Raw genomic sequence first — 115,343 nt, 5'->3', positions numbered from 1 at the left:
CAATGGAAGAGCAGTATTCCGGATACGAAACCTTGAAGAGGGATTAAGTGTCATCATAGGGGTATCGGAAAAGGAGGATGAAGCCGATGTATCAGGTGATGGTTGTTGATGATGAGCCGATGGCAGCCAGTCTGATCGTCAACATTATAAAACGAAAATACAGTAATTTTGATATCATGGGAACTGCCTATGACGGTGAGGAAGCACTGGAACTGATGGAGAAAAAAGGAGGACCGGATGTTCTGATCACAGATATCCAGATGCCGGTGATGAATGGATTGAAGCTTGTAGAAGAGACAAAGAAACGTTATCCGGAAGTGCTTAGTGTGATAGTCAGCGGATATCAGGAATTTGAATATGCGAAGCAGGCTATCGCATTTGGTGTGTGTGATTATATCCTGAAACCGATCGTGCCGTCAGAGTTTGCCAAGCTGATCGTAAAGATTGAAGAGAAGCTGAGACAGAAATATTATAAAGAACGGAACGTTCTTATGCACAGGATGGTAAATGAGCTTCCTGTAGATGAAAAAGCTCTCAGAAGATACTTTCAGTCGGAAAATTATTACGGGGCGATCGTCAGGCTGAACGGACTTCCAAGCCGCTATGGGGAGCGGGGAAAAAAGGAGATTTTTTCGGATATCAATGAGATGATGTTAGCATATGGCCGTGACACCCAGGAGACGCTTTATCTCTGCCCGGGTGTGCTTGTCAGCGATGAAGATTATGAACAGATGATCCGCCGCCGTATTGAAAAAGAACAGCCGGAAGCGGCTTATGTGACTACTATTATCCGAAGAAAATCAGTTCCGGCAGGACAGATCGGAGAGATGGTTCGTGAACTTTACCGGGCATTGGATGCTTCCATTATTCTGGGAAAGAGCCAGACTATTATTATAGAGGATGCCGGAAATTTTCAGACACCCGGATCATCCGGACGGGATTATGAATATCTGGAGGAGCTGGAATATCTGGCAGAAAAACAGAAGTATGACCGGCTTCAGAAGGGCACGGAAACGCTGATCCGTAAGTGGGTAAAAGAAGAACATACTCAGCTCTGGATTGAAGGGCGTGTACGGCAGATCAGTTATCTGCTTCAGCGTTACAATGCAGGAAACAGGGATTACCGGGAAGCAGAATTTCTTATGGATGACATTTTTTCTGGTGCAGAGAATGTGGATCAGCTTTGCTGCGGAATTTCAGATATTTTCTTCAAGGATGTCCGTGAGGAAAGTGCTCCCACACAGAAAGCAGACACAGAAGAATATTTTGACAGTGTAAAAGAATACATACGTAAGCATATGGCAGAACAGCTGTCACTTCATAGTGTAAGCAAAGCGGTAGGCGTTTCACAGACTTATTTAAGCAGACTTTTCCGTAAATATGAGGATGCGTCATTTAATACGTATCTGACTGCACTTCGAATGGAAAAAGCCAAGAAGCTTCTTCTTCGGGAAGATAAGATGTATGTGAAGGATGTTGCGGAGGAAGTTGGGTATAAGGATCAGTTTTATTTCAGCCGTATTTTTTATTCCTATACAGGAGTGCGGCCATCAGAATATGTTGAGAAATAAAAAAGATGGGATGATATAACAAAAATAATATAAAACCAAAATGGAGGGTTAAGGTATGCTGTATCATAATGGGGAAAAACTTACAAAAGAGAAATTTCAGAATCCGGGCAGCGAGTACAGGGCAGCACCATTCTGGGCCTGGAACTGCCGCATGACAAAAGCAGAGATCGACAACACTCTGGATGCGCTGAAGGCCATGGGAATGGGAGGAGGACATATACACTGTCGTACAGGAATGGACAATCCGTACATGGGTGAGGAATTCCTGGAGCTGGTAAAATATTCCTGGAAAAAAAGCCTGGAAAAAGACATGCTCACATGGCTTTATGATGAGGATCGCTGGCCGTCAGGTGCAGGTGGCGGACTGGTCACAAGAGACCATAAATACAGAATCAGATTTCTGCTTTTCACACCGGAATGTCAGGATGGAAAAGAAATCGGGAACAGTGATCTCAGGTCATCCGGGCAGGCTGTCCGAAGCAATGAGAGGACTTTTCTGGGAAGATATCAGGTGCGCCTGGAGAATGGTTATCTGGCAGAGTATGAGAAGATCAGTGAGGACCAGGAGCTGAAAGAGGGATTTCAGGAATGGTTTGCTTATCTTGAGGTATCCGGCGATAATCCATGGTTCAATAACGAAGCCTATCTGAATACCCTTGATAAAGAGGCCGTAAAGCGTTTCGTTGAGGTAACACACGAGAAATATTATGAAAATCTGGGACAGGAGTTTGGGAAAACGATTCCCGCCATCTTCACAGATGAGCCACAGTTTTCCCATAAACAGTGCCTGGATTTTGCAGATGAGAGGATGGATGTGACCATTCCTTACACCGATGATCTGGAGGATACTTTCAAGGCTGCATATGGACACAGCCTTCTTGAACACCTTCCGGAGCTGTTCTGGGAGCTTCCGGGAGAGGCTGTTTCCAGAATCCGTTATGAGTATCATGACCATATCGCAGAGCGTTTTGCAGATGCTTTTGCAGATACTATTGGAGGCTGGTGCAGGGAGCATGGGATCGCACTGACAGGCCATATGATGGAAGAGCCTACTCTGGAAACACAGACAGCAGCACTTGGTGAGGCAATGCGTTCTTATCGTTCTTTCGAAATTCCGGGAATTGATATGCTCTGTGACAGAAGAGAGCTTTCCACTGCGAAGCAGGCAGAGAGTGCAGTGCATCAGTTCGGAAGAGAAGGTATGACAAGTGAGCTTTACGGCGTTACAAACTGGGATTTTGATTTCCGGGGACATAAGCTTCAGGGCGACTGGCAGGCTGCTCTTGGTGTAACTGTCCGTGTACCTCATCTGACCTGGACTTCTATGGCCGGCGAGGCGAAACGTGATTATCCGGCTTCTATCAGCTATCAGTCACCGTGGTATAAAGAATATCCGCTTGTAGAGAATTATTTTGCAAGAGTAAATACAGCACTGACAAGAGGTGTGCCACATGTGAAGCTGGCTGTGATCCATCCGGTAGAGTCTTACTGGCTTTTCTGGGGTCCGAAGGAGCAGACAGCACCGATCCGTGAGGAGATGGATGATAACTTTATCCATATGATCGAGTGGCTGCTTTACGGTACCGTTGATTTTGATTTTATTTCTGAATCATTGCTTCCGGACCTGAATATGGGACAGGAAGAGGAAAAACTTCTGAAGGTCGGAGCAATGAAATACGATACTGTTCTTGTACCAAACTGCCTGACACTTCGAAACTCTACTTTGGAGATTCTTGAGAAGTTCAAAGAACGAGGCGGTCGTGTGATCTTCGCAGGCCAGCTTCCGAAATATGCAGATGCCTATCCGTCAGACAGAGGTGCGAAGCTGGCAGATAAGTGTGAGACTGTGGCATTCAGCAAGTACCGTCTGCTGGAAGCTGTGAAAGGCGCAAGAGATATCGAGGTACTTGAGGATGATGGTAAACCTTCCACAAACCTGATCTACCAGATGAGAGAAGAGGGAGAAAACCGCTGGTTGTTCCTGTGCCATGTAAACCGCACAGAGAAGATTTCCGATGCCTGCATCGTGATCAATGAACTGCAGGAGCGCAAGAAAAACCAGGATCTTCCAAGAGAAGAAAAGCTTCGTATCCGTATCCGCGGAGCATGGAAGATAACGGTGTACGATGCCATGACCGGTGAAATCTATCCGGTAAATGCAGAGTACCATAAAGGGGACACTGTTGTGAAACGGAGTATGTTTGACCATGACAGTCTTCTTCTCTGGCTGGAGCCTGCTGGTACAGGAGAAGAGAATAGTGAGTTTGGTTCGGCGTGTGAGGCAAAGAAGTGCAGCTGTGCACTGGATATTTCCGACCAGGTGGAGATCGTCCGCAGTGAGCCGAATGTAAGCATCCTGGATCTTGCTGAGTATGCGTTTGACGGCGGTGAGTGGCAGGATGAGGATGAAATCCTCCGTATTGATAACCGTTTCCGTGAAAAACTGGGATATCCGCTCCGTATGGAGGCTTTTGCGCAGCCATGGACCAACGATAAGGTAGAAGGCTTTGAACACACTCTGGCTTTACGGTTCCATATCAATACCGAAACAGTATTAAAGGGAACATTCCTTGCAATGGAAAATGATGAGAAGACAAAGATATTCCTGGATGAAAAGCCAGTGGAAAACAAGGCTGACGGATGGTATGTGGATCACTGCATCCGCAAGATACTGATGCCGGATATGGAAGCAGGAGAGCATGAGCTGATCGTGGAGATTCCGTATAATTCCAAAGTAAATATCGAGGCCATGTTCCTTCTTGGAGAATTCTCAGTAAAAGTTGTGGGAAGAGATCAGATACTTGGCGAAGTGAGCCACAAAGCAGCTTTCAGTGATCTTACCAGCCAGGGCTATCCGTTCTACGGTGGAAATGTGACCTATCAGATTCCGTTTGTAAGCAACGGCGGCGAAGTAAGTGTCCGTGAAAACTTATTCCGTGCACCTGTAATAAAAGCATCTGTTGACGGAAAAGAGGCAGGGTATATCGCATTTTCACCATATGAGGTATCTCTTGGCAAACTGCCGGCGGGAGAACATATGCTTGAACTGACTGTATTCGGAAACAGGGTAAACACCTTCGGCACTCTGCATAACTGTGACCAGAAAGAAGACTGGTACGGACCGAATGCCTGGAGAACAACAGGTGATCTGTGGGCATATGAATATCAGATAAAGCCAACCGGACTTCTGAAAGCACCGGTACTTATGGAGAGGTAAGACGCGAAGACAGCAAAATTAAAGGTTGTAATTACAGAAAGTGAGAGTTATAATAAATTCACAAAAGAAAATTTCTTCGGGGCAGGGTGTAATTCCCTACCGGCGGTATAGTCCGCGACCCGCTTCGGCGGCTGATCTGGTGAGATTCCGGAACCGACAGTAAAGTCTGGATGAGAGAAGAACGCGCAGTATTTTATAAACGTGCTCAGTGCCCCGGGAAGAAGTTCCCGGGGTTTTCTATGTTTGGGAGAATTATTCAGGAAATTCTCGCGACATGATTTTGGCAGAAATTTTCTTTGGAATATTTCGAAAGAAGGAGAGAGAATTATGAGTGAACAGGTATTGCAGAGAGGAAACGCCATGGAAAGGAGCAGGACAAGGACAATCGCGCAGGTAGCCATGCTTGGTGCTGTTGCAGGTGTGCTGATGAATCTGGAATTTCCGATCCCGTTTCTTGCACCGTCTTTTTATCAGCTTGACTTTTCCGAGGTTCCGGTTATGGTAGGAACTTTTGCCATGGGTCCTGTAGCAGGTATTCTGATCGAGCTTGTGAAGATCCTCGTGCATCTTGTGACCAAGGGAACTATGACAGCCGGTGTCGGTGATGTTGCAAACTTCCTGTTTGGATGTGCCTATGTGGTACCGGCAGGACTGATTTACCGTTTTCATCATAAGAAGAGCAGAGTACATGCAGTTGCAGGTATGGCAGTTGGAACTGTTCTGACAGCGATCCTTGCATGTTTCATCAATGCGTTCGTACTGCTCCCGGCTTACGGTAAAGCTTTTGGAATGCCGATCGAGACTTTTATCCAGATGGGAAGCGCAGTACACAGCTCAGTAAACGGACTGCTTACATTTGCACTGCTGATCATTGCACCGTTTAATATTTTTAAATATGCAGTGACATCCCTGATCGTGTTTGTAATTTATAAGAAAATCCGTGTTGTGCTGAAAGGTGACTGATTTAAGCGCAAAAGACATATTACGGATTTTAACATAGAAATGCCATGTAACATGCAGCTGTTTGAGGCAGCGGCCGTTACATGGCATTTCTGTTTTGGTCAGTAGGTATTTTTTGTTTGAACGCAGATAAGCATTCCCCCGCTTCAAGTGCGCGGAGCACTAAGCGGCGGGTGAGGGGGGATGCTTATGTCAGTGGGAGTTGAAAGCTTCCACTGACAGATCGCGAAGCGACTGCGTTCATGAGCAAGTAGCGAAGCGGATTGCGAATGTCCGCTTTACTTTCTAAATTTCCTGGTCGGATTCCATGGATTTCATAATTCCAAGTTCCTTTCTTGCAAAAACAACTGCAAGCACGAAAGCAGAAGTATCTGCAATCGGTCCTGCATACATGACACCGTCAATTCCAAGAAAGAGCGGGAAGATCACGATCAGCGGCAGCAGGAAAAGTACCTGTCTTGTAAGGGACATGATGATACCAAGCTTTGCCTTGCCGATAGAGGTGAAAAATCCGGCAGACATAGGCTGTATCCCATTGGCAAAAGTCATCAGCATAAAGATTCGGAGATATTTTTCCGCAAACTGAAAATACAGATCGTTTCCGTTTCCGAAGATGCCCACGATCTGATGTGGGAAGAACTGGAAGCAGATAAAAAATATCATAGCGATAATGGTGCAAAGTGTTACGGAACAGCGGTAAGTCTGACGCACACGGCTGTATTTCTCGGCTCCGTAATTAAAGCCCCAGATGGGCTGGGAACCCTGGGAGATTCCGATGCAGATAGCCATAAATACCTGGTTGACTTTTGAGATGATGCCTGCGCAGGCAATAGGGATATCACTTCCGTAAACAGATTCTGCTCCGTAGTGGCGGAGAATATTGTTCATAACGATCTGTACCACAGCAATGGCAATCTGGTTGATGCAGGAGGCCATTCCGAGGGAAAAGATCGCAGACAGGTTGGGAAACCGCGGGATCAGCATGGAACGGTCAAGATACATTTTTCGGAGTCTGGTGAAATAAAAGATCACCAGAATTCCGGAAACGACCTGCCCTGTGACTGTTGCCCAGGCTGCGCCTTTGATCCCCCAGCCGAATCCGAAGATAAAAAGCGGATCCAGGATGGTGTTGATAATGGCTCCGATCAATGTGCAGGTCATGGAATAAGTCGGGCTTCTGTCTGCACGGATCAGGTGATTGCCGCCAATGGAAAGCACATAAAAAGGAAGTCCGATGGCAGTGATTCCCATGTAGTCAATGGCGTATGGCATAACGTCCGGTGTTCCGCCGAAGAGGTGAAGCAGTGGTTTCAGGAACAAAAGTACGATCACTGCGATCACAGTGCCGAAGATTGCAAGGGAAGAAAGTCCGGTTCCTGCGATGGAGCTGGCCTTTTTTTCCCGGCCTGCACCCATTTCCAGGTTATAGTTGGACGCACTTCCGATTCCCAGGAGAAGAGCGGCTGCAGTGGAAATGATGGTTACCGGAAATGCAATGTTGGTGGCTGCATTTCCAAGCATTCCCACTCCCTGACCGATAAAGATCTGGTCAACTATGTTGTAAAATGCACTGACCAGCATACTGATCACTGCAGGAATGGCGAATCTGGCGATCAGGCTGCCTACTGGTGCAGCTCCCAGAGGATTTTCATCCTGGGAGACAGTTGTTTGATTGTTCAATGTTTTTCCTTCTTTCTGAATAATGATTGATTATAGCATTTTTTGCGATTTGGTGAAAGCATAAAAATTGACCTTTTGTGTGGGATGGACTACAATGTGTTTATGAGGCTATGTTGTAAAAGAGAATATTTTGGAAGGAGTTTTTCTGAGATGGGTAAGATCAACAGTGTAAAAAAACTTACAGATAATAAATTCGTGAATCTTTACGGAGTGGATGCAACCAGTGTTCACAATACACCGGTTTCGTATTTTGTGGCTTCCAGAGCGAAGGATGTGGAAGAGATGAAGCTTTCCACAGGGGAAAATAATCCGGATGGTGTGATTATTTACAGTGTTTATGGAGAGAAGCATGACAAGGTAGTTCTGATCCGTCAGTATCGTTATACTATCGGCGGGTATATTTATGAGTTTCCGGCAGGTCTGGTGGAACCTGGGGAAGATTTTCATGAGGGCGCAGCCAGAGAGCTTTACGAGGAGACAGGCCTGAAGCTTGAGCCGATCAAGGTTGCAGAAGCTTTTGAGAAGCCGTATTTCACAACCATCGGAATGACAGATGAATCCTGCGCAACCGTCTATGGCTACGCCAGTGGCGAGATTAGCGCAGCAGCCCAGGAAGACAGCGAAGAAATCGAAGTTATCATCGCCGACAGAGATGAAGTACGAAGAATCCTGAAGGAAGAAAGAGTGGCTATTATGTGCGCATATATGCTTATGCACTTTTTGAAAGATGAAGAGCCGTTTGATTTTCTGAAGGAGATCTGAGAAAAATTTCAGGGGAATCTGCCATGTGCAGATTCCCCTGTCTGTTACTTACAGTTCCACGATCATTCCTGTGTCTTTATTATATTTACAGTATTTACCATTCTCAGAGATGAAAGGCTGATAGGTATCTGTGCGGTTATCTTTGACATATACGATTCCTGTAGCGATCATCTCTACCAGTGAGAAACGTTTACTGAGGCTGGAGATCCAGCGGTAGGTCTTCTGGTTGCCATCATCTGCCATGATAAGGTTGTAGCCGCCCGGACAGGACTCCAGGGAGAAGTAGATCTTCTGCGCTCTGAAGGATACTGCAAATACCTGGCCTGTAATGTAATCAGAGAAATTATCCTCCACAAATTTACGGAAAGACTGAAGATCATAGGTAACACCTGTGGTTTCATCTGTGAGCTTATCTCCGCGTTCAATACGGGCTTTCAACAGTTTCAGAACTTCGATCGTCCAGTTGATAAAGGAAATGCTGCTGTAGCTCATGCTCTCCTGCAGCTGATCTACCAGCTTCTTAGAAAGGACATTGGATCTTGACGCTTCATTAAAAAGTTCTTCGTTCATAATATTCCCTCCAGAATTTTATTTCCATGTAGGATTTTTTGTACTTTTTTGTATCTTTTATTATAAATCTGGATTATACATAAAGCAATAAAAAACATATAAAATGACAATATTATGAACCGCCGGGAATGATATTTCCGAAATAGATCGGAAACAGAGGGTCATTGATCCATTCCTGGTATTCATACTGTTTTACAAAACGATCCGGATGACCGCCCCTGATAGTTTCCATAAAGTTTTCACGAATTGTAAGCATAAGAAACGCCTCCTTTATTTATGTCCATATGTATACAAGGTTTCAAACATTGCTTCCAGGTTTTCACGTTTGGCATTATCAATACAGCCATTTGTGTCAAAAATATATCCGCCGCCAGGTGCACAGATATCGATCAGCTTCTTTGTTTCATCAATAACCTGCTGTTTTGTGCCATGCTCCAGAATATAGATCGGAAGATTGCCTGAGATTGCAGCAGTACCGCCGAGGATTTTTTTGGCACGTTCCATATCTGCAGTCTCAAAATGGTAGATGACCTTGCCTTTAGGTATATCAGCCAGCTGTTCCAGACGGGTATTGTAGCGGCCTTCTGTGTAAATATACGGAGTAACACCCATATCGATCAGGGCAAGCATACATTTTTTGAGAGGTTTCCAGTAGATACGCTCATACTGTTCCGGACTCATGAAACCATCCATACCTTTATGAAGCGGGAAGAAAACACGTTTCACAGGAAGCGGGACACTGCGGAAATATTGCCAGGACTCAATCTGGATATCAGCCATCAGATCGCAGGCCGCTTCCAGTTCATCCGGATATTCCAGCTGGTCAGTAAGGGTAGCCAGAGTTCCACGGTAGTAATCACCGATGATATCAAAAGGAGCTTCACCTGCACCTGTAAACATAGGCGGGAATCCAAGGTCAGCAAGACGGTTGGAAACTGCGTTGGAAGCGTCAGCTGCTTTCGCATCCTCCTCACCGATCTTTGCAAGCAGAGAAAAAGCCTCCTGTGCCTGTCTGGAATAAAGGGAAGCCAGAGGTGTGGTATTCAGCACAATAGACGGAACGAAGCGGATATCAGCCAGTCCCTTTAGTGCAGGAAAAGCTCTCGGGATATACTTGCGGAGCATAAAGCCTGTAAAATCCTTCAGCAGTTCCGGATATTCGCTGTCATCCATATATTCATTCTCAATAACCTGATGGGTGGAAAAATCAGGAACACTGGTGCCGGGACGTCCCGGCCAGTCGATCATGGTCGATCCGGCAAGCTCATTGGCCTTTCCGCTGGTGAAACCTGTATGTGTGGCTGCGTCCGGCTGGAATTCCTGATAGAATTTCACCAGAGCTTCCGATGCGGCAGGAAAATCATACATGGCAGCCTTATAAGAGGAGCCTTCCAGATTGTAGGGAAGAGCACCAAGCATCGGACACATCGGAATACGTTCCGGCTCTTTCAGAGCGGTGGCATCCTCTACCAGCTGGATACGTTTGGAAAATTTTTCGGCAGCAGGGGCATCCTTTTCGGCTGCACGGACATTGGTTGCGAACCATGAGGAACTTGCATCAAAATTCTTTCTATCTTCCATAACAATAAACACCTCTTTCTTGATTTTTTTGTATATTTCAACTATACTTTGATTATATCAGACAATTATTTTTCGTATATATCCAGGTGAAACACAGATACGAAGAAAAAAAGGAGGAAATTCGTCTGCACAGACGAAAATATAGAGTATGAAGCTGAGCATGGATATTATCGAGCAGTGGATACAAAAATATGATCCTGTATCTACCATTGTTTCCGATGAACTTACCATTGCAGGAATCCGGCTTTTTTCCTATGAGAAGACACCGGATCCGGATTATCTTTATATTGGTCGTACCGGAGATTTTTTTCAGCGTTCGCAGGATAAAGAAGTTCTGCTGGTGCACAGGAAGGATGTTATCAGCCTTCGGACAGAAGAACTGGAGGATGTTTTTGATATGGTGATGGATGCTTTTGTTTATTATCAGAAATGGGAGCAGACCATGCTTGCAGCCTTTCAGCAGGAGAACCCGGAGCAGGTGATCATAGATGCGTGCAGGGATATTTTCGGGCCTGTATTTTTTACTGATACCAGTCTTCAGGTAACTGCGTTTTCCAGACAGTATCCTAAGGGCAGTGTCAACCGGAACTGGGATGATTTCTGGGATATCGGTACATTATCTGTAGATTCACTTGTGCAGATGCAGAAGGGAAAGTATATGGAAATGCTTCCTCAGAAATGGGACTGTGAGATTTTTTATGAAGAATATACAGACAGCTATCCATGGTCTATGATGATCAGTCAGGAGAACAGTGAACATCAGCTGACAGGTCAGCTGACGATCGTCAGTCAGGAAAAATTCCGAAAGTATCAGAAACATCTGGCACAGATTTTGAAGAAGGCTCTCTGCCTTGTGGCAGGCCATGATTCAGGGAAACAGCAGGGAACAGTGGTACAGAGCCTTTTTCGGGATTTTCTTCAGGGAAGACATCTGGATGAGAACGGTTTCCGGACATTTTATCAGATGCAGGGCTGGGAGCCGTCACAGCCAGGTGTTGTGGCAATCCTGGAAAAAGATGATGCAGGTGGCCGGAATTACGGATATCAGATGTGGGCCCTGTGCAGTTATTTTCCTGAGATCGTATTTTGTCAGGATGGGGAGAGCGGGAATGGGAATATTGTCTGTGGAGTTCCGGTAAAGCAACGGAGGTTTGAAGAATCCGGTAATCGATACGGCACAGAGTTTCCGGAACGTTTTTCAGATATGCTGAAAAGACTGGGCTTCCGAATGCACTGCAGTTATCCTTTTGCAGGAATAAGGAACATGAGTATTCAGTACAAGCAGGCCAGGAAAGCACTGGAAAAAGGAGTGAAGGATTACTATAACTGTGCACTGGAAGATATGACCGCCCTGTATCGGGATTCTCTTTTAAGAAGACTTGCCATCCATCCGGCACTTGACAGACTCAGAGAGTATGACAGCCTGAAATCCACGGATTTTTATCATATCCTGCGTGTATATCTTCAGTGCGAGCGTGACAGGGTTCTTACGGCGAAGAGGCTTTTTGTGCACAAAAATACTCTTGTGTACCGCCTGAAAAGGATAGTGGAGATATTTGACCTTAATCTGGACAATGCTTATGAAAGAGAATATCTGACAGTATCATTTCTGGTAATGGAGAATTCCGGAAACTGACAGGGCGGAAAGTCATGAATGTTTAAGAAAAAATCCAAAACAAAACAGGCAAAATGGTTGAAAACAGTTCGGGTTACAGCTAAAATGGGAACATCAGAAAAAGAAGAAAATTATATAACGGAGCGAAAATTTCAATGAAACACGCAAAGAAAGGTTCAAACAAAAATCTGTCATATATCATGCGTTTCGGTATGACAGTTCTGACGGTGATACTGATCGTGCTGTTTTTCAGTATCATGATCATGGTTGGACAGATCCAGGGAACTGCACGTATTGTCAATTATGCAGGACTTGTACGCGGCGGAACTCAGAGAATGGTAAAGCTGGAGAATGCAGGACAGCCGCAGGATAAGATGCGCGGTATCATTGCTTCTTATATAAACGGACTTCAAAACGGCAGTGATGAACTGAATTTTGTGCGTCTGGATGACAATGCATTCCAGAACAAGATGGTTGAACTGGATGAGTATTTCCAGAAACTGACACAGGAGATAGATCTTGTCCGTGAGAAGGGATATGAGAATACAGATATCATATCTATGAGCGAGAAGTTTTTCCATATCTGTGACGAGGCTACCGGCCTGGCAGAAGACTATTCCCAGAAAAAAGCCACCTCGCTGGATCGGCTGGAGAAGATCGTTATCGTGGATATCGCAGGACTGATCATCCTGATCGCAGGGGAACTGATCCGGGCTCTCCGTTTTGCAGCTCAGAACAGGATTCTTCAGAAGAAAGTCTATCTGGATGAAGCAACGGGACTTCCAAACAAGAATAAATGTGAAGAGATCCTGGATGGTACGGAAACATCAGATGCCGAAGGACAACAGAACATTGCGATCTGCGTTTTTGACCTGAATAATCTCAGAACCATTAACAATAACCTGGGACATGAGAAAGGTGATGAGTACATCCGGTCTTTTGCCATCCTTCTTCGTGAAGCTGTCCCGAGAGAACATTTTGTGGGACGCGACGGAGGCGATGAGTTTATTGCCGTGCTGAAAGGCCTGGATGATCAGGGAATCCGGGATTGTCTGCAGGGGATCCGGAAGCATACAGATGAATATTCCAGAAGACATCCGGAGATGCCTATCAGCTATGCAGCCGGATACGCCAGTATGGTGGATTTTGAGGGAAGTACGCTGAGAGATCTTTTCCGCTATGCGGACAAAAATATGTACATTGACAAGAACCGGGCGAAGCTGCAGGAGGCAGCAGACCGGCAGAAGGTTGATCAGGAGATTCGTGACCGCCTGAAATTTCAGGGCTATGATTTTTCCGCATGCCTGTACTGCAATGCCAGACTGGATGAATACAGAACCCTCCGGGCGGGAGCAGATTTTATCCTTGCAGAGGACGGCAGCTATTCCGGCGCTGTAGAGCAGATTGTGGAGGAATTTTCTTCAGGGGAAACAAGAAGATCACTCAGGGAAAAGCTGCAGATATCTTATCTGGATGAGAATCTTACAGAGTCAGCCGGAAAGATCGAGATTCCGTATCAGTACCATAAACAGGATAAAGTACAATATGGAAAAATGACCATACTTTTTATTAATGGCGCAGAGGATGGACGGCTCCACCATTTTGCACTGGGATTTGAAGATTTCCAGAATTGTGAGGAGAAAGCAGTCAGTGAGAAGGTGAGGCTTACCCGATATTATGAGCAGCTTCGTCAGTCTATTGTGGAGAATAGCAATTATGCGGACGCTCTTCTGGAAACTGCAGAGGCGGGTTACATGGTAAATCTCACTGAGGACAGGATGGAGCAGGTTTTTTATCAGAAAGGGATACTGGAATTTCTGGATGAGCTGGAGCTTCCGTGCTCCTATAATGAATACTGCGAAGAAAAACGCAACCAGATTGCCGATGAAACACTGGAAAATTACCGTATTGTGGATTCTGCGGAGAAACTTCTTGAACGTTTTGAGACAGGCGCAAAGCAGATTATAGTGGAATTTCGGAAGAAAAGCGAGGATGGAAGCTTTGTATGGCTGCAGAAGACTGTGCTCATGTCAAGGGATACGCTTTATGACAGTTGTACGGGCAGAGAACAGATCGTTGTACATGGCATTATACTGTTCAAGAACACATCGGCTTTTCATGAACAGGAACAGCAGGAGAATGAACGTCTGCAGGAGGCTTTTGAAAAAGCAGATTCTGCAAGTAAGGCGAAAACAGAATTCATGAACCGTATGAGCCATGATATCCGTACACCGATCAACGGTATTATGGGAATGCTGAATATCATACAGAAGAACAGGAACGATGCAGAAAAAATGGATGACAGTCTCCGAAAGCTGGAGCTTTCTGCCAGTCATCTTCTGGCACTTGTCAATGATGTGCTGGATATGAGCAAGCTGGAATCAGGCAACTGTAAGCTGAAACAGGAGCCGTTTGATCTGGAAACACTGGCTAATGAAGTGGCATTACTGATCGATGCACAGATGGTGGAAACAGGAATGCTCCACCGCAGACGCAGAGGATATGTGAAACATACTGCTCTTGTGGGAGATGCTCTTCAGCTTCAGAGGATCATGCTGAATTTTCTGAGCAATTCTGTTAAGTATAATAAGCCGGGTGGTACAGTAGAAACTTATATCGAAGAGATCTCCAGTGACGGGACAAATGCTGTATATGAATTCAGGATTACAGATACCGGAATCGGTATGAGTGAGGAATTTGTAAAGAATAAGCTGTTCATGCCGTTTAATCAGGAAGAGAACGGTGCAAGGACACAGTATCGCGGAACCGGTCTTGGAATGTCTATTGTGAAGAAGCTTATTGAACAGATGCAGGGAACTATTGAAGTGGAGAGTACTCTTGGTGTCGGAACAACTTTTACATTCCGCCTTCCTTTCCTGATCGATAAAGAGAAAAAACAGATCATGAAAAAAGATATTCTTCCCGATGGAAAAGCACTTTCCGGGAAAAAGATTCTCCTGGTCGAGGATAACGAGATCAATATGGAGATTGCAGAATTTTATCTTACAGAGCATGGAGCAGCTGTTGAGAAAGCATGGAACGGAAAGGAAGCCGTGGAAAAATTCCAGGCATCTGCCAAAGGTGAGTTCGCTGTGATCCTTATGGATGTGATGATGCCGGTGATGGATGGAATTCAGGCGGCAAAGACTATTCGTGCCATGAACCGTCCGGATGCGCAGAAGGTCATCATTCTGGCAATGACTGCCCAGACTACACAGGAATGTGTGGATGAATGCAGCAGATCAGGTATGAACGGTCATATCGCAAAACCGGTGGAATCACGGCAGCTGGTGAAACAGATTCTGGAGGATATGTAGCTGAACAACAACAGAAAATACTTTACAAATTCAAAGGGAAAGGCTATCATATCTTTTATAAAATAGTTTATAAAAGAGGTTTGATATGGCATCAAAAACAGAGAAAAAAAATAATACAAGATCCAGGATCGTCAGTTATGTGATGAATAATGCGGACACCTCAAAGGTGGAGATTTCCAAAAATCTGAATATGAGTATGCCGACTGTGCTTTCCAATGTAAACGAGCTTATGGCAGGCGGAGTGCTTATGGAGACCGGGGAGTATGCTTCTACAGGAGGCAGAAAAGCCAAGAGTATCGGGATCAATCCCGGTTACCGCTATGCAATGGGTATTTGTATCACTGCCAATCATGTAGGGATGACGCTGGTGAATATGCGGTCTGAGATCGAGAAGACAGAACGTGTGAGAATGAAATTTTCACAGGAGATATCCTACTGTGTGGAGCTTGCTTCTTTGGCAAAAAAATTTCTTGGGGATATGGATGAACCGGACAAACTGCTGGGAATCGGGATATCCATTCCGGGAATCATCAGTCAGGAGCAGCATCTTGTTGTGAAGTCTCATGCTTTGCAGATCGAAAATTACAGCTTGAATTTTCTGGAACAGGCTTTTTCCTGCCCTGTCTGTTTTGAAAATGATGCCAATGCAGCTATGCTGGCAGAGGACATTAACCAGTATCAGGATGCCATATATCTTTCGCTGAATAATACGCTGGGAGGAGCTTTCTGTATTGACAGGAAATTGTTTGCAGGGCAGAACCGGAAAGCAGGAGAGTTCGGCCATATGATCCTGGTTCCGGGTGGACGGAAGTGCTACTGCGGCAAGAAAGGCTGTGCAGATGCCTACTGTGCTGCCAGTGCACTGACAGCTGGAAGGTATGAAACTCTGGAGCAGTTTATGGAGGCACTTTCCCACGGAAACAGCGAAGCAGAGAAGAAGTGGGCAGAATATCTGGATCATTTGGCTGTGCTGATCTCCAATCTCAGAATGGCTTATGATATGGATATCATCCTTGGTGGAGAAGTTGGTGGATATCTTGCCGATCATATGATTCCTCTCGGGGAAAAGGTTATGGAATACAACGGCTTTGACTGTGATATCCGATATCTGAAGAACTGTACTTACAGAAAGGAAGCGTCAGCAGTCGGTGCGGCGAAGCACTTTTTTTATGAACTGATCAGGAATATATAAGAATACAGAGTTATATGGATTTATGAGAATTGAGCTCGCATATCTGTCATGTATCAGAAATGGTCGTGTCGGATCTGCGAGCTTTTTCTATCGCTGTTTTACTGTATTGTTTGCTTGAACGCAGATAAGCATTCCCCCGCTTCAAGTGCGCGGAGCATTAAGCGGCGGGTGAGGGGGGATGCTTATGTCAGTGGGAGTTGAAAGCTTCCACTGACAGATCGCGAAGCGACTGCGTTCATGAGCAAGTAGCGAAGCGGATTGCGAATGTCCGCTTTACAATGTGCATAAAAATAAAAACGATAATTTGTACAATAAGTAGAAACACAGGAAACACTATTGACAAATGAGTTTACAGGAATGATAATATAGTTACTTTAATAAAATAATTAATAAAAGATAAAGACGAAATAAATCACAAAAATAGACGAGGAGGAAATAAGATATGATTCAGCAGGTAATGACAAATCCAGGAGAGATTATTTTCAGAGAGGTAGATATTCCGGAAGTGGGAGATGACCAGGTTCTTGTTAAGATCATGAACATTGGTATCTGCGGATCAGATATCCATGTATACCACGGTAAGCACCCGTTTACCAAATATCCGGTGACACAGGGCCATGAGGTTTCCGGTGAGATCACAGAACTTGGAAAGAATGTGACAGGTTTTAAAGTTGGCCAGAAAGTAACCATCGAGCCTCAGGTATACTGTGGACACTGTTATCCGTGCCGTCATGGCAAATACAATCTCTGCGAAGAACTGAAGGTTATGGGCTTCCAGACAACTGGAACAGCATCTGAATTTTTTGCAGTGGATGCTTCCAAGGTAACACCGATCCCGGAAGAGATGTCCTACGAGGAAGGGGCCATGATCGAACCGCTGGCAGTTGCAGTTCATGCAGTGAAGCAGATGGGCGATGTAAAGGGAATGAATATCACAGTGATCGGTGCAGGTCCGATCGGAAACCTTGTTGCACAGACAGCCAAGGGAATGGGTGCTGCCAAGGTTATGATCACAGATGTCAGTGACCTCCGTCTTGCAAAAGCAAAAGAGTGCGGCATTGATATCTGTGTAAACACAAAGGAGAAAAATTTCGGAGAGGCACTGGTAGATGCGTTTGGTCCGGATAAGGCAGATGTGATCTACGACTGTGCCGGAAACAACATCACTATGGGACAGGCCATCCAGTATGCGCGAAAGGGCAGCGTGATCGTACTGGTAGCAGTATTTGCGGATATGGCAACCGTTGACCTTGCTGTTGCCAATGACCATGAGCTGGATATCAAGAGCACCATGATGTACCGCCATGATGATTATGTAGATGCCATTGATCTTGTAAATGCTGGAAAGGTTCATTTAAAGCCACTGATCTCAAAGACATTTAAGTTCAAAGATTATCTGAAGGCTTATCAGTATATTGATGAAAACCGTGAGACAACTATGAAGGTTATCATCAATGTGCAGGAAAAAGAATGAATATGATGTCATATAAACGTTTTCAGAAATGAAGTCTGTCCGTCTGTAAAAAACTGTGTTAAAATAATCGGAGGAATTTGTCAGGGAAAGATGCGGACCAAAAGCCAGAATACGGAAGTCCGACTGACAAAATTAAACTGGAAACGGATACCCGGCAGAAAGCAGCAGGACCGTTTTGATGAGAGCAGGATCCACTTTGTAGAATGAAAAAATTCTGAACATAGTAAAAAATACCAATAAATCCTCTGGAAATTTGTGCAGAACGCATTTTGCATAAACGGGATTTTTACGATAAAATGTAAGTATAAGAACCGGAAAACTGAACTAAATGAAAGAGGTGAAGGGTATGAAGGAATATGAGATTATTATTGAAACCATTAATCCCTGTGGCGGCGATCGTCATTCTCAGCAGGAGATCGTTGAAGCAAAGATCGAGAGCCCGGAAGCTTTTGTAAAAGAAAAAGGAAGATTTCCGATCATTGATAAGATTGAGAATCCCGATGGCGGAGTCGTGATCGTAACCGGTGACGGAAAAGGATACATGGTAAGATATACATTTTCTGAATAATGGGTGATGCGGCGTATGTGACGGAAAAAGGAGCGTAAAGCAAAGCTGGAATCTGGCTTCGTTACATACGCCATATTTTATTTTTGACCTTAAAAATGCACAAAAAAACATATGTAAATTTGTAAAACATATATAAATTATTTATTGAATTTTTATGAAAAAAGGAGTAAAACATTAGATAAATAAAAAAGAGAAATGCATGGAACAGGACAGATCACAAGAAGCAGACCGGATCACAGAGAGCCGCAGCTGGTGAGAAGCGGCAGAAGGTATTTTGTGATATCACCTGGGAGCATCCCGCTGAATAGAAAGGTCAAGTAAGCCGGGACGTAGTCTTCACGTTACAGAAGAGGCTGTTTGAAGAGACAGCACTAAGTGGTTGTATTTAGTGATAAATATGATAATACAAAGTGGTACCACGGAACATTCCGCCTTTGTTATCCGAAAGGATAGCAGGGGCTTTTTTATATATAAAAGTAAAATAACACAAAGGAAAGAGAGTTGATATTATGAACGGAATAACAATGATGATCATAGCCATCGTAGTTCTCGGAGGTGCATATCTTCTGTATGGCCGTTATCTCCAGAACAAATGGGGCATTGATCCGAAAGCAAAAACTCCGGCATACGAAATGGAGGACGGAGTTGATTATGTACCGGCGGATACAAATGTAGTATTTGGCCATCAGTTTGCATCCATAGCAGGTGCAGGTCCCATCAATGGACCGATCCAGGCCGCAATTTTCGGCTGGCTGCCGGTTCTGCTCTGGATCCTCATCGGTGGTGTGTTTTTCGGAGCTGTTCAGGATTTTGCATCCATGTACGCATCTGTAAAGAATAAAGGACGTACCATCGGATATATCATCGAAGCGTATATCGGAAAGCTTGGAAAAAAATTATTTCTTTTATTCTGCTGGCTGTTCTGTATTCTGGTTGTTGCTGCATTTGCAGATGTTGTAGCAGGAACCTTTAACGGATTTGTCGCAAATGATGCAGGAACAGTTACAAAGGTAGCGGCAAACGGAGCTGTTGCAACCACTTCCATGTTATTTATATTTGAGGCTGTTGCACTTGGATTTTTCCTTAAATATACAAAATTCAACAAATGGGTCAACACTGCAGTCGCAATTTTACTGCTGGTAGCAGCAATTGTGCTGGGACTTAATTTCCCCATGTATGTAAGTCTTGGAACCTGGCATATCATCATTTTTGTATACATCCTGATTGCCAGTGTCGCTCCTGTATGGGCACTGCTTCAGCCACGTGATTATCTGAACAGCTATCTGCTTATTTTCATGATCGTCGGTGCAGTTATCGGTGTATTTGTTGCCAATCCGTCCTGTAACCTGAAGGCATTTACAAGCTTTAATGTAGACGGACAGTATATGTTCCCGATCCTGTTTGTAACCATCGCCTGTGGTGCTGTTTCCGGCTTCCATTCACTGGTATCTTCCGGTACTGCATCCAAGCAGATCAAAAATGAGAAAAACATGCTTCCTGTTTCCTTTGGAGCAATGCTGATGGAAAGTATGCTTGCCATCATCGCACTGATCGCAGTTGCATCTTTTGCAGACGGTGAAGCAGCAGCACAGGGACTTACAACACAGCCGCAGATTTTTGCAGGTGCTATCGCAAACTTCCTTTCTGTAGTTGGCCTTCCGCATTCACTGGTATTTACTCTGATCAACCTTGCTGTATCCGCATTTGCACTGACCTCTCTTGATTCTGTAGCCAGAGTAGGACGTCTGTCATTCCAGGAATTTTTCCTTGATTCTGATACAGATGAGAAAAACATGAGCCCGTTCCTGAAGGTAGTAACAAATAAATACTTTGCAACAGTCATTACACTGGTACTTGCCTACATGCTTACAAAGGTCGGCTATGCAGAAATCTGGCCGCTGTTCGGCTCCGCAAACCAGCTGTTATCTGTACTCGCTCTTGTAGCCTGCGCAGTATTCTTAAAGAAAACAAAACGTCAGGGCTGCATGCTCTGGATCCCGATGGTATTCATGATGGCAGTTACCTTCACAGCACTTGGCATGACCATCACAAAGCTTTCAAAGGCACTGGTAACAACAGGGCTGGATCTTGGAAACACCTTACAGCTTGTATTTGCAGTATTACTGCTGATCCTTGGTGTACTGGTAGCGATCCAGGGCGTGAAGAAGCTGCTTGAGAAGACAGATGATAAAAAAGCAACGGCATAATATTATCGGATAAGATTACGGATATCTGTTTGGCTGAAGAGGCATGAGTCATATAAAAGGCTCATGCCTTTTTACATCCATGGAATTTTGAGATATCTAAAGACGATTTATGATCCCATGCGCCTGCATTCATTGGGAGTCATTCCGAATTGCTTTTTAAAGGCAGTCTGAAAGTGGCTCTGGCTGGAGAAGCATAAAAATGTGCTGATCGTGCTGATAGATTTGTTTGTGTATTGCAGCAATTCTTTACCTTCCTCCAGCTTACAGCGCAAAATAAATGCACTGACAAAAAAACCAAGGGTCTTTTTAAAATAAGCAGAGAAATATGATTTGCTGAATCCGACATAGGCTGCAACATCACTTACCGTAAGCGGATCATGATGGTTCTTTAACAAATGTAGCAAGAATTCTCCCACCTCTTCAGGTGGTGAGATGAATTGCACATCTGAGCATGTCTGCTCAAGAAAATCTTATGATACAGAAAGAACACTTGTTCTTATAGCTCTAATGTAGTATAATAAAAAAGAACAATTAGTTTGTAACCATGTATCAGGCGATATAGAGAAGCCAGGGTGATAAGAATGAACCGCGCCGTAAAAATAAGGATCTATCCAAATAAAGAGCAGAGAGTTCAGATAGAGAAGACAATCGGCTGCGGCCGTTTTATCTATAACCAGATGCTTGCGGACAAGATCAGTTATTACCAGAAAGAAAAAAAGATGCTCCGGAACACACCTACCGGATATAAGAAGGAATATCCCTGGCTGAAGGAGGTGGACTCCCTTGCCCTGGCGAATGTGCAGTTGCATCTGGAAAGTGCGTTCCGGAAGTTTTTCCGGGAACCATCCTGCGGATTCCCCCGCTATAAATCAAAAAAACATGCAGGAAATTCTTATACGACCAATGCAGTAAACGGGAATATCCTTTTACAGGATACCCATCTGAAACTTCCAAAGATGTCCGCCATAAAAATAAAACTTCACCGCCAGATCCCATCAGACTGGAAACTGAAGTCTGTAACTGTGAGCCGTGAGCCATCCGGGAAATATTTTGCCAGTCTTTTGTTCTGCTGTGAGAACCAAACAGTGGAAAAAAGTCCGGCAGAAAAATTCCTTGGGATCGATTTTGCCATGCGGGGAATGTGTGTATTTTCTACAGGGGAAAGAGCCGGGTATCCTATGTTTTACAGAAAAGCAGAGAAAAAACTTGCAAGGGAACAGAAGAGACTCTCCCACTGCGAAAAAGGAAGCCGGAACTATCAGAAACAGAAGAAAAGGGTAGCTTTATGTCATGAAAAGATAAAGAACCAGAGAAAAGATTTCCAGCATAAGCTCAGCAGGGAACTTGCTGAAAGATATGATGCAGTATGCGTGGAAGATCTGAACCTGAAGGGAATGTCCAGAGGGCTGCATCTTGGGAAAGGCGTACAGGATAACGGGTACGGGCAGTTTCTGTCCATGCTGGGATACAAACTGGAAGAGCGCGGAAAATATCTTATAAAAGTAGACCGTTATTTTGCATCCAGCAGGATCTGCAGTGTATGCGGCAATAAGAAAAAGGAACTGGCGCTATCGGAACGGGTGTATGTCTGTGAATGTGGAAACCGGATGGACCGGGATGTAAATGCAGCAGTCAATATTCGGGAAGAAGGAAAAAGGATTTATAAAGAATGTGCCTGACGGCACAAGAAAAAAATCCGTAACTGGATAAACATAAAAACAAAACCGCGGGACACGCGGGGATAGCCTGTTTTAGCTTTGCCTTAAAAGGCAATCGAGCAGGAAGCCCCCACTTCAAAATCGTAAGATTTAAGTGGTGGGAGCATGTCACCTGAAGGCTTTGCATATAATAAAAAAAATGTATCAATGGAAATGAAAGCCTTATGCCAGACCAGAAAATAGAGAATCTTCTTAATCTTGCCATGAATGCCCTGCCGCAGGAGCGGGCGAAATCGGAAAATCTGAATGTGGGGTATGATCCCACCACCAGGCTGTGGGAGGTGATCGTGAAGTACAGTGGCCCGGAAAGCGGACTTGGTGGTGAGCGGATCCAGGTGGTCCCGCTGCTTGGTGGTTATGCAGTAGTGACACTGCCGGAATCGGAAATTGCTGCATACTCAGTCAGAGAGCAGATCGAGTTTATAGAAAAGCCCAAGAGACTCTACTTTGAGACCTTTGAAGAGCGGGAGGCAAGCTGCATTTTGCCGGTGCAGAATGGAGCCGATGGCTTAACCGGCGAAGGTATTTTGGTGGGCATTGTGGATTCCGGAGTGGACTATTTCCATCCAGATTTCAGAAACGAGGATGGCAGTACTCGGATCCTGCGACTGTGGGATCAGAGTGTAGCTGGAAATCCACCGGAAAACTATGTATTAGGAACTGAATATACGAAAGAAGAAATTGATGAGGCGCTTGCACTCGGGGAAACCGAAGGCAGGCGCCTTGTTCCGTCGGGGGATTTCAGTGGACATGGGACGGCAGTTCTTGGAATAGCAGCAGGAAATGGAAGAGCATCGGATGGAGTGAATCGAGGCGTTGCGTATAGAAGTGATCTTCTGGTGGTAAAGATGGGAAATCCACGGGAAAATTCATTTCCGCGGACAACGGAGCTGATGGAGGGGATTGATTACCTGATACGGCAGGCAGTGAAGATGAGAAAACCGATCGTCATAAACATCAGCTTTGGGAATAATTATGGTTCCCACAGAGGGGATTCCCTTCTGGAAAATTACATTGATACTGTTGCGGCCATAGGGCGGACTGTGATCGTTACAGGAACCGGGAATAACGGCAGCCAGCCTTGGCATGCAGGCGGAATCCTGCAGCAGGGGAAAACAGAAGAAATCCAGTTGGCGGTGGGAGCTTTTGAGCCCACATTGAATGTACAGTTATGGAAGGATTATGAAGATGAGATGGAAATTTATCTGGAAAGTCCGTCCGGAGAACGGATCGGTCCATTATATGAAAGGCTGGGCCCACAGCGACATCTGCTGGAAAATACAGAGCTTCTGATCTATTATGGAAAACCTGGTCCCTATCAGCTGTCTCAGGAGATCTACATAGATTTCATTCCTGTGGGTAATTATGTGGACAGCGGTGTCTGGAAAGTTCTTTTAAGTGGAAAACATGTGCGTTCCGGTCAGTATTTTCTATGGCTGCCGGGCGGAAATGTACTGAACCGCGGAACCGGATTTTATTTTCCTCGGGCAGTGGGAACCCTGACGATTCCTTCCACTGCCGGAAAAGTTATTTCTGTTGGAGCTTATGATTCCAGACTGAATGCCTACGCAGATTTTTCCGGAAGGGGAAGTCAGTTCCTGCCGATCCGGAAGCCTGACCTCGCAGCTCCCGGCGTATCCGTCTCCGCCCCGGTTCCCGGTGGAGGCTACGCCACTGTTACCGGAACCTCCTTTGCGGCACCCTTTGTCAGCGGAAGCGCAGCACTGCTTATGGAGTGGGGAATCGTGAAAGGAAATGATCCGTTTCTTTATGGGGAAAAGGTAAAGGCCTACCTGCGGAAAGGTGCGCAGAGAGTGGGCGGGTATGAGGAGTATCCGAATGTGGAGGTGGGATGGGGGGAGAACGTTATAATAAGGTCACATGGAAGAAAGTCAGTAAAATCAAGTGTTTCCGTTCATTTTCCCAACACAGAAACGAAGCACTTCCGCCATGATTTTGAAGAAAATCTGCCCGGGTTGGATTCAAAATGATATGGAAAGAAAGATTTGTAGCAATGACGCAACATGAACATCTGGTTTTGTTACAGATAAAAGTTTAAACGAAAGAGAGGTCACAGTAATATGAAACTGACTTATACAAATGTAAATGGATACCTGATCCCGAATCTCACCTATAAATCCGGTGAGCAGATGGAGCAACTTGGCAAATATGGATTCTTACGCAGAGATTATCTGAAAAACCATCGAAATTCAATGTATCAGGTGATGCTTTTACAGGATACCATTGGAGAGCATCTTCTGGAAGTGAACAAGGCAGCTAGGGAACGGGAGGAGGTAATTCTGAAACAGTTGGAAGAAAAAGAACCGCTGCCGGATAAGGAGAAAGACCAGATGGCATGGGTAAGAGCTGCCAATCAGCACAGAGCGATTGCGGAGGAGATTATTCTCAAGGAATTGATTTATGTATAAGGATTGCCAGTAACTAATCTGGCAGTAACTGATAAAAATAGAATATTGTGAGCGAAGTAAGGCGTGAGTCATAAAATATGGCTTGCGTCTTTTTCTTTGCCTGAAAGGAAGTGATAAGTTTGAACAAGAAGTTTTTGAAGCATTATATGGAAACCAATCCGGAAGGGACAGCACAGACCTATATCTTTCTGGTGGACAATCAGGATATAGCGTTGAATATTGTGATGTCAGGTTATCAGGCACTTTGTCTGGTGCAGGAAGATGACGGGTATTATTTCAGTGCAGATTCCTTTATAGAGGAAATGAGGTCTATTCAATTTACTGGAAGCTGTCAGAGTGCCTATCATTATGTGTCTGCCTGTACGGTGAAGTGGATGAATGATAAGTTACAGACATTTTTCAAAGACGCTGGTCTTGATGGAAAAGCAGGCTGGCAGTTGTTCAAAGAGAAAGAGTATCTTGGCAAACTGGATAATCAGAAAGAAGTTGAGAAATTACTGGAACAGTATATTCTTCGGTTTGAGCGAAATCCAAAAGAAGAACCGGAACTGAGCCGGTTTCACTTATTTGATGCAAAAGGAAATGTGAAAGGTGTCCGGGATATGGAGATTGTAGATTACCTGGTGGAGAATGTTCGGTTTTTTGTGGTGGGAATCACACCGTATTATTATGAGCATGGCGTTTTCCTGGAAGACCATGATGGGGTAAGAATGAAATACCGTATCCAGAAGCTGATCTATCGTGACCAGGTACAGAGTGGCGTGATCAAAAGAATCTATAATCTACTGATCACACAGCCAAAAGTTCACCGAGAGGCATATGAACTAAATAAACAACCTGTGCGGTGGATCAATTTCAAAAATGGATATTATGATCCGGTTACGGGCGAAATGCTGGAACACAATCCAGATTATCTGACAATCAATCAGATTCCATTTCCCTATTATCCAGAGGATTGTGAGCAGGTGTTACAAGGTGGAGAAAATATCAAAAAGTATCTTGCATCTTCTCTTCCGAACAAAGAAGAACAGCAGACATTCTGGGAGTATTTTGGATACTGCATGACACAGGATACGCAGTTTCAAAAATTCCTTACGCTGAAAGGAAATGGTGGAACCGGAAAGTCTGTGGCAGTATCGCTGATCCAGCATGTAGTTGGAATCACCAATATGTCCAGCATTTCTTTGCAGGATTTGAACAAACGATTCTATGCGACTGGAATGTACGGAAAGCTGTTAAATGCCTGTGCGGATATTCCATGCAAAGCAATGGAGAACACAGATGTATTAAAGAAAGCAGTCGGTGAGGACACACTGATCTATGAGAAAAAGGGACAGGATGCAATCCATTTTCACTCTTATGCGAAGCTGCTTTTTTCTACCAATGAAATGCCGCAGAATCTTGAGGATAAGTCAGATGCTTTTTACCGTAGACTACTGATTCTTGATATGAACCGGGTAGTAAAAAGTGGTGAAAAAGATCTGCACTTAAAGGAAAAGGTACAGGCAGAATCCGATTATGCAATTCATATGGCGATGATTGCATTGAAAAATCTGTACGAACAGGGAAAGTTCACGGAGAGCGAACACAGCAAAGAATGTGTAAGAGAAGTACAACGGACGTCAGATAGTATCTGTGCTTTTATTGATGAGTCATTGGTGCGTGTCAAAGGAAAACGTCTGAAACGAAGTGAAGTGTTCCATATGTATGAGGAATACTGCAAAGAGAATGGCAGACAGGGGCATGGTAAATCCAACTTTTTCAGGAATATGACAGATAAAGGTTTCCTTCTGAAGCAGTACAATGGTGAGTTCTATTATCAGGATATTGCAGTTAAGGAAGAAGATTTTTGCCCTGTAGATCTAGAAGAAAGAATACCTTTTGAAGAAACAGATACAGATTATAAACAGTTACAGTTAAATATGAATCAGGGAATTAAGGGCATTTAGGGCAAAATAAGCAAAAAGAAATGTTACCGGAGCAGGAGAAATAACAAAGATAGCTGCCAGAGTACATAAAATTTTGCTTTTTTTACACTGACTGCCCTTTTTATGTATCAACATTTTAGCTGATACAAATATAGGTTTTTCCCGAATTTGGGAGAAAGTCAAAAATAAATATTAAGAAAGTATGAGGTATGATTATGAGAATGATGAAAAACAACAATAATGAGACAGTTATGGTGATCGGGATTGATCATGGGTATGGAAACATGAAAACAGCCACCAGATGCTTTCCATCCGGTGCAGCCAGATATGACAAGGAGCCAATCTTTCAGAATAATCTTCTTGTTTACAATGACATGTATTACCAGATTGGAGAGGAACACAAGGAGTTCTGTGCAGAGAAAACGCAGGATGAGGACTATTATGTGCTGACACTGGCGGCTATCGCAAGAGAACTTGATGGGAAAGGAATGAATCGGGCAAAGGTACACATTGCAGCCGGACTTCCGCTTACCTGGGTAGCTACACAGAAAGAAGATTTCCAGAAATATCTTCTCCAGAATGAAAGCGTGGATTTTATATTCCGCAATAAAGAGTATCATGTAGAGTTTGTAGGAGCTGATATTTACCCACAGGGATTTGCAGCAGCCTTTTACCGCTTACAGGATTTCAAAGGCATCAATATGCTGGTAGATATTGGAAATGGAACTATGAACATTATGTATATCAATAATTCCCGTCCATTAGAGAAGAAATGTTTTACAGAGAAATATGGAACGCATCAGTGTGTGCTTGCTGTCCGGGAAAGTCTGCTGAAAGAACTGGGAACAGTGGTGGACGATCTGGTGATTGAGCAGGTGATCCGTACCGGGACAGCAGATATTGGTGAGAAATATCTGACAGTCATTCATAAAGCTGCCGGAGATTATACAAAAGAAATCTTCCATAAGCTGAGAGAACGGGAATATAATCCAGAACTGATGCGTCTGTATGTGGTCGGCGGTGGCGGTTGTATGATCCAGAATTTTGGAGAATATGACAAGAGCCGGGTAACGATTGTACGGGACATCTGTGCCACAGCGAAAGGCTATGAAGCAATGACCGTAAGGAAGATCCAGAGAAACGGAGGGATGCTTGTATGAGAAAAGAACGGAAAACCATCAATACAAATATCCGTTTGAACCTTTGTGATGAACAGGACAGGCAGGCATGGGAATATTTGCAGACGATGGACAGGAAAAAATATAAATCGTACACCAGAGCAGTTGTAGTTGCTTTAAACGATTATTTTTCCAGAGAGTACAGGAATGAAGCAGATCCGTATCTGGAAACCAGAGAAAAGGAAGATGCATTTCTGGAAAGAGTGGAAACAGCTGTCCGGGATGGAGTGAAAGAATCCGTCCCGATGGCTATAGCGAAGAATCTGATGGAAATGCTTGTACCGTTTGTAAAAGAATCGGTAGGAGAAATTAATCTGCCGGACAGAACACTAACAATGGAGAAAACGGATGGAGAGATCGCAGAAAATAATCTGGACTGGGAGAAAGAAGCTGATATGGATGCAGCACTGGATTTTGCAGATAGTTTTTAGTTGGCTGCAGAATAACAGTAACAGAGAATAAGATTGACAGTAAGGAACAGCTTTACAAAAACAGAATAGCAGAAAAAGACAATGGCAGTGGTGACATTTCAGACATTATGAATTGGAGAAATGTTTATGACTGCTATTTTTATGTCTTTTAGCAGAGCTGGAAAGAGATCCAGAAAAAGAAAGACAGAAATAACAGGAAAATATAACAGAAAAGCGTTGGCAGATGGGTGGATTGAACAAGCAAGGTGAAGAAAAGAATAGAGTGCCGGATACGGCACATGATTGTCCGATACTTCGCATCGGAGTGATGCACGAACAGCCTGTTTCAGAAAGAGAAAATCTATCGAAAGGGGAGCTTTTCTCTTTCTTCCACAGTCAGTTCCTGCACCACAAAACCACCGTCATCTCTATTTAGGTTGGATAACGCAGAGGAGAAATGTTACTTGACTGGTGCTAATTCAGTGGTGGGGAGATGACAGGCAAGTTTCGCAAAGTGGCAAGCCACTCTGCACCGGAGCCAGCCTTTGGGCTGTTCCTAAACTTGCCAGAGGGCTCTGCCCCTTGGAACCCCGGCACGTCAATGGCGTAAGTATCCCTGCGAAATATCCACCGGACATTCCTACGGAACACTTACTGATTGACTAGGGTTTCACCCTGCACCCACCAAAGGGGCGTTGTCTTCGCTCCACTTCGGTCGGTGCTAAACGGACATCCACTGGATGTCCAGCACCCTTATGGAATCCCTTTATTGGTTTATCAGCCAGAATATCGTATCTGTCAATAAAGAATGAAAATTAAGCAAAGAAAGGAGCAGAAAGCCTATGAGAAAACGAAATCATACAGTAACCATACGGATGAATAAAGCAGAATATGATCTGCTTCAAAACAAGGTGAAAGAATCAGGAAGAACACAACAGGAAGTTGTGATAAAAGCAATCGCAGACTTGAAGATAGCATCGGCAGAAGAAGTGGAAGAACTGAAAAGACTGAACCAGATGTTTGCAGACATCCTTTGTCAGCTCCGGGGAGCGACTACAAATATCAATCAGATTGCAAGAAAACTGCATACAGATGGAGAAATCCCAAACGACAGTATGTTATATTTCCTCAATAAAAATGTCCTCAAGTACCGGAAGGAGAGTGAAAAAATATGGCTATTAATAAGACGATTAATAAGCGGACAAATACACATGGAGCAATGAGAAACTGCATCGAATATGTTTTACGACAAGACAAGACCGGCGAACTGCTTACCTATGTAACAGGCCCGTACTGCCATAATGAGATTAACTATGATCTGGTGTACAGAACCTTTCTGGAAGAAAAGAAGATGTGGGATAAAGACACTGGAAGAATGTACGCCCACAATATTATTTCTTGGCATAAGGACGAGCAGATCACCTCAGAGCAGGCATTTGAATTCGGAAAAGAGTTTGCAGAAAATTGGTTCAGTGGATTCCAGACCTTAGTGGCTGTGCATAAGGATAAAGACCATGTCCACTGCCATTTGGTTACTAATTCAGTGAGTTATGAAGATGGGAGAAAGCTGCATAACACCAGAAAAGATCTGGAACGTATGAAACAGCTTACCAATCAGATGTGCCGGGAACGAGGACTGACCGTTGCCGAAAAAGGAAAGCATTTTGATGGAAGTCAGATTGAAAAAGGGGAAGTCATTGCATGGAGCAAAGACAAATATAATCTGTTCCGTCAGCAGGTAAAGGATAGCTTTGTAGCGGACTGTGCAATGGCAGTGTTAAAAGCACTGGAAAATTGTATCAGCAAAGAAAAGTTTATAGAAAAAATGAAGCAGTTCGGATGGAACGTAAACTGGACAGAGAAACGGAAGCACATTACTTTTCAGAACCAAGAGGGAAAGAAAGTACGTGACAGTAATCTGTTCAAAACATTTCATTTGGATATCAGCAAGGAGGGACTAGAGAATGAATTTAATGGAAATAGGAAAAAATCCAGAGATATTGAAATCAGAGATAGCAGAGCAGCCGAAGAACTCAGAAATTATTACAGAGAACTTGACACAGCCATCGCAGCTGCCGGAGGAATCACCGATCAAGCTCAAAGTAGAAAGAGATCTTCTAATGCAGAGTTTCGAGAGAGCGAAAGAGTTCATGCGGACACAGAAAAAGCAGATACAGATGCTGGAAGAAGAGAAACAGACAATCTTATCCGACAGGCAGAGATTGCGAGAAGAAGTTCGGAAATCAACCGTAGAAATTCAGTGTCTGACAACCGAATTGTCCGAAACGCAGAAGCTGAATCAATCGCTTCAGCAGAGCAACGACGATCTGAGGAACAGAAATGGATTAATGAGCAGGAGCGAGCAGGAGCAGCTCGAAGAAGAAATAAAAGACATTCGGGACCAGAACTCTAAACTACAGATACAGGTGAACAAATCATCTGTTGAAGCAGTAGATGATGCACAGAAGAAACAGAAAGAAGCAGAGAAAAAGATGGAACAGGCAGAAGCAAAAGCCCGTAATGAAAAGAAACGTGCAGAGATGGAAATCCGTAAAACGAAAAAAGAAGTAAAGGCCAGAACCGAAAAAATGAGGGACGCAGAATATTTCTGGGGAATAGGATACATTACAGTAATCCTGTTTGCAATCATACAGAATGGTGCTTTTCAGCATGATTTCATAGATTTTTTTAGGATTCCATTCACATGGTATGTTCGATTTTGTGAATGGTTGGTATATCCGACTTATGATAATGGGTTCAATCAGAAAATAGCTTATACGGGGGGAGAAGCCTGGGTTATCAGGATTTTGGCAATCGTAGCTATAATTTTTATATTGGCAATTATGATAGTAATGATTGTAGAAGCAATAAAACGATACAAAAAAAGGTGGAACGAAATTTCACAAATGTTTTTGATAGGAAGCCTTTCAGGGATAGCAGTGCTTGGAGATGTAATCAGAGGGTATCTACCTGTGAATTTGATCCTGTTATTTGTGTTTATCAATATGGGAATCAATTGGATCCATGATACTAAATAGACAAGGGTCTGAACAGCAAAGAATGCCATTCAGCCTAAAAATTAAAAAATGCAGTAAAAATCCCGAAAAGAAGTAAATCTCTTCTAAAGAAGAAGCTGGCTCTGCACTTTATATGTCTGGCTCATTTGCTTAACACCATTTTTAGTTGTATTACATCTATCTTTATTTCTTTCTTACACTTCGGACAGTACAGCGGAAACTTTACGAGAACAGTATCGTCATATACTTTTGTTCTCGTTTTTCCTCCGCAAATCGGGCAATGGATCCAAAGAGAGTTTTTTCGATTGGCATTCACTCTTTACACCTCCAATAATGGCATAGCTCCGCGTTGATCGTCCGGCTTTTGCCTATTTATAAGTATATCCTAAAAGAGCCAATGGACTACAATTTCTCATAGTTCATCGGCTCTGTGACTGTGTGTCAGGCTCTTTGATAACTATTTTTTCTTATTGTTCTTCCATGTTTTGTATATAACATTGGAAACAGGAAGTAAAACACATATAGCTACAAACCAATCTGGAAAATGTGGCATAATCTCAATCCTCCTTATCTTATACAAGATTGAATATAGCCGCTGCAATGCAGATAGCAGCAACAATAAGTGATACAATAATTCGTAAAATAGAAAAACTATACAATTTTTCCGGATTTTGCGTGTCATAACGCACGGTAACGGTAGTTCCAATCTGTGACGCCATTGGTACTTGTATGCAGTTTTGGGACTGATACGTTCTTCCATTCACTTTATACGAAACGGTCGCCCATTTTGAATTACGAAATTTTGAGTTTTCTGGATTTATTGTTTTGAAAGAAATAATCGTACCGACGGTTTCTGCCGTTTTGTTTCCTTTTAAAAAAAATTGAATACAGTTTATCAATCCGAAACACAATGCTATCGCAGCAATGACATAAAGAAAAATAGTATCTCTATCCATAGTCCCACCTTTCTTTATCACGCCAAGTCTGCTTTATCGTAAATCTTTATAGACAAAGATGCTGATATTGCTAAAATCGCAAAACCAATAAGGACAATACCGCCATAAACAAGGTATGGTGAAAACATAGAGAGGAAGTTCAAGTTTAGATTTCCCGCTCTCATAAGCAGTGGCAGAATAAATGGCGAAGCCATAATAATCACCCCAAAGGCAAACTTTGTTTTTTCATATCCAAACTTATACTGTATTGGCAAATAAATACCAATAAAAACAGATACTATAAGAAACATAAATGCAAACAGCTTGATATCTGATGTTCCTAATCCGGGCATAAATAAGGTTTCAAGTTCAAAAACGATACAACAGATTGCATATATAGCCATGCAAAAAATGTATTTTGATGAAACTATCGCTTTCCGTGAAAATGGTGTGGCACATAGTAATGTCGTAGCTTTTGGAAATTGATACTCTTTTAGGGATACATATTGCAACAGCATGAAAACGCCAAAAATGACAGAAAGAATAAATCCAAAAACTCCCGTAAACTCCGGTGTCCGCCAACGCATGACAGGTGGGATAAGCGCAATAACTACAAGCATAATCAGCACATATTTTTTTACAATCAGAAAATCCTTTTTTAGTAGGGCGAACAACATCATTTTTCACCTCCGATATTTCCAAGCATAATATCTTCAATCGTCGGACGCTCAACCATAATGTTGGGAATATAAGACCGTACTTCGGAAATTTGCTTTGTAATTCCTGTAAATCCAAAATCAGTTTCCGATATAGATAAAAAGAGCTTGCGAGTATCAGTTGTTAAAGCTCCACTATCACCTTTGACAATCCGATATGTGTCAAGCAAGGTATCCTTTTCCTCTCGAAAGACGATACGCCCGTTATCAATCATAATGAGCATATCGGCAATCTTATCAAGGTCAGAGGTGATATGTGTCGAAAAGAAAACACCTTTTCCGCCATTTTCCATGTACTCAGTTAAGATTTTCAAAAGCTGCCCCCTAACTAAAGGATCAAGGCCGCTTGTCGGCTCATCCATAATTAAAAGTTCTGCATTATGAGAAAGAGCTAAAGCAAGAGCATACTTCATTCTCATACCTTTGGAAAGGTTATTGATTTTTTGCTTCGGGTCAAGCGAAAACATATCCATGTACCGCTTAAAATCCTGTTCAGACCATGAAGTGTACGCAGACGAAATAATTCCTTTCATTTCACTTAGCGAAAGTTCTTCGTAAAATCCCCCGCCGTCTAAAACTATACCAATACGGTCTTTGATTTCTCTTTCATTCTTATCCATGTCAAGACCGAAAAACTGAATTTTGCCGGATAGCTTGTTCGTCAGACCTAAAAGCGTCCGCAGCGTTGTTGTTTTACCTGCTCCATTGACACCAATAAAACCTGTGATACACCCTTCTGGCAAAGAGAATGTCACATCTTTCAAAGAAAAATCGCCATACGACTTATTTAAACCGCTGACTGTCAAAATATCGTTCATTTCAATCCTCCTCGTAAAGAATATCCATCATGGAATTAAGTTCTTCCTTACTGATTTTCAGTGATTTTGCTGTTTGTATCATATCCGCCATTTTTTGTTCTACAAGCCGTCGTTTGGAGTCACGGAGTAATTCAAGATTGCTTGTAGATACAAATGTCCCAATTCCTACTTGACTTACAATAAATCCCTCCTGTTCTAACTCCTCATATACCCGTCGAATTGTTAAGACGCTCACTTTCAAATCATTAGCAAAAGCCCGAATAGAGGGAAGTGCGTCCCCTTCAACCAATTCTTCTTTTAATATGGCGTCCTTAATCTGGTCTTTTATCTGTTGGTATAAGGGAGTGTCAGAAGTATTTGAAATTAGTATTTTCACAAATCCCCTCGCCCCTTTCTTTTAGTGTGATGTAAGTACATACACATTATAAACAACAGGCACATTATTGTCAATATAATACTGAAAACAAACAGATAGAGAGGAATTACAGGGTTTTTCTTTACTCTCTTTTGGCAAAAAGGGGCTTCCCGTTGTAATAGATAACAAGGGATAAAACTTTCATAGCAAGCATAGGAAGCGAGTACCCACTTCCGTATTTTGCCCTGTAAAATTGCTTGTTGGGAAATGTCCCAAACCCTCATATGAAAGGAGCGCTTGGATAAAATTAAATATACAGTGGATAAAAGTATTATATGGAATTGCATTGATACTTATTGGTATAATATTGGCTGCCCGGCATTTTATTGTGGCTGGAAATGGTATCGGATATTTCATTTCTGGCATATGTTAATTTTGAGGGTATTTCTAATTTGGATATTTGAAAAATGTTTGGACTGGGAGAAAAAGAGAAAGCGAAAGCATCTCGACTTCTTACCTGTGCTGTTGACGGAGACTATATTAAAGTAATGGATCCGGATACTGCACCAAGGTATAAAAAGTATATTCCATATTGGGCATAATTTAAGTTTCGCTAAGTTTCACTTATATAGGTGTCTGAGGAAAATTTAATAGAAAAAACATGAAAAAGGCACTGAAAACCCCTGAATTATTGGTTTTACAGTGCCTTCTCTTTGACTAACGAGAAAAAACATAATAAATTTAAGTTTTGCTAAGTTTCACTAAGTTCAGCATTAACAGATCGCCACTGCCTTTTCGGTTCATATTTCCCACACCCATCACAGGTCTGCGGCCAGTTGATTTTCCACTCAAAATACTCATCTCTGGTAATCTCACCGGATTTCAGTTCTTCTTTTCTGAGAACCCATTCTTTCATAAAATCATTGAGAACTCCATAATTGAACCACATACCAACAGGTGGATGCGCAGGCCAGTTGTCAGAGTTATGGTAACGGACTGCGGTATCTTCGCTGGAATTGCATTTCTCTCCGGGATAAGTTTCTAACTGAAAGAGATTGATAGCTGCCGGATTAAATTCATCAATCCAGAACAGGATTTCCATAAGTTCAGAAGCATCCATAGTAGTAGGTTCATGCAGTGCCAGTGGATTTACGTCCAGAATCTTAGCCATTTCAGTTACCAGATCTTTACGGGGAACCCTGTAATTCGTTTCGTATTGGGCAAGGCGGTTTGCACCTTTATCGCCCCAGCCGAGGGCAGCTCCAAGTTCTGCCTGTGTCATATTCCGGAATGTCCGGATTTTTTTTATTTTATCACCGATTGTCATACCAAATTTCCAACTTTCTTTTTGATAAATCCATTTTACTACCAAAAACAAGGAATGTAAACAGAAAGATTCGCATTGAAGCGAACAAAACGCTTGACATTCGCATGGAAGCGAATTAAAATAGCAGTACAATAAAGGTTCGCATGAAAGCGAATGTACGGATGAGGATAAATACATTTTGCAAATTATTGCAAAATTAGGTTGGTAAAATCATTCTGTCAGGCTTTATTAGTGAGAGGATTTTTTTGAAGAGAACAACATTTTGGTGTTTCTAGGCTGTAATAAGTGAAAGGATATTCAAAAAACTCTCTTTTGTACCTTGAAAATTACATGAGCTGTATAATCTGATTCCACAGATGCCATAACCCTGTAAAGGATTTTACGGGCGAGCGTCAAAGATACTCCGGAAACGGCTGGTAAGTTTGCGAAGAAGCTACCAGCATTCAGAAATATTCTGATAGAGGTTGGCAGTAACGCTGACAGCAGATTATACGAATGGAAGCCAACACGCCGAACGGAATATGCAATGCTATAACAATAGATAAACTGTGAGAACAAAATACGAAAAGGTAAGGTGATGCAATTGAGAAAATTGCAGGTATAGGACAACTGATACAAAGAATATGTTGGAAAAGAGGTGAGCATCATGGTGAATCAGTCAGTAATAGACTCCAGTGTTGATCTGAAGCAGTTAAAGGACATTGAAGATTTAATTTCTGATATGGATAAAGCTATTTCTGAGAAAGTGGAAACTTTTCTGGATAAATCCGGCGATCAGCCGTATGCCCACATGAATGAAGGATATGTAGTGGTTGTGGAGATGACAGGAGAAATGGATGCCACAGATGCCATTAGCGATTATCTTAGAAAAAGAACGGAGTTGATGTATTAGATGCAAGTCTTGAAAAAAACATCTTGCGAAGCTACAGATGTTATGTTAATGTGAGGTCAGGGAAAATGAACGTGATACATGGTTTCTGACTTCTATTCAATGGAATAAGTAAGTTGGGAGCGATGTAAAATGGAACAGATGCAAATGAATATGCCAGATATATACGATGCTGCATTGTATCTTCGATTATCGAAAGATGATATGGAAGAGGGCGATGCGAAGTCAGAGAGCAACAGCATTGCAAATCAGAGAGAGTTACTTCGGAGCTTTGTAAAAAGCCAGCCGGATATTCAGATCTTTGATATATATGTGGATGACGGATACTCAGGAGGAAATTTTGACCGACCTGAGTTTAAACGAATGACAACTGATATAGAAGCTGGAAAAGTAAACTGCGTGATTGTAAAAGACTTATCCAGATTCGGAAGAGAGTATATAGAAGCCGGGCGATGGATCGAAAAGACCTACCCGGCTTTAAATGTGCGTTTTATTTCAGTTACAGACCAGTTTGACAGTAAAACAGCAGATTTTTCAGAAAAGTCATTTGTTGTTCCAATCAAAAATTTTGTAAATGAAAGCTATTGCCGGGACATTTCCGGTAAAGTGCGAAGCCACCAGAAAATCAAACGTGAAAAAGGTGAATTTATTGGAGCATTTGCCCCGTATGGTTACTGCAAAGATCCGGAGAATAAGAATTGTCTGGTGATTGATTCTTATGCAGCGGATATTGTAAGAAAAATATTTTCATGGAAAATTGATGGATTCAGTCTTGGAGCAATCGCAGAAAAACTGAATGTACGTCATGTGCAGTCGCCAAAAGAATATAAAAAGGCAAATGGTGAAAATTACAATTCCGGATTCCATAGTTCGGATACACCGAAATGGTCGGCAGTGCAGATCAAAAGGATTCTGACCAATGAAGTCTATATTGGAAACATGGTACAGGGCAAGCAGGAACGAATCAGCTATAAAGTAAAGCAACGCCTGGATAAGCCAGAATCAGAGTGGGTGAAAGTAGAAAATACGCATCCGGCAATTATCAGGCAGAATGATTTTGATGTGGTTCAGAAGCTGCTTCAATATGATGGCAGGGCATCGAAAACATCAGACAGTGCAAACTTTTTTTCGGGATTTGTGTTTTGCGGAGATTGCAAGACACCGATGATACGCAGGGTAAATCAGTATAAGGGGAAGAAAAAAGCCTTTTATATCTGCCAGACAAAGAACAAAGGTGGAGATTGCACCAGACACAGTGTTCCGGAAGAGGTGCTGAAAAGAATTGTGTTGAAAGAGATTCAGGCATATACGGCACTTTTTGTAGACTATCAGATGATTATGGAAGAACTTTGTGAGATGCAAGTCAGCTACGATCAGGTAATCGGTTATGATACGCAGATTAGTAAGTTGCAGGAAGAATATAACCGCTATTACAGTCTGAAAGCGTCTTTAGGTGATGACTTGAAAGAGGGACTGATCAGCAAAGAAGAGTTCGATGATTTTCGGGAAAGTTACGGAAGAAAATGTGAAGAACTGGAGCAGATGATCGAGAATCAGAAAAAATTGGTAAAGCAAATGTTTGAGGGTGGAGTGTCTGCAACTGTTCAGTTGGAGGACTGGAAGAAATCACTGGAAATCAAAGAACTGGATCGCACATTGCTGGCACTGACCGTAGATAAAATCTATATTTATGAAAACAAACAGATCAAAATTCATATCCGTTATCAGGATACGATTGAGAAAATGAAAGTCATAAGACGGTTTTATGCGGAACACCGGACAGAGTGCAGGAAAGAGGTGAGATAAATGGCAAGGACAGCAAAAAGATATAAGAAAAACACAGAGAAGAAAGTTCTTGGGATTCCGGTATATATGGCTGCAATTTATGCCAGATTATCCGTAGACAGTGATGAAAAAAAGTCAGAATCTATTGAAACACAGGTTACGCTGATAAAAGAATTCATTCAGAAGCACAATGAAAATCCAGACAGAGAGTATGAGATTGCTGTATATGACATATATTTTGATTTGGGAAAAACCGGAACAAATTTTGACCGACCGGGATTTGAACGGATGATGAATGATGTCAGGGCAGGTAAAATAAACTGTATTCTGGTAAAGGATTTCTCACGATTTGGAAGAAATTACATCGAAACTGGTAACTATCTGGAAAGGATTCTTCCTTTTATGAAAGTACGGTTTATTTCTGTATGTGACAACTATGATTCATTTGCACCTGGTGCTAAGAATCAGGAATTATCTATGAATATCAAAAATCTGGTGAATGATGCTTATGCGAAAGACATTTCTGCAAAAGAACGGGCTGCGAAACGTATTGCACAGAAGAACGGTGAGTATGTGGGATCTACAGCTCCATACGGATATTGTGTGGAAAAGGTAAATGGAATTTATAAGTTAATTGTAGAACAGGAAGCCGCAAAGATTGTCCGCAGGATTTTTGAAGAATATGCTTCAGGAGATGGCATACAGAGCATTATTGACAGGTTGTTTGAGGATGGGGTACATCGAATTTCAGATTATAACCGATATCATCATGTGTACTGTAAGGACGGAGAAAAGCTTCATCAGTGGGGAAATTCTTCGATACGTGCGGTGTTGAACCGAAATAATTATTATGGTGATCTGGTTCAGAGAAAATACGAATCAAGATTTCAAAGAGGGGAAAAATGGTGTGACATACTGGATGAAAGTCAGTGGATTATTACGCCAAATGCTCATGAAGCGATTATCAGTCGAGAATTGTTTGACAAAGCACAGGTCAGGTTAAAAGCAGCACAACAGAAAGCAGCAAAAACTACAGCAGGATGGGAAGAGGATGAAAGAGCATTTTACAATGTATTCTATTGTGGAGATTGTAAGCGAAAAATGTGCACACGCAGATACGGAAACGATGTGCTTTACTTTTGCAATGCTGCCCAGTATCGGGATGAAAGGAAATGCAGTCATAAATCTATTTCCGAAGGAAAACTGCAGAAAATTGTCCGTTCGGAGCTGACCAGACAGTTTCAGTTATCTGACTTACGGAAAAAGGATATGTCTGCTATAAGCAGTGCGGTATTTCTTTCCAAAATCAAAGAAATTCAAGCGGAGATCAGGAAACTGGATGCAGATATGGAAAGACGTTCAGAAAAACTGGCACAGGCATTCATGCAATATAAAGAGGGTGAACTTTCCAAAGCAGCCTATATAGAAATGAAAGATGACCGTAATAACTGGAAAGAGTTCTGCGAAGAGAGAAAGAAGTCTTTGGAGCAGACTATACGAAAACTGGAAAAACAGCAGAAAGAAGAAGCCAGATTTTTACGAAGCCTGCTGGAGCTGGATGGGACAACCAGAATCAATGCGGAACTTGCAGAAGGCTTGATTGAAAGTATGTATCTATATGGTGATGGCAAACTGGAAATCAACTTCGGGTTTAAGGGGGCGGTAGAACATGAGTGATCAGAAACTGATTATTGGATATTACCGCCTTTCCATGGAAGATGACTCAGAGGGAGAAAGTAACAGCATTATTAATCAGAGAAAACTGGTAAAAGATTATATTTCCAATATTCCTGAACTGGTGGCTATGCCCTTTCAGGAGTTCTACGACGATGGATATTCTGGTTCCAGTATGGAACGTCCGGCAATTAAGCAGGTTCTGGAACTTGCCAGGGAGAATAAAGTGCAGTGTATTGTAGTAAAAGATTTTTCACGTTTTGCCAGAAACTATATTGAGATGGGAACTTATCTGGAACAGATTTTTCCATTCCTGGGAGTACGATTCATTTCTATCTCAGACCGATATGATTCTAAAGATTATAAGGGAAAGAGTTCGGATATTGAAGTACAGTTTAAAGGACTGATAGCAGACTTTTATGTGAAAGACCAGTCCGTAAAGGTAAAAGCGGCAGTCAGTACCAGACGAGGAAAAGGTGAGTATTGCTGTGGCTCTGCACCGTATGGGTATCGAATCAATCCTGAAAATAAGAAAGAACTGGTGATTGTAGAGGACGAAGCGGAAGTAATCCGCAGAGTATTTGAACTGACCAATCAGCGGTATTCCAAGATAGAGATTTGTAAGTTATTCAATGAAGAGGGTGTATTGACTCCCTTGCAGTCTATGAGCAGACGACAGAAATCAGACAGCAAGAAAGCTGCATCAAGAGGATTGCAGTGGACGAGTGATATGATACGGAAGATTGTGGATGATAAGACTTATATAGGCTGTATGGTCTATGGAAAGACAAAGATTCCAGATCCCGGAACAGGGAAAGAAGTACCAGTGCCGAGAAATCAGTGGAAAGTGATGGAAAATCACCATGAGCCGATCGTATCAAAAGAAGTTTTTGAAAAAGCACAGTCCCTGCAGATCAGATACACAAAGAAAAGTAAATTTGACAGGGAAACAACACTGTTAGGTGGCTATGTGAAGTGTGGAAATTGTCGCAGAAGTCTGACTTCAAGCAGTCCGGTTCATGGTCATATCCTTTATAGCTGCGCTTACAGTAAAGGAAAAGAAGATACAGGTTGTTTTGCCGGGAAAGCGGATAACAAAATGCTGGAGCATATCGTGCTGGCAGAAATAAAGGCTTACTTACGTCAGAATATCAGCCAAGAACAGATGCAGCAATCCATGAGAAAACAGCATGAGGACAGTATAGAAGCCTATAAGACGGAAAGTGCAGATTGTGAAAAGTGTCAAGAACAAATAAAAATCCAGAACCGCCAGAACTATGAGAAGTATCACGAGGGACAGATGAACCAGAACCAGTTTATGGAAGCCAAGAAGCAGTTGGAAGAAGAAAGAGAACGACTGCAGAAACGAGTACAGGAACTGGAAGAACTGATAAATGGTGAGAAAGAAATCCTGATGAAAAAGAATATTCCGGTGGAGCAAATGTTGAAGTATTTAGGCTATGAGAAGCTGACACGAGAGATGCTGGAAGAATATGTGCAGGGAATATGTGTGTATGATGATGGGAGAGTGGAAGTGGAATGGAATGAGAAACAATAGTTCGATTTTTATTAATAACAATTGCTAGATGCTATAGCATACGCTATAATATATTTTTAAGGAGGAATGGAGCAATATGCCTTTTAAGATAGTTGTAAAGAGTGTTAGAAAAAAATTATCAATGAGTCAAGAGCGTTTGGCGAGAGAACTTAAAGTTTCATTTTCGACTGTTAATAGATGGGAAAATGGAAAGGCTAATCCTAGTCCTATGGCGCTTGAGGCGTTTCGAGCATTTTGCAAAGAAAGAAATATTATACTGGAAGGAGGCATGGAGGATGATTAGTTTAGCTAATGTATCAACAAATAGTATTGCGATTGATGATGAATGGAATTTTGGAAATGATGATGAATATTTAATGCATACCTTACATGCTTATCCGGCAAAGTTCCCTGCATTTATTGCTTCGAAAGCATTCGATTATGCGGAAAAAGAAGGCGTAAATGTGGAATGTGTATCAGATATCTTTTGTGGATGTGGGACAGTTGCACTAGAGGCAAAAATACATGGAAAGAACTTTTGGGGGTGTGACATAAATCCAGTTGCAACTTTAATTGCAAAGACTAAAAGTGCAACATATAATGTTAAGACCGTTGAAAAATATTATGAATTGATTCGAAAGACACTTCAGAAAATAGATGTGTCACAAAATGTATATATAGATGCAAATGAAAGATTAAAATATTGGTTTAAGGAAAACAGTTATATTGAATTGTTAAAGATAAAAATGGCAATTGATATGTGTGTTCCTAATGGAAAATATAAGACTGCTTTTTTATGTTTGTTTTCATCTATATTAAAAGCTTCTTCAAAATGGTTGACAAAATCTATTAAACCACAGGTAGATCCTAATAAGAAAGAGGCGAATATTATAAAATTGTTTGATAATCAATATAATAAGTTTTTGCGTTCAATAAAAGAAATGGAAGATATCCCGAATAATAGTAAGATAGAAATAAAAAATAATAACTTTTTGTCAATAAAAAAGTTACCAAAAGTTGATCTAGTTATAACAAGTCCTCCATATGTAACGTCATATGAATATGCGGATTTGCATCAATTATCTTCTTTATGGTTAGGATTTACGGATGATTACAGGGAATTACGAAGAGGATCAATTGGAAGTGTATACAATGTAGATGATTTTCAAATTAATGTGGATGCATTAAACAAAGTTGGTAAGAAAATTGTTTTAAAATTGACTAAAAATGTGGATTCGTATTCTAAGGTTCGTTCTGTCGCAAGATATTATCTTGATATGCAAAATGTGGTTAAACGCTGTAGCAAAATGCTAAATGTAGGAGGAATGGCTTTCTTTGTTGTGGGAGATACTGAGTATAAAGGGGTAAAAATATTGAATTCAGAACATCTTATTGAGGCACTTAAAGAAAATGGATTTTCTGATATAAAAGTTGCAAAAAGAAAGATATCAAAGAAAATGTTGACTCCTTATAGAGATAATACGGGGAAATTTTCTTCAGATAAAACTCAAAGAGCAATATATCATGAAGAATTAATTATTAGTGGAAGGATGTGATCTGTTTGAGTAAAAATTTAAAAATTCGTCCATATGCTAGGTTGATAACAATGTTGGGGGATCAATTGATTAAAAATGAGATAATAGCGCTTGTTGAACTTATAAAAAATTCATATGATGCGGATGCTTCTTGGGTAAAAGTTAGTTTTGTAGATTTTAATGAAGATTTTTCTGTCAAACCAACATCAAAAATAGTAATTGAAGATGATGGTTGCGGAATGGATGAGAAGATATTAGAAAAGCATTGGTTAAATCCAGCCACTCCAGATAAATTAAAACGTAAGTCAGAAAGAACTTTAACTGATAAGAAAAGAATTATGCAAGGAGAAAAAGGAATTGGAAGATTTGCGATTTTTAAACTGGGGAAAAATATCAAAATTATTTCGCGTAGACAAAAGCAAATTGAAGAAGAGGTACAATTAGACAATGGAGTTTTATCAATAAAGAGTAAATTTATTGATGAAGGTGAAAATGTTGAAAATATTCTTTCCTACAATTTTTCAAATTATGATGATAATTTTTTGTTTGAAAGCGGAAAGGAAAAAGAATTATTTTTAGATGATTTAGATGTCGCATTAGAAGTTGAACAAGAACCAAAGGTAATTATTGCAGAGAAAATTCTTTTAGGTACTTCTGAAATTGTACGTAAGCCATATGGTACACGAATTGAAATTAGTGATTTAAAGTCGAACTGGTCAGTAGCAAAAATTGAAAAAGTACAAAGAGAAATAGGCAAGATGCAACCAATTTTTGCAAAGGATGATTTTTCTGATTTCCATGTATGGATATATCAAGATGAAAAGGTTCATATTTCACAGGAACGCTATAAGGAAAAACTCACAACGTGTTTGGAAAATAAGTCAGTCTTTAAAGTAAAGGATGGTAAATTTGATTCTAAAACAAACAAAATAAAGTTTGAGTTAAATGGAAAGAAAATTGAACTAAGTTTTGATGATCAAGATATTAATGGCTTAAAACTATTTCAAAAATATTTTAAGGATTCATCTTATATAACGGAATGCGGAGATTTTAATTTTGAATTTTATATTTTCGATTTGAAAATTAGTTCAGAAAATCCGTCGAAATATATGCTAGATAAAGATGAAAAAGATATTATTAAAGAACACAGGATTTATTTGTATAGGGATAATATTAGGGTAATGCCATACGGAGATCCTGACGATGACTGGTTACGTATAGATATGGCAAGAGGTACTGTTAGTGCCGCTGAATTTCTTAGTAATGATCAGGTGGTTGGCTGTGTGTATATTACCCAAGACGGAAATCCTAAATTAAAAGATAAAACTAATAGAGAGGGACTGATCGAAGAAGGAAAAGCACTCGAAGATTTCATTAATGTTTTGCAGTTGATACTTAAATATTTAAGAAAAAAGGTATATGCACAATACCTTATTGATAAAAAGCGAAAAGCAGATATTGATCATGCAAAAAAAGGGCGACCTTTAGAAATTATTGAGAAGGCGAAAAAACAATATCAGAATGATGAAAAAACACTAAAATTTTTAAACAATTTTGAGACTAGTTACAGACAAGAGCAGAAAGTATTATTTGATAGAATAGATAAAACAGAAAGTCTAGCAGCAGTCGGACTGTCAATTGAAACAGCATCGCATGACATAATGTTGTTTATTAAAAAGACGCTTGAAAATCAAGATGCTCTAATTAAAGAATTGATGTTGGGCAATGAAGTAAATCAAAATGAATTGATTACAAGATTAACATTGATTCGAGGAAACTTATCCATGGTGGAAACACAAATGAAAGATATTCAATTATTATTTCCATCTACTAAATCCAAAACAAAAAATATTAATGTTAGAGATATTATTGACAAAGTATATGGGTTATATAAACGGCCATTTGCAGAAAACAAGATAAAATATAATGTTTGTTCAACAAATAAACCTTTAATCGTAAAAACAACAGATGCAGTTTTACTTCAGGTTTTGATTAATTTATTTGATAATGCTTTGTATTGGCTTAAAACGGTATCAAAAGAAAGAGAAATTTTAATTTCAATAGATGGTAATCAACAAAAATTAATTTTTTCTGACAGTGGACCAGGAATAAAAGAAGAAGATATTCCGTATGTGTTTGAAGCGTTTTATTCGGGTAAAGGAGAAGAAGGTAGAGGATTAGGATTGTATATTGCAAGACAGTTGTTAGATAAATATGATTATACAATTAATTTGGCAGAATTTTCGAAAGATAAAAAATTAAAAGGTGCTAATTTTGTAATGGAGTTTATAAAGGAGGTACAATAGATGATGGAGGTTGAGGAACTTTTTAAAGGAATCGCAGTTATTATTGATGATGAAATCAATGATGAATCTTCTCCTATTTTTAATATACGGAAATTAATTGAAAAAAGGAATATTCCTGTATTAACTTATGCTGAAATACCTAGTGTAGAAATAATAGAAGCTTTATCTAATGTGTCATTTATTGTTTTAGATTGGGAATATATGGGCAATTCTTTTCAGCCAGATTTTAGTGAAGAAAGACTTGTTATTCCAGAGACATTACATGATGATACAGAAGAACATCTTATTAAATTTATCGATGGAATCATTAATAGGATTTTTGTGCCAACATTTATTTTTACGGGACATGATTCAGAAAAAATAAAAAATAAATTAATAGAGAATAATTTGTGGGAAGAAGGTAAACCTAATCGAATTTTTATTAAACAGAAATCTGATTTAGATTCAGAAGAAAAGTTATTCACCTCGATTAAAGAATGGTTAAAAGAGATGCCTTCTGTATATGTTTTAAAGGAATGGGAGAAAACATTTAATAAAACCAAAAATGAAATGTTTCTTGATTTATATGGATATTCTCCATACTGGGTGAAAATTGTTTGGGACACTTTGAAAGCGGATAGTATTGATAATCAAGCAGAATTTGGAGAATTTGTTACAAGGAATTTTGTTAATCGTATAGGAGAATACAAGTTTGATGAAGAATGTTTGGATACAGAAAAGACCTTCTCACAAAAAGAATTACAAACTGTAATAGAAGGAGAACGTTATATAAGGTATAGCTCGCAGCCATTGCAAGCATATACAGGTGATCTGATTAAAGATGGGAAAAATTATTATTTAAATATTAGAGCACAATGTGATTTGGCAAGACCAAATCAGCAGGGAGAATACAATCCTACGTTATATTGTGTTAAAGGAAAAAAATTAAAAAATAAAGACATTGCAACGGACGATATTAAAATTACCCAAGACGGGAAATTATCTTTTGGAGTAGGAAAAGAATATACATTCGATGAATTAAAAAATATATGTACGGATATTGAAAAATTGAAGAAGGTTAATAATAAATTTAGAAATCATCGAAATGGAATATTTTTTAATAAAGGTGATTTATTAGGAAAGAGGCCTGAAATTATAATTGCTTGTATTGCTGGTGAGAATGCGATTAAATTTGATTTAAAAGAAATTATACCTCTGCCCTATAAAGAATATGTAGATAGAAGAATAGGTCGCTTACTTCCACCATACATAACAAAAGTCCAACAAAACAGTTCACAATATATTGTCAGAGAGGGGCTTATGCCAGTTCCAGAGGAATTATATTCTGATTTTGGGGCTTCTGATTGTTAGTTACTTTCTAGCAATGACGTAACATCCTCCTCACCAACTTTGTGACAATTATATAACGTCCTCTATACAGAGATATGCGGTTTTAAGCCATTTTTGTGGCAAAAAAGCCGCATATTTTTTGTAGCAATGACTTGACATCCTCGGGGATACTCTGCGTTTCAGGGAGTATTCCTGAAATATGAGAAATATAAAATTTTTATAACCATTATCAGAGGGAAGCTGATATAATAAGTGCAGTAATGCCAGAACGGGATGTGAGGATAACGAGAATGGGACTTATTAATATAACTTCAGATAGAAAAAATGTAACTTTGGATTCGGATATGATTCTTTATATTATAATGCACGGAAAAATTGCGGAGATTCATATAGTTGGGGGAAGAGTATACGAGACGCGGGTTACCTTGAAAAATCTGGAAGGATTATTAAAGGAAGAATTTGTAAAAATACACAGAGGCTGTATTGTGTCTGTAAAGGCTGTCCATGATGTGACGGATACGGTAAATCTCAGCGATGGAGAAGAATTGTTATATACTGTTCGTAAGAAAAAACAAATAGTGTTTGAGATTCAGGAAAAGCAGAAAAAAAATGATTCACGCTTTGGGAAAAAAAGGTATTCCGGCTACAGAAGAAGAATATTGTCGCCATTATAGTTCTTTTGAATATCTGCCTATTGCATTTACGGATATAGAAATAATGTTTAATGAAGAAAGACATGTGGTAGACTGGATTTTCCGTTATGCAAATCAGGAACTTGCCAGATTAGAAAAGCTTCCACTGGATCAGCTGTTGGGAAAATCTTTTAGAAGTCTGTTTGCCAATATGGATTCGAAATGGCTGCGAAGTTATGAACGTTCGGCACTTTATGGAGAAGTATTGGAACTTATGGATTATAGCCCGGAAGTGGACAGAACCCTGAAGGTAATTTGTTTTCCTGCATTTAAGGGGCATTGTGGCTGTATCTTGTTTGATCTGGATACGATTAAGGCAGTTGATACTAGCAACAATGTCCATGAAATATGGAATACATACCTGGGAAGTTGTACAAAATAACTAAAAACATGTTGCTTTAAGCCACTTGGATGTCGTTTGGTTCCATGTCTATTACTGGAATAAAGCGACATTTTATTATATAAACAAATTACTAAGCAAGCACTGAAGGAAATATCAGACAGCAGAGAATATTTGAAATTTTTATAAGATAAAGGGGGAAGATATCATGAAAAGAAAAAAGTAACAGCCTTAATTACCGCCGCATTGGCACTTACCATGACTGTCTGTGGCAGTTCAACCGCAATTGCAGCATCAGAATTAACAGCGGAAAGCAAACCGGCTACCCAGTATACGATTGATGCAAATCAGGAAGTTTATGCATTGCTGGATTTTGAAGATACTGCGGAGTTTGAGAATGCGACCAAAGGTCTGCTTGCTTCTCCGGATACAGCGAATCCCAGCCTTTGGAGAAATACACAGCTGAATCATATTTATGGTCTTTTTGAAGTAACCGATGGAATTTATCAGGTGCGTGACGGAAACGCATGGGCAGAGTACATCATGGAATCTCTGGCTCTTTATGGTGATAAGGCAGAGGTGGTATTCCAGTCTCATAACTGGCCACATTGGGGAAATGACATTATTCAGGAATATATGACCAATACGGCAGCTGTATATAAGTTTATTAACGACCAGACATTGCTTTATCTTAATGAAGGCTATACGGAAACAGAGATTGTCAATATGATCCAGCTTCCCGAGGAGCTGGAGAAAGTCTGGTATACCCGTCAGTATTACGGTACAGTTTCTCATAATTCGAAGGCAGTATATGAGAAATACATGGGCTGGTATGATGGTAATCCTGTCCATCTTGCTGAACTTACACCATCGGATTATGCCCAAAAGCTGGTAGAATATTTCGGTGATACAGATGCGGTTCTTGAAAAAGCAAAAGAAGATTTTGCCAAGGGAGAATATCAGTGGGTAGCCCAGATTACCAATACGCTGGTTTTTGCTGATCCGGAAAATACGGATGCACGTTATCTGTGTGCGGATGCAGATGTAACATGGACTACAAAACGTGCCGGACTGTTGTCTATTGTTCAGAAAAACGCAGAGAATGTTGCTGCTTTGATCGAACAGGAGGGTGATGAGACCTGCCTGAGGGAGTTACCCGTATAGATGTTTCTACATCTATGGCATGGTCCATCACCAGAATCGTTTTATCAGGAGAAGAGGATCTTCCAAATGTGTATGCCATCCAGGAAAAAATGAAACTTATGCCGCTTTCCGATTATATATCCGGAGACACTTATGAACCTCCGAGGGGAAGCTACAGCGAAGAGAATGATTATATTCCTGTTGATAAGGTTCTTTCCATGGATCCGATCACATTTTTTAATAAGGCCAATGAGTTGATGGTAAAAAATCCTCCGGCAGCTGCAGATAAGGAAATGCTTGAAAAAATAGCAGCTGTGAATATAGGTCCTGGTATGGAATTTGACACTTCTGTTCTTACCGGTGATGTTGCAGAAAACTGGAAGACAATGCTGACAGAAGTTCGGCTAAAGCTTATCAAAGAGGGCCAGAAATTCTCAAAAAAGCTTGGTCAGTGGGACTATTTTGGTGAACCGATCGGAGATTTCAATACAGAATATGCTTATCGTGCACTGGTAGCTCTTGCAGGGCTTGGTGCCAATACAGTTGAAGTTGCGCTGTATCCAAAGATAGAGCAGGATGCGGATGGAAATACTCTCACAGGAGAAAAATCATATATTCTTCATTTCGAAAGCTATCCGCAGGTTCTTGAAGGGGGATTCTGGTCTGTGACTGCATATGGGGACGATGATTTCCTGATCGATAATCCTATTGATCGTTACTGCATAAATGACCGTTCCGGTTTACAGGCAAATGATGATGGTTCCGTTGATATTATTTTGTCTGAAGATGCCCCAAAGGACACCACAAACTGGCTTCCTGTGGGTGCTGGAGGCTTCCATCTGTTTATGCGTATCTATACGCCCGATATGGACGCCCTGGAGACGTGGATGGCACCGACCATTACTGAGATTTATCCATCAAATGTGAACTAAATATTTTCATATTTATACAGAAAGGAAAGATAATATATGAAAAATAAATTATGGAAAATAATGATCGTGAACAGCATCCTGATTTCTGCAATTATATTGTCAGGCAAAACAACGGTAAGCGTTCATGCAGAAGAAACAGATATTTCAGCAGAAAGTGAAACGGATCAGCAGATTCTCTTCGATGATGCGGTTGAAGATGCAATGATCATTGATAAGGATGAAATCCTTCCCGTAGTAAGTCTGGAGGAGGGACAACCATATGCTGTTTACGATCAGGATGGCAGAATCCTTCTTTATACATTTCATAAATATCCTGACAGTTATCCGGATGGCGCAGATGTAAAACTGGAATGGGGAAATGTATGGACGTTTACAGGCGGCGAACTGGAAGATTGGTATCAGAAAAATAAAGAGAATGTGACAGACTGGCAGACAAGAATAAAAGAACTCATCGGTCTGCGCCCGGATAATGAATCCGATTATTTTACGGCTATGTGGGTAAAACCGGAAGACGTTTTCCGCCCGGCATATGTCTCAGATATCGGAACAATAGAAATGACAGATGCATTTTCAGAAGAAGTTGATGAGGACTATAAAGAATGGTTTGATTCAAATATTATCTCCAGTTATTTTGACGGGAAATATCCATGGACGAGACTGGGATATACATATGACTGGGCAGACAACGGCTCAGAATATGGACTATCTGAATTTATCGTCAAAAAAGACAGCGATGTAAAGGTGGCATATACAGTTGAGCTGAAGGAAATGCTGAACAAACTGGATAATGATTCCTGGAATCCTGCGGACTGTAAATAAAATAAATGCTGAGGAAAAAGTGCGAAAGCAGTGTGAGATAGACAAAGAACAGCTTGTAGAAATACAGGCTGTTTTTTTTGTCGCTATGATACGGTCAGGATCTTTCACCACCTGGTATGGAGCATATACATGGAGAGACACTACCAATAGTAACACGGATAACGATATGGGCTCAGTTACTGTCAGAAATGCTAGTGTAAATATTTGAGTATACACGTATTATGAAGATAAACAAGAACACAATTATGTCAAGGAGAGAGAGGTATGGTATGGGATTATTTGATAAGAAGATCTGTGATATCTGCGGAGAAAAAATAGGTTTACTGGGAAATAGAAAATTAGATGACGGAAATCTGTGTAAAAATTGTGCCAGAAAATTATCGCCATGGTTTGAGGAGCGGCGTAACAGTACGGTAGAGGATATAAAACGTCAGTTGGAATATCGCGAAAAAAACAAAAAGGCGGTAATGGACTTTTGCATAACCCGTCAGATCAATACCAGAAACTATACTGTTTTTATTGATGATCATAAGAACAACTTTACTGTTGCACGAAAACTGGATATCAGTGAAAATCCGGATATAGTTCCTTTATCAGCTGTTGTACAGTGCAGAGTAGAGGTGGATCGACAGCAGAATGAGGAAACATATACAAAGGATGGAAAGACCGTAAGCTATCAGCCACCGGTATATAACTATGAGTTTGATTATACCATGCGTATCCGGGTCAATACACCCTGGTTTGATGATATGGATTTTCGATTGAATACTTTCTCCATAAGCAGTGAAAGAAGAGCCGAACTGATGGAAGTGGAGCAGACAGGATACCAGATAATTGCTGCACTGACACCAAATGCAGCCGGAATGCAGCCGGGAATGGCAGGGATGAATATGAACGAAGGAATGCAGCCGGGAATGACAGGGATGAATATGAATGTGGGAAGGCAGTCGGAAGGCAGTTCATGGAAATGTCAGTGTGGTGCAGAAAATACGGGAAGGTTTTGTGAATACTGTGGTATGCAGAGACCATTTTAAGAAAGATCTTGTTTCTTGCTGAAAATAAATAAATTTAATGAAAACTATATGACAGTAAAAGCTTTTACAGTATAATATTTACAAAAGTGCATTGACAAGAAAGGAATTTTTATGAAATACAGCAAAAAGAGGACGCTGTCATATGGGGTAATTCTGATAAGCGTGTTGCTGGCTTATATCTGCAGACTGGTGAAATCGGAAAATGTTTTTATGAGAAATCTTGCAGACCAGTGTCGTAACTGTATTTATCAGGGCATGTACTGTGCCTGGGTGATTTATCTGGAAAAGCATGTAGTACATAAAAAAATGCGCAGGTGTCTGACTGGAATTGGCTGCCTGATGGTGTTCTGGTTTTTCATAAGAACAGTAAAGTTTCATATTTTTTATGAACCTCTGGGAGAACATATCTGTTGGTATCTGTATTATGTTCCGATGATTCTGATTCCGGTTTTGGGTTTGTCAGCAGCACTGTTTTTTGTTGAAAAGGATGAAGAGAAAACAGTCAGAAAAATCATAATGCTGTTGATTGTGGCGGCAGTATTAATTGTAAGTGTTTTTACAAACGATTTGCATCAGCTGGTGTTTCGCTTTTCCAAACAGCCCCCGTTTTCGGATATGGATTATAGCTATGGAATTCTTTTTATGGTGATTCAGGCATGGATGTTGCTCTGTCTGACAGGGATGGAAATTATTCTGATCAGAAAAAGCAGAATTCCGGGAAAGAAACAGTTCTGGATGCCGCTTATTCCGGGAATATTACTTCTGGGATGGAATATCGGAAACATTTTCCGTCTGCCTTTTATCAAAGTCATTGCAGGAGATATGACGGCAGTATGCTGCCTTTTAATGGCTGCAATTTATCAGGGCTGTATATTGTGCGGATTGATACAGACGAACAGTCGATATTTTGAATTATTCCAGACTTCCGGAGGCCTGGATGCAGAAATCACAGATTATTCTTTTCAGCGTTATTATCATTCCGGGAATTTTCCTGAGCTTACGCCTGAACTGCGAGCAATTATTATTGACAGATCATTTGTGCAGGAAGAGGGAATCCGGATCAATCACATTCCTATAAGAGGAGGACATCTGTTTTGGTCGGAAGATATTTCAGTATTGTTGGACCAATATCAGGATATTCGGGAACAGCAGGAAGAACTGACGACCAGAAACAGACTGCTGCAGAAAACCTATCAGAAAGAGGCTGAACGGAGAAAGGCAGAAGAACAGAATCGCCTGTTAAATATGATACAGAATCAGACTGCCGGACAGCTGGAATTGCTGTCACAGCTGATGGATGAACTGGAAAGGACGGAATCAAGGGAACAATATGATTGGATCCTCGGCAAAATTGTAGTGGTTGGTACTTATTTGAAGCGGAGAAAAAATCTGGTATTGACACAATATACGTCAGATAGAAATCTGCTTACAATGGAAGACCTAAGACAAAGTCTGGCGGAATCCTGTGATAGTTTAAAATTATGTAGGATCCGGGCTGCGTATTACGTGGAAAAAGGGAATGTGCAGCTGAATGCAGAGGATATACTAAAATGCTATGATACCTTTGAATGGCTTGTGGAACGGTTATCTGATGTTATGCAGTCTGTATTTTACCGGGTGTCACAGATCGATGATGCTCTTCGGATTTCCGTTCATATTGTATCAGAAACAGATCTGGGTGTTTTAATGTCAGAAAGACCGGAATTAAAAGTGCAGCAGGAAGATGAAAACGAATGGTTTGTTAGTTGTATCGTATTAAGAAAGGAAGACATCAGATGAAAAGTTTTGTGGAATGTGGCATGGCAATGCAGAATTTCCTGATGATTCTTCTTGAAATCTGCCTGATTCTGGAATTTATTCTCCTGCTGACAAGAATTACCGGTTTTTCCGGAAAAAAGAAAATTATAACGGCAATGACTGTTTTTTTGGTTTCCTTTTTCCTTATGTTTCTTTTAATGAATGATCACAGATATTGCCTGGGAGAAAGTGCATATCATCCAATGCTTCAGGATTATCCGGTTAGTCTTTTAACGGCAGTGATTATTGCATTGACATTTTATCTTTGCCGGGCAATCTGGAGCGAGAGACGCAGATATAGTCATTCCTTGTCATATTGGTCTGTAAATGAAGCTGTGGATGACGTTCCCTGCGGAGTATGTTTTTCGGATTCATTCGGAAGGATCATTTTATGCAATACCAAGATGCAGGAATTGTGCAAAGTAATGACGGGTTCTTATCTGCAGGATTATGATACACTGCGAAAAGCGATTGATGATGAGCCGGCAGCGGAAGGTTTTTTCAGACTGAGCAGAGACAGTGACGTGTTTTATTTTCCGGATGCTTCTGTCTGGATGTTCCAGGAATATCGTCTGCAGGAGCCGGATTTTGCGGGATACCGTCAGACAATTGCAGTTAATGTATCAGAAATATATTATAATGGTGAAAAAATCAGGGCAAATAATGAAAAGCTGGCGATTCTGAACCATAAGCTGGAGGAAATGTACGAAAAAATCGGAGATAAAATCAGAGAGCAGGAGACACTTGCCATGAAAATGCAGGTTCATGACAGCTTCGGCCGAAGTCTTCTGCTAATACGCAGAATACTGGAAAGAAAAGAAAATCAGGATAAAATGGATAAACAGTTGTCTGCATTGAAACATCTGGTTTATATTCTTACCGGTTCTGCAGTTGAGAGTATGGAAAAGCTGTATGAGGATACGATTAAACATGCAGAAGAAATTGGAATTTCGGTTCAGATCAGTGGAAACGTTCCTATGTATCCAGCTTACAGGCTTCTGGCAGACAGAGCAATCCGTGAATGTGTGACAAACTGTGCCAGGCATGCCCATGGCAGTGTTGTTTTTGTGAAGATAGACAAATGTGCAAATGAATATAATATACGGATCACCAATGATGGAGATGTACCTGAAAAAAATTCAGAAGAAGGCGGTGGCTTGTCTGCACTGAGAAAAGCGGTTGAAGCAGAGAAATGCAGGATGCAGGTTTCTTTTTCCCCTGAGTTTTGTCTGATATTGAAGATGCCGCTGGCGGAAAGGATGAGATTCGATGGTACGGGTATTGATAGTAGAAGATCAGAAGATCATGCAGAAATATTTTGAATATATTATTATGCAGGAACCGGAATTTCGACATGTCCAGACAGTCACGGATGCCCGTGAAGCTGTAAAAATCTGTGATTATGCGGTAATTGATCTTGTGATTATGGATGTGCAGACGTTTCATAATCATGATGGGCTGAGTGCAGGAAAAATGATCAGGGAGAAGTATCCGTATACAAAGGTGCTGGTTGTCACCTCCCTGATCGATCCAAAGGTGCTGGAAAGAGCAAAAAGCGGATGTGCAGACAGTCTCTGGTATAAGGATCACAGTGAAGAGGAAATAAAGAGTGTGATTTACAGAACCTTAAATGGCGAGCGCGTATTTCCTGATGTAACACCGAAGGTAGAGCTTAACTGGATCACAAGTGGTGATATCAGTCCGAGACAGCTGGAGATGCTGCGCCTGTACATCCAGGGAATGTCATATTCAGAGATCGCGAAAAGAATGGATTGCTCTACTTCCGGGGTAAGGTGGAATTTCCAGGAAATGATTGCCAAGGCAGGATACAGCTGTAAAGAAGATCTGATAGCAGCTGCACTGGAAAGTAAATTGATTGTAACCACACTGAAATAGAAAAACTGCAGAATGCAGAGAGACATATCCTGACAGAAAGGAGGAGATAAGAGTATGAAAAAAATTTCTGTTGCTGCATGTGTTTGTGTAGTATTGTTTTCTTTTGGCATGCATGGTGAAGGTATGAGAGAAGTGTCTGCCAAAACGCCCGGGGCAGAAGAAAACCTGGCAATTCTGCAGGACATCATCAGGGAAAATGAATGTCAGGTCGGAATAGCATTTCTTGGATATACAAATGAAGCTGCAGATGCTTCAGAGATACTTGAATATACCAGACAGGAAGAACTGGCAGCGGCATATCCGTTTTTACAGGATGGGACAGTTGTTGATGCAGGAGGCTTTGAAATTTATGCCGTTGTTCCGGGGGATGATTGCAGGATCAGTATCTATCCGGCTCAGGCTGCGGAAGAAGGGGAATATTCGGATGATCTGAATGCTCCATGGTATATGGGACAGGAGAATGAAGTCATCATCCTGCGATGCAATATGAGTGAGATTCATTCCACTGTGATGGTTTCTGTGCAGAAACAGAATATGAATGTGCAATACCATCCAATGGTGTCATTAAAGGATGGACATCTTGCAAAGGAAGCCTATTGTTATGACTTTTCCATGTATGCTCAGGAAGAGTACGATACGGAATTAGATATAAGGATTGCCCGGGAACAGCTTTCGCAAACAGATGAAGTCAGCTATTATCTCGGTCTTGGAATGTCTTTGTGGTATACAGGCACTGAGGAGTATATTGAGGGGAAAAACTGTCCGGTATTTGTTCTGGGAACAGATCATGAGGATCATTTTACAAAAGAAAATTATTATGCAGTAGGAGACAATGTGGTCTATTACTATGATCCGTCAGGTGATGCATGGCTTCTGCTGGGAGCCGGCTGAAAGAAGGAGTTTGGTGTGAGATGACGGAAGAATCACCAATATATCACAGAAGTTTGATCGATCAGAGAAAGAGGAAGTAAGCATGAATGATTTTTTGACAGAAAAGAATAAAAAAGCAGGAATACTGGGAAAACTGAAATGGGTTCTTTGTGGCTTCTGTATACTTTTTTCCCTGGGAGCCATTGGGGCATCGGAGAAGTATATTGGTGAGGGACGATGGGGAATGGCAGCAACAGAGGTTATACTTGGCCTGTTGTTTCTGTATCCGACTTTCAGGGGAATCCAGAAAGCATTGAAAAAGAAAAAAGCCGGAGAAATCGCTATCTGGTTTGAATCTTATGCCCAGAATACAGTTTCATTTGAGAAGCTTGAGCAGGAGATGGGAAAAGGGGCAGTAAAAAAACTTGAAAAATTTATTGCCGGGGGATATATCAGAAATATCCAGGTAGACAGAGAAGGAAAATTTATTATGATTACCGCACCAAACAGACGCGTAAATGAAAAGATTTATATAACAGTTACCTGTCCGGGCTGTGGCGCAAAGAATCAGGTAATAAAAGGCCGTCTGAGTAATTGTGAGTATTGCGGACAGCGTCTTATTCAATGACAAAAGCTTTGTGAGGGAAAGAAGAAAAAGAATAGTAGATTGCTCATGAATGAGGTTGTAATGGGAAGGATTTAAATTGTTGGTTATGCTAAAAAAATAACAATAATGTTTAAAAAATAACATTTTTTTTTCGCTTTATAAAAACTATATTTTATAAAAAAGCCATTTTTTTTGATGAAAATATACAATAATATCTGGATAAAATGAGTGCTTTGTGCTACATTTATATAGACAGTAATTATAGAACCAGATTATCGAAAATTTATTGTTTTTTTCTTAACAGTGCAGAGGGGAAAGAAAGGATAAAAGTGATAAGTATACAGGTTCAAATATTTCATAAGGAAGGTGAGCAATTGGAAAACTATACTAAGTACAAGCTGAAAAGCAGCGATGAACTTACCTCAGTGCTGAGTGGCAGAGACAATCTGTTTGTGATCGCCTGCAACAAGTGTTTCAAAGAATTTGAAACTGTTGACGAACCAGATTGCGGAGAGTTCCTGAAATTTGCTGCGGAGCAGGGAAAAACCGTCACAGGCAGTGCGAAATTTGATTTTCTGTGTAACAAGATGCACACAGAAAGAAAATTACAGGATCTGCTGCCGGAAGGTACAGAGAATGTAGTTGTGATCTCCTGTGGTCTTGGTATCCAGACTGTTGCGGATCTGGCCGGCAAGCCGGTGATCGCAGCAAGTAACACACTTAACTACAGAGGCCATCACGGCATGGCACTTACCAAAAAGAGCTGTGATGCATGTGCGCAGTGCTATCTGAACGTTACCGGAGGCGTCTGTCCTATCGTCGACTGTTCCAAGAGTCTTGTTAACGGACAGTGCGGCGGAGCAAAGAACGGTAAATGCGAAGTAGACCCTAATAAGGACTGTGCATGGGAAAAGATCTACCAGAGACTGGCAAAACAGGGTCGTCTGGAAGAGTTCCTGAATCAGCCGGTACAGGTACGTGATTACTCCAAGGTTAACTTCAAGGTGATCAACGATTACGTGAAGTCTATCAGAGAAGACAGACTGAACGGATATTATGGCGGCGTTCATCCGTCAGAGCACAAGGAATTCAGCGAGCATATCGATCTGAAGAAATTCCCGGATCCGAAGACTGTTGTGATCTCCATGTCCCAGCATCTCGGTGCACCTGCCAACCCGATCGTAGAAGTAGGCGACACTGTAAAGGTTGGACAGAAGATCGGCGAAGCTGCCGGATTTATCAGCGCACCGGTACACTCCAGCGTAAGCGGAACCGTAGTTGCCGTTGAGCCACGTATGCATGGCACAAGAGGCAGTGAAGTCATGGCTGTTGTCATTGAATCGGATGGAAAAAATACTCTGCACGAATCCGTACAGCCACATGGTGACCTTGATAATCTGACTCCGGATGAGATCATTGAGATTGTAAAAGAAGCAGGAATCGTTGGTATGGGTGGTGCAGGCTTCCCGACCTGTGTCAAACTGAAACCAGCCAAACCAGTTGATACCATTCTACTCAATGGATGCGAATGTGAGCCATATTTAACAGCAGACCACAAGGTTCTCCTTGAGTTTGCAGATGACATTATTTTCGGTCTGAAAGCGATCCTCAAGACAACAGGTGCTGAGAAGGGCATCATTGTCATCGAGGATAACAAGCAGGATGCGATCGAATTAATGCAGGAAAAAGTTGCCGATATCGGAAATATGGAAGTTTTTGTTGCAAGAACCAAATACCCGCAGGGTGCTGAGAAAACTCTCATCAAGCGCGTCATGGGCAGAAAGGTTCCAAGCGGCGGCCTTCCGGCAGATGTTGGCGTTATTGTAGATAATATCAGTACCGTAAAGGCAATTTCCGATGCGATCCAGAAGGGTATGCCATTGATCGAGCGTGTTGCAACCGTAACAGGCGAGAAGATCAAGAATCCTGGCAACTTTATCATCAAGATCGGTACCAGCGTAAAAGAGCTGATCGATTACTGCGGTGGATTTACAGATGACGATGTTCTGGTCAAGATGGGCGGACCGATGATGGGATTCCCTCTGAATACCCTGGAAGTACCTATGATGAAGGGCTCCAACGGTATCATCGCCATTGATACAGATGAGACCAAAGAGCAGCCATGTATCAAGTGCGGACGCTGCGTGGATGTATGTCCGATGGAACTTTCTCCTCTGTATTTCGTGAAATATGCGAAAGAAGAAAACTGGCAGGGCATGAAAGACATGAATATCATGGACTGTGTTGAGTGCAGATGCTGTCAGTATATCTGTTCTTCCAAGATTCCGATCATTAACAGTATCAAAGCCGGAAAAAATGCAGTAAGGGGGATGAAGTGATATGTTGATTACCCAGTTAAAAGCAAAAGAAACTATCGTATCACTGGCAGCCGGAAAGAAAGTTTTTATCATTAACTGCCATGGATGCAAGGAAGTTCGTTTTCCGGAAAAAGAAGCTGTTGAACTTCAGAAGGAGCTTTCCGCTGAAGGAAATGTGACAGGGATCATGACAACGGATTATATCTGTAATCCGGAAAATATGCAGTTACGTCTTCAGAAACATATGGATAAGATCAGGGAAGCAGATCTGGTTCTGGTATTCTCCTGTGGCGTTGGTGTACAGACTATCGCAGAATATCTGGAAGACAAGATGGTATGCGCAGCCTGCGATACATACCCGGTACCTGGTTTCCAGGGTGTAACACCACTGGAATATAAATGTGATCAGTGCGGTGAGTGTTATCTGAATCTTACCGGCGGAATCTGTCCGATCACAGCATGTTCCAAGAGCCTTGTTAACGGCCAGTGCGGCGGTTCCAAGAATGGTAAATGCGAAGTGGACAGTGACATGGAGTGCGGATGGGAGCGTATCTACAGACGTCTGAAAGAAATCGGACGCCTTGATGTGCTGAAATGTCCGACACAGGTTCATAATTTTGCTACAGATGATGAAGTGAAATAATAAGCAAAGATTTATTAAGAAGCCAAATTAAATTATGATACGGTTCACCGGAAGTATTCCGCGATGTGTACAGCAGAGCTGGTGGACCGTACCCCAAATTTTAAATGATTGGAGCAAATATAATATGAAAATGAAAGAATTATTTGACCGTGGTGAATTTGTAGTTTCTGCAGAAGTAGGACCGCCAAAAGGAATCCATGTAGATGAACTGGTAGAAGAAGCCAAAACTTACCTGAAAGGCGTTCATGCAGTAAATGTAACAGATAACCAGTCTTCTGTTATGCGTCTTGGATCTCTTGCAATGTGTAAAGTGCTCAAAGATGCCGGTATGGACCCGATCTTCCAGCTTGCATGCCGTGACAGAAATCGTATCGCACTGGAATCTGACCTTTTAAGTGCTGCTATGCTTGGTATTGAGAACATCCTCTGTCTGACAGGTGACCATACGAAGATGGGCGATCATCCGCAGGCAAAACCGGTATTCGATCTTGATTCTGTATCTCTTCTTCATACAGTACAGCTTCTTGAGTCCGGTGTAGATCTTGGAGGAAACCAGCTGGTTGGAGAGCCTCCGAAATTCTCCAAGGGTGCCGTTGTATCTCCATGCAGCGATTCCGTTGACGCTCAGCTTGCAAAGATGGAAAGAAAGGTTGCTGCAGGTGCAGACTACTTCCAGACACAGGCTGTATTTGAGCCGGAGAAATTCATCAAATTTATGGAAAAAGCAAAACAGTTCGGAAAACCTGTACAGGTTGGTATCATCATTCCGAAATCTGCCGGAATGGCTAAGTTCATGAACAACAACGTAGCCGGCATCCATGTTCCGGATGAGATGATCGAGGAGCTGAAAGCAGACAAAGAGAAAACAAAAGCCGGTATCACAGGTGTTGAGATCGCTGCACGTATCATCAAAGAGTGTAAGCCATACTGTCAGGGTGTACATATCATGGCACTTGGATGGGAGTCCAAGATCCCGGCACTTCTGGAGCAGGCTGAGATCTGATCAGAACGATTGCTTTATAAAAAATAATCAGAAAAGCTGTCCGGAACTGGATGCAGGAGATGCACACCGACCGGGCAGCTTTTGTGTAAGAAAAAGTTTCTCTGTATCATAGCCCGGGATTCAAGCCGGAAGAATTTGAGCTTAAGAGGTAAAAAGACGATGGAAAGTATTATTATCGGAATCGCCGGAGGATCAGGCTCCGGTAAATCTACATTTACAAACAGACTTAAGAAGCATTTCGGAGATGATGTGGTGGTGATCTATCATGATAATTACTACCGCAGACAGGACGGAATTCCTTTTGAGGAACGTGTGAAGGTGAATTACGATCATCCGGATTCACTGGAAACCGATCTTCTGGTAGAGCAGCTGAAAGAACTCAAAGCGGGCAAAACCATCCAATGTCCGGTATACGATTACAGTCAGCACAACCGCTCCGACAAAGTGCTGAAGATCGAACCAAGACCGGTCATTCTGGTAGAGGGAATCCTGCTTCTTGCAGATCCCCGTATCCGAGATCTTCTGGATATCAAGGTTTATGTGGAAGCAGATGCAGATGAGAGGATCTTAAGACGGATCTCCAGAGATGTGGAGGAACGTGGACGGGATTTAAACGGAATCATCGATCAGTATCTTACCACAGTAAAACCGATGCATTATCTGTATGTGGAGCCTACACGGGCGAAAGCAGATATTGTGATCAACAGCGGTAAGAATAATGTGGCCTTTGATCTGTTTGTGTCAAAGATCGGGCAGCTGCTGAAAGACCTGAAAAAATAATAAGTAAAATAAAAAAAGCATGTTATACTTTACTACAAAGCGGATCAAGTTATATCCGTCTGGCTGTGTATGACATGCTTTTTTTGGGCGGTTTAGGTGAAGCTGCCTGTATTCATACGCTCTGTATAAATTTCTCCACATAATATAAAGCTGCACCAATGGCAGGTGTATATTGCCCGTGGGTACCGACCAGGATCTGATCTTTATTCAAGGTAAAGGGTGCGCCTGTGTTGATGTGTTCTAGCAAATAAGTGATGTCTTCTTCCGTAAAATAAGGTGCCAGATATCCGCTGATGATGATCGGCGCATCGATGATCAGGTTCAGATTTTTCATGGCAAAGGCCAGATGGTTCAGGTAATCTTCCCAGTGCTCAGCAAGCCGGGGGGATTTTTTTTCGCGGAGCAGAGGGAAAAATTCCTTCACAGGCATCCCGGCAGACTGTTCCAGAGCGTTGGCGGAGCAGTAGGTCTCCAGACAGCCATGGTTTCCGCAGTAACATAAAGGGCCGTCAGGATTGACGCATATATGCTCAAGGGTTCCGCTGTGCATGGAACTTCCCTGATGAATCTGATGATTGGTGATAATGGCACCGCCCAGGTTCCGGTTCAGAAGGAACACGACAGCACTGTCAAGCTCCGGATGGTTCCACAGCTCCAGAAAAGCAGCGGATTTGGAATCGTGTTCCAGATGGCAGGGGTAAGGAAGATGACGGGAAAAATACTCCAGCTTCATTCCGGTATTGTTCATGATGTTTCCGTAGATCACAGTGGAATTGTCCGGGGAAGTGATACCCTGTGTGGCAATGGAAACCCCCAGGATCTTTTCCTCCGGATAGTGATTGTCTTTGATGAACTCCCGTACCTTATCGGCCAACTGTCTGTAATATTCTTTTGTATCGGCATAGGGAAGAGCAATAGTTTCTGTGTAAAAAGCATTTCCATATAGGTCGATAGCTATGATATGGAACATGTTTTTCAGAATCCCGATGCCAATGGAAATCCGGAAATCCGAAACGATCTGGATGGCCTGGGCCTTCCTTCCACCCGTAGAATCAAAATATCCATTTCTGTCAATAAGCCCTTCTTTTTCCAGAAGGTTCAGATTCTGGCTCACCGTGGAAAGCCCCATCTGAAGGTCCTGGACAATCTGCATTTTTGAAGTCTGGCGTGTTTTGTATATATATTGGTAAACCTTTGAGCGGTTTATTTTCTTTAAATTGATGGTGGTTAATCCTTTTTCACTCATGAGATTCTCCTGATAAAAGTAATTATAGATATGTTTAAGTCTTAAATGTATTTTAGTATAAATCTGCGGGAAATGCAATGTCAGTGCATGAAGCAGAGCAGAACGAAAGTTTTTTTCGAGGAATAATAAGTAACGGTGTATAGATTGGCAAAGAATGTATATCTTGTGCATAAGTAAAAGTAAACAAAAATATAAGAGCAAAATTAGGTGTTTTGTCAATGGATTTTTTGAAAAAATAGTTTTATACTCTACTTACAGTTAAGACATAAGCATAAGTAAAAAACTTAAATAATAACGAAATAGAAGAAAACAGGGAGGTTCAAGATTATGAAATTAACAAGAAATGGAATCAAGGAACGTGAAGCATGGAAGAAGGCAGGCATCAATCTTCCGGGATACGATGTAGAGACAGTTACTGAGAAAGCGAAGAAGGAGCCTGGCTGGGTACATTTCGGAATCGGAAATATTTTCCGTGTATTTATCGGCGGCATCGCAGATGGTCTTCTGGAAGAGGGAGTTCTTGACAGAGGGATCACATGTGTAGAAACCTTTGATTATGATGTAGTAGACAAGATTTACGATCCATACGACAATCTTGGTTTAAATGTCATCCTTCACGGTGACGGAACCCGTGAGTACAAAGTTCTTGGGGCACTTGCAGAAGCAGTGAAAGCACAGTCTTCTGATGCAGTACAGTGGAATCGTCTGAAGGAGATCTTCACAGCTAAGTCCCTGCAGCTGGTTTCCTTCACTATTACAGAGAAGGGCTATGCACTCCGGAAAGCAGACGGAACATGGTTCCCGTTTGTGGAAACAGATATTAAAAACGGTCCGGATAAGGCAACCGGAGCTATGGCAGTACTGGTAGCAATGCTGAATGAGAGATATAAAGCAGGGAAATATCCGATCGCCCTGGTATCCATGGACAACTGCTCACAGAACGGTGCCAAGCTTCGTGAGTCTGTGCTGACTATGACAGAGGAATGGCAGAAAGCGGGCTTTGTAGATGATGGCTTCGTGGATTATGTAACGGATGAGAAGGTGGTTGCATTCCCGTGGACCATGATCGACAAGATCACACCTCGTCCAAGTGAGCAGATCGCAGCAGACCTTGAGAACCTTGGCGTTGAAGATATGCAACCGGTGATCACAGGAAAGAAAACATATATTGCACCATTTGTTAATGCTGAGAAGTCACAGTATCTTGTTATCGAGGACAGCTTCCCCAACGGACGCCCTGCTTTGGAAAAAGGCTTCGGCGTATACATGGCGGACAGAAATACCGTCAATCTCTCCGAGAGAATGAAAGTGACCGTCTGCCTGAATCCGGTACATTCCGCAACCGGCCCTCTTGGTGTGGTACTTGGATATGATCTCTTTGCATATATGCTGAACACCAACGAAGATATGATGAAAATGGCCCGTATGGTTGCTTATGACGAGGGACTTCCGGTAGTTGCAGATCCAGGAATCCTTTCCCCACAGGCATTTGTGGATGAGCTTTTCAATGACCGTTTCCCGAATGAGTATCTTGGAGACACCAACCTCCGTCTGGCTGTAGATGTGTCCCAGATGGTAGGTATCCGTTTCGGTGAGACTGTAAAAGCATATGTGAAGAAATTTGGAGATGCTTCCAGGCTGACAGCAATCCCGCTTGGAATCGCAGGATGGCTGAGATACATGCTGGCTGTAGATGATGAAGGAAATAAATTTGAGCTTGCACCGGACCCGATGAATGAGGAGATCACAGAGCAGCTTGGCGATATCGTGATCGGAAAACCGGAGACCTTTAAGGATCAGCTGAAGCCGATCCTTTCCAATGAGAGACTGTTCTTCACAGATCTTTATAAAGATGGTGTCGGAGAGAAGATCGAGGATATGTTCCGTGAGATGATCGCAGGCCCAGGAGCTGTAAAGGCAACTATTCATAAATACGTAAAATAAAACCAGGGTTACGAAAATAGTCTATGTAAGTATTGAATAAAGAGAAATGAGGTAAATGGAAAGATGACAGAACCGGTATTTGCGGCAGATCCGTTAAGACTGTTGATCGCGGCAGCAGCAGGGATTTTATTATTATTGTTACTTATCATAAAATTTAAGATCCACCCGGTTTTATCCCTGCTGATCGCTGCACTGGTTATCGGGCTTGGTGCCGGAATGCCGGTTCCAACGCTGGTAAGCACTGTGGAAAACGGCGCAGGAGAAACCTTACAGGGAATCATACTCCTGATCGGACTGGGCTCTCTGTTCGGTGGGATATTGGAAGTGTCCGGCGGCGCACAGTGCGTTGCCCAGACACTGGTAAGCAAATTTGGTGAAAAAAAGGCAGGAATCGCTCTTGGAATCACAGGGCTTGTGGTTGGAACCACCGTGTTTTTTGAGGCTGGCGTTGTGATCCTGATTCCTCTGGCATTCGGACTTGCGAAGAAAACAAAGAAATCTACTTTATATTATGTGATCCCGCTTCTTGCGGGCCTTGCCACCGGTTTTGCATTCATTCCGCCATCAGCAGGATCTGTTTTGGTGGCAAATATGCTGAATGTGGATCTCGGAGTGATGATCGCGGTGGGTGTGCCTGTGGGTATTTTATCCCTGATCTTTGCAGGAATCTTATGGTCCAAATTTATCGGCAAAAAGATCAATACAGGGCTGCCCTCCAATATCCAGGAGGTACGTGAGGAGGAAGAAGCCAATCTGCCGAAATTTTCTACAGTATTATGTATCATTCTTGTTCCGCTGGTACTGATCCTGTGCAATACAGTTTCTGAATACATTCCGGGAATCGACGCGGCACGTCCTGTTCTGGAATTTCTGGGAACACCATTTGTGGCACTGATCATAGCAGTATTGCTTGCCATGTATTTTCTTGGAAAGAAGCAGGGCTATAATGGAGAGCAGCTTAAGAAAATCCTGGATCGTTCTCTGAAGCCTACAGGACAGATTCTTCTGGTTATCACAGGTGGAGGTATCATCCGCTGGGTGCTGCAGGACTGCGGTATGGGAAACATTATAGGACCTGCCCTGGAAAAAAGCGGACTTCCGCTTGTACTGGTCGCATTTCTTATTGCAGCTCTGATCCGTGCATCTGTTGGTGCGGCAGTTGTGGCTATGACAATGGCAGCAGGAATTATGGCCGCTATGCCCGGAGTTGCAGACCTGTCACCGGTTTATCTGGCAGCAATGGTCTGTGCTATCAACGGTGGTGCAACCGCATTCAGCCATGTAAATGATTCCGGATTCTGGCTGGTAAGCTCTCTTCTGGAGATTGATGAAAAAACAACCTTAAAATCCTGGACAATGATGGAAACTATCGTAGGAGTAACAGGCCTGGTTTGTGCTGTTGTGATCAGCCTGTTTGCATAGGAGAGTGGACAAAAATGATAGTAAAAGTAATTTTAGGCACAATGCAGAATGCAAGAAAGTTGGTAAGTATTGCAGAATCCATCCCATGTGATGTAGAATTATGTTATGGCCGTTATGTTGTAAATGCAAAGTCTATGCTTGGGGTCTTAAGTATGCCTGAGTTTGACGGGGGAGAGCTTCATGTACATACAGATAATGAGAAAGAATGTGAGAAGATCCTTTTTCAGCTGCTTGATCAGAACCTTCTTGTGGACACAGGAGATGCTGTGAAAAGATCCATCTATGATATCACAACCTTTGGTGAGATCCTGATCGATTTTACTTCTCGGGATATTAATGAGGACGGACAGATGCTGTATGCCAGAAATCCGGGCGGTGCACCAGCCAATGTTGCAGTTGCAGCCAGCAGACTGGGAGCTCATACGGCATTTATCGGTAAAGCAGGAAAAGACATGCACGGAAAGTTCCTGAAATCTGTTCTTGAGAAAGAAAGCGTGGATACCAAGGGTATGCTTCTGGACGAAAATTATTTTACTACACTGGCTTTTGTGGAAGTCAGCGAGACCGGAGAGAGGACTTTCTCTTTTGCAAGAAAACCGGGAGCGGATACGAAGATCCAGAAGGAAGAAGTGGACGTGGATGTGCTGGATCATACCCATATTTTTCATGTTGGATCACTGTCCCTGACTGATCAGCCTGCAAGAGATACCACGTTTTATGCGGTAAAAAGAGCGAAAAACAAGGGCAGCGTGATTTCTTACGATCCCAATTACCGTGCATCTCTGTGGCCGGATGAAAAAATTGCCAAAAAACATATGAGAAGTCTGGTACCCTATGTGGATCTCATGAAGATTTCAGATGAGGAAACCGAGCTTCTGACAGATCATAAGGATGTCCGGGAAGCAGCGAAGATACTGTATGAGCAGGGCGTGAAGGTTGTGGCAGTTACTCTTGGCGGTGAAGGAGCTTATATTTACAGCAAAGATGGAGGCTGTATGGTGCCGGGATTTTCAGTGAAACAGATTGCGGATACAAACGGAGCCGGTGATTCCTTCTGGGGAGGATTCCTGTATAAGGTCAGCACATCAGAGAAACAGCCGGACGAGCTGACACAGGAGGAACTGAAGGGATTTGCCCGTTTCGGTAATGCAGTGGCCAGTCTATGCGTGGAGAAAAAAGGTGCGATCCCGGCAATGCCGGAACTTGCACAGGTGGAACGCAGAATTGCAGAGGAATCGTATTCATAAACCTGTAGCAGAGTTATATCTAAATTGCGAAGCGATTGTGTTTATGAGCATGTCAGATTTATGAAAGGATGGGGTTTTGAAATGAATTTAAAAGATCAGATGAACGGAATTCAGCACGTAGGTGTGCCGACCAATGACATTGAGACAACCATTAAATTTTATGAAGCACTGGGATTTGAGATCGCTTTTCAGACAGTGAACGAGGCTGCCAATGAGAAGGTTGCTTTCCTGAAGCTTGGAAATCTTGTGATCGAGACGTACGAGAACAAAGCTGCAAAAATGGAATCCGGCGCCATTGACCATGTTGCCATTGATGTGAAGGATGTGGAGAAAGTCCACGAGCTGGTAACAGCAGCCGGACTGAATACTACCAATGATGAAGTCCATTTCCTGCCGTTCTGGGAGAATGGCGTGAAGTTCTTTACCATTGAAGGCCCGAATAAGGAGAAAGTGGAGTTTAGCCAGTACTTATAAGAAGTAAATAAAGTTGTGCTCATGGGTGTGAAACAGAGTATAATGCAGATGTTCATTTTGTGTTGCATACAGCCTGTCAGATATCAGATGAATTAAAGATCATCGTATGTCTGACGGGCTGTTTTATGTATCAGAAAGAATTTACGCACGGCAAAGATATCTGACGCAGGATTTCACATTCTGATGGGCTGGATTAAGATGCATTATTTTAGAGGATTGCTATAGGGACATGGGAAAATTTCTTGCATGAAATGGATAATGAGACTACAATGAAATGCAGATGTGCTATAGAAGATCAGGATCAGCAGTAGATGAGATGATTTCTGAAGAATAAAAACGGGAAATGGATTTCGGGTATCTGTTTCTTGGTATGATGGAGAATTATGAAAATACATTACAGAGTCAAAAATAATACAATAGAAATTATCCGTTGTTACGGAACAGACAGCCGGGTGGTGCTGCCGGAAGAGATCAATGGTCTTCCGGTAGTCAGTGCGGCGCCGTATGCATTTTCCGCACACAAGGATGGAGAAGAAGATGCAGAAACCTGGGAGAGCGAAGATGTAGTTTCGTTCGGAGAAGAGAGACTTCTTGCCGGAGAAGAAGTGCAGGAAATCGTTTTTCCAGATACGCTGAAGGAAATCGGAAGATATATTTTTTATGGATGCAAAAAACTGGAACGGCTGGAATTTTCGGATACGCTGATGCAGGTGGGAACCGGGGCGTTTACGGGCTGCAGCGGGCTGAAGGAGCTTGTGATCCATCAGAAAAAAGGGTTCAAGTCCTGTGCAAAGGAGATCCTCGGTGAGCTGTGGCAGAAGATCGATGTGGATTTTCTGTATGAAAATGGCGAGACAGGTGAAAAACGTGCGCATATGGTTTTTCCGGAGCATTACGATGAGGCGGTGGAGAACACGCCTGCGAGAATTTTGTTTACGGAGTATCATGGCTCAGGGACCAATTACCGGCAATGCTTCTATAATAAAGAACTGGATTTCGCGGAGTATGACAGCCTGTTTGATATGGCAGTGGTGATGGATAAGCTGGAGGTCCTGGTGGATATGAGCTTCGGGCGGCTTCGTTATCCGTGGCAGCTGAGCGAAAAGGCGAAGAAGCAGTATGAGGATTATATCCGGGGAAATCTTAAGGATATCGGGGGATTTCTGGTGGAAAGCGGAAGCTTAAATGGTCTGGAGCTGCTTTCTCGGGAAAAACTCTGGAACAGAGAGGGCCTGGAACATAGTATTGATGTGGCGGCCGGGAAGAAGGATATGGAGATTTCCGCATTTCTGATGAATGAACGCAGCTGGATGCTGAAGGAAGAGCAGAAGGATGCCGGGGAGACAGAAAATGATGGGCGGCCAGCGAGACGGAGGAAGAAATTTCAGCTGTAAGTTGGAAGAGCCTGATGACAAATTGAGGAGATCTTGCGTAGAATGGCATGCGAACATTTGCTTTATGCAGAAAAATTAAGTTTATAGAGTGTCAGAGAGAATATGAGAAAAATAAGCTACAAGTGAATTATGAGATTATGTGTAAACAATAATGGTAAATTAATGAAAAAAGAACTGCAACAGCAGATCAGAGGAGGTGGAAATCCTGAAAGGCATAGAAACAACTGAAAAAAATAAAAATAACTTCCTGCCCGGTCAGAAATCCAATTCCAAGGAGGCAGCCCAGCGTCTCCAGGACATCGGTAGCAGCATCCTCCGGGCGGCAAGAGACGAGCTGTATCTTGGCATGCGTTTTCTGGATGTGGCGCTGAGCAGCTTTATTTATCAGATGGATGGTTCGGTCAGTCCGTTTGGAACAGACGGGGTTGTGATGTACTTCCATCCGGCACAGCTTGGCGGGCTTTATAAAGAAAACAGGATTCTTGTGAATCGAGGATATCTCCATATGGTATTTCACTGCATTTTCCGGCACTTTGGGAAGCCGGGAATAGAGAAGCGTTTGTGGAATTTAAGCTGCGATATTGCAGTGGAGCATATGATCGACGGGATCTACCACCGCTCAGTCCGATATTCCAGAAGTCTTCTCCGGAGGGAAACCTACCGTCTTCTGGAAAAGGAGAAGAAGACGCTGAATGCAGAGAGAATCTACAAGATTCTGAAAGAAGAATTTCTGAAGGAAAAAGAACTGGCACAGCTTGAAAAAGAGTTCTACGTGGACGACCATAAATACTGGGCAAACCAGCAGCCCGACCAGAAACCCAATCCCCTGATGAGCAAAAAATGGGGAGATATCAGCGATGGGATCGAAACAGACCTTGGGACTTTTTCCAGAGAGTCAGGAGAGCAGGACGGAGATTTTCTGGACCAGCTGAAAATAGAGAACCGGGAACGATATGATTATCGGGAATTTCTGCGGAAGTTTGCAGTATTTCGGGAAGAACTGACTGTAGATCCGGACAGCTTTGATTATAATTTTTATACCTACGGGCTTTCCCTTTACGGGAATATGCCGCTGATCGAACCCCTGGAAACCAGAGAAGTGAAAAAAGTTTCGGAATTTGTCATTGTGATCGATACCTCCATGTCCTGTTCAGGAGAACTGGTACAGAGATTTCTGGAGGAAACCTATGGGATCTTAAGCGACAGCGGGAATTTTTTCCAGAAGGTAAATATACACATTATCCAGTGTGATGAGAAGGTGCATTCGGATGTAAAGATCACCGGTGCAGAGGAATTGCAGGAGTATATGAACAGCCTGGAACTTTACGGTGATGGAGGTACAGATTTCCGTCCGGCTTTTGCTTATGTGGAAGAGCTGATGGAAAAACGTGAGTTTGAAAATCTCAAGGGCCTGGTGTATTTTACAGACGGATACGGGATTTTTCCGGCAAAGATGCCGCCATACCGGACAGCATTTGTATTTATGGAGCAGGAGCCTGAGGATGTGGATATCCCGGCCTGGGCCATGAAGCTGGTGATCACGGAGGAAGAATTGTAAAGAATTATATCCATATCTTATGTCATGAATCTGATATTTTAATCTTTTATTTTGTATATTGCTATCTGCATATCAGTTATAGTGTAGAAAATAGGTAACAACAGACAATGTTACGGAAAATATACAGAACAGGAGATTGTATGGCATGAGATATGGGTATTTTGATGAAGAAAAAAAGGAATATGTGATTACCAGGCCGGACACACCTGCTCCGTGGGTGAATTATTTGGGATCGCCGGAATACGGAGCAATCGTTTCCAATAATGCAGGGGGATACAGCTTTGCAAAATCCGGGGCGAACGGCAGAATCCTGAGATATATTTTTAATCAGTTTGATCAGCCGGGAAGATATATTTATCTCAGGGATAATGACACAAAAGATTATTGGTCAGCATCCTGGCAGCCGGTTGGCAAAGATCTCAGTGAGTATAAAAGTGAATGTCATCATGGCACAGCCTATACTAAAATGATGGCAGATTACAGCGAGATACATTCAGAGGTGAGATACTATGTACCGCTTGGGCAGTCCTACGAGGTATGGAATCTGAAAGTTACCAACTGCTCAGACAGAAAACGTGAGATCAGTGTGACTGGATATGCAGAGTTTACAAATAACAGCAATTATGAACAGGATCAGGTGAATCTGCAGTATTCCCAGTATATTACAAGAACAGTATTCTGTGGAGATCGTGTACGTCAGATGATCCATGCGAATCTGGACGGCCTTAAGGATGGGGAAGAGGTTGATAACAAGAACGTGTTCAACCAATTCTTCGGCCTGGCTGGAGAGAAGGTTTCTTCCTGGTGTGGTGACAGGGAAAAATTCCTTGGAAGATATCACGGATACAACAATCCGGCAGGGGTTGAAGCCGGTGTATTATGTAATGAGGGAAATTATAATGAAAACAGCTGTGGAGCTCTTTCAGCTGTAATTACTCTGGAACCGGGAGAAAGTCGGGAAATGGCTTTTCTGGCAGGAATGAAGGAGGATAATGAAGCAGCGGAGATTATAGCACATTATGCAGACTGTGAAAAAACATGCGCGGTGGAGCTTGAAGAACTGATCAGTTACTGGCACGGACAGCTTGCACATTTTCAGATCAGAACACCAAGTCCGGAATTCGATACCATGATCAATACATGGAACGCATATAACTGTTTTATGACATTTATCTGGTCACGTGCAGCATCTTTTACTTATTGCGGACTTCGTAACGGATATGGATACCGTGATACTGTACAGGATATCCAGGGTGTGATCCATCTTGCACCCGAAATGGCACTGGATAAGATCCGTTTCATGTTGTCAGCACAGGTAGATAACGGCGGCGGTCTTCCACTTGTGAAATTCACACATAATCCGGGACATGAGGATACACCGGATGATGCGTCCTATGTACAGGAAACCGGTCATCCGGCATACCGCGCAGATGATGCACTCTGGCTGTTCCCTACTGTATACAAATATATTTCAGAGACTGGAAATTTTGCATTCATCGATGAAGTGATCCCGTTTGCAAACAGGGATGAAGGAACTGTATACGAGCATCTGAAAAGAGCTATTGACTTCTCCATGAACCATCTTGGCAGACATGGAATGCCGGCCGGACTTTATGCAGACTGGAATGATTGTCTGAGACTTGGAAAGGATGGGGAATCTACTTTCGTCGCATTACAGTTCTATTATGCAATGACTATCCTGAAAGAGTTTGCAAAGTACAAAAAAGATGAAAAATATATAAAATACCTGGAAGAAAAACAAGAGCAGCTTGGAAAATTGATCCAGGAACTCTGTTGGAATGAAGATCGTTTTATCCGTGGTTTTACGGAGCGGGGAGAGGTTATCGGAAAGAGAACTGACCCGGAGGCAAATATGTGGCTGAATCCACAGAGCTGGGCTGTGATCAGCGGCCTTGCAACAGAGCGGCAGGCAGATCTGGCTCTTCAAATGGTTTATGAAAGATTGAATACAGAATACGGTGCAATCCTTATGGATCCTCCATATCATGCAAATGCTTTTGACGGAGCACTTGCGGTTATCTACAATGCAGGAACAAAGGAAAATGCGGGAATCTTTTCACAGTCACAGGGATGGCTCATTCTGGCAGAAGCACTTTGCGGACATGGTGAGCGTGCATTTAATTATTTCCTGGAGAATGCTCCGGCAGCGCAGAATGACAGGGCTGAGATCAGACAGCTGGAGCCATACTGCTATGGACAGTTTACAGAAGGAAAAGCAAGCCCGAATTTCGGACGATCTCATGTGCACTGGCTGACAGGAACAGCATCTACTGTGATGGTAGGATGTGTAGAAGGAATTCTTGGCATGCGTCCGGATTTCTATGGCTTACGTATAGCACCATCGATTCCAAAAGAATGGGAGAAGTTTGAGATAAGCAAGGATTTCCGTGGATGTCATCTCCATATCACTGTGAAGAATCCGGGACATGTGGAAGCCGGATGTAAAAAACTCTATGTAAATGGAGAAGAACTTCCGGGTAATTATATTCCGCAGGAGAAACTTACCGGTGAGACAGAAATTGAATTCTATATGTCATGACATAATGGATATAAATTGCGAGGAGATCACATTTATGAATACAAAGTAAAATGGAATATAAATACCGTTTTATTTTGGCAGGAAGGAGATCACAGAATGAAATATATAAAATTTCAGGATAAAAATGGAAGTTTTTCCATAGAAAATCCGGAGAATTACAGCGGTTTATATATACCTCTGGCCGGAGAAAACGGATTGAAATCCGCGATCACCCCTTCTCTGGGAGGAGACAGCAAACTGGATCAGAATCATTTTCTGCTGGAACCGGTAAGCATTGAGAATCTTCATAATAATCGAAACACCAGAAATTTCTGGTGCAAGATAAAAGGAAAAGGTTACTGGTCAGCATGCGGAGTTTCGGCAGAACAGGAATTTCAGAAATATACTGATAAACAGGATAAAAGCAGCCTGGAAGCCGGATTTATGTGGCAGAAGTTGCACAGAACTTCTGAGAAATACGGACTTCAGTCAGAGATTTTGTCTTTTGTGACAGTGAAAGGTGATGCGGAGGTCCATCTTGTAAAGATTACCAATATTGAAGAGGAAGAACAGGAGATCACACCGGTTGCTGTAATACCTGTATATGGAAGAAGTGCAGACAATCTCAGAGATCACAGGCATGTGACTTCCCTTTTGCACAGGATAAGAACAACGGAGTACGGTGTTGAAGTAAAACCGGTGCTTTCTTTTGATGAAAGAGGTCATCAGAAGAATAATACTGCATATTTTGTATATGGATCTGAAGGCGAGGGAACGGAACCGGAAAGCTTTTATCCTGATGTGGAAATGTTTATCGGAGAAGGCGGTTCTTTCCTGATTCCGGAGGTGGTCAGAGAAGAGAAAAAAGGTGTTCCGGCAGGAACAGAAATTGAAGGAAAGGAAGCTGTCGGTGGTATTCGTTTTGCATCCAGGGTTCTGAGACCACATGAAACAGCTGTATATATTGTGACAGCGGGAATATCTGAAAAAAATCAGCTGCCGGAGGAGACTGCACGGTTTTACAGAACTGAAAAACAGGTTGCAAGAGAATTTGAACATGTAAAAAAACACTGGACAGAAAAAGTGAATGTTTCTTTTGAGACAGGTGATGAGGACAGAGATAATTATCTGAAATGGATCTGTTTCCAGCCGATATTAAGAAGAATTTACGGTTGTTCATTCCTCCCGTATCATGATTATGGAAAAGGTGGAAGAGGCTGGCGTGATCTCTGGCAGGACTGTCTGGCACTTCTGATCATGGAGCCTTCTGTTGTACGTCAGATGATCGTCGATAATTACGGTGGAGTACGCATCGATGGAACCAATGCCACGATCATCGGAAACAGACAGGGTGAATTTATCGCAGACCGCAACAACATTGCCCGCGTGTGGATGGATCATGCTTTCTGGCCATTTGTGACAACGCAGCTTTATATGGATCAGACCGGGGATATGAATGTCCTTTTTGAGAAGATTCCATATTTCAAGGATCTTCAGACAAAAAGAGGAACTGCGCATGATGAAAAATGGAGCAGTGCCTATGGAGAAAATCAGAAAACAGAATCCGGTGAGATTTATTACGGAACGGTTCTGGAACACATTTTGCTGGAAAATCTCTGTGCTTTTTATGATGTAGGAGAGCACAACGAGATGAAACTTCACGGGGCAGACTGGAACGATGCCATGGATATGGCATGGGAAAATGGTGAGAGTGTGGCATTTACCTGTGCATATGCTGGAAATATGAAGAACATCGCAGAATATCTGAGAAAACTTCAGGAAAAGGAAATGTTTGACAGGATTGAAGTTGCGGAAGAAATGGAAATCCTGTTTACCGGAGACCGTGAGCTTTATGAAAGCCCGGAGAAAAAGCAGCAGCTTCTGAGACAGTACACAGAAAAATGTGCACATGATATCAGCGGAAAGACTATTGTGATCCGTCTGGACCAGCTTAGCCGGAATCTGGATGAAAAGGCAGACTGGATGATGGAAAACATCCGCAGAAGAGAATGGGTAAAAGACGGAGAAAACGGCTGGTTCAACGGATATTATGATGATCATAAACGTCCTGTGGAAAGGGCAGAAAACAGCCAGGTACGTATGATGCTTACCAGTCAGGTATTTGCAATCATGAGTAAAACCGCACAGAAAGATCAGATTGAGTCTATCTGTAAAAGTGCGGATAAATATCTTTTTGACCGTCAGGCAGGAGGATATCGCCTGAATACCAATTTCCATGAAGAAAAATTTGATTTGGGAAGAATGTTCGGGTTTGCTTATGGAGAAAAGGAAAACGGAGCGGTATTTTCCCATATGGCTGTTATGTATGGCAATGCACTGTATAAAAACGGCTATGCAAAAGAAGGACATAAGGTTCTGGAAACGCTTCTGGACGCTGCCATGGATTTTGAGAACAGCAGGATGTATCCTGGAATTCCGGAATATTTTGATAATCAGGGAAGAGGATTGTATGCATATCTTACCGGTGCTGCAAGCTGGTATATGCTGACTATGATCACAGAGGTATTTGGCGTCAGAGGAGATCTTGGAGATCTGGTGATCGCGCCGGCACTGATGCCGGAGCAGTATAATGAGAATGGACAGGCATCTCTTACTATGGAATTTGCCGGAAGAAAGCTGGAGATCTGTATCTGCAATCCGGAGAAAAAACTTCCTTCAGAATATAAAATAAAAACAGTATGGTGTGATGAAAAGGAAATGAAAAACGAACAGAGTACCTGTGTACGTATAGATCGGGAACTGCTCGAAAAGCTTTCTGTAAAAGAAACACACAGGATCAAAGTGGAACTGATGTAACAGAAATCGGTTATACATAATTGTTAAATTACAGAAACAGAAGTATCAATAGGAAAACGGCATCCCACAGTTGTAAAAAGCTGCGGGATGTCGTTTTTGATGCTGATAAAAAATATCAGCCATAATAATAAGGATGTTTACCACATGGATTTGTAATATTTGTCACGGTACTTCTTTGGGGTAAGGCCGGTGAAGTTTTCAAAGATCTGGATAAAATGACTCTGTGAAGAGAAATTCAGATAATTGGCGATATCAACGACTGTTTTATCAGAGTATCGGAGCAGGTGAGTGGCTTTTTCGATTTTTTTCTCGCGAATGTAATCACTTATGGATACTCCAAGATTCTGTTTGAATACTCTGGACAGATAACTGGGAGAGAGTCCGGTATGTTCTGACAGATTCTGAATGGTGATACGCTCCTTAATGTGACCGTAAATATAGTCCACGCATTGCATGACCGGTCTGGAAAGAATAGAGCTTTTTTTCTGGAGGATCATTTTTCCGGTAAAAGCTCTGGCCATAATATGATGCAGATCTGCAATCTGGCGTACAGTGGTGCAGGAATCCATTTTCAGAATGTAAAAATCGCTGAGACGATATGCCTGTTCAGGCTCCAGTCCACCGTCAATACAGTAACGGGTGAGCATGGCAGTAGTGACAACGAAATGATACTTCAGGTTGGTCAGAGGATTTTTGGAGAGGATACCGGTTCCCTTCAGATGAAGAAAAGAGTCTTCCTCGCAGTTTTTGTTTACAGTTTCCATATCACCGGCTCTTACGGCATTGTAAAAAGAATATTCCACAGAGGGAGAGCGATGAAGAGCTTCCGGTTCTGTATCTTTCAGCTCATTAGTAATCCAGTCTTGGGAAATGGACATATTGATATCCTCCTTATATGTTGATGTTTAAGGAATGTGTTGGTTTTTTATATTATGACATGAATCTGACATTTTGTTAAGATTAATAATATAATCGCAGATAAAAAAATGGTATATTTTCATCATCAAAGGTAAAGCATCGGGGATGCTACAGAAAAAGGAGGATTTATACTATGAAAAAAAGAGCGGTATCTATGATCCTTGCAGCAGCAATGGTTTGTGGAATGATGGCAGCAAATGTAAGCTGTGTATCTGCAAAAGGATCGGATGAGGGAAAAGTGATCAATATTTATTCCTGGAATGATGAGTTCCGTCAGAGACTGGAAGCTATTTATCCGGAAGTAGAGTCCACTTCCAAAGATGGTACAGTTACAAAACTGAAAGATGGTACAGAGATCCACTGGATCGTAAATCCGAACCAGGATGGCGTATATCAGCAGAAACTGGATGAGGCACTTCTCAACCAGGCTGATGCAAGTGCAGATGATAAGGTAGACATGTTCCTTTCTGAGACAGATTATGTATTCAAATATACAGACAAAGATGCAGATGTTGCAATGCCTCTTACTGATCTTGGCATTGATCCGGACAAGGATCTTGCAGATCAGTATGATTTCACGAAAACAACAGCTTCTGATGCGGATGGAGTACAGAGAGGCGCCACATGGCAGTGCTGCCCGGGTGTCCTTGTATATCGTCGTGACATTGCGAAAGATGTTTTCGGTACTGATGACCCGAAAGAAGTTGGCGAGAAGATGAAAGACTGGGATACAGCTAAAGAAACAGCAGCTCAGCTGAAAGAAAAAGGATATTATACATTTGCTTCTTATGCAGACACTTTTCGTTTATATGGAAACAGTATCGAGAATCCGTGGGTAGAGTCCGGTGATTCTGTGATCAAAGTAGATTCAAAGATCATGGACTGGGTAAAAGATTCCAAAGAGTGGCTGGATGCAGGTTATCTTAACAAAACTGTAAAAGGTCAGTGGAACGATGACTGGAACAAGGCAATGAGTTCTGAGTCCAAGGTATTCGCATTCCTCTTCCCGGCATGGGGTATCGACTTTACTCTGAAACCAAACTGGGATGGAGCAGAAGGTGACTGGGCTGTTACAAATCCTCCGCAGGAATACAACTGGGGTGGCTCTTACATTCAGGCTGCAACAGGAACAGATAATCCGGAACATGTCAAAGATATTATCCTGGCAATGACGGGAAATCAGGATAATCTTCTTAAGATTTCCAAAGAATACTCTGATTTTACAAATACAAAATCCGGTATGAAAGATGCAGCTACAAATGCAGATTTCGCATCTGATTTCCTTGGTGGACAGAACCCGTTTGAGTATTTTGCACCGGTTGCAGAGAATATCAAGATCGCACCGCTTTCCGCATATGACCAGGGTTGTGTAGAGCTGATCCAGAACGCTTTCAGTGATTACTTCCAGGGTAAAGTAGACTTTGACAAAGCAAAATCCAACTTTGAGACAGCTATTCAGGAGCGTTATCCGGAGATCACAGAGATCCAGTGGCCGGAATAAATACCACATGAGGATAATTGTTGATGCTGCAGGATCTTTGGATCCTGCAGTTTGCTGGAAAGGAAGAGCATTATGAAGAAAAAGAGCGTTAATTACGGAAAATGGGGATACATATTTATTCTTCCGTTTTTTGTGATCTATTTTATCTTTTCGCTGATTCCGCTGTTTGACACAGTGAGATACAGCTTTTTTGAATATTTCCGTTCTGGAATCAAGCAGATTGGTCCTAATTTTATAGGACTTGCCAATTATGTCAGTCTTCTGCATTCTGACATGCTGAAATACGGACTGAATACACTGATCCTTTGGGTGATCGGATTTGTTCCGCAGATCGTTATTGCACTGGTGCTTGCATGCTGGTTTACTGATGCCAGGCTGAAGCTTCATGGCAAGCAGTTTTTTAAGGTTGTAATTTATCTGCCGAACCTGATCATGGCATCAGCATTTGCACTTCTGTTTTTTACCATGTTTTCCACAAACGGACCTGTAAACTCCATTTTGTGTTCACTGGGCTGGATAAAGGAACCGATTGATTTTCTGGGCTCTGTTCTGGGAACAAGATCATTGGTAGGTTTCATGAATTTCCTGATGTGGTTCGGAAACACGACCATCATGCTGATGGCAGCAGTAATGGGAATCAGTATGGATATTTTTGAAGCATCGGATCTGGACGGATGCAACAGCATTCAGCGTTTCGTCTATATTACGCTTCCACTGATTCGTCCGATTCTTTCCTATACTCTGATCACTTCCATCATCGGTGGCCTTCAGATGTTTGATGTACCGCAGATTCTCACAAACGGACAGGGTAATCCGGACAGAACATCCATGACACTGATTATGTTCCTGAACAGCCATCTGAAGAGCAAGAATTATGGTATGGCCGGAGCATTGTCTGTATACCTGTTTATTATCAGTGCAATCCTCTGCTTCTTTGTATATCGTATGACTAACGACAATGATCCGGACGGATCTAAGAAAGCAGCGAAAAAGAGAGCAAGAGCAGAAAGGAGAAAAACAAAATGATGAAAGATAAGACAGCCAGCAGGATCAGAAGTATCGTGGCACATGTGGTACTTATTATTCTTTCCTTTATGTGTCTCTTTTTCTTTTATGTACTGATCGTGAATGCGTCTCATTCTCATGCAGAGCTTCAGAAGGGATTTTCTGCTCTTCCTGGAAAATATTTCTGGAAAAACCTGATGAATGTTGCAAATGACGGAAGCTTTCCGATGTTCAGGGGAATTCTTAACAGTATTATCGTGTCCGGATGCAGTGCAGTATTATGTACATATTTTTCCTCACTGACAGCATATGGTCTTTATGCCTATGATTTCAAGGCAAGGAATGTAGCGTTTACATTTATCATGGCGATCCTCGTCATGCCGACACAGGTAACTGCAATGGGCTTCCTTCGTCTGATCACAAAGATGGGATTATATGATTCCCTGCTTCCGTTGATCATTCCGTCTGTTGCGTCACCGGCCGTATTCTATTTTATGTACAGCTATCTGCAGTCCTCACTGCCGATGTCACTGGTAGAAGCAGCCAGAATTGACGGCTCCGGAGAGTTCCGTACTTTCAACAGTATTGTCCTGCCAATCATGAAGCCGGCAATCGCTGTACAGGCGATTTTTACATTTGTAGGCTCCTGGAACAATTATTTCGTTCCTGCTCTGGTTATCCAGTCTAAAAGCAAGATGACTGTTCCAATCCTGATTGCAACACTTCGTGGAGCAGATTATATGAATTTTGATATGGGTAAGATTTACATGATGATCACAGTTGCCATTGTGCCGATCATTATCGTATATCTCCTTCTTTCCAAGTTTATCATCGCAGGAGTGACACTTGGAGGCGTAAAAGAATAACAAAAGGTAGCAGGTAAGATATGACAGTTAAGAAATGGAAACACAGCGGAACAAAGAAACACAGCATGTCAGACCGTGAAATACGAAACGGTCTTCTTTCGGAAAAAGCAGCAGAGGAGGGTATTGTACTGCTGAAAAATGATAAAAAAATACTCCCTCTGAATATTTCCACGAAAATAGGTTTATACGGCGCCGGTGCGGGAAAGACAGTGAAAGGCGGAACAGGTTCCGGTGATGTGAATAACAGAAGTAACATTTCTATTTATCAGGGACTGAAAGAAAGCGGTATTCAGATCGTAAGCGAGAAATGGCTGGCCAATTATGAGTCAATATACGCAGAAGCACGCCGGGCATGGAAAGAAAAAATACTGGAAGAAGCAAAGTTTGTGGAAAATCCTTTTGATGCCTATGCGGAAAATCCCTTTGCAATGCCGGAAGGCCGTGCAGTCACAGCAGAAGATACTGTCGATGCCCAGACAGCAATCTATGTGGTAAGCAGGATTTCCGGTGAGGGAAAGGATAGGCGCAGGGTCGAGGGAGATTATTATCTGAGCAGACGGGAGCGGGAGGATATCCGGTTCCTTGATGCACAGAAGATTCCTACAGTACTTATCCTGAATTCCGGCGGTCCGGTAGAACTGACAGATATTCTGGAAGAAACAGAAAATATCTGTGCTGTCCTGAATATTTCCCAGCTTGGACAAAGAGGCGGACTTGCCCTCGCCAATGTCCTTCTGGGAAAGGTAACTCCAGGCGGCAAGCTGACTGCAACATGGGCCAGAAGGTATGAGGATTATCCGTGTGCAGAGGAATACAGCTATCTTAATGGCAAGCTTGAAAGAGAAGAGTACAGGGAAGGAATTTATACAGGATATCGTTATTTTGATACTTTTGGTGTAAAACCGCTGTTTCCGTTTGGATATGGACTTTCTTACACAGAAATGCAGATACGCTTCCATGGGATGAAAACATCAGGGGATGGCGTTGAAGTTGAAGCAGAGGTAACGAATACAGGAGAAACTTTTTCGGGAAAAGAGGTCGTGCAGGTCTATGTGTCTCTTCCACAGGATGAATCAGGAAAGGAATACCGTCGACTGGCTGGCTTTGCAAAAACAAAACTTCTGAAGCCGGGGGAAAAAGAACTGCTGAAAATCAGGATCGACAGAAAGACACTGGCATATTTTTCCGAAGAGCAGCATGCCTGGATTGCTGAAAAAGGTTATTATGCTGTCTGGGTCGGAAACAGCATTGCATCGCTTACGCTGGCTGCAATGCTTGGAGTGCCAGAGAGTGTGATCCTGGATAAAACGAATATCCTTGAGAACCAGACTGATATTACTGAAGAAGTTTATGACTGCCAGAATCTTTCTGCCAGAACTCTGAAATGGAAAGAGAAGGCAGAGAATGAGAAGATTGGAAGATATATCTATTATCCTGAACCAGAGAAGAGAACAGAATGCACCTGCCAACCGGAAAATAAGATTCCTGCAAAGGATCTGCTCCCGCTGTTTTATGGGAATATTGCTGGAATCTCCAGTAATCTGGGGGCGGCAGGAATCCGTGTTCCTGGTTCTGCCGGTGAGACCACGGCTGCTCTTTATGAGCAATATGGCGTTTCCCCACTGATCATGGCCGATGGGCCGGCAGGACTGAGACTTCAGCAGAATTATGAAGTAGACAGAGAAACAGACACAGTATATGGAATCGGTGTCCTTGGATCTCTGGAAAACGGATACCTGAGAACAGATGAGACTCACGAAAACGCAGACAGATATTATCAGTTCTGTACGGCATTTCCTGTTGGAACTGCACTGGCTCAGACCTGGGATACTGCCCTTGTGGAAAAAGTTGGAATAGCAGTGGCAGAAGAAATGGAAGAATTCCACATAGATCTCTGGCTAGCACCTGGTCTTAATATTCAGAGAAACCCTCTGTGCGGCAGAAATTTTGAGTATTATTCCGAAGATCCGCTGCTTTCCGGAACCATGGCAGCAGCCATGACAAAAGGAGTGCAGAGCAGACCTGGCTGCGGTGTTACCGTTAAGCATTTTGCCTGCAACAATCAGGAAGATAATCGTATGGGCGTAGATGCACAGGTATCAGAACGTGCCCTTAGGGAAATTTACCTGCGTGGTTTTGAGATTGCAGTTAAAGAAAGCAGACCAGTGGCAATCATGTCTTCCTATAATTTACTGAATGGTGTCCATGCTGCAAACAGTGTTGATCTCTGTACAGCCATTGCCCGAAAAGAATGGGGATTTGACGGTGTGATCATGTCAGACTGGAATACAACGGTTCCGGAAGATGGAAGTATTCCGTGGAAATGCGTGACAGCAGGAAATGATATTATCATGCCTGGTAATGCAGCCGACGCAGAAAATATCCGAAAAGCTTTTGAAGACGGAAAGCTTTCGGAAGAAGTTGTCAGAATGTGTGCGGGACGTATTCTGAACCTGATACACACACTGACAGCAGAATAAAAAAAATTATATAGTAGTGAAAAACTTGCCTGAATTCAATTTTCGATTTATCATTGGATTCAGGCATATTTTTTGCAGATGTCGCGCAAGGCAACCCGTTTTAGGCGGAGGATCCTGCAGGCAGTTTTTTATATGCCGTGAAAAGGAGAATACCATGAACATAAAACGAGCAAAGCAGGAGATCAGAGATTCCATAGAAGCATATCTTTCAAAGGACGAATTCGGTGAGTACCGGATCCCGGCGATCCGACAGAGACCGATCCTTCTTATGGGCCCTCCGGGAATCGGAAAGACACAGATTATGGAACAGATAGCAAGGGAATGCGGGATTGCTCTTGTTTCCTATACCATTACCCACCACACCAGGCAGAGTGCTGTGGGACTTCCTTTTATTGTAAAAAAGAATTATGGTGAGGAAGAATTTTCTGTCACGGAATATACCATGAGTGAGATCATTTCGTCCGTTTACGACAAAATGGAAAAAACAGATCTGAAAGAAGGCATCCTGTTCATTGATGAGATCAACTGTGTATCTGAAACACTAGCGCCGATGATGCTGCAGTTCCTTCAGGGAAAAACCTTCGGAAACCAGAAGGTGCCGGAAGGCTGGGTGATCGTCACAGCAGGCAACCCGCCAGAATATAACAAATCCGTTCGGGAATTCGATGTGGTCACTCTGGACCGTATCAAGAAGATCGATGTGGAGGCAGACTTTGATGTATGGAAGGAATACGCCTATCAGCAGGGAATTCATCCGGCGGTGATCTCCTATCTGGAGCTTCGCAGAAAAAATTTCTACAGGGTGGAGAATACTGTAGATGGAAAGATCTTTGCAACAGCCAGAGGCTGGGAGGATCTTTCCCGTCTGATCCAGGTTTATGAGATCCTTGGAAAAACCGTAGACCGTGAGGTAGTCAGCCAGTACATCCAGCACAGGATGATCGCAAAGGATTTCGCCAGCTATCTGGCTCTCTATTATAAGTACAGAACGGACTATAAAGTAGAGGACATCCTGAAAGGAAAGTGGGATTCCATTACTCTGGGCAAGATCCGCACGGCCTCCCTGGATGAGCATCTGAGCATTGTAAGCCTTCTCAACGGAAAGCTAAGCGAGCTTTTTACAGAATGCTGTCTTACTGATGCCTATCTCACGAAACTGTATGATTATATGGTGTACTTCAGAGAAAATCAGGATGGCCTTACAGCAAAAAATCTCCTGGAAAAAGCAGAGGTGGATTTTGAAAAGGACAAAAAGAGTGAGCTTCTTACAAAACAGCAGGAGCGTATACAGAAACGTGTTGTGTCATTCTTTGAAAATGCGTCCGGATCGAAATCAACCTCGGGATCAATTGGATCGGAATCAACCGGATCAGATAAAACCGGATCAGGTTCAGAGCTGGCAGGAGGCGGAAGTGCCGCAGCAGAATCGGAAGTTCCATCATCAAACCGGAACTATGAGTTTGTCAAAGCCCTCTTTGAATCCGAAACCGAAGCCTACGAAAACCGAACTGACGAGATATCTCTTACTCTTCAGAACGTCTTCGACTTTATGGAAGCGGCCTTTGGAGACAGCCAGGAAATGGTGGCATTTATCACAGAACTGAACGCCAACTATTATAGTCTCTGGTTCATTCGGGAGAACGGTTCTGACCAGTATTACAGGCATAATAAAGGCCTTCTTTTTGATGACCGACAGAAAATGCTTCTGGGCCAGATGGAGGAAGTGGAAAATATTCTCAATAATGGAATAAAATAATATGTCTGACCAATTTATTATTTACTATTGATTAAATTGGGGAATTATCGTATTATATTTACTATAAAAGTCCGGAAAATAGAGTAAACAAATAGTCAAATTGCACAGACTGACTGAATGGCTGCAGAGTGACTATTTGATGCAGAGCTGTATGGCGACTGCGGATGGTAAATATCCACCTGTCTATATTCCGGGATTTTTATGTAATGAAAGGCAACACAATAATAAAGGAAGGCGGCCGAAACGGACGACATGTTTACAAAAATTACAGAAGAACGAGCATTTGACGGAATATTAGTGCAGATCATAGAAAATATCCGGCGGGGAGAACTGAAGCCGGGGGATACTTTACCTGCGGAACGTGTTATGGCAGAATCACTGGGGGTTTCCAGACCTGCTGTTCGTGAAGTCCTGCGGGCACTGGAACTGATGGGAATTGTCACAACGGTCCGCGGTGGAGCCAACTATATTACCGAGAATATGGATCAGTGGCTTTCTGCACCACTGGCCCTTCTTTTTCAGCTGAATAACAGCCATGTACAGCAGGTACAGGAGCTTCGTTCAGCACTGGAGCAGGAAGCAGCTCTTCTTGCAGCCGGGAATTGTACAGAGAAGGACGCATTAGATCTGCGTTCCATTCTGGCACAGCTGGAGAGTTCAGAGGATGAGAAAGCCCGTGCAGGTCTTGATAAGGAGCTTCATACGAAGATCGGCAGGATCGCAGGGAATCCTATGATCTACAATGTCCTGGATGCGGCAGCGCAGCTGACTGAGGAGATCATTTCCGGCACCCGAGCCTATATTATGCAGAAACATAATTCCGCTCTGGAGGTGGATGAGCAGCACAGAAGGCTGGTGGAAGCTATTATTTTCGGAGACCGGAACCAGGCGGAGAAGCTGATGCGCGAACATATGGAAACCATTGAGAAATATATACTGGAGATTGCGCAGCAGCAGGGTGAGAACAGCCTTGTATTTCACCGCTGATCCACCTGAAAAAATTAAATAAAATTTCAGTAAAAATCCCGTTAATTTGGTAAGACCACTATTGATTTTGGTAAGACCGAGTGCTATAATAGGGGCTGTATTGGTAATACCAAAAAAGTTTGATATTATGGCAGCATCCTGAAGGCTTCATGACGAGACAGCATAAGATGAGACAGCGTAAGTTGGGACAGCATGAGACTAGACAGCGTAAGGTAAGATAGCATGAGGCAGGACAGCATAAGACGAGACAGCACAGGATGAAGGTTACTGTACCCCTGCAGTATCATATAAAATATGCTGCAGGCCACAGAGCGGGCAGTAACCTGCCGGAAATATCAGGAGAAAGGACTTGCGATTATGGGATATGTAAAATGGAATTATGACACACTGAACCATTTCTGCGGAGACGTTTTCAAAGCGTTTGGCTTTTCTGAGGAAGAAGGAAATATCATTAAAGATGTTCTTCTGACTGCCGATCTGTATGGGATCGAGAGCCACGGAATGCAGAGGATGGTTCGTTACCATAAAGGAATCGAGAAGGGGACTATTCATCCCCAGGCGAAACCGGAAGTTGTTTTTGAGACACCGATTTCTGCTGTGATAGACGGACATAACGGAATGGGCCAGCTGATCAGCCATTTTGCCATGGAAAAGGCAATTGAGAAGGCAAAGACAACTGGTGTGGGAATCGTAAGTGTACGAAATTCCAACCATTTCGGTATTGCAGGATATTATGCGAACATGGCCTGCCATGAAGGACTTCTTGGAATGGCATGTACCAACTCCGAGGCGATCATGGTACCGACCTTCGGAAGAAAGGCTATGCTGGGCTCCAACCCGATCGCAGTCGCTATGCCTGCAGACCCGTATCCGTTTTTCTTTGACTGTTCCACAACAGTTGTAACCAGAGGTAAACTGGAAATGTATAATAAGATGGGCAAGCCTCTTCCGGATGGCTGGGCACTTGACAAAAACGGTCATGCCAGCAATAACGCACCGGATGTACTTGCAAACATCGTAGCCAAGAAGGGCGGCGGAATCATGCCTCTTGGCGGAAACGAGGAAGTCAGCGGAAGCCATAAGGGATATGGCTATGGAATGCTCTGTGAGCTGTTCAGCTCTATTCTTTCCATGGGCGTTACCTCCGACAAGTGCTGTACATTCCCGGATAAGACCGGTATCTGCCATGGATTTATGGCGATCAACCCGGCGGCATTCGGAGATCCGGATGCGATCCGCAAGCATTTTTCAGAATATCTTGAGGCACTTAGGGAGAGCCCGAAGGCAGACGGTCAGGACAGGATCTATACACACGGCGAGAAAGAGGTAGCTGCTGAAAAAGACAGAAAAGAGAATGGCATTCCGGTCAACGACAATACCATGGTAGAGCTTGCTGATCTCTGCAGTTATCTGAAGCTTGATTTTGGCGCTTATTTTGAAGGCTATGAGCTTCCGAAGGACAGTAAATTCTTCAATGGTAATTATTAATTCAGGTAATCCTTTTGAAATGAAATATATCATAATTATCCAAGGAGGAAAAGAAAATGGATTATGCAAAAGAGTCATTAAGACTGCACGGAGATTGGAAAGGTAAGATTGAGGTTGTTACAAGAGTACCGGTTGAGAATAAAGACGACCTTTCTCTTGCATATACACCAGGTGTAGCTCAGCCTTGCCTTGAGATCCAGAAAGATATCAATAAATCCTACGAGCTTACAAGAAGATGGAATATGTGTCTTGTTGTAACAGACGGTTCTGCAGTTCTTGGTCTTGGTGACATCGGACCGGAAGCTGGTATGCCTGTAATGGAAGGTAAATGTGTACTTTTCAAAGCATTCGGCGATGTAGACGCATTCCCGCTTTGCATTAAGAGCCATGATGTAGATGAGATTGTAAATACTATTTACATGATCTCCGGATCCTTCGGTGGTGTAAACCTTGAGGATATTTCCGCTCCAAGATGCTTTGAGATCGAGAAAAAACTGAAAGAGAAATGCGATATTCCGATCTTCCATGATGACCAGCACGGAACTGCAGTTATCACACTTGCAGGTCTGACAAATGCGCTGAAGGTTGTCGGAAAGAAGAAAGAGGATGTTCGTATCGTTATGAACGGTGCAGGTGCAGCTGCTATTTCCATCTGCAGACTTCTTCTGAAAGCAGGCTTTAAGGATGTTACACTCTGCGACAGAAAGGGTGCCATCTATGAGGGACGTACAGAAGGAATGAACCCGGTTAAGGAAGAGATGAGCAAGCTCACAAACCTTCAGAAGAAACAGGGCACTCTTGCAGAGATGCTGGTTGGTGCTGATGTATTTATCGGTGTTTCCGCTCCTGGAGCAGTTACAACAGAGATGGTTAAGACAATGAACAAGGATGCCATCATCTTTGCATGCGCAAACCCGATACCGGAGATCTTCCCGGATGATGCAAAAGCAGGCGGAGCAAAGGTTATCTCCACAGGAAGAAGTGACTTCCCGAACCAGATCAATAACGTTCTTGCATTCCCTGGAATCTTCCGTGGTGCATTCGATGTAAGAGCAAGTGATATCAACGATGAGATGAAGATCGCAGCTTCCAAAGCACTTGCAGATCTGATCACAGACGAGGAGCTTTCTCCTGAGTATATCATCCCGAAGGCATTCGACAAGAGAGTCGGACCGGCTGTAGCAAAAGCTGTAGCTGAAGCTGCAAAAGCAACAGGCGTAGCACGTATCTGATCTTAAACGCCTGACACGGACCAAAACAGCCCTTCATTAAGAAAAATATATCAGACACCCGTACTCTGTAACCCGGTACGGGTGTCTTTTTGTTGCCGGGAAGGTGGTATTACCCTTTGACAAATATCTCTCCAGTGAGTACAATAGCAAAGAGCGAGACGAACAATAACTGATAGGAGGCCTAAGCACAGCATGAAACCATGGGAAGCAAATATACGAAAAGTCGTGCCGTATACTCCGGGTGAACAGCCAAATGAGAGCGGTATGATCAAACTGAATACAAATGAGAATCCATATTCACCGGCACCGGGCGTAGAGAAGGCTCTTGAGAACCTTGATACAGATACGCTGAGACTTTATCCGGATCCGACAGCAGGAGACCTTGTACACAGCATTGCCGGATTTTACGGGCTGAAAGATGAGCAGGTATTTACAGGTGTTGGTTCAGACGATGTTCTGGCCATGTGTTTCCTGACATTTTTTAATTCGGAAAAGCCGATCCTGTTCCCGGATATTACATACTCATTTTATGATGTATGGGCAGATCTTTTCCGTATTCCTTATGAGCGTCCGGCACTGGATGAGGAGTTCCATATCCGCAAGGAAGACTACTTGCGTGAGAATGGTGGAATCGTATTCCCGAATCCAAATGCACCGACAGGTGTAGAGCTGCCGCTTTCTGAGATTGAGGAGATCGTGGCAAAAAATCCGGAAAGTATCGTGATCGTAGATGAGGCTTATGTGGATTTTGGCTCTGTATCCGCACTTCCTCTGATTGAAAAATACGATAATCTTCTTGTTGTGCAGACATTCTCCAAGTCCAGATCTCTTGCAGGAATGCGTATTGGATATGCATTCGGAAATCCGGAGCTGATCAAGTATCTGAATGATGTGAAGTATTCTTTCAACTCCTACACAATGGATCGCACTACCATTGCAGCAGGTGTGGCATCTATGGAAGATAAGGCATATTTTGAGGAGAGCTGTAATAAGATCATTGCAACAAGAGAGTGGACAAAAACAGAACTTAAGAAGCTTGGGTTTTCTTTCCAGGATTCCAAGGCGAATTTTATCTTCGCCACACATGAGAGCTGTCCTGCAAAAGAGCTCTTTGAAGCTCTCAGAGAGAAACATATCTATGTGAGATATTTTCCAAAGGACAGAATCGACAACCATCTCCGTATCACCATTGGTACAGATGAGGAGATGAAGAAACTGATCGAGTTTTTGACAGAATATCTGAAATAAGAAGGAGGTACTATGGAAGTACTTGTACAGTGGTTTTCAACCCACCTTTCACAGTTTATTTCACCGGAGGGTGCGGTGTTCATCATTTCCATGATCCCGATTTTGGAGCTTCGAGGCGGTCTTCTGGCTGCATCACTTCTGAAGATTCCGGCTGTGAAGGCAATCCCGATCTGTATTGCGGGAAATATTATTCCGATTCCGTTTATTCTGCTTTTTATCAGGCAGATATTTAAATGGTTAAAAAAGACGAAGCTTTTCAGAGATCTGATCATTAAGCTGGAGAACAGGGCCATGGGAAAAAGTGATCAGATTAAGAGATATGAATTCCTCGGGCTTCTGTTGTTCGTAGGAATCCCGCTGCCGGGTACAGGTGCCTGGACAGGATCTCTGATCGCATCTCTTCTCGAGGTGGATATCAAGAAATCATCTATCGCTATCTTTTGCGGACTGGTGATGGCAACTGTTATCATGTATGTTGTTTCCTATGGAATTGTGGGAAATGTGGTACATTGACTGAATCAAGGAAGTCCCCTGCTTCAATTGCGAGGAGCAATAAGCAGTGGGTGGGACTTACTTGTATCAGGAGGGGTACAAGCCCCTCCTGATAAACTGCGGAGCAGTTATTCGGTTATGAGCAAGTAGCGAAAGCGGATTGCGAATATCCGATTGACTGAAAGCAGAAATGTGACAGATTATATTCATAAGTATGTGGCAGAGCGGAATATAAAATTCCCGCCTATGAAAGATCCCTTGCATGTTGGCTATATGAGCTGACAGCAGGGGAGTTTTTGACATATAAGTAAATTTCTAAAGTTTCCAGGTGTCTCCCTCAAAAGAGATAGCTTTCGTGACCAAGCCTTTTGTACGGATATATACATCAATCCAGGCATGCCTGATATCTCCGGAATAGCCTATCTCCTGTTTACAGAGCGATTTTCGCTGCTTTTTATAGAAAACAGTATAGCAGATTATGGAAAAAAAGACAGAAACCTTGCAATGAATGGTAACAGAAAACCCGAGAATGGCGAAAAAATGTCGATAAATATTTCTTGCAATAGAAACAGTAAGGCGTGTATAATTAGAACTAAGCGAAAAACATGCTTCATTCAAAAAAACGTGCAGCCATGTCAGGCTGCATCTGATTCCATTTATAAATTACAATTTATAAGATTTAAGAATAGAGGATTTATTTATGAGAGAAAAATATGAATCATTATCTCTGGCCGTACTGAAAGATCTGGCGAAGGCAAGAGGTATGAAAGGTATTTCCACTTTGAGAAAACCGGCACTGATCGAGAGAATGCTGGAGGAAGACGCGAAAGAGAGTGCAAAGGGGAATCCTGCTGAAGTATTGAAGAACACATCTGAGGATCACACCCCTAAAGAAAGCACCCGGAATACCTTTAATAGCAATACTCAGGAAGAAAAAAGCTCGAAAGAAAATACTCCGGGAGAAAGCACTGTGAAAGAGGGCACATTCCGGGAGAAGAATCACGAGGGAAGCACTGCAGAATACCGCACACGCCAGACATCAGAAGGTGTGCAGGAGAGAAGAGAATACCGTACGGAATATCGTGCAGATAAGAATGAGCAGGAGCACAGAACTGTCCGCAGAGAATATAACAGAGAGGGATATAGCAGAGATAATGGAAACCGCGAAGGCTGCAACAGGGACGGAGTCAGCCGTGAGAATACTCAGTCTGAATCTGTACAGCTGGACAGCGGCGAGAAGGCTGACGGAATCCTTGAGGTACTTCCGGACGGCTACGGTTTTATCCGCTGTGAGAATTATCTTCCGGGAGAGAACGATATCTATGTTTCCCCATCCCAGATCCGCCGTTTTAATCTAAAGACAGGCGATATCATCCAGGGAAATATCCGTATTAAGACTCAGGGTGAGAAGTTCAGTGCACTTCTCTATGTATCTTCCATAAACGGCTTCCATCCAAGCGAGGGCCAGAGAAGATACAATTTTGAGGATATGACGCCGATCTTTCCGAATGAGCGTCTTGTAATGGAACGTGCAGGCGGAACAACGGCCATGCGCATCGTAGACCTTATCAGCCCCATCGGTAAAGGCCAGCGAGGCATGATCGTATCTCCGCCTAAGGCAGGTAAGACAACCCTTCTTAAAGATGTGGCCAAATCCCTTCTCAAGAACAACCGTGACACTCATCTGATCATCCTTCTGATCGATGAGCGCCCAGAGGAGGTTACAGATATCAAAGAAGCGATCCAGGGACCGAATGTGGAAGTGATCTATTCTACTTTTGATGAACTTCCGGAGCATCATAAAAGAGTTTCCGAGATGGTCGTGGAGCGTGCCCGCCGTCTGGTAGAACATAAGCAGGATGTTATCATCCTTCTGGATTCCATCACCAGATTAGCCAGAGCGTATAACCTGATCATCCCGCCAAGCGGCAGAACTTTATCCGGCGGCCTTGATCCGGCAGCACTTCATATGCCGAAGAGATTTTTTGGTGCAGCCCGCAATATGCGTGAGGGCGGAAGCCTGACCATTCTGGCAACTGCTCTTGTAGACACAGGAAGCAAGATGGATGATGTGATCTACGAGGAGTTCAAAGGAACCGGCAACATGGAGCTTGTCCTTGACCGTAAACTCCAGGAAAAACGGGTATTCCCGGCTATCGACATCCAGAAATCCGGTACAAGAAGAGAGGATCTCCTTCTCAGCAAAGAAGAACAGGAAGCTGTCTATATTATGAGGAAAGCCCTCAACGGAATGAAGTCCGATGAGGCAGTAGAGCAGATCCTGAACACCTTTGCCAGAACAAGGACCAATGCAGAACTGGTGCAGACAGTAAGAAAACAGAAATTTTTATAAAGTCCTTGCATTTTGATAAAAGCTGTGTTATACTTAGCAAGCTGTTTAAAATGGAATTCGTCAAATGTATACGAATAATATTAAATTATATAGAGAGGTGAAAATCATGAGAGAAGGAATCCATCCGAACTACTATCAGGCAACTGTAACCTGCAACTGCGGAAACACTTTCGTAACAGGTTCCACTAAAGAGGACATCCATGTTGAGATCTGTTCCAAATGCCATCCGTTCTACACAGGACAGCAGAAGGCTACACAGGCTCGTGGACGTATCGATAAGTTCAATAAGAAATACGGCCTGAATAAGTAATTATTACGAATACAGGAAATGAGAAGGTTGAGGTTGGGAAATCTCAACCTTTCTTTAACTGAAAATATTTTTATTTTCAGGCTGTGCAGGAGAGAATGAATGAAATCATCGAATATTGGCGGCCAGGCAGTCATGGAAGGCATCATGATGCGCCACAAGGACAAATATTCTATTGCAGTGCGACGTCCGGATCAGGAGATCGAGCTGAAAGTAGAGGATTATAAATGCACCTTTGGGAATCATTCATTTCTGAAGAAGCCCATCATCCGTGGTGTGGTAAGTTTTGTGGATTCTCTTGTGGTTGGAACGAAATGCCTGATGTATTCTGCAGAGATCGCAGGAGATGAGGAAGATGAAGAAGCTGCCAGAAAGAATAAGCAGCTTACTGAAGAGGAGCGTTCCGCGAAAAAGGCCAAAGAAGACAGGCAGTTTAAGTGGCTGCTTTATGTGACAGTAGCTGTTTCCATGGTTGTGTCTGTGGCAGCTTTTATGTTTCTGCCTTACATACTGGCCAGTCTGATCCGCAAGGTAGGCGCGTCAGAGTTTATGGTTACAGTTGTGGAGGCTTTTGTGAAGCTGGCACTGTTTATGGGATATATGTTTCTGATCTCCAGAATGAAGGATATCCAGAGGACATTTATGTACCATGGTGCGGAGCACAAGTGTATTAACTGTGTGGAACACGGACTTCCGCTGACTGTTGAGAATGTGCTGAAGAGTTCCAGACTTCATAAACGCTGTGGGACAAGCTTTTTGTTCCTGGTTATGCTGGTAAGTATTGTGCTGCATTTCGTGTTTGTACTGGTGCCGGTTTACTGGGTAAGACTGTTCGGAAGACTTCTTATGGTACCGGTAGTTGCGGGAATTTCTTTTGAGATCATCCAGTGGGCAGGAAGAACAGACAGCAGGTTTGCAGATATCATGAGTAAGCCGGGTCTTGCCATGCAGAAATTTACAACCAAAGAGCCGACAGCAGATATGGCAGAAGTAGCCATCAAGGCTGTTGAGGCGGTTTTTGACTGGAGAGCTTATCTGAAAGAGGAATTCGACCTGGATATCCCCTATGAGACAGAGGAGACAGAAAATGCAGAATCTTGAGTCCCTTCTGAAAAAAGGAACGAACATACTAAAAGAAAATGGACTGGAAGAAGCCGGGCTGGATGCCTGGCTCCTTCTGGAATTTAAGACCGGAATAAATCGGGCATACTATTTTGCACATGGAGATGAACCGGTGTCTGATGAGACCGCAGCAGAGTATCTTAAGCTGATCGGCAGGCGTGCAGGCCATATTCCTGTACAGCAGCTGACTCATCAGGCTTTTTTTATGGGATATGAATTTTATGTAAACCAGAATGTACTGATTCCCAGACAGGACACAGAGACACTTGTGGAAGAAGCACTGAAATGTATGAACAGCATGAAAGAACCGGAGATCCTGGATATGTGCACAGGTTCCGGCTGCATCCTTATAAGCCTTCTTCTGGAAAGGGAAGATGCAAAAGGTGCCGGCGCAGATATCTCACCGGAAGCTCTTGCTGTGGCAAAAAAGAATGCAAAGGATCTGGGTGTGGAGAAACGGGCAGAATTTGTGGAAAGTGATACATTTTCAGCACCGTATTTTTACAAAAAAGGTGGAAAAGAGGGCGAAAAATATGATATCCTTATTTCAAACCCGCCTTATATTGCAACTGAAGAAATTGAGACACTGATGGAAGAGGTTCGCCTTCATGACCCGAGAGGGGCACTTGACGGCAGGGAAGACGGGCTTTATTTTTACAGAAATATTACTGCGGAAGCCGGAAAATATCTGCGTCCGGGTGGATGGCTTCTGTATGAGATCGGCTGCACTCAAGGTGCGGCAGTCAGTGGGATGATGAAGACAGCTGGTTTTGAACAGGTTCAGGTAATAAAAGACCTTCCGGGCCTTGACCGTGTAGTGATCGGGCAGAAGCCGCTGTAAGAATAAAAATTGTGATTTACAGGTATCAGAAACAGGAGGAAGTACATGTTTGATAAACTGGATGATCTGCTGGTACGCTTTGAGGAGCTTCTCAATGAGCTTGGAGAACCGGGAGTAACCGATGATCCTGCACATTTTCAGAAGCTGATGAAAGAGCAGAGCGACCTGCAGCCAATCGTAGACGCATATAAAGAATATAAGAAGAATAAAGAGACCATCGAGGACAGTCTTTCCATGCTGGAGAGCGAGAAGGACGAGGAAATGCGTGAGATGCTGAAAGAAGAGCTTTCTGACGCAAAGAAGAGAGTGGAGGAGCTGGAGCATGAACTGAAGATCCTTCTTCTTCCGAAGGACCCTAATGACAGTAAGAACGTTATCGTTGAGATCCGCGGAGGTGCAGGCGGTGATGAGGCAGCACTTTTTGCAGCTGAGATCTACCGTATGTATGTGAAATATGCAGAGTCCCGCCGCTGGAAAACAGAGATGCTCAGTCTCAATGAAAACGGGATCGGCGGTTTCAAGGAAGTTACTTTCATGATCAAAGGTGAGGGTGCATATTCCAGACTGAAGTATGAGAGTGGTGTACATCGTGTACAGCGTGTGCCGGAGACTGAGTCCGGCGGAAGAATCCATACTTCAACCTGTACAGTAGCAATCATGCCTGAGGCAGAGGAAATTGATTTCCATCTGGATCTCAATGAGTGTAAGTTCGATGTATTCCGTGCATCCGGAAACGGCGGTCAGTGTGTCAACACAACAGACTCTGCTGTACGTCTTACTCATATTCCTACAGGAATCGTAATTTCCTGCCAGGATGAGAAATCTCAGCTTAAGAACAAGGACAAGGCACTTCGTGTACTTCGTTCCCGTCTGTATGAGATGGAACTTGCCAAGCAGCATGATGCAGAAGCAGAGGCAAGAAGAAGCCAGATCGGTACAGGCGACCGTTCTGAAAAGATCCGTACCTACAATTTCCCGCAGGGACGTGTGACAGACCACAGGATCAAGTTAACCCTTCATCGTCTGGAAAATATCTTAAACGGTGATCTGGATGAGATTATTGACAGCCTGATTGCAGCGGATCAGGCAGTGAAGCTGACTAAGCTTAATGAACAGGAGTAATTTACTGGTCACGGGGTGAACAGTAACGGTTACAGATAAAGAATTGTATAAATTATAATAATCAGGAGGAAACGTAATATGAAGAAGACAGCACTGGTAATCATGGCGGCAGGAATCGGAAGTCGTTTTGGAAAAGGTATCAAGCAGCTTGCACCGGTAGGACCGAAGGGTGAGATCATTATGGACTATTCCATCCATGATGCACTGGAAGCAGGATTCAACAAAGTGGTATTTATCATCCGTAAAGATATCGAAGATGAGTTCCGCAGAGTCATCGGTGACCGTATTGAGAAGATCACAGAAGTTGCTTATGCATTCCAGGAGATCAATGACCTTCCGGGAGATTTCAGGAAACCGGCAGACCGTACCAAACCATGGGGAACAGGACACGCTGTACTGGCAGCGAAGAAGGTTCTTTCCGAGCCATTTGCTGTAATCAATGCAGATGACTACTATGGAAAAGAAGCATATGTTAAAGTACATGATTATCTTGTACAGGATCATCCGCAGGATGGCCCGATGCATATCTGCATGGCAGGTTTCCGACTTGGAAATACATTAAGTGACAACGGAAGCGTTACAAGAGGTGTGTGCCATATCGAGGACGGCAAGCTTGTTGGCGTAACTGAGACACACAATATCTTTAAGACAGCTGATGGTGCCGAGACAAGAAATGACGATGGTACAGCAGAGACACTGGATACCAGGAGCCTTGTTTCTATGAACATGTGGGGACTGACACCGGAATTCATGGAGATCCTTGAAAAAGGCTTCGTAGAATTCCTTGGCGGAATCAAAGAGGGCGATATCAAGAAAGAGTATCTTCTTCCGGAACTGATCGACCAGCTGATCCACTCCGGTGAGGCAGCCGTAGATGTACTTGAGACAAAAGATGAGTGGTTCGGTGTGACATATCAGGAAGATAAAGCATCTGTGCAGGCGGCATTTAAGAAACTGACAGATGAGGGCGTTTATCCGGAAGGACTGTATCACTAATAAAGGAGAACATTATGGGCAAATATTTTGGAACAGATGGTTTTCGTGGTGAGGCAAATGTAAAACTTACAGCAGATCACGCATTTCGCGTAGGCCGTTACCTTGGATGGTACTATGGCAGAGATCATAAGGCAAAGATCGTGATCGGCAAAGATACAAGAAGAAGCAGTTATATGTTTGAGTATGCACTGGCAGCAGGACTGACTGCATCCGGTGCAGATGCGTATCTGCTTCATGTAACTACTACACCAAGTGTATCTTATGTAGTACGTACAGAGGATTTTGACTGCGGTATCATGATTTCCGCAAGCCATAATCCGTTTAATGATAACGGAATCAAGGTTCTCAATGAGAATGGTCAGAAAATCTCAGCAGAGATCGAGGAACGCATTGAGGCATATCTTGACGGAGAGATTGAGGAGCTTCCGATGGCAACAGGCGAGGATATCGGCCGTACCGTTGATTTTGCATCCGGAAGAAACCGTTATATCGGACATCTGATTTCTATCCCATGCCATGATTTCAAGAACATCAAGGTTGGTCTGGACTGCTCCAACGGAAGCTCTTCAGCTATTGCCAAGAGTGTTTTTGATGCACTTCGTGCAAAAACTTATGTGATCAACAATGAGCCGGACGGAACCAACATTAACCGTGGCTGCGGCTCCACACATATTGAAGTTCTGAGACAGTATGTGATCGATAAAGGACTGGATATCGGTTTTGCATACGATGGTGATGCAGACAGATGTATCGCAGTAGACCACCGTGGAAATATCATCGACGGCGACAAGATCATGTATGTATGCGGCAAATATCTCAGAGAGAAAGGCCAGCTTAACGGAAATACAGTTGTTACAACTGTTATGTCAAACCTTGGTCTTTATAAATCGCTTGAGCGTGAGGGTATTGATTACGAGCAGACAGCAGTTGGTGACAAATATGTTGCTGAGAATATGATGGAAAATAATTACAGCATCGGTGGCGAGCAGTCCGGACATATTATTTTCAGCCGTTATTCTGCTACAGGTGACGGAATCCTCACTTCCCTGATGATCATGGAGGCCTGCGTGGATAAGAAAGCTACACTTTGTGACCTTGCGAAGGAAATGAAGGTTTATCCGCAGCTTTTGCGCAATGTGTGTGTTTCTGACAAGAAGACAGCACTGGACAATGAGAAGGTGAAAGCTGCCATCGAGGCTACAGCAGAGGCTCTTGGAAATGACGGACGTATCCTGGTACGTGAGAGTGGTACAGAGCCGCTGATCCGTGTAATGGTAGAAGCAGGAACAGATGAACTCTGCCATAAATATGTAGACAGTGTTGTTGATGTAATGGAAGCCGAAGGGCTTGTTGTAGAATAAGGAATTTCATGAAAAATACAAAGACAGTATTGATTCTCGCGGCCGTGACAGGAGCTCTTCTCCTGGGCGGCTGCGGCAGCGAAAAAACAAAAATATATGAGCAGGCAGGAAAAGATCTTTCCCAGGGCAGCTATAAATATGCACTGGAAGAATACCAGACTTCTATTCAAAACGGGGTAAAACCTGCACAGTCTTACCGCGGTGCAGGTATTGCAAGTCTCCGTCTGGGCAAGTATGATGACGCGATATCCAGCTTTACAGATGCACTGAATTGTGACAAAGTAAGCAAAAGTCTGCGCAAGGATATTCTTTCCTACAGGGCAACAGCAGAGCTAAAATCCGGTAAGTATGAAGACGCAATGGCAGACTGTCAGACTCTTGGAGAAGATTTTGAAATGGATGCCGGCAGTTATTTCCTCACCGGAAAGGTTGCGCTTGCCATGGATTCCTACGAGGAAGCTGCATCTAACTTTAAGCAGGCTTACGGTGAGGATTCTACCTACGATATGGCAATCCAGATCTATGAGGCATATCTTGATAAAGATATGGAAGCAGACGGAACCAGATATCTGGAAGCTGCACTTTCCTCTGAGGCGAAGGATGCCAAGGATCACTGCGACAGAGGCCGTGTCTACTACTATATGGAAGATTACAGTAATGCGAAAAAAGAACTTCTGGAAGCCTCCAAAAAGGATAATACAGAGGCATTACTTCTTCTGGGTATGGTGTATCTGGCACAGGACGATGTGGATAATGCAAAAGCCATGTATACACAGTATATTTCAGCGGCAGGTGATTCAGCAAAAGGTTATAACGGACTTGCACTGTGTGATATCAGGAACGGAGATTATGATTCTGCTCTTGATAATATTACCAAAGGTCTGCCGACAGCTACAACCGATGAGATGCAGAGTCTTTTATTCAATGAGATCGTAACTTATGAGAAAAAACTCGATTTTGCTACAGCACTGACCAAGGTCAAGGAATATATTGATATGTTCCCGGAAGACTCCGCAGCAAAAAAAGAGCTGGCTTTTCTGAAAACCAGAACATCTTCGGAGGGCTGATATGGAATATTTTGACGAGATACAGGATCGAGTCATCCTGATCGGCGTGCAGGCCAGTATTGGTGATGATATGGAGGAATCCCTGGACGAGCTTGGAGAGCTTGCAGCTACAGCCGGAGCAGCGGTGGCAGGCAGGATCATTCAGAACCGTGAGGCCGTCCATCCGGGAACTTATATCGGCAAAGGTAAGATCGATGAGGTAAAAGGCCTTCTCTATGCGTTAAATGCCAATGGTGTGATCTGTGATGATGAGCTTTCTCCTGCCCAGATGAACAATCTGGAACGTGAGCTGGAATGCAAGGTTATGGACAGAACCTTGCTGATTCTTGATATTTTTGCAAAGCGGGCAGTGACAAGTGAAGGTAAGATCCAGGTCGAACTGGCGCAGCTTCGTTACCGTTCAGCAAGACTGGTAGGACTTCGATCCTCTCTTTCCCGTCTTGGCGGCGGAATTGGAACAAGAGGTCCTGGTGAGAAGAAGCTGGAGACAGACCGACGTCTGATCCGAAACAGGATCTCAGCATTGAAGCAGGAGCTTTCCCAGGTAGAGAAGCACAGAGAGCTGATCCGTTCCAGAAGAGCGGTAGGTAATCTTAAGACAGCTGCCATTGTGGGATATACAAATGCAGGTAAATCCACACTTCTGAATACGCTGACAGGAGCTTCCGTGCTTTCTGAAGACAAGCTATTTGCAACACTTGATCCTACAACGCGGCTTTTGACCCTGGATGACGGGCAGCAGCTGCTTCTTACGGATACTGTAGGATTTATCCGAAAACTTCCACACAATCTGGTAGAGGCTTTTAAGAGTACCCTGGAGGAGGCAAAATACGCGGATTATATCATCCATGTGGTGGACGCGTCCAATCCTCAGGCAGAAATGCAGATGCACATTGTGTATGAGACCCTGAAAGAATTAGGTGCCCTTGGCAAAAAAACGATCACGCTTTTTAACAAGCAGGACAAAGCAGCGGGGGAGAGTCTCCGGGATCTTCGTGCAGATCATACCTTGAAGATTTCTGCAAGAACAGGAGAGGGACTCGGCGAATTTAAGGAACTCCTTTCCAGGATTCTGGCAGAGGGACAGATCTATATGGAGCGGCTTTTTCCGTATTCAGAAGCTGGTCAGATCCAGCTGATCCGTGAGTACGGACAGCTTCTTTCCGAGGAGTATACAGAGGGCGGAATTGCTGTAAAAGCGAGGGTTCCCCGTGAAATCTATCCGAAAGTAACATAATGTTGAATAATTAACTTAGTACCATATATAGTACCGTGAACAAAATGGACACTATATATGGTACTTTTTGTGTTGACGCAAAGGTGCCGGTCTGATACAATGAGCCTACAGCGTTTTTGGAAAAACGTCACTGGATGAGGTCTGATCAGTGATCAAAAACACTTTATATATACATGTGTGAGGGAGGCATTTTTTATGTTTCAGGTAGTAAAAAGAGACGGCGAACTGGATGGATTTAAAATGGGAAAGATCACCGCAGCCATTGACAAGGCATTCGATGCGAAGGGCAAGAATTACAGCCCGGATATGATCGATCTTCTGGGGCTTCGTGTTACTGCAGATTTTCAGAATAAGATCGAGAACAATCGAATTTCAGTAGAGGATATCCAGGACAGTGTGGAGAATGTACTGATCCAGGCAGGATATTCCGATGTTGCCAAGGCTTATATCCTGTATCGTAAACAGCGTGAGAAGATCCGCAATATGAAATCTACCATCCTTGATTATAAAGAGATCGTAAACAGCTATGTGAAGGTTGAGGACTGGCGTGTAAAAGAGAACTCAACTGTCACCTATTCCGTAGGAGGACTGATCTTAAGCAATTCCGGTGCAGTAACTGCCAATTACTGGCTGTCTGAGATTTATGACAATGAGATTGCAGAAGCGCACAGGAATGCAGATATCCACATCCATGACCTTTCCATGCTTACAGGCTACTGTGCAGGCTGGTCACTGAAACAGCTGATCCGTGAGGGACTTGGCGGGATCGAGGGCAAGATTACTTCCGCACCTGCGAAGCATTTAAGCGTGCTCTGCAACCAGATGGTGAATTTCCTGGGGATCATGCAGAATGAGTGGGCCGGGGCACAGGCATTTTCATCTTTTGATACGTATCTGGCTCCTTTTGTAAAGGCAGACAATCTTTCCTATCCGGAGGTTAAGAAATGTATAGAGGCTTTTGTTTACGGGGTAAATACACCGAGCCGATGGGGAACACAGGCACCGTTCTCCAATATTACACTGGACTGGACAGTTCCGGATGATCTTGCAGAGCTTCCTGCTATTGTAGGCGGCAAGGATATGGATTTCAAGTATAAAGACTGTAAGAAAGAGATGGATATGGTCAATAAGGCATTTATTGAGACCATGATCGAGGGCGATGCCAACGGTCGCGGATTCCAGTATCCAATCCCGACTTATTCCATCACCAAAGAGTTTGACTGGTCTGACACTGAGAACAACAGACTTCTTTTTGAAATGACATCCAAGTACGGTACACCGTATTTTTCCAACTATATCAACAGCGATATGAAACCAAGCGACATCCGCAGTATGTGCTGCCGTCTCCGCCTGGATCTCCGTGAGCTTCGCAAAAAGAGCGGTGGTTTCTTCGGTTCCGGTGAGAGTACAGGTTCTGTAGGCGTTGTTACCATCAACATGCCGCGTATCGCATATCTGTCAAAAAGTCCTCAGGAGTTTTACCGCCGTTTGGACCGAATGATGGATATTTCCGCAAGATCTCTTCACATTAAGAGAGATGTGATCAGCAAGCTTCTTGATGAGGGATTGTATCCGTATACCAGGAGATATCTTGGAAGCTTTGATAATCATTTTTCCACCATTGGTCTTGTGGGAATGAACGAGGCCGGTCTGAACGCATGCTGGCTTAAGAAGGATATGACAGATCCTGCAACCCAGAAGTTTACAAAGGAAGTCCTGGAGCATATGAGAAACCGTTTGTCTGACTACCAGGAGCAGTATCCGGGAGAACTTTTCAACCTGGAGGCAACACCTGCGGAGTCTACAGCTTACCGTCTTGCAAAGCATGACAGAAAGCGTTATCCGGACATTCTGACAGCAGGAAAAGAGGGCGACACACCGTATTATACAAACAGCTCTCATCTGCCTGTTGACTATACTGCAGATATTTTTGACGCACTGGATATCCAGGATGATCTGCAGACATTGTATACATCAGGAACTGTTTTCCACGCATTCCTTGGCGAGAAGCTTCCGGATTGGAAAGCAGCAGCTTCTCTTGTACGTAAGATCGCAGAGAACTATCGTTTGCCGTATTACACCATTTCTCCCACATATTCTGTATGTCAGGAGCATGGCTATATCAGCGGTGAGCATTTTACCTGTCCGAAATGCGGCAAGAAGGCTGAGGTCTACAGCCGTATTACGGGATATTATCGTCCTGTACAGAACTGGAATGACGGAAAGACACAGGAATATAAGAACCGTACGCTCTATGATATCACTCATTCCCAGCTGAAGAAGGTTCATACCAGTGTGATGACCATGAAAGGTGACGAGGTTGAGATCCAGCCGGTTGCATCTCATAAGTACCTGTTTACAACAAGCACCTGCCCGAACTGCCGTATGGCAAAAAAGATGCTGGAAGGTGAAGAGCTGGAGATCATCGACGCAGAGCAGAATCCGGAGCTTGTCAAACAGTATGGGATCCGCCAGGCTCCGACTCTGGTGATCACTGACGGGGCACAGGTTAAGAAGTATGTGAATGCTTCTAATATTCAGAAGTATGTGGATGAAGAACTTGACTGAGGTCTTCATAGGCAACTGCAATTGGGTGCGTTCATAGACGTGAGGTCTTGGATTAGCGTAGAATTGTTTTGTTTCAAATGAAACGGTAAGTTTTCTGATTGTATTGCATACATGAAATGTAGTGGATTGTTAAGATTCGCAAGGCAAAGACTGGGCACATGTCGAGGGATGTGTGTCCGGCTTTTTGTATGTTTTTTTAATTTGTAATTGACATTTTGTGGGTGTATGATATACTGATACTTGAATTTAATGATTGAAAGCGTTACGCTTTAACGCGTAAATATAAAACGTGGTTGCTGTGTGCGGCAGGGGGATACCCGGAGATCATTTTCCTTTTGCGTTCCCTTTTTCCGGGCACGCTGCTGTTAAACATTGAAAAGGCCTGTAAAATGTAACAAAACTCCTCCTTTGGGAAAGAAAAACTATATAGAAATGAGGAATAGATTATGGTAAAACAGAACATTGTTTTTGTAGAAAACACCCCTGGAAGTCTTCAGAAAGTAACTAAGATCCTTGCGGAGAATCAGATCGACATCTACGGCTTTGGCTGCTTTGACGCTCCGGAATTCGCAAACTTCCGTATGGTATGTGATGCACCGGAAAAAGCAGATAAGATCATGGCTGAGAATGGCTACATGACACGTATCACACAGGCGATCCTTGTAGACCTTCAGGACGAGATCGGCGGTCTGGACAAGCTCTTAAGCGTTATGGGCGACAGCAATGTAAATCTTCACTACATTTACACCTTCTTCCACAGGGGCCTGAAAGTCCCGGTAGCGATCATGCACTGTGAAGATCTTCTGGTTGCAGAGAGCGTACTCCGCAACAACGGATTCAAAGTTCTCAATCGTCTTGTAAACCCAGATGGAGCAGAAGAAGAGAAATAAAAAAGAAGGATATTCAGGGTTACTGTTCACTGGCAATGTTCCGCGAGGTGTTTTTTGTGAGCGAAGGTCACAGAAAACCCGAGACATATCGCGCAAATTTATGCAATTAGCATAAATTCTGTGCACCGCGAAGCGTGTTACTGAGAACGGAGTGAACAGTAACTATTCAGGAATGAAGTATCGCATTTTTGCTGTGAAGTATTGAAGTTTTGATATGGCAATGCTACAATAAAAGAGCGTGTCAGGAAGCAGAAAAAAGTTTCCAGGCACGCTCTTATTTACGTGTGCAACCAGGTTTATGACTGTATAGAATTCTGGGAGCAGGCCGTAAACGCAGATGATTTCATCTGCCCGGCTGACGTACATACAATGGAGGAAATCGATGAAAAGAGAAAGTTTCAGAAAAGGTATGAAGGATGGCATTCCCATTGCATTGGGATATTTTGCAGTGTCGTTCACCTTTGGCATGATGGCCGTTGCCGGAGGTTTAAGTATCTGGCAGGCAGTTCTTATCTCGCTGACCAACCTGACATCAGCTGGGCAGTTTGCAGGACTGGATATTATTTTTGCAGGGGGTTCCATGTGGGAGATGGCTATGACCCAGTTGGTGATCAACCTCAGGTATTGTCTGATGTCTTTTTCCCTGTCGCAGAAATTCCGGCGTGAGGAATCAGGTATCCTGAAGTACATCGCTGCATTCGGAATCACAGATGAGATCTTCGGGATCAGTGCGGCCCAGGAGGGAAAAGTCAGCGTATTTTATAATTACGGAGCTATGTGTGTAGCGATCCCTGGATGGACTTTGGGAACCCTGGTGGGCGGTATTTCAGGAAGCCTTCTTCCGGATTTTATGCTCAGTGCACTGAGCGTGGCTATTTACGGAATGTTCCTGGCGATCATCATTCCACCATCCAAGAAGAGCAAATCTGTTCTTGGTGTTGTTGTGGCTTCCATGGCAGTCAGCACTATCTTTGCGGTGATTCCTGTGCTGAAGCAGGTATCTTCCGGATTTATGATCATCATTACAACACTGCTGGTTGCAGGTCTGGCAGCTTATTTCTGCCCGGTGGAAGAGAAGGAGGAAGCATCTCATGAGTCATAATGTATATCTCTATATCCTGGTGATGGCAACAGTCACCTACCTGATCCGTATGCTGCCCCTTGCTCTTGCAAAAAATGAGATCAGAAGCCCGTTTATCAAGTCCTTTCTGTACTATGTACCATACGCCTGTCTGGCAGCAATGACCTTCCCGGCTATCCTCAAAGCCACAGACAGCATCATTTCCGGCGCAGCAGGCTTCTTCGTAGCCCTTATCGCAGCATATAAGGAAAAGAGCCTGATCACAGTGGCACTGCTGGCATGTGCGGCAGTGTTTATTGTGGAGCGGGTGCTGGTATTTATCTGAATATCTGATTTAAGATAAATAAAATGGATGGGGCGCAAATTGCGATTCCCATCCATTAACCTGAATTATACCAGTTATCCAAAGATTTTACTCATTATAATTTGATAAAATCAAGGGACGGGGAATTTACCCTTGCACCAGAATTTAAAATTTCAAGTCAGCCAATAAACAATACACGATATAAAGGATCTATTGCAATTAGTTTAAGAGAACAAAATAATAGAATTTGTATATGACAAATTTCGATATTTATCTAAAAAAGTGAAACAAATAAATGTTGTGTCTGAAAATAATTGCATGTATAATAAAAATATAGATATAATATCCTGCTTCAGGAAAACAATTACAAAGATACAGGATAAGTATCCGGGACACAGCAATTAAGAAGAACGAATTATAAACCGGGAAAATCTTTTCTGAGGAAATGTGGGAAATATAGTTGTATCGGTTGTAAGCGGGACAGTAACAGGAATTAGTGAATATAAAGAGAGTAGAAACCTGAAAAGTGCAATACTTAATGGGGTTTTTGATGGAGTGGCTAGCGCAGCGCCAGGTTTTAGTGATGGGTATTTGCAATTTAAAAGAGGCAGTTATGCGAAGGTCATAAGAGGAATAAAGGATTTAAATTTCACCCCAATCAAATCAATTCCCTTATATGTACAGGCACAAAAATATTCTCAAAAAAATGTTAATACATTGATAAAGTCAAATGCGAAATCCTATGTTAAAGATTATTTTAAGGGAAAAACAAGAGAATATGTATTTTCGAAAGGTAGGTTGATAGGAGGTGGTTGTGAAGGTGGTGCAGGAAAAGAGACAAGAAGATTTCTTATTTATGAAAAAAATGGAGTACTTAATTTGGTATATATATAAAGTATATTCTATAAATGGGGAATATAGATAACAAAGAGGTAAGACTACTATGGTGTTTTCTATTGAATACATAAACATTCCAACATTAATAGCAATAATAGTTATTGCATATCTCATGGATGATGTATTTCTTTTTATGAAGTTGGGCAATGATACTACAAAACAGCTTATGGCAACTGCAGTAGGGTGTATAATTGCTGTTCGAAAGTTTGGATCTCTCAGATTTGAACCATTTGCGAACCGGTTTGGGGAAGAGAATCCTTTGTATGCGATGGGATTTATGCGGGAAAAATCTCAGAAATCCAAATGGGCTACATATCAGAGAGGAATTTTTTTCTGGCAGGCGGTTACGCTGGTACTTGCAATTATGTCCAAAATTGCATTTATATTGTCACAGCGGTTGGTGTTCAGCGATTTTGAAATTGTAGCTGTGTATATGTGCAGTTTTTTACGTATTTCCTGTGTCTCTTTTGTTGTAATCTTGGTTGGCTATGTAGTTACATGGAGTTATTATATGGTAACCTATCACCGAAGCTTCCGATATTACGCAGGCAGGGATAAAGTCTGGAAGCCATTCAGCTTTGTGGGTCAGGATCATTATTATGTCTGGCCGAATGAGTTGAAGGTTTTACCACGGACTTGTGCAAGTACATATCCATATGAAGAAGATGGCAATGTAAAAGAAAATATAAAGAACTTCTGTGTATCAGATGGCTATGAAAAAGCGTGTGAATTCAATTTTTCAGATCAGGGAAATGCTGTTTTTTATAAAAAAGCAGGAGCGTCAGAAATCCATATATTGTCCGTGATCGAAACAGAAACCTTGAAAGACGAGCATACAAAACAGCTGAATGATTTTTTCGGGGAATTCTGGAGGGATAATATTGGAAAAGAAGAGGAAAAACAGCCAATATACTTTACATTTGTAATTTTCTGCAGAAGAACAGATTCACTGCTTGCAAAACAGATTCTGGAAGAGGCAAATGGGCTGCTCATGTACAGGAACCGCTACCGCCTGGGGGCGATATTCAATGAAAAAAGCGGCGAATTAAACATTAAACAGGTATCCCCCAAGTCGCACTACAAAAATATCTACCGCAAAATGTCCGGAGAACTGAGACGCTTTGCAGGGGGAGATACAGAAATATAACAGAGGTATAATATGTCAGGAGGGAGCTCCGAAAAAGCTCCCTCCATTTTCATTTATTCACCTAAAAACCCAAGATCAATTTCCCCATCAAACACCGTAGTTGCCGGACCGGTCATGTAGACGAGGTTTTCGTCTCTTTCCCAGGAGATGTTTAAGTCTCCACCAAGGAGCTGTACGGTTACCGGTTTGCTGCCGTTAACTTTGTCGTTGAGGATGGAAGCTACCGTAACTGCGCAGGCACCTGTACCGCAGGCCAGTGTCTCACCGGAGCCACGCTCCCAGACACGCATCTTCACAGTATTGCGGTCGATCAGCTGGACAAATTCCGTGTTGACCCTGTCAGGGAAGCATACGTGATTCTCAAAAGAAGGGCCGATTTTTTCCAGATCAAGGCTGTCTACATCATCTACATAAATGATCGCATGAGGATTACCCATGGAAACAGCAGTCATGCGGTATTCTTTTCCATCCACAGTGATAGGCGCATTGATGACCTGTTCAGTCTCAGCAACGACAGGGATCTCTTTTGCAGTAAGGATCGGGGAGCCCATGTTGACTTTTACCATGGAAGCCTTGCCGTCGCGGATGGTGAGATCTACATATTTAATACCGCTTCTTGTGGCAATGCTTAAGGATGTCTTGTCCACAATACCGTGATCGTAGACATATTTGGCAACGCAGCGGATTCCGTTTCCGCACATTGCACCCTGGGAACCATCCAGGTTGTACATATCCATCTCGCAGTCTGCGATCTCGGACGGGCGGATCAGGATCAGACCGTCGGAACCGATGCCAAAGTGGCGGTCGCTGACAAATTTCGCTACAGCTGACGGATCCTTGACAGTCTCCTCAAAACAGTTTACATATACATAATCGTTTCCAATGCCGTGCATTTTCGTGAATTTCATAATAATAACCTCCTTATTCCAGACTATTATACTTGGTTTTTCCGCAGGAGCACAAGCCCTTACTGTAAAAACATTCCGGGAATATTGGCCGGCTGCGGAGTGAACAGTGTTTCAATTTCTTCCTCTGGTATTATAGTATACTGGATAATTGTTATCGAAAAGTGAATTTTACCATGGATTGGAAAGAAAAAATCCTGGATATAGGTTTTCGGTGCTTGCATTTTATTGAAAACATGGTATCATAAAACAAAGCAATATGCATAACATTGCATAATTATGCTGTGCATCGCGAAATGTGCTGCTTTGGCTTTGTAAGAAAGCAGCCCCTTTCGCGATGTACACAAAATTCAGGAGGAAGAAAAAAATGAAGAGAAAATTAATGGCACTTGCACTTGCAGCAGCTATGACAGTATCCATGACATCCGTTGTTTTTGCAGCAGATGAGATTAAAAGTGCAGATGATCTGGAAGGTAAGAAGATCGGTGTTCAGCTTGGAACAACAGGTGATACACTTGCAACAGACATCAAGGATGCAACAGTAGAGAGATACAATAAAGGAAACGATGCAGTTCTTGCTCTGAAACAGGGTAAAGTTGACTGTGTAGTGATCGACAGCGAGCCGGCTAAGAAATTTGTTGAGAAAAACGACGACCTTGATATCATTGAGGATGTTTTTGACAAAGAGGAGTATGCAATCTGTCTTTCCAAAGACAATGCAGATCTGACGAAAGAGTTCAATGAAGCACTGAAGGAACTGAAGGATGAGGGAACACTGGATTCCATCAGAGATAACTACATCGGTGATGACGCTGGTAAGACACCATATGAGTCTCCGAAGGATGCAGATCATTCCAAGGGAACTCTTACAATGGCAACTAACGCAACATTCCAGCCATACGAATACTATGACGGAGATAATATCGTAGGTATTGACGCTGATATCGCTCAGGCTGTCTGCGATAAACTTGGATATGAGCTGAAGATCGAGGATATGGAGTTTGACGCCATCGTAAATGCGGTTAAATCCGGAAAAGCAGATTTCGGTGCAGCAGGAATGACTGTAACAGAAGACCGTAAGAAGAGCGTTGATTTCACAGATCCATACACAACAGCAGAACAGGTTATCATTGTACAGAAATAAAGAGATTTTTCTGACAGAAAATTATAAGAACTGAATTCAGGTTCCGGATATCCGGGGGCATTTCCGGAGTCTGGAACCTGTAATTTTGGAAAGGGTGGAAATTTTGAGTCTTATTGAACAGTTTCAGTTTAACTTTCTGGACGACAATCGCTGGCAGTTCATTGTATCCGGTCTGAAAAACACCATCATAATCACATTCTTTGCGGTTCTGCTTGGTATTTTCCTTGGATTTGTGATCGCCATTGTCCGTTCCACACATGATAAAACAGGTAAGCTTAAGATCCTCAATGCAATTTGCAGAGTTTACCTGACAGTGATCCGCGGTACACCAACCATGGTACAGCTGCTGATCGTTTACTATGTTATTTTTGCAACTGTAGATCCAGGTAAGATCGTAGTTGCTATTATTGCATTCGGTATGAACTCCGCTGCATACGTAGCTGAGATCGTCCGTTCCGGTATCATGTCCATTGACCAGGGACAGTTTGAGGCAGGCCGAAGCCTGGGCCTTAATTATACACAGACTATGACGAAGATCATTCTTCCGCAGGCAGTCAAAAATATTCTTCCTGCACTTGGAAATGAGCTGATCGTTCTCTTAAAAGAGACATCCATCAGTGGTTACATCGGTCTTACAGATCTGACCCGTGGCGGTGATATTATCCGAAGCCAGACATACAGCGCACTTTTTCCATTGCTGGCAGTAGCAGCGATCTATCTTGTGATCGTTTGCTTCCTTACCTACCTTGTAGGAAAACTTGAGAGGAGGCTGAGAACCAATGAGCGTAAGTAATGAAGTACTTCTTGATGTGCAGGGACTTGAAAAGGCCTATGGCGGTAATCAGGTTCTCAACGGAATTACCACACAGATCCGCAGGGGTGAAGTAGTAGCCATCATCGGACCATCCGGCTGCGGTAAATCCACATTCCTCCGTTCCCTGAATCTTCTGGAGGAGCCTACCGGGGGAAAAATCCTCTTCGAAGGAACAGACATCACAGATCCGAAGGTGGATATCAACCGTCACCGTCAGAAGATCGGAATGGTGTTCCAGCAGTTTAACCTGTTCCCTCACAAGACTGTAAAAGAGAACATTATGCTTGCGCCGGTAACTCTGAAGCTGATGAGCAAAGAAGAGGCAGAGAAAACAGCTCTGGAGCTTCTGAAGCGTGTCGGTCTTCCGGATAAGGCAGATTCCTATCCGGATATGCTTTCCGGCGGTCAGAAGCAGCGTATTGCCATTGCAAGATCCCTGGCTATGAATCCGGATGTGATGCTTTTTGATGAGCCAACATCTGCCCTTGACCCGGAGATGGTCGGTGAGGTTCTGGAACTGATGCAGGAGCTTGCAAAATCCGGCATGACCATGGTAGTGGTAACACATGAGATGGGATTTGCCCGTGAAGTGGCAACAAGAGTTCTTTTTATCGATGAAGGGAAGATCCAGGAGGAGAATTCTCCGAAAGAGTTTTTTGCAAATCCAAAGAACAAACGACTTCGTGAGTTCCTTTCAAAAACATTATAAAAAAATCCAAAAGCCGGTGCTTTTCGTGAACTGTATTGTATGCAGAACGGAAAATATCGGCTTTTTTTGTAGTACAGTATATGGTATAATGATGCTATTATTCGCAGGCAATATTCTGCGGAGTTTTTATGTAGGAGAAGGTCACAGAAACTCCGGGAATCAAGTTTGCTTTGCGAAGAGTGCTGCTGGTCACGGAGTGAACAGCAGCGATTAAAATATGGGATTGTATTTTACAAAATTTGGGTGTAAACAGCAAAAAATATAAAAGGGGGAAATAAAAATATGGTTATTTACGCAGGAAAAGATTATCAGGATGTAAGCAGAAAGGCAGCCAATATTATGTCTGCACAGATTATCATGAAACCAGATGCAGTTCTCGGTCTGGCTACAGGTTCCACGCCGGTAGGCATGTATGCACAGCTGGCAGAATGGTACAGAAAAGGGGATCTGGATTTTTCAAAGGTGACAACTGTGAATCTGGATGAATATAAGGGACTTTCAGGAGACAATGACCAGAGCTACCGCTATTTTATGAACAGGAACCTTTTTGACCATGTAAATATTGACAAGGCAAGAACTTTTGTGCCGGATGGTCTGGAAGAAGACAGTGAGAAGGCGTGCGCACAATACAATGAGGTTATCCATGAAACCGGTGGCGTGGACATGCAGCTTCTGGGAATCGGGGGAAACGGACATATCGGCTTCAATGAGCCAGGATCGGCTTTTGAGAAAGAAACCCATTGTGTGGATCTGACAGAAAGTACCATCAGGGCGAATGCCAGATTTTTTGACAGCATGGATGAGGTTCCGAAACAGGCATATACCATGGGAATCAAGAACATCATGGCCGCAAAAAAAATTCTTCTCATAGCCACAGGAGCGGGTAAGGCAGAAGCATTGTATAATTCATTGTATGGACCTATTACGCCGAATGTGCCTGCGTCTATTCTGCAGCTGCACCCGGATCTTACTGTTGTGGCAGATGAAGAGGCTTTGGGGATTATCAGAGAAAAAGGATTTTTATAAGCACAGAGCATAAGAGAACTGCGGAGAGGGGAATAGAAGAACTATGATCATCAGAAACGGAAATGTTTTTCAGGAGGATGGCACTTATCGGAGAATGGATCTCTATGTGGAAAATGGAAGAATCGTTGACTGCGGGACAGAGGTTTCGGAAAAAGAAGAAATTGATGCGGCCGGGTTAAAGGTACTGCCGGGACTTGTTGATATTCACAGCCATGGTGCAGTCGGGCATGATTTTTCAGATGCAGATGCCACTGGTCTGAAAGAAATTCTCAGGTATGAAAAATCCCAGGGTATTACATCTTACTGTCCTACTTCCATGACGCTGCCTATTGATATGCTGATACGGATATTTGCTTCCGCAGATGCAGTGAAACCGGATGCGGATTGTGCTCGAATCGTCGGACTGAACATGGAAGGACCTTTTCTTGATCCGGTAAAAAAAGGTGCACACGTTGAAAAATATATCCGAAAACCGGATATTGATTTTTTCAGGGAGTGCCAGAAAGCATCCGGCGGCAGGATACGTGTTGTTACCGTGGCACCGAATATGGAGGGGGCAGAGACGTTTATCCGGGAGTTGAAGGATGATGTAGTGATCTCCATAGGTCATACAGATGCTGATTATGACTGTGCAGCTTCTGCCATGAAGAGCGGTGCTCATCATGTGACCCATCTTTACAATGCAATGAATGATATGGGACATCGTGCACCGGGTGTAGTCTGTGCGGCTGCTGATGATCCGGAATGTATGGTTGAGATGATCGGCGATGGTATTCATATTGATCCGGCAGTAGTACGTAATACATTTCGTATGTTTGGAGAAGAACGTATAGTATTGATCAGTGATTCCATGATGGCTGCAGGAATGGCAAATGGATTTTATGAGCTTGGCGGACAGAAGGTGACTGTGAAGGACAGGAAGGCAGTGCTGGAGGACGGAACCATTGCCGGCTCTGCTACCAGTCTGTATGAATGTATGAGATGTGTGATCGCAATGGGAGTGCCGGAGCGGGCAGCAGTGTTTGCGGCAACCAGGAATCCAGCCAGAAGTATTGGAATATATGATGAAGTGGGATCTCTTGTACCGGGAAAGAAGGCAGATATTGTGCTTGCAGATGAAAAACTTAATATTGTAAAAGTGATATAGAGTGTCAGAGTGAAGCAGGATTTTTTTAAGAGTGAAATATGAATGTCCGGTGGAAACCGGAAATAAAAAGGATGGCAGCATTTTCCGTATTATTGTATACCGGAAAATGAATGCCATCCTTTTTGCATGCAGCTGACAGACTGCTGAAAACGAAAATTATCCGTTTTTTTCGTCTTCGGATTTCTGTGCTGCCTTCATTTCGTTGTAGCAGTATTTGATGATTGACTTTCTGGTTATGATTCCGATAAAAGAACCCTGGTCATCTACAACCGGAACAAAGTTCTGATTAATAGCGCGGTCCAGAAGATCTTCCATATTGGAGTCTGCGTGCACCGGCTTATAGGTTGCACGGCGTGGAATCGCCATAACAGGAACTCCTTCAGTCTCTTTGATATCATGGATATCAGCGTGGCGCATTCCCCACAGAAGATCGCCCTCTGAGATTGTTCCAAGATATTTACCGTCCATGGTAAGAATCGGGATGCAGGAGTATTTGCGATGCTCCATTTTTTCCAGGGTCTGGCGAAGTGTTTCATCTTCGAAGATGTAGGCAACTTCGCTTTTGGGAATCAGAAAAAACAGAATGTTCACGTTATCACCTCATTTCTCTGAGCTGTTTTACAGAAGCTGAAGTCCGTGTGCCTCAGCAGCATCTGTGATCTCTTTTGGCCAGAGAGATACATGAACTTCACCGATGTGTGCCTTGCGAAGGAAAAACATGCAGATTCTGGACTGGCCGATTCCGCCGCCGATGGTGTATGGAAGTTCCCTGTTAAGGATTGCTTTCTGGAAAGGAAGCTCTCTTCTGTCATTGCAGCCTGCTTCTGTGAGCTGACGGTCAAGTGCGTCCTCATCAACACGGATTCCCATGGAGGAAAGCTCCAGGGCAATATCAAGTACAGGATAATATACCAGGATATCGCCGTTCAGTTCCCAGTCATCGTAGTCCGGGGCACGTCCGTCGTGACGCTCTCCGTTTGTGAGAGTTTTGCCGACTTTCATAAGGAATACAGCACCTTTTTCACGGGTGATCCTGTATTCGCGTTCCTTCGGTGTGCAGTCCGGATACATATCAAGAAGTTCCTGGGTTGTGATAAAGAAAATATCTTTCGGAAGGATCTCTTCGATGTAATCGTACTGTACTGCCATGTATTTCTCAGTTTTACGAAGGACGCTGTAGATATTGCGTACAGTTTCCTTAAGGGTTTCTACGGAACGCTCTTCCCTGGAGATGATCTTCTCCCAGTCCCACTGATCTACATAAACAGAGTGGATATTGTCAAGATCTTCATCGCGGCGGATTGCTACCATATCTGTGTAAAGTCCTTCTCCGTGAGAAAAACCGTATTTCTTCAGTGCGTAGCGTTTCCACTTGGCCAGGGAGTGTACGATTTCAGCGTTGCTGTCTTCGATAGCTTTGATATCAAAACTTACAGGACGCTCCACACCATTCAGGTTATCGTTAAGACCGGATTCCGGTGCTACGAAAGTCGGTGCGGATACCCGGAGAAGATTGAGCTTCTGGGAGAGTGTCTGCTGAAAGAAATCTTTTACAGTTTTGATCGCAATCTGTGTATCATGGAGGTTCAGGTCTGCATGATAGGTTGCGGGGATTGTGATTGTATTCATTATCGGTCCTCCTGATGATTTTTTTGCTTGTTTGCTCTGTGTGGTATTATAGCAGAAAATGGGGGGAGTGGCAATAAGGGGAGAGGGAAGTCTGGCTTTGAATTCAGGAAAAATACTGGGTATTAAAGGTCTGGTGTGATATACTGGAAAAAAGAGAATTATTTTAAAATGTCTGTTCTGACAGACCGAATGGAGGTTGTTTATGGCTGAGAAATGTCAGATTTGCGGAGGAAAGGTTATAAATGGAAGGTGTTCATTGTGTGGGATGCCTTATAGAAATGATGAAATACTGTATCACCTTAATGAGCCTAGGGAAGTACATTATAAGCACGCTTCAGCTAAAGTGCGTGATCTGATGCGGCAGTATGAGCAGCCTGGGAGCAAAACAGTGCAGCGTGGTGGAAGAGAAAACCGGAATACGAACGGGAATCGAAATACAGGAAATGTGGACAGGCAGAACAGCAGAAGCGGAAATATCAGCCGGAAATCCGGCGGGAAAGGCTGGATCATATGGCTGATCATCGGTCTGCTTTGTGCAATTCCGGGATTGCTGGATACTATTATGGACTGGATCGGAACAAATTTGTA

The 115,343-nt window shown here is 42.9% G+C and carries 99 protein-coding genes, 1 pseudogene and 1 riboswitch (2 of these 101 only partly in view); of the genes and pseudogenes, 84 read left to right on the top strand and 16 right to left on the bottom strand.

Annotated elements, in window-relative coordinates; translation table 11 throughout:
- The 4 genes from AC04Q4_RS10290 to AC04Q4_RS10275 form a co-directional block, all read left to right on the top strand.
- Positions 1–109, top strand: the final stretch of a protein-coding gene (locus tag AC04Q4_RS10290; protein ID WP_476388918.1) for a histidine kinase. 1,706 nt of this gene lie to the left of the window's left edge; only the last 109 of its 1,815 coding nucleotides appear in the window; its start codon lies off the left edge, out of view; the stop codon is at positions 107–109.
- Positions 87–1,571, top strand: a complete 1,485-nt coding sequence (locus tag AC04Q4_RS10285; RefSeq protein ID WP_476388917.1) for a response regulator — start codon at positions 87–89, stop codon at positions 1,569–1,571. Before AC04Q4_RS10290 ends, AC04Q4_RS10285 begins: the two co-directional genes overlap by 23 nt.
- A 55-nt stretch (positions 1,572–1,626) precedes the next feature.
- Entirely contained in the window at positions 1,627–4,788 is a 3,162-nt protein-coding gene (locus AC04Q4_RS10280; RefSeq protein WP_476388916.1) for a glycosyl hydrolase, read from the top strand.
- Between the two features lie 68 nt (positions 4,789–4,856).
- Positions 4,857–4,974: riboswitch (FMN riboswitch) on the top strand.
- A 141-nt stretch (positions 4,975–5,115) separates the two neighbouring features.
- A complete protein-coding gene (locus AC04Q4_RS10275; protein WP_119239674.1) occupies positions 5,116–5,751 on the top strand; it encodes an ECF transporter S component in 636 nt (211 codons plus the stop codon).
- A gap of 282 nt (positions 5,752–6,033) precedes the next feature.
- On the opposite strand, the gene AC04Q4_RS10270 is transcribed toward AC04Q4_RS10275, so the two are convergent.
- The gene (locus AC04Q4_RS10270) at positions 6,034–7,428 is read right to left on the bottom strand and encodes an MATE family efflux transporter (protein ID WP_476388915.1); all 1,395 of its coding nucleotides are present in this window, start codon (positions 7,426–7,428) and stop codon (positions 6,034–6,036) included.
- A gap of 150 nt (positions 7,429–7,578) precedes the next feature.
- Here AC04Q4_RS10270 and AC04Q4_RS10265 point away from each other — a divergent pair, with 150 nt between their 5' ends.
- The gene (locus AC04Q4_RS10265) at positions 7,579–8,190 is read left to right on the top strand and encodes an NUDIX hydrolase (RefSeq protein ID WP_173757151.1); all 612 of its coding nucleotides are present in this window, start codon (positions 7,579–7,581) and stop codon (positions 8,188–8,190) included.
- 48 nt (positions 8,191–8,238) lie between these two features.
- Here AC04Q4_RS10265 and AC04Q4_RS10260 read toward each other — a convergent pair whose 3' ends face one another.
- The 3 genes from AC04Q4_RS10260 to AC04Q4_RS10250 all read right to left on the bottom strand — a co-directional run bounded on the left by AC04Q4_RS10260 (position 8,239) and on the right by AC04Q4_RS10250 (position 10,341).
- Positions 8,239–8,760 carry a hypothetical protein gene (locus AC04Q4_RS10260; protein WP_173757153.1) on the bottom strand — a complete coding sequence of 174 codons (522 nt, stop codon included), beginning with the start codon at positions 8,758–8,760 and terminating at the stop codon, positions 8,239–8,241.
- 112 nt (positions 8,761–8,872) lie between these two features.
- Entirely contained in the window at positions 8,873–9,016 is a 144-nt protein-coding gene (locus tag AC04Q4_RS10255) for a hypothetical protein (RefSeq protein ID WP_173738764.1), read from the bottom strand.
- Positions 9,017–9,030: 14 nt separating this feature from the next.
- Positions 9,031–10,341 carry a uroporphyrinogen decarboxylase family protein gene (locus AC04Q4_RS10250; protein ID WP_476388914.1) on the bottom strand — a complete coding sequence of 437 codons (1,311 nt, stop codon included), beginning with the start codon at positions 10,339–10,341 and terminating at the stop codon, positions 9,031–9,033.
- Between the two features lie 160 nt (positions 10,342–10,501).
- Here AC04Q4_RS10250 and AC04Q4_RS10245 point away from each other — a divergent pair, with 160 nt between their 5' ends.
- The 6 genes from AC04Q4_RS10245 (at position 10,502) to AC04Q4_RS10220 (ending at position 20,714) form a co-directional block, all read left to right on the top strand.
- On the top strand, positions 10,502–11,977 hold the full coding sequence (locus AC04Q4_RS10245; protein ID WP_476388913.1) for a helix-turn-helix domain-containing protein: 1,476 nt from the start codon (positions 10,502–10,504) through the stop codon (positions 11,975–11,977).
- A 134-nt stretch (positions 11,978–12,111) separates the two neighbouring features.
- Complete coding sequence (locus AC04Q4_RS10240; protein WP_173757159.1) at positions 12,112–15,273, top strand: ATP-binding protein; 3,162 nt, start codon at positions 12,112–12,114, stop codon at positions 15,271–15,273.
- A gap of 85 nt (positions 15,274–15,358) precedes the next feature.
- Positions 15,359–16,465 carry an ROK family transcriptional regulator gene (locus tag AC04Q4_RS10235; protein WP_173757161.1) on the top strand — a complete coding sequence of 369 codons (1,107 nt, stop codon included), beginning with the start codon at positions 15,359–15,361 and terminating at the stop codon, positions 16,463–16,465.
- 442 nt (positions 16,466–16,907) lie between these two features.
- Positions 16,908–17,939 (top strand): zinc-dependent alcohol dehydrogenase, encoded by a 1,032-nt coding sequence (locus AC04Q4_RS10230; protein WP_173738803.1) that lies wholly within the window; start codon positions 16,908–16,910, stop codon positions 17,937–17,939.
- A gap of 346 nt (positions 17,940–18,285) precedes the next feature.
- On the top strand, positions 18,286–18,507 hold the full coding sequence (locus AC04Q4_RS10225) for a hypothetical protein (protein ID WP_015526212.1): 222 nt from the start codon (positions 18,286–18,288) through the stop codon (positions 18,505–18,507).
- 509 nt (positions 18,508–19,016) lie between these two features.
- Positions 19,017–20,714, top strand: coding sequence for a carbon starvation CstA family protein (locus tag AC04Q4_RS10220; protein ID WP_173738804.1), 1,698 nt, complete (start codon positions 19,017–19,019; stop codon positions 20,712–20,714).
- Positions 20,715–20,821: 107 nt separating this feature from the next.
- Here the strand turns inward: AC04Q4_RS10220 and AC04Q4_RS10215 are convergent, their stop codons facing one another.
- Positions 20,822–21,118 carry a helix-turn-helix transcriptional regulator gene (locus AC04Q4_RS10215; RefSeq protein WP_179976617.1) on the bottom strand — a complete coding sequence of 99 codons (297 nt, stop codon included), beginning with the start codon at positions 21,116–21,118 and terminating at the stop codon, positions 20,822–20,824.
- Positions 21,119–21,295: 177 nt separating this feature from the next.
- On the opposite strand from AC04Q4_RS10215, the gene AC04Q4_RS10210 reads away from it, so the two are divergent.
- The 9 genes from AC04Q4_RS10210 (at position 21,296) to AC04Q4_RS10170 (ending at position 31,415) form a co-directional block, all read left to right on the top strand.
- Positions 21,296–22,393 (top strand): RNA-guided endonuclease TnpB family protein, encoded by a 1,098-nt coding sequence (locus AC04Q4_RS10210; protein WP_179976618.1) that lies wholly within the window; start codon positions 21,296–21,298, stop codon positions 22,391–22,393.
- A 203-nt stretch (positions 22,394–22,596) separates the two neighbouring features.
- Positions 22,597–24,423, top strand: a complete 1,827-nt coding sequence (locus AC04Q4_RS10205) for a S8 family serine peptidase (RefSeq protein WP_476388912.1) — start codon at positions 22,597–22,599, stop codon at positions 24,421–24,423.
- Between the two features lie 90 nt (positions 24,424–24,513).
- Positions 24,514–24,861 carry a TnpV protein gene (locus AC04Q4_RS10200; protein WP_476388911.1) on the top strand — a complete coding sequence of 116 codons (348 nt, stop codon included), beginning with the start codon at positions 24,514–24,516 and terminating at the stop codon, positions 24,859–24,861.
- Positions 24,862–24,971: 110 nt separating this feature from the next.
- Complete coding sequence (locus AC04Q4_RS10195; protein ID WP_476388910.1) at positions 24,972–26,810, top strand: phage/plasmid primase, P4 family; 1,839 nt, start codon at positions 24,972–24,974, stop codon at positions 26,808–26,810.
- A 194-nt stretch (positions 26,811–27,004) separates the two neighbouring features.
- Positions 27,005–27,949 carry a ParM/StbA family protein gene (locus AC04Q4_RS10190; protein WP_476388909.1) on the top strand — a complete coding sequence of 315 codons (945 nt, stop codon included), beginning with the start codon at positions 27,005–27,007 and terminating at the stop codon, positions 27,947–27,949.
- Positions 27,946–28,398: a hypothetical protein gene (locus AC04Q4_RS10185; RefSeq protein ID WP_476388908.1), complete on the top strand. Its 453-nt coding sequence runs from the start codon at positions 27,946–27,948 to the stop codon at positions 28,396–28,398. The genes AC04Q4_RS10190 and AC04Q4_RS10185 overlap by 4 nt, the downstream gene beginning before the upstream one ends.
- Positions 28,399–29,219: 821 nt before the next feature.
- Positions 29,220–29,600 carry a plasmid mobilization protein gene (locus AC04Q4_RS10180; RefSeq protein ID WP_118061843.1) on the top strand — a complete coding sequence of 127 codons (381 nt, stop codon included), beginning with the start codon at positions 29,220–29,222 and terminating at the stop codon, positions 29,598–29,600.
- Positions 29,549–30,790: a relaxase/mobilization nuclease domain-containing protein gene (locus AC04Q4_RS10175; protein WP_243003804.1), complete on the top strand. Its 1,242-nt coding sequence runs from the start codon at positions 29,549–29,551 to the stop codon at positions 30,788–30,790. Before AC04Q4_RS10180 ends, AC04Q4_RS10175 begins: the two co-directional genes overlap by 52 nt.
- Positions 30,726–31,415: a DUF6040 family protein gene (locus AC04Q4_RS10170; RefSeq protein WP_243003805.1), complete on the top strand. Its 690-nt coding sequence runs from the start codon at positions 30,726–30,728 to the stop codon at positions 31,413–31,415. Before AC04Q4_RS10175 ends, AC04Q4_RS10170 begins: the two co-directional genes overlap by 65 nt.
- Positions 31,416–31,536: 121 nt before the next feature.
- Here the strand turns inward: AC04Q4_RS10170 and AC04Q4_RS10165 are convergent, their stop codons facing one another.
- The 5 genes from AC04Q4_RS10165 to AC04Q4_RS10145 all read right to left on the bottom strand — a co-directional run bounded on the left by AC04Q4_RS10165 (position 31,537) and on the right by AC04Q4_RS10145 (position 34,239).
- Positions 31,537–31,710 (bottom strand): cysteine-rich KTR domain-containing protein, encoded by a 174-nt coding sequence (locus tag AC04Q4_RS10165; RefSeq protein ID WP_118368937.1) that lies wholly within the window; start codon positions 31,708–31,710, stop codon positions 31,537–31,539.
- 256 nt (positions 31,711–31,966) lie between these two features.
- Positions 31,967–32,350 (bottom strand): DUF3592 domain-containing protein, encoded by a 384-nt coding sequence (locus AC04Q4_RS10160; protein WP_118061906.1) that lies wholly within the window; start codon positions 32,348–32,350, stop codon positions 31,967–31,969.
- A gap of 17 nt (positions 32,351–32,367) precedes the next feature.
- Positions 32,368–33,009, bottom strand: coding sequence for an ABC-2 transporter permease (locus AC04Q4_RS10155; protein ID WP_049947370.1), 642 nt, complete (start codon positions 33,007–33,009; stop codon positions 32,368–32,370).
- Positions 33,006–33,863 (bottom strand): ABC transporter ATP-binding protein, encoded by an 858-nt coding sequence (locus tag AC04Q4_RS10150; RefSeq protein ID WP_118061846.1) that lies wholly within the window; start codon positions 33,861–33,863, stop codon positions 33,006–33,008. Before AC04Q4_RS10150 ends, AC04Q4_RS10155 begins: the two co-directional genes overlap by 4 nt.
- 1 nt (position 33,864) lies before the next feature.
- On the bottom strand, positions 33,865–34,239 hold the full coding sequence (locus tag AC04Q4_RS10145) for a GntR family transcriptional regulator (RefSeq protein ID WP_021908000.1): 375 nt from the start codon (positions 34,237–34,239) through the stop codon (positions 33,865–33,867).
- Between the two features lie 446 nt (positions 34,240–34,685).
- Here AC04Q4_RS10145 and AC04Q4_RS10140 point away from each other — a divergent pair, with 446 nt between their 5' ends.
- Entirely contained in the window at positions 34,686–34,820 is a 135-nt protein-coding gene (locus AC04Q4_RS10140; protein ID WP_278278472.1) for a hypothetical protein, read from the top strand.
- A 149-nt stretch (positions 34,821–34,969) separates the two neighbouring features.
- On the opposite strand, the gene AC04Q4_RS10135 is transcribed toward AC04Q4_RS10140, so the two are convergent.
- On the bottom strand, positions 34,970–35,545 hold the full coding sequence (locus tag AC04Q4_RS10135; RefSeq protein ID WP_118061848.1) for a helix-turn-helix domain-containing protein: 576 nt from the start codon (positions 35,543–35,545) through the stop codon (positions 34,970–34,972).
- Positions 35,546–36,191: 646 nt separating this feature from the next.
- Here AC04Q4_RS10135 and AC04Q4_RS10130 point away from each other — a divergent pair.
- The 23 genes from AC04Q4_RS10130 to udk all read left to right on the top strand — a co-directional run bounded on the left by AC04Q4_RS10130 (position 36,192) and on the right by udk (position 61,474).
- Positions 36,192–36,437: a DUF6870 family protein gene (locus tag AC04Q4_RS10130; RefSeq protein ID WP_476388907.1), complete on the top strand. Its 246-nt coding sequence runs from the start codon at positions 36,192–36,194 to the stop codon at positions 36,435–36,437.
- A 129-nt stretch (positions 36,438–36,566) separates the two neighbouring features.
- Entirely contained in the window at positions 36,567–38,240 is a 1,674-nt protein-coding gene (locus tag AC04Q4_RS10125) for a recombinase family protein (protein ID WP_476388906.1), read from the top strand.
- Positions 38,241–39,896, top strand: a complete 1,656-nt coding sequence (locus AC04Q4_RS10120) for a recombinase family protein (protein ID WP_476388905.1) — start codon at positions 38,241–38,243, stop codon at positions 39,894–39,896.
- Entirely contained in the window at positions 39,889–41,451 is a 1,563-nt protein-coding gene (locus AC04Q4_RS10115) for a recombinase family protein (protein WP_476388904.1), read from the top strand. Before AC04Q4_RS10120 ends, AC04Q4_RS10115 begins: the two co-directional genes overlap by 8 nt.
- Before the next feature lie 76 nt (positions 41,452–41,527).
- On the top strand, positions 41,528–41,734 hold the full coding sequence (locus AC04Q4_RS10110; RefSeq protein WP_262526932.1) for a helix-turn-helix domain-containing protein: 207 nt from the start codon (positions 41,528–41,530) through the stop codon (positions 41,732–41,734).
- Positions 41,637–42,986, top strand: a complete 1,350-nt coding sequence (locus tag AC04Q4_RS10105) for a site-specific DNA-methyltransferase (RefSeq protein WP_262526935.1) — start codon at positions 41,637–41,639, stop codon at positions 42,984–42,986. Before AC04Q4_RS10110 ends, AC04Q4_RS10105 begins: the two co-directional genes overlap by 98 nt.
- A gap of 5 nt (positions 42,987–42,991) precedes the next feature.
- On the top strand, positions 42,992–45,271 hold the full coding sequence (locus AC04Q4_RS10100) for an ATP-binding protein (RefSeq protein WP_476388903.1): 2,280 nt from the start codon (positions 42,992–42,994) through the stop codon (positions 45,269–45,271).
- Positions 45,272–46,621, top strand: a complete 1,350-nt coding sequence (locus tag AC04Q4_RS10095) for a hypothetical protein (RefSeq protein WP_476388902.1) — start codon at positions 45,272–45,274, stop codon at positions 46,619–46,621. It abuts the gene before it with no gap.
- 269 nt (positions 46,622–46,890) lie between these two features.
- Complete coding sequence (locus tag AC04Q4_RS10090; RefSeq protein ID WP_476388901.1) at positions 46,891–47,274, top strand: LytTR family transcriptional regulator DNA-binding domain-containing protein; 384 nt, start codon at positions 46,891–46,893, stop codon at positions 47,272–47,274.
- Between the two features lie 43 nt (positions 47,275–47,317).
- Positions 47,318–47,674, top strand: a complete 357-nt coding sequence (locus AC04Q4_RS10085; RefSeq protein WP_476388900.1) for a PAS domain-containing protein — start codon at positions 47,318–47,320, stop codon at positions 47,672–47,674.
- Positions 47,675–47,995: 321 nt separating this feature from the next.
- Positions 47,996–48,796, top strand: coding sequence for an alkyl sulfatase dimerization domain-containing protein (locus AC04Q4_RS10080; RefSeq protein ID WP_476388899.1), 801 nt, complete (start codon positions 47,996–47,998; stop codon positions 48,794–48,796).
- A gap of 14 nt (positions 48,797–48,810) precedes the next feature.
- Positions 48,811–49,707 carry a DUF1214 domain-containing protein gene (locus tag AC04Q4_RS10075; RefSeq protein ID WP_476388898.1) on the top strand — a complete coding sequence of 299 codons (897 nt, stop codon included), beginning with the start codon at positions 48,811–48,813 and terminating at the stop codon, positions 49,705–49,707.
- 36 nt (positions 49,708–49,743) lie between these two features.
- Positions 49,744–50,526, top strand: a complete 783-nt coding sequence (locus tag AC04Q4_RS10070) for a hypothetical protein (protein WP_173736738.1) — start codon at positions 49,744–49,746, stop codon at positions 50,524–50,526.
- Positions 50,527–50,795: 269 nt separating this feature from the next.
- Positions 50,796–51,560 carry a DUF4428 domain-containing protein gene (locus AC04Q4_RS10065; RefSeq protein ID WP_173736739.1) on the top strand — a complete coding sequence of 255 codons (765 nt, stop codon included), beginning with the start codon at positions 50,796–50,798 and terminating at the stop codon, positions 51,558–51,560.
- Positions 51,561–51,671: 111 nt separating this feature from the next.
- A complete protein-coding gene (locus AC04Q4_RS10060) occupies positions 51,672–53,339 on the top strand; it encodes a histidine kinase N-terminal 7TM domain-containing protein (RefSeq protein WP_173736740.1) in 1,668 nt (555 codons plus the stop codon).
- Positions 53,336–54,679 (top strand): sensor histidine kinase, encoded by a 1,344-nt coding sequence (locus tag AC04Q4_RS10055; RefSeq protein WP_173736741.1) that lies wholly within the window; start codon positions 53,336–53,338, stop codon positions 54,677–54,679. Before AC04Q4_RS10060 ends, AC04Q4_RS10055 begins: the two co-directional genes overlap by 4 nt.
- Entirely contained in the window at positions 54,627–55,253 is a 627-nt protein-coding gene (locus AC04Q4_RS10050; protein ID WP_173736742.1) for a response regulator transcription factor, read from the top strand. Before AC04Q4_RS10055 ends, AC04Q4_RS10050 begins: the two co-directional genes overlap by 53 nt.
- Positions 55,254–55,307: 54 nt before the next feature.
- Positions 55,308–56,144 carry a hypothetical protein gene (locus tag AC04Q4_RS10045; RefSeq protein WP_173736743.1) on the top strand — a complete coding sequence of 279 codons (837 nt, stop codon included), beginning with the start codon at positions 55,308–55,310 and terminating at the stop codon, positions 56,142–56,144.
- An 82-nt stretch (positions 56,145–56,226) separates the two neighbouring features.
- Positions 56,227–56,751 (top strand): hypothetical protein, encoded by a 525-nt coding sequence (locus AC04Q4_RS10040; protein ID WP_173736744.1) that lies wholly within the window; start codon positions 56,227–56,229, stop codon positions 56,749–56,751.
- 353 nt (positions 56,752–57,104) lie between these two features.
- Positions 57,105–59,069: an electron transport complex subunit RsxC gene (rsxC, locus tag AC04Q4_RS10035; protein WP_173736745.1), complete on the top strand. Its 1,965-nt coding sequence runs from the start codon at positions 57,105–57,107 to the stop codon at positions 59,067–59,069.
- A 1-nt stretch (position 59,070) separates the two neighbouring features.
- Complete coding sequence (locus tag AC04Q4_RS10030) at positions 59,071–59,691, top strand: methylenetetrahydrofolate reductase C-terminal domain-containing protein (RefSeq protein ID WP_119241058.1); 621 nt, start codon at positions 59,071–59,073, stop codon at positions 59,689–59,691.
- 124 nt (positions 59,692–59,815) lie between these two features.
- On the top strand, positions 59,816–60,694 hold the full coding sequence (locus AC04Q4_RS10025; RefSeq protein ID WP_015526188.1) for a methylenetetrahydrofolate reductase: 879 nt from the start codon (positions 59,816–59,818) through the stop codon (positions 60,692–60,694).
- Positions 60,695–60,853: 159 nt separating this feature from the next.
- The gene (udk, locus tag AC04Q4_RS10020) at positions 60,854–61,474 is read left to right on the top strand and encodes a uridine kinase (RefSeq protein WP_173736746.1); all 621 of its coding nucleotides are present in this window, start codon (positions 60,854–60,856) and stop codon (positions 61,472–61,474) included.
- A 112-nt stretch (positions 61,475–61,586) separates the two neighbouring features.
- Here udk and AC04Q4_RS10015 read toward each other — a convergent pair whose 3' ends face one another.
- Positions 61,587–62,720 carry an ROK family protein gene (locus tag AC04Q4_RS10015; protein ID WP_476388897.1) on the bottom strand — a complete coding sequence of 378 codons (1,134 nt, stop codon included), beginning with the start codon at positions 62,718–62,720 and terminating at the stop codon, positions 61,587–61,589.
- A 327-nt stretch (positions 62,721–63,047) separates the two neighbouring features.
- Here AC04Q4_RS10015 and AC04Q4_RS10010 point away from each other — a divergent pair, with 327 nt between their 5' ends.
- The 9 genes and pseudogenes from AC04Q4_RS10010 to AC04Q4_RS09970 all read left to right on the top strand — a co-directional run bounded on the left by AC04Q4_RS10010 (position 63,048) and on the right by AC04Q4_RS09970 (position 76,115).
- A complete protein-coding gene (locus AC04Q4_RS10010; RefSeq protein WP_476388896.1) occupies positions 63,048–64,664 on the top strand; it encodes a mannitol dehydrogenase family protein in 1,617 nt (538 codons plus the stop codon).
- A gap of 63 nt (positions 64,665–64,727) precedes the next feature.
- Positions 64,728–66,086: a GntP family permease gene (locus AC04Q4_RS10005; protein WP_173736749.1), complete on the top strand. Its 1,359-nt coding sequence runs from the start codon at positions 64,728–64,730 to the stop codon at positions 66,084–66,086.
- Positions 66,087–66,100: 14 nt separating this feature from the next.
- Positions 66,101–66,286: pseudogene (locus AC04Q4_RS10000) on the top strand (HPr family phosphocarrier protein); the annotation flags it as partial.
- A gap of 78 nt (positions 66,287–66,364) precedes the next feature.
- Positions 66,365–67,333, top strand: coding sequence for a carbohydrate kinase family protein (locus AC04Q4_RS09995; RefSeq protein ID WP_456298178.1), 969 nt, complete (start codon positions 66,365–66,367; stop codon positions 67,331–67,333).
- 81 nt (positions 67,334–67,414) lie between these two features.
- Positions 67,415–67,807 carry a VOC family protein gene (locus tag AC04Q4_RS09990; RefSeq protein ID WP_118623640.1) on the top strand — a complete coding sequence of 131 codons (393 nt, stop codon included), beginning with the start codon at positions 67,415–67,417 and terminating at the stop codon, positions 67,805–67,807.
- A gap of 383 nt (positions 67,808–68,190) precedes the next feature.
- Positions 68,191–69,201, top strand: coding sequence for a leucine-rich repeat protein (locus AC04Q4_RS09985; RefSeq protein ID WP_173736751.1), 1,011 nt, complete (start codon positions 68,191–68,193; stop codon positions 69,199–69,201).
- Positions 69,202–69,448: 247 nt separating this feature from the next.
- The gene (locus AC04Q4_RS09980) at positions 69,449–70,759 is read left to right on the top strand and encodes a VWA-like domain-containing protein (protein ID WP_476389090.1); all 1,311 of its coding nucleotides are present in this window, start codon (positions 69,449–69,451) and stop codon (positions 70,757–70,759) included.
- A 145-nt stretch (positions 70,760–70,904) separates the two neighbouring features.
- Positions 70,905–73,319 carry a GH36-type glycosyl hydrolase domain-containing protein gene (locus AC04Q4_RS09975; protein ID WP_476388895.1) on the top strand — a complete coding sequence of 805 codons (2,415 nt, stop codon included), beginning with the start codon at positions 70,905–70,907 and terminating at the stop codon, positions 73,317–73,319.
- Between the two features lie 96 nt (positions 73,320–73,415).
- A complete protein-coding gene (locus AC04Q4_RS09970; RefSeq protein WP_476388894.1) occupies positions 73,416–76,115 on the top strand; it encodes a GH36-type glycosyl hydrolase domain-containing protein in 2,700 nt (899 codons plus the stop codon).
- A gap of 137 nt (positions 76,116–76,252) precedes the next feature.
- Here the strand turns inward: AC04Q4_RS09970 and AC04Q4_RS09965 are convergent, their stop codons facing one another.
- The gene (locus AC04Q4_RS09965; protein ID WP_476388893.1) at positions 76,253–76,993 is read right to left on the bottom strand and encodes a helix-turn-helix domain-containing protein; all 741 of its coding nucleotides are present in this window, start codon (positions 76,991–76,993) and stop codon (positions 76,253–76,255) included.
- 173 nt (positions 76,994–77,166) lie between these two features.
- On the opposite strand from AC04Q4_RS09965, the gene AC04Q4_RS09960 reads away from it, so the two are divergent.
- The 25 genes from AC04Q4_RS09960 to AC04Q4_RS09840 all read left to right on the top strand — a co-directional run bounded on the left by AC04Q4_RS09960 (position 77,167) and on the right by AC04Q4_RS09840 (position 107,381).
- Entirely contained in the window at positions 77,167–78,534 is a 1,368-nt protein-coding gene (locus AC04Q4_RS09960; protein ID WP_173752827.1) for an ABC transporter substrate-binding protein, read from the top strand.
- A gap of 72 nt (positions 78,535–78,606) precedes the next feature.
- Positions 78,607–79,560, top strand: coding sequence for a carbohydrate ABC transporter permease (locus AC04Q4_RS09955; RefSeq protein ID WP_015526171.1), 954 nt, complete (start codon positions 78,607–78,609; stop codon positions 79,558–79,560).
- Positions 79,560–80,405: a carbohydrate ABC transporter permease gene (locus tag AC04Q4_RS09950; protein WP_044961860.1), complete on the top strand. Its 846-nt coding sequence runs from the start codon at positions 79,560–79,562 to the stop codon at positions 80,403–80,405. Before AC04Q4_RS09955 ends, AC04Q4_RS09950 begins: the two co-directional genes overlap by 1 nt.
- A gap of 20 nt (positions 80,406–80,425) precedes the next feature.
- Positions 80,426–82,885 carry a glycoside hydrolase family 3 protein gene (locus AC04Q4_RS09945; RefSeq protein ID WP_173736755.1) on the top strand — a complete coding sequence of 820 codons (2,460 nt, stop codon included), beginning with the start codon at positions 80,426–80,428 and terminating at the stop codon, positions 82,883–82,885.
- Between the two features lie 154 nt (positions 82,886–83,039).
- Positions 83,040–84,641 carry an AAA family ATPase gene (locus AC04Q4_RS09940; RefSeq protein WP_476388892.1) on the top strand — a complete coding sequence of 534 codons (1,602 nt, stop codon included), beginning with the start codon at positions 83,040–83,042 and terminating at the stop codon, positions 84,639–84,641.
- A 252-nt stretch (positions 84,642–84,893) separates the two neighbouring features.
- A complete protein-coding gene (locus AC04Q4_RS09935; protein ID WP_476388891.1) occupies positions 84,894–85,628 on the top strand; it encodes an FCD domain-containing protein in 735 nt (244 codons plus the stop codon).
- A gap of 294 nt (positions 85,629–85,922) precedes the next feature.
- Positions 85,923–87,116, top strand: coding sequence for an Ldh family oxidoreductase (locus AC04Q4_RS09930; protein ID WP_476388890.1), 1,194 nt, complete (start codon positions 85,923–85,925; stop codon positions 87,114–87,116).
- Positions 87,117–87,172: 56 nt separating this feature from the next.
- Entirely contained in the window at positions 87,173–88,348 is a 1,176-nt protein-coding gene (locus AC04Q4_RS09925; protein WP_173736758.1) for an NAD(P)-dependent malic enzyme, read from the top strand.
- 192 nt (positions 88,349–88,540) lie between these two features.
- Positions 88,541–89,596 (top strand): histidinol-phosphate transaminase, encoded by a 1,056-nt coding sequence (gene hisC / locus AC04Q4_RS09920; protein WP_476388889.1) that lies wholly within the window; start codon positions 88,541–88,543, stop codon positions 89,594–89,596.
- 12 nt (positions 89,597–89,608) lie between these two features.
- A complete protein-coding gene (locus AC04Q4_RS09915; protein WP_476388888.1) occupies positions 89,609–90,109 on the top strand; it encodes a small multi-drug export protein in 501 nt (166 codons plus the stop codon).
- 679 nt (positions 90,110–90,788) lie between these two features.
- Positions 90,789–92,441 (top strand): transcription termination factor Rho, encoded by a 1,653-nt coding sequence (gene rho / locus AC04Q4_RS09910; protein WP_173736760.1) that lies wholly within the window; start codon positions 90,789–90,791, stop codon positions 92,439–92,441.
- A gap of 106 nt (positions 92,442–92,547) precedes the next feature.
- The gene (gene rpmE / locus AC04Q4_RS09905) at positions 92,548–92,751 is read left to right on the top strand and encodes a 50S ribosomal protein L31 (protein WP_015526151.1); all 204 of its coding nucleotides are present in this window, start codon (positions 92,548–92,550) and stop codon (positions 92,749–92,751) included.
- A 99-nt stretch (positions 92,752–92,850) separates the two neighbouring features.
- Complete coding sequence (locus AC04Q4_RS09900; protein ID WP_173736761.1) at positions 92,851–93,849, top strand: DUF1385 domain-containing protein; 999 nt, start codon at positions 92,851–92,853, stop codon at positions 93,847–93,849.
- Complete coding sequence (gene prmC, locus AC04Q4_RS09895) at positions 93,836–94,711, top strand: peptide chain release factor N(5)-glutamine methyltransferase (protein ID WP_178773811.1); 876 nt, start codon at positions 93,836–93,838, stop codon at positions 94,709–94,711. Before AC04Q4_RS09900 ends, prmC begins: the two co-directional genes overlap by 14 nt.
- A 45-nt stretch (positions 94,712–94,756) precedes the next feature.
- Positions 94,757–95,833 (top strand): peptide chain release factor 1, encoded by a 1,077-nt coding sequence (gene prfA / locus AC04Q4_RS09890; protein WP_015526148.1) that lies wholly within the window; start codon positions 94,757–94,759, stop codon positions 95,831–95,833.
- Positions 95,834–95,911: 78 nt separating this feature from the next.
- Positions 95,912–96,829 (top strand): nucleotidyltransferase family protein, encoded by a 918-nt coding sequence (locus tag AC04Q4_RS09885; RefSeq protein ID WP_173736763.1) that lies wholly within the window; start codon positions 95,912–95,914, stop codon positions 96,827–96,829.
- A gap of 14 nt (positions 96,830–96,843) precedes the next feature.
- Positions 96,844–98,190: a phosphoglucosamine mutase gene (gene glmM / locus AC04Q4_RS09880; RefSeq protein ID WP_476388887.1), complete on the top strand. Its 1,347-nt coding sequence runs from the start codon at positions 96,844–96,846 to the stop codon at positions 98,188–98,190.
- An 8-nt stretch (positions 98,191–98,198) separates the two neighbouring features.
- Positions 98,199–99,257 (top strand): tetratricopeptide repeat protein, encoded by a 1,059-nt coding sequence (locus AC04Q4_RS09875; RefSeq protein ID WP_173756783.1) that lies wholly within the window; start codon positions 98,199–98,201, stop codon positions 99,255–99,257.
- A 1-nt stretch (position 99,258) separates the two neighbouring features.
- On the top strand, positions 99,259–100,494 hold the full coding sequence (gene hflX / locus AC04Q4_RS09870; protein ID WP_476388886.1) for a GTPase HflX: 1,236 nt from the start codon (positions 99,259–99,261) through the stop codon (positions 100,492–100,494).
- 195 nt (positions 100,495–100,689) lie between these two features.
- Positions 100,690–103,062, top strand: a complete 2,373-nt coding sequence (locus AC04Q4_RS09865; protein WP_173756779.1) for a ribonucleoside triphosphate reductase — start codon at positions 100,690–100,692, stop codon at positions 103,060–103,062.
- 446 nt (positions 103,063–103,508) lie between these two features.
- Positions 103,509–103,952, top strand: coding sequence for an amino acid-binding protein (locus AC04Q4_RS09860; RefSeq protein ID WP_119239356.1), 444 nt, complete (start codon positions 103,509–103,511; stop codon positions 103,950–103,952).
- A 382-nt stretch (positions 103,953–104,334) separates the two neighbouring features.
- Entirely contained in the window at positions 104,335–105,054 is a 720-nt protein-coding gene (locus AC04Q4_RS09855; RefSeq protein ID WP_173736768.1) for an AzlC family ABC transporter permease, read from the top strand.
- Positions 105,044–105,358 (top strand): AzlD domain-containing protein, encoded by a 315-nt coding sequence (locus tag AC04Q4_RS09850; protein WP_178773816.1) that lies wholly within the window; start codon positions 105,044–105,046, stop codon positions 105,356–105,358. The genes AC04Q4_RS09855 and AC04Q4_RS09850 overlap by 11 nt, the downstream gene beginning before the upstream one ends.
- A 426-nt stretch (positions 105,359–105,784) precedes the next feature.
- On the top strand, positions 105,785–106,231 hold the full coding sequence (locus AC04Q4_RS09845; protein WP_173756773.1) for a hypothetical protein: 447 nt from the start codon (positions 105,785–105,787) through the stop codon (positions 106,229–106,231).
- Between the two features lie 49 nt (positions 106,232–106,280).
- Positions 106,281–107,381: a hypothetical protein gene (locus AC04Q4_RS09840; protein ID WP_173756771.1), complete on the top strand. Its 1,101-nt coding sequence runs from the start codon at positions 106,281–106,283 to the stop codon at positions 107,379–107,381.
- A gap of 53 nt (positions 107,382–107,434) precedes the next feature.
- Here the strand turns inward: AC04Q4_RS09840 and dapF are convergent, their stop codons facing one another.
- Positions 107,435–108,289, bottom strand: coding sequence for a diaminopimelate epimerase (gene dapF / locus AC04Q4_RS09835; RefSeq protein WP_173756770.1), 855 nt, complete (start codon positions 108,287–108,289; stop codon positions 107,435–107,437).
- A 364-nt stretch (positions 108,290–108,653) separates the two neighbouring features.
- Between dapF and AC04Q4_RS09830 the strand changes: the two genes are divergently transcribed.
- The 5 genes from AC04Q4_RS09830 (at position 108,654) to nagA (ending at position 113,126) form a co-directional block, all read left to right on the top strand.
- On the top strand, positions 108,654–109,430 hold the full coding sequence (locus tag AC04Q4_RS09830; RefSeq protein WP_173756768.1) for a transporter substrate-binding domain-containing protein: 777 nt from the start codon (positions 108,654–108,656) through the stop codon (positions 109,428–109,430).
- Between the two features lie 103 nt (positions 109,431–109,533).
- A complete protein-coding gene (locus AC04Q4_RS09825; protein WP_179976534.1) occupies positions 109,534–110,223 on the top strand; it encodes an amino acid ABC transporter permease in 690 nt (229 codons plus the stop codon).
- Positions 110,210–110,953 (top strand): amino acid ABC transporter ATP-binding protein, encoded by a 744-nt coding sequence (locus tag AC04Q4_RS09820; protein WP_173736771.1) that lies wholly within the window; start codon positions 110,210–110,212, stop codon positions 110,951–110,953. The genes AC04Q4_RS09825 and AC04Q4_RS09820 overlap by 14 nt, the downstream gene beginning before the upstream one ends.
- Positions 110,954–111,235: 282 nt before the next feature.
- Positions 111,236–111,979 carry a glucosamine-6-phosphate deaminase gene (nagB, locus tag AC04Q4_RS09815; protein WP_476388885.1) on the top strand — a complete coding sequence of 248 codons (744 nt, stop codon included), beginning with the start codon at positions 111,236–111,238 and terminating at the stop codon, positions 111,977–111,979.
- Positions 111,980–112,022: 43 nt separating this feature from the next.
- Positions 112,023–113,126: an N-acetylglucosamine-6-phosphate deacetylase gene (gene nagA, locus AC04Q4_RS09810; protein ID WP_173736773.1), complete on the top strand. Its 1,104-nt coding sequence runs from the start codon at positions 112,023–112,025 to the stop codon at positions 113,124–113,126.
- A gap of 156 nt (positions 113,127–113,282) precedes the next feature.
- Here the strand turns inward: nagA and AC04Q4_RS09805 are convergent, their stop codons facing one another.
- Positions 113,283–113,717: a CBS domain-containing protein gene (locus AC04Q4_RS09805; protein ID WP_173736774.1), complete on the bottom strand. Its 435-nt coding sequence runs from the start codon at positions 113,715–113,717 to the stop codon at positions 113,283–113,285.
- A gap of 27 nt (positions 113,718–113,744) precedes the next feature.
- Positions 113,745–114,755, bottom strand: coding sequence for an aspartate--ammonia ligase (asnA, locus tag AC04Q4_RS09800; protein ID WP_476388884.1), 1,011 nt, complete (start codon positions 114,753–114,755; stop codon positions 113,745–113,747).
- Between the two features lie 202 nt (positions 114,756–114,957).
- Here asnA and AC04Q4_RS09795 point away from each other — a divergent pair, with 202 nt between their 5' ends.
- Positions 114,958–115,343: the 5' portion of a hypothetical protein gene (locus AC04Q4_RS09795; RefSeq protein WP_195455462.1), read on the top strand. It continues 1 nt past the right edge of the window; 386 of the gene's 387 nt are visible here — the first part of the coding sequence; its start codon is at positions 114,958–114,960; only part of the stop codon is in view: it crosses the right edge, with 2 bases visible at positions 115,342–115,343.

Source organism: Blautia sp. HA8986 (assembly GCF_056504635.1).
This window is presented reverse-complemented; position numbering and strand designations above follow the sequence as displayed.

What these genes read in the sequence shown, in the direction of transcription:
- AC04Q4_RS09970 (WP_476388894.1), top strand. Translation starts at nt 73,416, where the DNA reads ATGAAATATATAAAATTTCAGGATAAAAATGGAAGTTTTTCCATAGAA.
- hisC (WP_476388889.1), top strand. Translation starts at nt 88,541, where the DNA reads ATGAAACCATGGGAAGCAAATATACGAAAAGTCGTGCCGTATACTCCG.
- AC04Q4_RS10245 (WP_476388913.1), top strand. Translation starts at nt 10,502, where the DNA reads ATGGATATTATCGAGCAGTGGATACAAAAATATGATCCTGTATCTACC.
- AC04Q4_RS10210 (WP_179976618.1), top strand. Translation starts at nt 21,296, where the DNA reads ATGAACCGCGCCGTAAAAATAAGGATCTATCCAAATAAAGAGCAGAGA.
- AC04Q4_RS10150 (WP_118061846.1), bottom strand. Translation starts at nt 33,863, where the DNA reads ATGAACGATATTTTGACAGTCAGCGGTTTAAATAAGTCGTATGGCGAT.
- AC04Q4_RS10065 (WP_173736739.1), top strand. Translation starts at nt 50,796, where the DNA reads ATGGGATTATTTGATAAGAAGATCTGTGATATCTGCGGAGAAAAAATA.
- AC04Q4_RS10030 (WP_119241058.1), top strand. Translation starts at nt 59,071, where the DNA reads ATGTTGATTACCCAGTTAAAAGCAAAAGAAACTATCGTATCACTGGCA.
- hflX (WP_476388886.1), top strand. Translation starts at nt 99,259, where the DNA reads ATGGAATATTTTGACGAGATACAGGATCGAGTCATCCTGATCGGCGTG.
- AC04Q4_RS10075 (WP_476388898.1), top strand. Translation starts at nt 48,811, where the DNA reads ATGGCATGGTCCATCACCAGAATCGTTTTATCAGGAGAAGAGGATCTT.
- AC04Q4_RS09985 (WP_173736751.1), top strand. Translation starts at nt 68,191, where the DNA reads ATGAAAATACATTACAGAGTCAAAAATAATACAATAGAAATTATCCGT.
- AC04Q4_RS09975 (WP_476388895.1), top strand. Translation starts at nt 70,905, where the DNA reads ATGAGATATGGGTATTTTGATGAAGAAAAAAAGGAATATGTGATTACC.
- AC04Q4_RS09885 (WP_173736763.1), top strand. Translation starts at nt 95,912, where the DNA reads ATGAAGAAGACAGCACTGGTAATCATGGCGGCAGGAATCGGAAGTCGT.
- AC04Q4_RS10155 (WP_049947370.1), bottom strand. Translation starts at nt 33,009, where the DNA reads ATGATGTTGTTCGCCCTACTAAAAAAGGATTTTCTGATTGTAAAAAAA.
- AC04Q4_RS09830 (WP_173756768.1), top strand. Translation starts at nt 108,654, where the DNA reads ATGAAGAGAAAATTAATGGCACTTGCACTTGCAGCAGCTATGACAGTA.
- AC04Q4_RS10265 (WP_173757151.1), top strand. Translation starts at nt 7,579, where the DNA reads ATGGGTAAGATCAACAGTGTAAAAAAACTTACAGATAATAAATTCGTG.
- AC04Q4_RS09945 (WP_173736755.1), top strand. Translation starts at nt 80,426, where the DNA reads ATGACAGTTAAGAAATGGAAACACAGCGGAACAAAGAAACACAGCATG.
- AC04Q4_RS09965 (WP_476388893.1), bottom strand. Translation starts at nt 76,993, where the DNA reads ATGTCCATTTCCCAAGACTGGATTACTAATGAGCTGAAAGATACAGAA.
- AC04Q4_RS10240 (WP_173757159.1), top strand. Translation starts at nt 12,112, where the DNA reads ATGAAACACGCAAAGAAAGGTTCAAACAAAAATCTGTCATATATCATG.
- AC04Q4_RS10060 (WP_173736740.1), top strand. Translation starts at nt 51,672, where the DNA reads ATGAAATACAGCAAAAAGAGGACGCTGTCATATGGGGTAATTCTGATA.
- AC04Q4_RS09915 (WP_476388888.1), top strand. Translation starts at nt 89,609, where the DNA reads ATGGAAGTACTTGTACAGTGGTTTTCAACCCACCTTTCACAGTTTATT.
- AC04Q4_RS09935 (WP_476388891.1), top strand. Translation starts at nt 84,894, where the DNA reads ATGTTTACAAAAATTACAGAAGAACGAGCATTTGACGGAATATTAGTG.
- AC04Q4_RS10260 (WP_173757153.1), bottom strand. Translation starts at nt 8,760, where the DNA reads ATGAACGAAGAACTTTTTAATGAAGCGTCAAGATCCAATGTCCTTTCT.
- AC04Q4_RS10200 (WP_476388911.1), top strand. Translation starts at nt 24,514, where the DNA reads ATGAAACTGACTTATACAAATGTAAATGGATACCTGATCCCGAATCTC.
- AC04Q4_RS09850 (WP_178773816.1), top strand. Translation starts at nt 105,044, where the DNA reads ATGAGTCATAATGTATATCTCTATATCCTGGTGATGGCAACAGTCACC.
- AC04Q4_RS09990 (WP_118623640.1), top strand. Translation starts at nt 67,415, where the DNA reads ATGAATTTAAAAGATCAGATGAACGGAATTCAGCACGTAGGTGTGCCG.
- AC04Q4_RS09840 (WP_173756771.1), top strand. Translation starts at nt 106,281, where the DNA reads ATGGTGTTTTCTATTGAATACATAAACATTCCAACATTAATAGCAATA.
- AC04Q4_RS10015 (WP_476388897.1), bottom strand. Translation starts at nt 62,720, where the DNA reads ATGAGTGAAAAAGGATTAACCACCATCAATTTAAAGAAAATAAACCGC.
- AC04Q4_RS10025 (WP_015526188.1), top strand. Translation starts at nt 59,816, where the DNA reads ATGAAAATGAAAGAATTATTTGACCGTGGTGAATTTGTAGTTTCTGCA.
- udk (WP_173736746.1), top strand. Translation starts at nt 60,854, where the DNA reads ATGGAAAGTATTATTATCGGAATCGCCGGAGGATCAGGCTCCGGTAAA.
- AC04Q4_RS09875 (WP_173756783.1), top strand. Translation starts at nt 98,199, where the DNA reads ATGAAAAATACAAAGACAGTATTGATTCTCGCGGCCGTGACAGGAGCT.
- AC04Q4_RS10115 (WP_476388904.1), top strand. Translation starts at nt 39,889, where the DNA reads ATGAGTGATCAGAAACTGATTATTGGATATTACCGCCTTTCCATGGAA.
- AC04Q4_RS09900 (WP_173736761.1), top strand. Translation starts at nt 92,851, where the DNA reads ATGAAATCATCGAATATTGGCGGCCAGGCAGTCATGGAAGGCATCATG.
- AC04Q4_RS10050 (WP_173736742.1), top strand. Translation starts at nt 54,627, where the DNA reads ATGGTACGGGTATTGATAGTAGAAGATCAGAAGATCATGCAGAAATAT.
- nagA (WP_173736773.1), top strand. Translation starts at nt 112,023, where the DNA reads ATGATCATCAGAAACGGAAATGTTTTTCAGGAGGATGGCACTTATCGG.
- AC04Q4_RS10045 (WP_173736743.1), top strand. Translation starts at nt 55,308, where the DNA reads ATGAAAAAAATTTCTGTTGCTGCATGTGTTTGTGTAGTATTGTTTTCT.
- AC04Q4_RS10175 (WP_243003804.1), top strand. Translation starts at nt 29,549, where the DNA reads ATGGCTATTAATAAGACGATTAATAAGCGGACAAATACACATGGAGCA.
- dapF (WP_173756770.1), bottom strand. Translation starts at nt 108,289, where the DNA reads ATGAAATTCACGAAAATGCACGGCATTGGAAACGATTATGTATATGTA.
- AC04Q4_RS10220 (WP_173738804.1), top strand. Translation starts at nt 19,017, where the DNA reads ATGAACGGAATAACAATGATGATCATAGCCATCGTAGTTCTCGGAGGT.
- prmC (WP_178773811.1), top strand. Translation starts at nt 93,836, where the DNA reads ATGCAGAATCTTGAGTCCCTTCTGAAAAAAGGAACGAACATACTAAAA.
- AC04Q4_RS10010 (WP_476388896.1), top strand. Translation starts at nt 63,048, where the DNA reads ATGAAATTAACAAGAAATGGAATCAAGGAACGTGAAGCATGGAAGAAG.
- AC04Q4_RS10185 (WP_476388908.1), top strand. Translation starts at nt 27,946, where the DNA reads ATGAGAAAAGAACGGAAAACCATCAATACAAATATCCGTTTGAACCTT.
- AC04Q4_RS09955 (WP_015526171.1), top strand. Translation starts at nt 78,607, where the DNA reads ATGAAGAAAAAGAGCGTTAATTACGGAAAATGGGGATACATATTTATT.
- AC04Q4_RS10120 (WP_476388905.1), top strand. Translation starts at nt 38,241, where the DNA reads ATGGCAAGGACAGCAAAAAGATATAAGAAAAACACAGAGAAGAAAGTT.
- AC04Q4_RS10235 (WP_173757161.1), top strand. Translation starts at nt 15,359, where the DNA reads ATGGCATCAAAAACAGAGAAAAAAAATAATACAAGATCCAGGATCGTC.
- asnA (WP_476388884.1), bottom strand. Translation starts at nt 114,755, where the DNA reads ATGAATACAATCACAATCCCCGCAACCTATCATGCAGACCTGAACCTC.
- rho (WP_173736760.1), top strand. Translation starts at nt 90,789, where the DNA reads ATGAGAGAAAAATATGAATCATTATCTCTGGCCGTACTGAAAGATCTG.
- AC04Q4_RS10105 (WP_262526935.1), top strand. Translation starts at nt 41,637, where the DNA reads ATGGAAAGGCTAATCCTAGTCCTATGGCGCTTGAGGCGTTTCGAGCAT.
- AC04Q4_RS10160 (WP_118061906.1), bottom strand. Translation starts at nt 32,350, where the DNA reads ATGGATAGAGATACTATTTTTCTTTATGTCATTGCTGCGATAGCATTG.
- nagB (WP_476388885.1), top strand. Translation starts at nt 111,236, where the DNA reads ATGGTTATTTACGCAGGAAAAGATTATCAGGATGTAAGCAGAAAGGCA.
- AC04Q4_RS10055 (WP_173736741.1), top strand. Translation starts at nt 53,336, where the DNA reads ATGAAAAGTTTTGTGGAATGTGGCATGGCAATGCAGAATTTCCTGATG.
- AC04Q4_RS10190 (WP_476388909.1), top strand. Translation starts at nt 27,005, where the DNA reads ATGAGAATGATGAAAAACAACAATAATGAGACAGTTATGGTGATCGGG.
- AC04Q4_RS09960 (WP_173752827.1), top strand. Translation starts at nt 77,167, where the DNA reads ATGAAAAAAAGAGCGGTATCTATGATCCTTGCAGCAGCAATGGTTTGT.
- AC04Q4_RS09950 (WP_044961860.1), top strand. Translation starts at nt 79,560, where the DNA reads ATGAAAGATAAGACAGCCAGCAGGATCAGAAGTATCGTGGCACATGTG.
- AC04Q4_RS10280 (WP_476388916.1), top strand. Translation starts at nt 1,627, where the DNA reads ATGCTGTATCATAATGGGGAAAAACTTACAAAAGAGAAATTTCAGAAT.
- AC04Q4_RS09865 (WP_173756779.1), top strand. Translation starts at nt 100,690, where the DNA reads ATGTTTCAGGTAGTAAAAAGAGACGGCGAACTGGATGGATTTAAAATG.
- AC04Q4_RS09940 (WP_476388892.1), top strand. Translation starts at nt 83,040, where the DNA reads ATGAACATAAAACGAGCAAAGCAGGAGATCAGAGATTCCATAGAAGCA.
- AC04Q4_RS10275 (WP_119239674.1), top strand. Translation starts at nt 5,116, where the DNA reads ATGAGTGAACAGGTATTGCAGAGAGGAAACGCCATGGAAAGGAGCAGG.
- AC04Q4_RS09820 (WP_173736771.1), top strand. Translation starts at nt 110,210, where the DNA reads ATGAGCGTAAGTAATGAAGTACTTCTTGATGTGCAGGGACTTGAAAAG.
- AC04Q4_RS10130 (WP_476388907.1), top strand. Translation starts at nt 36,192, where the DNA reads ATGGTGAATCAGTCAGTAATAGACTCCAGTGTTGATCTGAAGCAGTTA.
- AC04Q4_RS10140 (WP_278278472.1), top strand. Translation starts at nt 34,686, where the DNA reads ATGTTTGGACTGGGAGAAAAAGAGAAAGCGAAAGCATCTCGACTTCTT.
- AC04Q4_RS10090 (WP_476388901.1), top strand. Translation starts at nt 46,891, where the DNA reads ATGGGACTTATTAATATAACTTCAGATAGAAAAAATGTAACTTTGGAT.
- glmM (WP_476388887.1), top strand. Translation starts at nt 96,844, where the DNA reads ATGGGCAAATATTTTGGAACAGATGGTTTTCGTGGTGAGGCAAATGTA.
- AC04Q4_RS10070 (WP_173736738.1), top strand. Translation starts at nt 49,744, where the DNA reads ATGAAAAATAAATTATGGAAAATAATGATCGTGAACAGCATCCTGATT.
- prfA (WP_015526148.1), top strand. Translation starts at nt 94,757, where the DNA reads ATGTTTGATAAACTGGATGATCTGCTGGTACGCTTTGAGGAGCTTCTC.
- AC04Q4_RS09925 (WP_173736758.1), top strand. Translation starts at nt 87,173, where the DNA reads ATGGATTATGCAAAAGAGTCATTAAGACTGCACGGAGATTGGAAAGGT.
- AC04Q4_RS10205 (WP_476388912.1), top strand. Translation starts at nt 22,597, where the DNA reads ATGCCAGACCAGAAAATAGAGAATCTTCTTAATCTTGCCATGAATGCC.
- AC04Q4_RS10095 (WP_476388902.1), top strand. Translation starts at nt 45,272, where the DNA reads ATGATGGAGGTTGAGGAACTTTTTAAAGGAATCGCAGTTATTATTGAT.
- AC04Q4_RS09930 (WP_476388890.1), top strand. Translation starts at nt 85,923, where the DNA reads ATGCTGCAGGCCACAGAGCGGGCAGTAACCTGCCGGAAATATCAGGAG.
- AC04Q4_RS10250 (WP_476388914.1), bottom strand. Translation starts at nt 10,341, where the DNA reads ATGGAAGATAGAAAGAATTTTGATGCAAGTTCCTCATGGTTCGCAACC.
- AC04Q4_RS10180 (WP_118061843.1), top strand. Translation starts at nt 29,220, where the DNA reads ATGAGAAAACGAAATCATACAGTAACCATACGGATGAATAAAGCAGAA.
- AC04Q4_RS10230 (WP_173738803.1), top strand. Translation starts at nt 16,908, where the DNA reads ATGATTCAGCAGGTAATGACAAATCCAGGAGAGATTATTTTCAGAGAG.
- AC04Q4_RS10125 (WP_476388906.1), top strand. Translation starts at nt 36,567, where the DNA reads ATGGAACAGATGCAAATGAATATGCCAGATATATACGATGCTGCATTG.
- AC04Q4_RS10225 (WP_015526212.1), top strand. Translation starts at nt 18,286, where the DNA reads ATGAAGGAATATGAGATTATTATTGAAACCATTAATCCCTGTGGCGGC.
- AC04Q4_RS10255 (WP_173738764.1), bottom strand. Translation starts at nt 9,016, where the DNA reads ATGCTTACAATTCGTGAAAACTTTATGGAAACTATCAGGGGCGGTCAT.
- AC04Q4_RS09855 (WP_173736768.1), top strand. Translation starts at nt 104,335, where the DNA reads ATGAAAAGAGAAAGTTTCAGAAAAGGTATGAAGGATGGCATTCCCATT.
- rpmE (WP_015526151.1), top strand. Translation starts at nt 92,548, where the DNA reads ATGAGAGAAGGAATCCATCCGAACTACTATCAGGCAACTGTAACCTGC.
- AC04Q4_RS09860 (WP_119239356.1), top strand. Translation starts at nt 103,509, where the DNA reads ATGGTAAAACAGAACATTGTTTTTGTAGAAAACACCCCTGGAAGTCTT.
- AC04Q4_RS10285 (WP_476388917.1), top strand. Translation starts at nt 87, where the DNA reads ATGTATCAGGTGATGGTTGTTGATGATGAGCCGATGGCAGCCAGTCTG.
- AC04Q4_RS10170 (WP_243003805.1), top strand. Translation starts at nt 30,726, where the DNA reads ATGAGCAGGAGCGAGCAGGAGCAGCTCGAAGAAGAAATAAAAGACATT.
- AC04Q4_RS10005 (WP_173736749.1), top strand. Translation starts at nt 64,728, where the DNA reads ATGACAGAACCGGTATTTGCGGCAGATCCGTTAAGACTGTTGATCGCG.
- AC04Q4_RS10110 (WP_262526932.1), top strand. Translation starts at nt 41,528, where the DNA reads ATGCCTTTTAAGATAGTTGTAAAGAGTGTTAGAAAAAAATTATCAATG.
- AC04Q4_RS10085 (WP_476388900.1), top strand. Translation starts at nt 47,318, where the DNA reads ATGTTTAATGAAGAAAGACATGTGGTAGACTGGATTTTCCGTTATGCA.
- AC04Q4_RS10135 (WP_118061848.1), bottom strand. Translation starts at nt 35,545, where the DNA reads ATGACAATCGGTGATAAAATAAAAAAAATCCGGACATTCCGGAATATG.
- AC04Q4_RS10040 (WP_173736744.1), top strand. Translation starts at nt 56,227, where the DNA reads ATGAATGATTTTTTGACAGAAAAGAATAAAAAAGCAGGAATACTGGGA.